Genomic DNA, 112,474 nt, shown 5'->3' with positions numbered 1-112,474 from the left:
TGGTCGGCAGCGGACGCCGCCGCGGCAAACTCCTCGTCCCCGGCAAGGCGTTCGCGGAACTCCCGGGCGCGGTGGTGCTGGAGGGCCTGGGCGTCGCTTGAACCCCTGGGATCTCACACCATGGCGTGGTGGTGGGCCAACTCCCCATGCGGGTCCGCCTCCCCGGGCACCGGCGCCGGATCCGCGTGCACCAGCGCCGCCGTGAGCCGCGGCACCGCGTGCAACAGAGCATGCTCCGCCGCTACGGCGACGCCGTGGGCCTCTCGCACCGTCGCCTCCCCGTCCACGACAACCGCCACCTCCGCGCGCAGCCGGTGTCCGATCCACCGCAGCCTCAACTCGCCCACCCCGCGCACCCCTTCGACCTCCCGTACGGCATGCTCGGCCCGGTCCACCAGTTCGGGATCGACGGCGTCCATCACCCGCCGGAACACCTCGCGCGCCGCGTCCCGCAGGACCAGGACGATCGCGGCCGTGATCGCCAACCCCACGATGGGATCGGCCAGTTGCCACCCCAGCGCCGAACCACCGGCCCCGATCAGCACGGCCAGTGAGGTGAACCCGTCGGTACGGGCGTGGAGTCCGTCGGCGACCAGCGCGGCCGAACCGATCTCCCGGCCGACCCGCATCCGGTACCGCGCCACCCACTCGTTGCCCACGAACCCGACGAGCGCCGCGACGGCGACCACCGGGACGTGTGACATGGGGCGCGGATCGAGCAGCCGGTCCACCGCAGCCCAGGCCGCGAACGCGGCGGACCCGGCGATCGTCAGCACGATCGCGATCCCGGCCAGGTCCTCGGCGCGCCCGTAGCCGTACGTGAAGCGGCGGTTGGCGGCCCGGCGGCCGAGGACGAACGCGATGCCGAGCGGCACGGCGGTCAGCGCGTCCGCCGCGTTGTGCACGGTGTCGCCGAGCAGCGCGACCGACCCGGACACGACCACGACGACGGCCTGCACCAGCGCGGTCACCCCGAGCACCGCGAGCGAGACCCAGAGCGCGCGCATCCCGCGCGCCGAGGACTCCAGGGCGGAGTCGAGCTTGTCGGCGGTCTCGTGGGAGTGCGGGGTGAGGAGGTGGCCGAGGCGGTGCCGGATGCCGGTGGGGGAGTGGTGGTGGGGATGCGGGTGGTCGTGGCCGTGGTCGTCGTGCGGGTGTGCGTGCTCGTGTTCGTGGTGATGCTGGTCGCTCACGTGGGGCCCCTTCCGGTGCGTGGGTGGACGTACGGCGCCCACGGAGCCATTATGTGCGTATGAGCGCACGCATGCACCTATCACCTGCGCACGATGCGCATCCGCGCACCCCGGGCGAGGAACAGTTCGCGCTGGCCGCCGAACTCCTGGCCCTCCTCGGCGACCGCACCCGCCTGACCCTCCTGCACGCGTTGACGGCGGGCGAGGCCGACGTCACCACCCTCACGGAGGCCTGCGACGCGGCCCGCCCGGCCGTCAGCCAGCACCTGGCACGGCTGCGCCTCGCGGGCCTGGTGACCACACGCAAGGAGGGCCGCCGGGTGATCTACGCGTTGAGTGACGGTCATCTACGACGGCTGGTCGACGAGGCGCTGAACGTGGCGGACCACCGCCTCACCGACCGCCCACCGCACGACTGATGGCCGTACAGATGTCAGCCGTACAACTGTCAGTCGTGGCTCAGGAGTTGGGGTCCTTGCCCAGGTAGCTCTCCGCGAACGCCAGGCCCGCGGCGGGGGATTCGAAGACGCGGCGGAGGCGGGCGAGGGTGGTGCCCGCGTGGTACGGGTCGCCGGACGAGGCACCGTGGTACACGTCGGAGAGCCACTGGGAGAACTCCTGGTAGTCCCACACACGGCCCAGGCATGCCTCCGAATAGCCGCCCAGGCCCGCCGAGTCGCCCTTCGTGAGGTACGCGACGAGCGCGTCGCCGAGCAGGAACGCGTCGTGCAGGGCGAGGTTCATGCCCTTCGCGGCGATGGGGGCGGTGAGGTGGGCCGCGTCGCCGGCGAGGTAGAGGCGGCCGAACACCATCGGTTCGACAACGTAGTTGTGCATGTCGAGCACGCGCTTCTCGATCAGCCGGCCCTCGGTCAGGGGAGGGGCGCCGGTCGCGGCGAGGCGGTGCTGGAGCTCGGCCCAGACGCGCTCGTGCGGCCAGTTGTCGGGGTCGTCGCCGGGCGGGCACTCCAGGTAGTAGCGGGTGACTTCGGGACTGCGTGCCATGTGCCCGGCGAAGCCGCGCGGATGGACGCCGAACAGCACACAGTCCGAGGACGGCGGCGCCTCCGCGAGCAGCGCGAGCCAGCCGATGCCGTAGTCGTGCCGTGCGATCCGGGCCCGCTCCGGCGGCAACGCGGCCCGGGTCACCCCGCGCGCACCGTCGCAGCCCGCCACGAAGTCGCCCTGCACGAGCTGCCGTTGACCGGTCTCCGGGTCGGTGTACGACACCGCCGGGCGGTCGGTGTCCAGGTCGTGCAGCTGGACGTCCTGGACGCCGAAACGGATCGCGCCGCCCCGCACGTCCGCGTACTCCCGCACCAGGTCCGTGACGAGCAGCGGCTGCGGATAGACAAAGTGGTGATGCCCCGTCAACTCCGTGTAGGCGAACCGGTGTCGCTGCCCACCGAACCGGAACTCGCACTCGGTGTGCAGCTGCGCCCGCTCCAACAGCCGCTCGGCGAGCCCGCGTTGCTGCAGGCCACGAACGGCCCACTCCTCGATGACGCCGGCCCGGGGCCGCTGTTCTATGAACTCCCGGGTCTCGGTCTCCAGCACCAGGCAGTCGATCCCGGCGGCGCGCAGGATGTTGCCGATGGTGAGCCCGGCGGGTCCGGCGCCCACGACGACGACCGGAAAGTGGTGTGCGGACGGGGAGTTGGGGTGGGGGGAGGTGAGGGTCACCCGGCCATTATGACGGTGTCCGGACAACCGAAAACCGGCCACCTGGAGGGCGGCCGGTTCGGATCGTGGGGGAGGAGAGGGAGGGGTCAGTGCGCGGGTGCGTCCGTGATGACGACCTCGTCAATGCTGCGCTCGATCTCCTCGGGCCGTGACGCGGTCGCCTTGGCCCAGTAGTAGATGCCGAGGGAGAAGACCGCGACGACCACGATGTCCCACCACAGTGCGATGTGACCCTGACCGCCGAAGCTGCCCTGCCACGAGATGACACCGAGGCCCAGTAGATAGACCGGCAGCCACTGCGCGGCCTTCCAGTCCAGCCGGGGCGCGTCGGGCCGCTCGCTGGCCGTGGCGTACCAGGCGTAGGTGCCGAGCAGCATGTAGCCAAGAACGATGGCGACGCCGAGCCGCCAGAGAGTGTCCCAGCCGGCCCAGTAGATGATGAGGTTGGCCACCACGAACGACAGCGGCGAGAGCACCTTGCCGAAGGGGAGCCGGTAGGGGCGCTCCAGCTGCGGCAGCCGGTCGGCGAACACTCCGTACGCCAGTGGGGCACCCGCATACATCAGGACGCTCGCCGAGGTGATGAACCCGACCAGTTCCTGCCAGCTCGGGAACGGCAGGAAGCAGACCACGCCGGTCACGAAGGAAATGATCAGGCCGAACCACGGCACGCCCCGCTTGTCGGTGTCGGCGAAGACCTTGGGCGCGTAGCCGTTCTTGGACAGGCCGTAGGAGACGCGAGAGGTGGCGGTGGTGTAGATCAGGCCGGTGCCACCGGGGGAGATGATGGCGTCGAGGTACAGCACGACGCTCAGCCAGCCGAGGCCCACCACGGTTGCGAGGCCCGCCCAGGGACCGCTGATGCCGGCGTACGCCAGGTGGGCCCAGCCGTGTGCGAAGGAGCTGCCCGGGAGCGCGCCGATGAACACGACCTGGAGAAGGACGTAGATGGTCGCGCCGATGGCCACGGAGCCGAGCGTCGCACGCGGCAGGTCCCGCTTGGGGTCGCGGCTCTCGCCGGCGAGCTGGATGGCCTGCTCGAAGCCCAGCAGGGCGAAGATGATGCCGCTGGAACTGATCGCGCTCAGCACACCCTTGGCACCGAACGGCGCGAAGCCGTGCGAGGTGAAGTTGCCCGGGTGGAAGTTGCCGACCGCGATGATGAATATCGTGGCGAGCGGCACAGCGATCTTCCACCAGGTCGCGGCGCTGTTGGTGTGCGCCAGGACCCGGACGCCCAGGAAGTTGACGACGACGAACACGGCCATGAGGAAGACCGCGACGAGGATGCCGCTGCCCGTCAGCGTCCCGTCGGTGTGCTGGAAGCCGGTCGCCCAGGACCAGTGACCGGCGTAACCGATCATCGCCTCGACCTCGACCGGCGCGACGGTCGCCGCTTGCAGCCAGGAGAACCAGCCGAAGGACATACCGGCCAGGCCGCCGAAGGCGTAGTGCGGGTAGCGTGCCGTACCGCCCGCGACCGGGAACATACCGCCGAGTTCCGCGTGCACCAGGGCCAGCAGCACGATCGCGACCGTGCCGATCAACCAGGAGATGATCGCCGCCGGACCGGCCACCACCACGGCCTTCTCGGCGCCGTACAACCACCCGGAGCCGATGATCGAGCCGACCGACGCCCACATCAGCCCGATCAGACCGACATCTCTCCGCAAGCCGCTCGGATCCCTGCTGGCCTCCGGCACGAGCTTGTCAACACTCACCATGTCAAGAGGCCTCTCGAAGTCAGCACGCATGCTTAACGGTCGGGAGGCCTCAGGCTAGGAATGAATGAATTTTTTCAGAAGTATGTTGCCTGAAATTTGACCCGGGCTGGAGAGCTTCTTTTACACAGTGTCCGCACAGGTCCTCGCAGGTCAGCCGAGTCGCGGGATCTCGATCGCCGGGCAGTGGTCCATGACCATGTCGAGACCGGCGGCGCGGGTGCGGTCGTACGCGCTCTCGTCGATCACCCCGAGCTGGAACCAGACCGCCTTCGCGCCGATGCCGACCGCCTCGTCGGCGACCGCGCCCGCGAGGTCGCTGTTCACGAACACGTCCACGACGTCCACCTCGAAGGGGATGTCGGCGAGGGAGGCGTACCCCTGCTCGCCGTGCACCGTCTCCGCCTTGGGATGGACGGGTACGACACGCTTGCCGAAGCGCTGCAGCACCTCGGCGACGCCGTAGGCCGCGCGGGACCGGTTCGAGGACAGGCCCACGACGGCCCAGGTGCCACCGGACTCGGTGAGGATCTTGCGGATCGTTGCTGAGTCGCCGTACATGCTCGGTCTCCTTGGAATCGTGCGCGCCCGCTGCTGCCTGCGACAACAGCGGGCGGCGCACCGGGATTCCTCAGTCCGAGACCACGGACGTGTTGAGGCCCTTGTCGTAGTGGTTGTGCGCGATCTTGATGCCCGTGCTGCCGTGGAAGACGAACAGCGGGGAGGTGTACGGCGGTTGGTCCGCTGCCGCCAGGCGGTGGACCGTGTTGCCGGTGAACGTGAAGCCGCCGACGCTCTTGGCGTTGACGACCGTCACATCGCTGATGTCGAAGGAGTTGTGCTCGACCTTGATGTTGTGGTGGACCGGGTGCGCCGGGTCGACGACCTGGTTGGTCGGCTCCACGAAGATCACCGGGCCGGTGGGGCGGGTGAAGGAGTTGTCGCGGATCGTGAGGTCGGCTACCGGGCCCGACTCGTACCACTGGTAGGCGTCGGCCGAGACGTAGATGCTGGCCATCGACATCGCGTCGAAGCGGTTGCCGGCGATCAGGACCGGCTTGCGGGTGGTGACCAGGATGCCGCGCGTCGGCACGTTGCGGAACGTGTTGCCGGTGATGACGACCGACGGGGTGGCCGTGATGTTCTCGACGACCGTGCCGCCGATCTCGACCCCGGCGGGGACCGGCCGGTCGAAGGTGACGGTCATGGTGGTCAGCGGCTTGTCGTGGTCCATTCCGCTCGGCCCGTCGACCGCCGTGACCTTCGCGTGCGCGGGCGTCAGCGGGACCATCGTGCGCTTGCTCGTGAACTCGACCTCGTCACCGGGCGCGAACTGCGGGAAGCCGGCTGTCTGCGGGTGCTCGTAGGCGAGGGTGAGCGTGTTCGGCCCGGGCTGTCCTACGACCTCCAGGTACGTGCCGTGGATGTTGATCGGGTCGTCGTGCGGGCCGTCGAAGAGGCTCCGGGTGATCGAGACCCTGCCCTTGACGCCGGACATCTGCACGAAGTCCGCGAACGACGCCGTCGACCGGCCGGACGTCGGATCGGGCGCGAAGTTCACCTTGTCGATGGAGATGTTCTCGCTGAACTGCCCCACCACACCGAAGGATTGGAGGTAGTACGCGTTCATCGACCGCATCGTGACGTTCTTGGACTGCCAGATGAACGCGCCCGGTTCCGTCCGCTCGATCAGCCGCATCTGGTAGACGAGCCCGGCGTCCGTCGGCCGCGTCGCGGTGCTGTAGTCGATGCGGATCCGGCGGTCGCCGAGGTCGGTGACCGAGGAGACGTCGTTGAAGAGCGGGTTGTCGCCGCGCCAGGTCCGCTGCGCCTTGGGGTCGTGGATCTGCGTGTACTGGAGCCCGTCCGTGCCCGACCAGTACGGCTGCCCGGTGGCCGGGCTCTTCTCGCCGAGCCAGGTGATGTGCGTGCCGTTCACCTCGTACGGGCTGCCGGCCGGGATCTTCAGGACGCGGTAGGCGTGCGCGTCGGCGCCGTCGGTGACACCGGCGGTGGCGACGGTCGCGTCGATGACCTCGGGCGCCGCGTAGTCGAAGGAGAAGTTCTGGAACGTCACATTGGTCGAGCGGATCGACGCGAACGCCGTCTGCAGACCGTGGTAGACGAGCTTCGCGCCACCGCCGTCGACGGTGACGTCGTGCATGTCCTCGATGAGCAGCCCGATCTTCTTGTCCCGGTAACGCTGGTCCGCGCCAACGGTGTTGGAGACATACAGCTCACGCGTCTCGGCCCGCTCGGGGTAGAGCTGATAGGTGCCCTTCGAGAACTCGATCCGCACCGCCCGCCCGTGATCGACGCTCTTGGCGTGCCGCAGCGCCGCGACGACGGCGGGCGTGGAGTCCGTCCGGCCGGTGGGGTCGGCCCCGAACGCGTCCACGTCGACCACCGCCACCGGCGTCGTTCTCTGCGCCGCGGCGACAGGACCGCCACCGCCCACGAGCAGCGCGAGCGCCACCCCGACAAACACGAACCGAGACCGAGACATAGCCCCTCCGGAGCATTCATGATGCACGGCCATGAGCCGCGAAACACCCGATGAATAGGCGGAGTTGAGGCCGATATCCCGGTCGGAACTCCGACTGGAGTGTCCTTAGATCCGACCTCTGGGTCAATGGTCTGGACGAGCGACCGGTCGAGTGACCGGTGAGCAACCAGTCGAGCAAGGGCACTCAGGTCTTCGGCGCCGCCGTGCTCGCGCGGATCACCAGCTCCGGGTCGAAGAGGAGCTCGCCGACGGGGACATCGCGGTTGCCGACCAGGGCGAGGACGCTGCGGCCCGCCTCCGAGGCCAGCCGGTCGGCCGGCTGGCGGACCGTGGTGAGCGGCGGGTCGACGAAGTCCATGATCATGGAGCCGTCGTAGCCGACCACCGACACATCGCCCGGCACGTCGTACCCCTGCCGGCGCGCACCGCGGATCGCGCCGAGCGCCATGTAGTCGCTGGCCGCGACGATCGCCGTGGCACCGCGCCCGAGCAGCGAGATCGCGGCGGACTGGCCGCCCTCGACGGTGTACGACTGCCGGACCACCCACTGCTCCGCGTCCTCGACGCCGCGCTTGGTGAGCGAGGCGACGAAGCCGCTGACGCGCCGGTCGGCCGGGCGGTTGCCGATCGGGCCCGACGCCATGCCGATACGGCGGTGACCGAGCCGGTGCAGGTGGTCGACGGCGAGTTCGGCGGCGAGCAGATCGTCCGTGGAGAACACCGGCGCCTCGCTCACGCCCTCGAACCGGCCGTTGATCCCGACGAACGGGATCCTGCGGGACCGCAGCAGTTCGTACGCCGAAGGGTCCGCGCCCTCAAGGGTGTTGCTGGCCGAGAGGAACACGACGGCCGCGACGCCCCGGTCGGCGAGCGAGGTCACGAAGTCCAACTCCTGTACCCCGCCCGGGAAACACGGGCACAGCACCGTCTTCAGACCGTGCGGGGCGAGCACGGACTCGATGCGCTCGGCGACATCGGCGAAGAACGGGTTGGAGACCAACTCGGTGACGATCGCGACGAGTTGGCCCCGGGTCTGCCGCTCGTACCCCAGGTCGGCCATCGCCTGCTCGACCGCCTCGCGGGTCTTGCGGGACACACCCTGACGGCGGTTGATGACCCGGCTGACCGTGGCCTCGCTCACCTCCGCGCGCTCCGCGACCTCGGTGATGCCGACCTTCATACGGTTCCCTCCACCCCGACTTGCAACAGTTGGATGAAAACTTTCAGTCCAACCCCCTACGCAACATAGCAGCGAGACTGCATGTCTTCCATGTTTCTTGCGCATGACCATTGAATCGCCACTTCGGCCCCTGCTAGCTTTCCGGCCACCACGCGGCCCCATCCCGCAGTGACCGAAGACCGGGAGATCCGATGAAGCCCTCAAGGCTCATGCTGCTCACCGCTGTTGCCCTGCTCGCCCCGATGGCTCCCGCCCTGTCGGCCACCGCGTCCGCCGCACCCCGCCCCCAACTCGCCATCCCCGACCCCGGGTTCGAGAACGGCGGCACGGGCTGGACCTTCACCTCGGGTGCCGGTGTCGGCACCGGCAACAAGCACGGCGGCGAACGCTTCCTCTACCTCGACGCCGGAGCCGGCAAGAGCGCCGAGGCGACCATCGTCGCGCCCAGGAACGGGAGTTACGACTTCTCCGCGTGGATCGGCAGCGCCGGCACCGGGGGCACGTACACGATCCGGCGCAACGGCGAGACCGTCCAGACGATCACGCTGCCGCAGCACCCCGGGTACGCCCGTTACACCATCAGCAATGTCGTGTTGAGGACCGGCGACCGGCTCCAGATCGAATTCGGCTCCGGCACCGCCTGGGTCAACGCCGACGACCTGATGATCTCGCCCGCCGCGCCCGCCGACCCGAAGGTCACCTCGTCCGACCCCGAGGTCGTCGCGATGTTCGACTGGGCGCAGAAGAAGGCCAACAGCTGGGTCCAACTCCCGGGCACAGTGGGCCCGATCAACGTCGACGAGTACCAGACCGGCGGCACCGGCACCGCGTCGTACGAGCCGACCTACTGGGCCGGATACGCCAACCGCAGCGCCTACTACTCCCGCGACATGACCCACCAGCTCGCCGGCGCCCACCTCATCGGCCTCGACGCCGAGAACGAGACGATGCTCCGCTCGTACGCGGCGTCGGCCACCGCCGAGCACAAGTACTTCCCGGTGTGGTCCCTCAACTTCGATGCCAAGACCTACCTGAGCATCGACTACAAGAGCCCGGACAATTTCGTCCGCGAGGTGCCGGCCACGTTCGAGCTCGTCGAGAAGGCGGCGCAGGCGTACCTGTGGACCGGTGACCGCAGATACGTCGACGACCCGGTGCTGTGGGACTTCTACCGGCACGCCACCGAGCAGTTCATCGACCTGCACAACTCGGCCAAGGACAACGGCAAGGTGAAGGTCGCCGAGGGCACGGGCCAGGGCATCTTCCAGGGCGCCGCCAGCTACAACGAACAGGACGGCGACGGTCTCGCCGAGGCCGGGGACGGCATCGCCTCCGAGTACCAGGCGTACCTGGCGATGGCCGTGCTCGCCCGCGGCAAGGGCGACACCGCGCTGGCCAGGACGTACGACAAGCGGGCCGCCGACCTGAAGACGTACTTCAACGACGACTGGAGCGGCACCGGCAGCGGGGCCGACATGGTCCGCGCGTACACCACCTCCGGCACCCCGGTCACCGGCTGGGGCAAGGAGAACAGCGTCTTCATGCCGATGAAGCAGATCATCGACCCCGGCCCACGCAACGACGCCTACCTCGACTACATCCAGGCGCAGGAACTGGGCCCGAACGGCTCGCCCAACATCGAGTCGACGACGTACCTGCCCGACATGTTCTTCAAGAACAACCGTCCAGACACCGCCTGGCAGTGGATGCGGAAGATCTACGGCGAGCGGGACACCCAGCACGTCAACTCCAGCCAGGGCCCGAACGGCGACTACCCCGAGGTGTCGTTCACCCTGGTCAGCCAGACCGTCCAGGGCCTGATGGGCATCACACCGGACGCGCCGAACCACAAGGTGACCACCCAGTCGCAGCTGCCGACCGGCATGAAGTGGCTCCAGGCGGCGGACGTCCCCATCGGCACGGGCACGGTGACCGTCCGCCACGACGGCGCGACGAAGACCACCCTGACGAACAACTCCCGCAAGGACTCCTACAGTTGGGAGGCCCGCTTCCCCGGCGTCCACAAGAGCATCAAGGTCAACGGCGTCCAGCAGCACGTCCGCACCAAGGTGGTCAACGGCGTGACCTACACGTACGCGACGCCGACAGTGCGGGCGGGGGCGACGGTGGCGGTGCAGGTGACCGGCTGACGCGTGGGCTCACCGAGGGAGTCGTAGCGCCGCCGCGAGGTCGTCGAGGTGGCGCGCGACCGGCCCCAGGGTGAGCAGCCCGCTGCCCGCCCCGGCCAACTCGGCTGCGGCGGGCGTCAGTTCGTCGAGAGCGCGCTCCATCGTCTCGCGGTCGTCCACGGCCAGTGCGGCGCGGGCGGCCAGGCACCACAGGGCCTCGAAGAGGAGGTCGCGGGGTGGGTCGGGGAGCGAGCGGAGTGCGCGCCGGGCGTCGGCGGGACGGCTCCGGGCCAGCAACACCAGCGGGCGGGCCCATGGCTCGTAGGGTCCCCATTCGACGTGCTCGTCGGTCTGGGCGGGCTGCCCGTTCCGCAGCCGCAGGCACAGCAGGGCCAGCGGCAGCAGTCCGTGCTCCAGCCCGGGCATGCCGGCTCCGTCCAGCCGAAGTGCCGCGTGCCGGTAGGCGGTTGCTGCCCGGGTCGGCTCCGGGCTGCCGGTCGCGGAGAGCCGTAGAACCCGGTACCACTCGGTGAACACGCCCACCAGCGGCAGTTCGTGACGCTCCGCCAGCCGGTCCGCCGCCACCGCGTGTTCGTCGGCTCCGGTGAAGTCGGCGAGGGCGCTGCGGGACTGGAGCCGGATGAGATGCCCGAGCACCTCGTACGTGACCAGGCCGTGGCGGGCCGACAGGGCGATCAACTCGGCGCCGACAGCGTCCCGTTGAGGAGCCAGGCCCGCGCGGTGGAAGGTCTGCATGAACGTCCCGTTGAGAGCGAAGGCCAGCAGCGCGGGGTCGTTCAACTGACGGGCGATGTCCTCGGCCTGGCGCGCGGCCTGAGGCCCGCGGGCGGAGCGGGTGCCGCGCGATTCCAAGGCGATCGTGGTCAACAGACGTGCCCGCGCGGCGAGATGGGCCCCCGGCGGGAGCGCCTCCAGGGTGCGCTCGGCCGCGGCCACCGTGTCCGCCGCCTGCCGTGGATCGTCGACGCGGGTCCAGATCGCGGGGACGTCGTAGGCACCGATCACGCGGGCGGTGAGTTCCGGGTCCCCCAGTTCCTGCGCGGCCGTGATCGCCGCGAGGCGGTGCTGCCGGGCGGCCTCCAGCCCACCGCCTCCGGTCACCGCGAGCGCACGCAGCAGACCCACCGTCGACTCCAGCCGGGCACGCGCACCGGACGCCACGGTCTGGTCGTAGGCGGCGGTTGCCTGCGCCCAGACGCGCTCGGCCGGGCTGTCGGGTTGGGGGGTGGGCGCGGTGGCGGCAGGCGGGCGTTGCTGCGCTGTCGGGTCACCGGATGCGGGGTTCGGCGTGGCGGGTGCCTGCGGCTGTACCTGCTCGGCTGGGCTACCGGGCTCGGGGTTCTGCGCGGCGCCTGCCTGCTGCCGTAGCCGCTCGGCCGGGTCGCCGGATCCGAGGTCTTGCGTGGCGGGAGCCTGTCTCCGTTCGCGTTCGGCTGGGCCATCGGACTGGGGGTCCTGCGAGAGAGCCGCCCGGGTCCACCCGCGTCCCGCAGGGCCAACGGGTCCGGGACTCTGCGCGACTGGCCCCTGTGTCCACGCGCGCTCCGCCGGGCCACGGCTCCCGGGGTCCGACGCGGCAACTGCCTCCGCCCACCCCGTCGGACCACCCCGCCCCGGGTCCAGATGCGCCGCATGGTCCAGGATGTCCGCCTCCAGGCGGCGCAAGGCTGGGCCCGGGTCTGTGCCGAGTTGTTCTGCGAGGAGGGTGCGGGCGCGGCGTAGTACCGCCAGGGCGTCGCCCTGGCGGCCGGTGGTGTAGAGGGCCAGGGTCAGTAGGCGCCAGGCGTCCTCGCGCCAGGGGTGGTCGGCCACGTGGGCGTCCAGGTCGGGGATCGCCAACGCGGCCTGGCCCAGGGCGAGTTGGGTCTCGGCGTGGCGTTCGACGGCGTGCAGGCGGAGTTCGGTGAGGCGGGCGCGTTCCGCGCAGGCCCAGGTCTCCGTGGCGAAGTCGGCGTAGGCCGGGCCCCGCCACCAACTCAGCGCCTCCTGGAGGTGGTTGAGCGCGTGCGGGGCCGGCAGGGTTGCGGCGGTGGTCACCGCGCGCTCGAAGCGCCAGGCGTCCACGGTCTCCGGCTCGGCGCGCAGTGCGTATCCCGGGCCCTCGGTGACCAGGAGTCGGGCCGGAGTTCGCGGTGCGCGTTCCGGTTCCAGGGCCCGGCGCAGCGCGGCCACGAAGGTGCGCAGCGCGCCCGTCGCGTCGGCGGGTGGGTCCGGCTGGTCCGCCCACAGGTCCTCGACCAGACGCGCGACCGGGACGACCCGGCGCCGGGCCACCAGCAGTCGGGCCAGCACCGCCCGGTGTCGCGGGCCCTTCAGCGCGATCGTGTCCCCGGTACCGTCCCAGGCCGCGACCGGCCCCAGCACCCCGAACGAGACCTCCATCGCCGACCACCCTTTCCGGGGCATCGCCCCAGGTCACGGTAGCGCGCTCACTCGTTGCTCATTCACGCCCGGCAGGCTCTACGGCATCGACCTCGACCTCGACCCCGATCCCGACCTCGACTTCGACTTCGCCACGAAAGCAGGGCGCCCCCATGTCACCAGTCATCCCCGGCTTCACCTACCACCGCGTCGCGGTCGCTGACGGCGTCTCCCTGAACGCCGCCGTGTCCGGTTCCGGCAGTCCGATCGTGCTGCTGCACGGTTTCCCGCAGACCCACCTCATGTGGCGCCATGTCGCCGCCGACCTCGCCGCCGACCACACCGTGATCTGCCCCGACCTGCGCGGCTACGGCGCGAGTGACAAGCCCGCCGAGACCGACGGTTCCGGTTACGCCAAGCGCGCGATGGCCGCGGACGTCGTCGCCCTCGCCCGCGCCCTGGGGCACGACCGGTTCGCGCTCGCCGGGCACGACCGCGGCGCCCTGGTCGCCTTCCGCGCCGGGCTCGACCACCCCGACGCGATCACGCACCTCGCCTGTCTCGACGTACTCCCCACGCTGGACATGTGGGACGTGATGCACGGCGTCACCGCAGCCGTCGGCTTCCACCTCTACCTGATGGCCCAACCCCCGGGCCTGCCCGAGGAGTTGATCGCCGCCGCGCCCGACGCGTTCTTCGGTCACTTCCTCGATCTCTGGACCAACGACCCGTCCGCGATCCCCGCCGACATCCGCACCGCCTACCTAGACGCCTGCCGCGCCGCGGTCCCCTCGATCGTGGCCGACTACCGCGCCTCCGCCGGCATCGACATCGCCCACGACCGGGCCGACCGCGACGCCGGCAACCGGCTGCGGATGCCGGTCGCCGTCCTCCAGCAGGACTGGGGCGCCGCCCTCGGCTTCGACGCGGCGGCCCTGTGGCGCGCCTGGGCACCGGATCTACGGCACGAGACCGTGACCTGCGGCCACTTCATGGCGGAGGAGGACCCGGCCGTCGTGGCGAAGACGCTGCGGGAGCTGGTCGCCGGCCGCTGAACCGGTGCGCGTCGGGTGGCCCTCGCGGTCACGGGCGAGGCGGTGTGGTCCGGTCGGCGTGCGCGATCACGGTGAAGTCGACGTCCTCGCCGACCGCCGAGACCCCGTTGAACGTGGCGCTCGCGTGGAGCCGGTTGGCGCCCTTCGGCAGTGGGGTGTTCGGGGTGCACGACCAGGTGCCGTCGAGGCGGGCGACACCCGCGCACACCTTGTGCTCGGCGGCGTCCAGGACGCTCACCCGCGCCCCCGGATACGAGGTCCCGGCGAGCCGCGCCGCGCCGGACACGAACGTGCCGCCCGCCGGTTCGCCCAGCGTCGGCCCAGGCATGCCGACGGTCACGGTGCAACCGCCGGACGCGCGCCGCCTGCCCCCGGCGTCGGTCAGCACGACCGTGCACCCGGGCAGTCGCGTCCCCGGCACCGCCCGCGCGTCCACGGCGAGCGCGAACGGATAGCCGCTGTCCCGCCACGAACCGAGCCCCGAGTCACGGACGTATGTATACGTGCCGCTCGCACCGTCGGCGGTCACCGAGCCCTGGAACCCCGCGGCGTCGGCGAGCGGCGTACCCGTGACCCGGGCCCCGGCGGGCGCCGTCAGCCGCAGCGAGGACCCGGCCGGCAGGGCGGCACCGGTGTACCCGCTGATCTCCACCAGCCCGGACCGCCCCGGCACGATCGTCGCCGTACCGCCCAGAACCCGTACGAACACCTCCCCGGAGTCGGTGCGGAAGGGCGCGGCGGTGGCGATGCCGGGCGGGAGGAGCGCCGTACCGGCGACGAGCGCGGCGGCCAGGAGGAGCGGGGGTCCGTAGCGGAACGTGCGGTCGGGCATCGGGAGTCTCCGGGATCGTCTCGGCAGGGGAGCTGGTCGGCTGCTCCCACCCCACACGCCCGACCGCCCTCGGGGAAAGGCGAGATGGGCGAACGGGTGAACGCGGGGAAGGGGACAGGGGTGCCCGGGGGATTCCCATCGGCACGAACCGTGCCCGGGACTCCGCGGACCCGGCCTGCGCGACGGTCTCCCCGTAAGCCCCGGTCGCGCATCCACGCGCCGGACAGACCGGGGTGAATCCCGCCACTCCGGCCGGACCAGAGCGAACATGCATGCGGATGGCCCGCCGCCCGCCTACGCTCAGGCCGTGCTGCGCATCACCGACGCCCGAACCGGCGAGCCCGTCGAAGCCGCCCCCGCCCGCCGTGGCCTGACCAGGGTCGAGGCGCACGCGTCGGGCCTGGACCCCACGGCACTACGCCTGCTCCTCGTCGCCGACCTCCTCGTACGCGCCCTCGAACTCGGCGGCACCCCCGTCTGGTCGCTGCTCACCGGCGAGCACGAGCAGCCCGAACTCCGCGCCGCCGCAAGGGCCTTGGGCATACGGCCCTTCGAGGACGGCGGAGACCTCGGCTCCGGACTCGGCGAGGCCCAGGTCCTCCACGTGGCGGCATCGCGACCGACGGAGGGCGGCGCCGAGACAACCGGGGGAGTCCTGGTGGCCGTAGCCCCCGTCGATTCCCCTACGACCGCCGCGCCCGACCTCTCCGACCCTGGCGCGCTCCGGCTCGCGCTGCTCTCGCACCCCCGGGATCTGCCGGTACGGCTCGACGCGGAGGCGCTGGAGGAGGCGCGGGGGACGCTGGCGCACTGGCGTGGTTCGGTCGCCGGATGGGCGCGGCAGCCCTCGCGGCCGGTGCCCGACGCGGTGCGGGCGGAGTTGCGGACCGCCTGGGAGGACGACCTGAACGTGCCCGAGGTGCTGCGGGTGTTGCGCCGGGTGGAGACCTGGCCCGACCTGCCGGACGGCGCCCGTTTCGAGACATACGCCTACGCCGACCGGCTCCTCGGGCTCGAACTCACCCGTGACATCGGGTCGTTGGGGTGAACGCGCGCGCCGGAGCCCGTCCGTTGCGCCGGCTGGTCGTGCTGCGGCATGCCAAGTCGGCCTGGCCCGTGGGTGTTCCCGACCACCGCCGTCCCCTCGCCCCGCGCGGGCTCCGGGACGCCCCGGCCGCCGGTATCGCCCTCGCCGAGACCGACTCCCTGCCGGACCTCGCCCTGTGCTCGACCGCCGTACGGGCGCGCCAGACCTGGGAGTTGGCGTCCGCCGAGTGGGGCACCCCGCCGCCGGTGCGGTACGAGCCGGGGCTGTACGGGGCCGACGTACCGGAACTTCTCGACGCGGTTCACCAAGTGCCGCCCGAGGTCGAGACGTTGCTCCTGATCGGGCACAACCCCGGGCTGGAGGAGCTCGTTCTCGAACTCGCCGGTGACAGTCTCGACGACGCGCTCGACGAGGTCCGGGTGAAGTTCCCGACCTCGGCGATCGCGGTCCTGGCCTGGCACGGCAGCACGTGGCGCGAACTCGCCCCGGGGACAGCGCTGTTGACGGGGCTTACCGTGCCGAGAGGCAGGAAGAAGTGAAGCAGGGCTGGGTTCAGGGGAGTTGGAGGAACTCCCGGGCTCCGCGCAGCTGCCCCTGTACGGCGGTACTGACCAGGCGGACGTCGAGCGCTCCGGGCGCAGGGGTGCCCGCTCGGCGTGCGGCGGGCAGCCGGGTCGCGTCGAGTCCGTCGCGGCGGGCGATGAGCACACCGAGTTCATGGCGACTGAGGGCGTCCGGTCCTGCGAGGTGGAACATCCCGGCCCGGTCGGACAGCGCGAGTTCCAGCAACGCGCCGGCCAAGTCCTCGACATGGACCGGGCAGCGGACGACGTCGGTGAACAGGACACCCTCGCGGGTACCGGCGACCAGCTCGTGCACCATGCGTTCGTGCGCCGAGCCGCCGTAGCCGATGATCAGTGAGGTGCGCGCGACCGCGGCGGACGGGGTCAGAAGGCGTACGGCGGTTTCGGCGGCGGCCTTCGCCGCGCCGTACGGGGTGACGGGGTCGGGCAGGCAGGACTCGTCGTAGGAGATCCGGGAACCGGAGAACACGGCGTCGCTGGAGACATGGACCAGGCGGCAGCCGTGGCGGGCCGCGGCCATCGCCACGCGGACCGAGCCGTCGGCGGTGACGGCCCAGTCGCTCTGTCCGCTGGTCGCGTTGACGACCGCGTCGGGCGCCACCTCGGTCAGCAGCTCGTCGATGCGGGCGGGGGAGCGCAGGTCGAGCCGGTGCCATGCGGTCCCGGGCGTGGTGCCGGGGCGGCCGGAGCAGTAGGTCGCCGCCGTCTCCCAGCCCGCTGCCGCCGCCCGGTGCACCAGTTCCCCGCCCAGGAAGCCGCTGCCGCCGACGACCAGGACCTTCACGGCACCCTCCGGATCAGCCGACGTGGATGCGGGGCCGCCGGTGCCGGTCCGGTTCCGCGCGGCGCAGTACCTCGCGGGTGACCGGCGCGACCTCGCCGTCGCCGAAGATCAGGAAGCGGATCAGGAGACTGACCGGATTGCCCTCGGTCCAGTCGAAGTAGGCGTGCGGGACCTGGCCGGTGCGGTCCCGCAGGGCCAGCAGGACCGCGGCGATCGCGTTGGGCACCGTGGGCCCCTCGATCCGCAGCCGTCGTACCCCGTGTTTCCGGTCGCCGTGCACGGTGATGTCCGCCGAGAAGTCGGAGGAGTCCCGGACCAGCACCTCCAGGAACAGCACGGGTCCGCCGTCCGGCATGTGGGTGTGCTCGCGCTGGCTGTACTCCTTGGCGCGGTACTCCCGTCTGCTGCGCTCCTGCGGCTCGTTGGCGATCAGCCGCAGCGGTCCGTGCTCCGCCGCCTCGTCGACGAAGCAGGCCGCGGTGTCGTCGAACGTGACCTCGGCGGCGCGGAGTTCGAAGGCACGGTGGACGCGCGAACCGAACGACGTCGCCAGGATCAGCACGATGAAAATGCCCGCGATCTTGATGCCGTCGGGCCGTTCGATGACGTTCGTGACCAGCGTGTAGGCGAACACGGCGGTGATCGCGCCGAAGCCGACCGTGGCCTTGCGGTGGCCGCGCTTGTGCACGGTGACCGTGGACGCGAAGGCCGCGGAGAGCATCAGCACCAGGACGCCCGTCGCGTACGCCCCGCTCTGCGCGTCGACGCTCGCGTGGAACCACAGCGTGATGAGCACGGCCGTCACCATGAACACGAGCACCAGCGGGCGTACCGCTCGCGTCCACTCCGGCGCCATGCCGTAGCGCGGGAGATAGCGCGGGACGAGGTTCAGCAGGCCGGCAAGTGCGGAGGCGCCGGCGAACCACAGGATCGCGATCGTCGAGACGTCGTAGACCGTGCCGAAGACCTGGCCCAGATGCTCGTGTGCGAGATAGGCGAGCGCGCGGCCGTTCGCCGGGCCGCCCGTCTTGAACGCGCTCTGCGGGATCAGGATCGTCGTCGCCAGGCTGGACAGCAGCAGGAAGCCGGACATGATCACGGCGGCCGTGGTGAGCAGCTTGCGGGTCTCGCGGATGCGGCCCGTCGGCTTCTCCCAGGTGTCCGTGTCATCGCCCTTGACCTGCGGCATCACCGCGACACCGGTCTCGAAGCCGGACATGCCGAGGGCGAGTTTCGGGAACACGAGCAGCGCCACGCCGACCATCGCGAGCGGCGAGGAGTGCGCGGCCGTCATCGCGTCCGTCCAGTCGCCGATCTTCACCGGATGGCTCAGCACCTCCCACGCGGACACCGCGAGGACCACCAGGTTGAGCGTGAGATACACGCCCACCAGGACCACGGCGATCCCGATGGCCTCCCGGAACCCCTTGAGGAAGACCGCGCCCAGCGCACCGACGAGCACCAGCGTGATCCACGTGTTGCCGCCGTGCATCCAGCCCGGCGCGAACGGGTTCTCCACGACGTGCGCCGCCGCGTCCGCCGCCGACAGGGTGACCGTGATCATGAAGTCCGTCGCCGCGAAGCCCAGCAGCACCAGGACGAAGATCTTCCCCGACCACCACGGCAGCAGCCGCTCCAGCATGGCGATCGACCCCTCGCCGTGCGGAGACTCGTGCGCCACCCGCCGGTACACCGGCAGCGCGCCCAGCAGCGTCAGCCCGATCAGGACGACCGTCGCCAGCGGCGAGAGCAGTCCGGCCGCGAGGGCGGCGATGCCCGGCTGGTAGCCGAGCGTGGAGAAGTAGTCGACGCCGGTCAGACACATGACACGCCACCAGCGGTGCCCTTCGTGCTCCGGGTTCGGTGTGGCGTGCGGGCCCGGATGCCGGGCGCTCTGCTCGCTCAGCCCGTCCAGGAGCCAGGCCCGGCAGCGCTCGGCGGCGGACTCGGGACCCCCGGACCCCGTGCTCTCCGTCGGGTCCACCTGCGCGCCGGTCATGCTGAGAACTCCCTGTGATCGAACGACCGTGCCCGGTGTCCGGGCGACGAGGAGCGAGTATCCACCACATCGTCACCCGCGCCCGGACCGGGGGCGACCCCTGACCCTGCGCATAGGCTGGGCGGATGCAGGACGAGTACCGCACAGTGGCCCGCCCGGGCGTGCACGAGACCGAGGTCAACCGCTCCCGCTTCCTGTGCGCCCTCGCCCCGGCGGCCACCGAACAGGAGGCCCAGGACTTCATCGCCCGCGTCCGCAAGGAACACACCGACGCCTCCCACAACTGCTTCGCCTACGTCATCGGCGCCGACGCCGCGATCCAGAAGGCGAGCGACGACGGCGAACCCGGCGGCACGGCGGGCGTCCCCATGCTCCAGATGCTGCTGCGCCGCGACATGCGGTACGTCGTCGCCGTCGTCACCCGCTACTACGGCGGCGTCAAGCTCGGCGCGGGCGGCCTCATCCGTGCCTACGGCGGCTCGGTCGGCGAGGCCCTCGACACCCTCGGCACGCTCACCCGCCGCCGCTTCCGCCTCGCCACACTGACCGTCGACCACCAGCGCGCCGGCAAGATCCAGAACGACCTGCACGCCACCGGCCGCGAGGTACGCGACGTCCGCTACGGCGAGGCGGTCACCATCGAGATCGGCCTGCCGGACGCCGAAGTGGACGCCTTCCGGGGCTGGTTGGCCGACGCGACGGCGGGGACGGCGGAGCTGGAACTGGGCGGCGAGGCGTACGGGGACGCGTGACCGCCCACTGCTTCTGATGCCCTGTCTGCTTCTGACGCTGCGTCTGCTTCTGACGTCACGTCAGGGAGCCCATTTCCAAACCTGGTTGGAGCTGCCCGCGCAGCCGAACGTCTGGACCGTCTGACCGTCCTGGCCCGACTCGGAGGCCTCCGCGTCCAGACAGAAACCGTCCGGGGCGCTGACCAGGATCCCGCCGCTGCCCAGCTGCCACCGTTGCGCGCTCAGCCCGTCGCAGCTCCTGGCCCGGATCTTCGAGAAGTTCTGGCCGACCGTACTGGCGTCGGCGTCCAGACAGGAGTGGCTGCCCTGATTGACCACCAGGTACTGGGAGTTGTGCCCGGGCACATGGAACAGCGCCCACTTCTGGGGCGCCGTGCCGTTGCACGCCCACACCTGTACGGCGCTGACATGGGCGTCGAGGCACCGGGCGACATTCACGGCGTGAACGCTCTCGGTGACGGTCACCGAACCGGCCCGGACCGGCCCGCGCGGCGTGCCGTACAGGAGCGTCGCGATCTGCGCGTCGACCGTGCCGCTGGCTGGGGTGCCTGCCTCGGTCTGGAACACCTTCAACGCGTCGACCGTGGCCGCCCCGAAGTCGCCGTCCACCGTGACGTGCAACCCGTAACCGGCGAGCAGGAGTTGGAGCGCCTTGACGCAGTCGCCGTGGGAGCCCGAGGTGAGTTCGTGGACGCAGGAGGCGACGCGGATGTCGAGGCCCGCGGGATCCAGCGTGGCCGGTGCGCCCGACGGACTCTGCGACGCCTTGTCCTTCGTCGCCGACGCGGAGGGGGACGTACTCGGTGAACTGTTCGACGCCGAGGGCGAGTTGTCCAGTGCGGCGGCCGTCGGGGGCGGCTCCGGCGGGGCACCGGCCGACGGCGCGGAGTTGTCGTGGTGCAGCAGCAGGGTCGCGGTGATGCTGCCGGCGAACAGGACGGCTGCGGCGGCGACGGCACCCGCGATCAACTTCCCGCGTTTTCCACGGGTGTTGCCGTGTTTCCGGGGGGCGGCGGGCGGACCGGACGGTGCCGCCGAAGGATGGGCCGCGGGCCGCTCGACGGGGGAGGGCCTGCGCTGGGAGGTGACACGGGGTGGCGGACCGCCGGCCGGCGCGGACAGCTGGTGCCCGATGGCCGTCCTGAACACGGCTTCGGGTAACGGCCGCAGCTCGGGGTCCTTGTCCAGGCAGGTGCGGATGAACGCGGCCAACTCCGCGTCGACGCCCGCGACTTTGTCGAGCACCTCCTCCCGGGGCGGGTCGAACGCCACCCGGTGCAGCACGTCGACCCCCGTGCCCTCGCCGAACGGCGCCTCCCCGGCGACGGCGTAGGTCAGCGTGGACGCCAACGAGAAGACGTCGGAGGCGGCGGTGACCTCCTGGCCGCGCACCTGCTCCGGGGACATGTAGGCGGGGGTGCCCACGTTCTGGCCCGTCGCGGTGATCGACGTACCGTCGCCGGCCTGGACGACGCCGAAGTCGATGACGCGGGCGCCGTCGGCCCCCAGGATGACGTTGGACGGCTTGAGGTCGCGGTGCACGATCCCCGCGCGCCAGATCGCCTCGATCGCGCGTCCCACGTCGGCCAGCAGGCGCCAGGCCGCCGCCGCGTCGACCGGTCCGCGCGCGTCGACCAGCTCGGCGAGCGTGGGCCCGGGTATGTACTCGGTGGCGACCCACACCAGGTCCTCGTCGCAGCCGCTGCCCAACAGCCGTACGATATGGGCCCCTTGGATCCGGTCCAGGGCGCCGACCTCGCGCTCGAAGCGCCTGCGGAAGAGCGGGTCCTCCGCGTACTCGGGGCGGATCACCTTCACGGCGGCCGGGCCCGTGGCGCCGGTGGCGTCGCGGCCGAGATAGACCCGGCCCATCCCGCCACTGCCGAGCACGGACAGCAGCCGGTACGGGCCCGCCTGCCGCGGGTCGCTCTTCCGCAGGGGGACCACGGGAGGCGGCTCCATTCCCGCCGCCGCATACGCCATCGTTTCGGACCGACCGCGGAACTCGACTGGCATGGGAACCCTGTGTCTCTCGCGTGGTGCGTGTGACGTGAGATTAGCGCAGCACATGTGTGCGACAAGGGAGTTGAGGTTTTCCCACAGGCTCCGGATGACCTTCGTCAGGAAGATCGACGCGCGGGAGGGACCGGGACCCGACCGTGCTATCGGCGGTCCATGGTGCCCAGGCTGTGCGAGATCGAACGGGCGCAGGTCCTGACCGCGGAGACCAGCGCGTCACGCACCCCGCCGTCCGCGTGGACCCGGTCGGCGGACCCCGTGACGCTCACCGCCGCGACGGCGGCCTCGTGCCGGTCGCGGATCGATACGGCGATCGACGCGGTGCCGTCCCGGGCGGCCCCGAGGACGCAGGCCCAGCCGCGCTCCCTGACGGCGTCCGGACCGTCACCGGGACTCCCCGAACCGCCGGACGGATCAAGGGTGTTGGCGTCCAGCACCGCACCCAGCGCCGTCGCCCCGAACGGCACGACTGTGCCGGTCTCCAGGACCTGCCGCGCGGTGTCGGGCCGTAGGACGTGATGGACGATCAGGACGCCGGACCGGTGCGGTACGCCGACGTGCACGGCCTCTCCGGTGTCCCGGGCCAGGTCGTCGGCCCACGCCAGGGCATGCGCCCGTACCTCGTGCGTCCGCAGGTAACTGCCGCCCAGCCGCGCCAACTCGGGGCCCAGGCCGTACTTTCCGGACGCCGGATCCTGCTCGACGAGCCCCTCTTGCCGGAGCGTGCGCAGGATGCCGTACACGGTGCCCTTCGGCAGTCCCAGCGAGGCGGCGGTCTCGGAGAGGCCGAACCGTCCGTCACCGGTGGCCAGCAGCCGTAACAGCGCGGCGCCTCGGGACAGGGACTGTATGGGACCTGACATGTGGTGAGTGTGCCATGCATCAATGCCGTAAGCGGTGGGGTAGTTGAGGGGCCGAAGGGATCGAGACACCGTGGGGGCCGGATGAACAAGGACGCGCTGAAACGCCGACCGAAAGAGCGGCAGAGGAAGGAGAACCGCTCCGAGCGGCAGGCGATTCTCGGGTTCAGCCTTCCGATGTCGGTCGCCAACTACGTTCAGCAGTCGTACCTGTTGGCCGACAGCATCATCGTGGGCCACTACGTCGGCATCGACGGCCTGGCCTCGGTCGGCGCCGCCCAGCCGATCTTCTACCTCGTCAACGCCGTCTTCCTCGGACTGGTCAGCGGCTTCGCCATCCGGTTCGCGAGGATGACCGGATCCGGCCGCGCCGAACGGCAGCAGGACGCCGTGATCGGCCTCGCGGTGTTCGCCGTGGTCTGGGCCGCGCTCTGCGTCGGCCTGGTCTTCGCCACCACCGGCTTCTTCCTCGGCGCCATGGGCATCCACGGCAGCGTGGCCGCCGGCAGCACGACGTATCTACGGACCCTGTCCCTCGGCTTCGTCGGCATGTTCGGCATCGGCGCCCTGGGCGGCTTCCTGCGGGGGCTCGGCGACTCGCGCACGGTCATGTACATCATGGTGTTCAGCAGCCTGCTCAACATCGCCCTCGCCTGGACCTTCGTGGCTGTACTGGGATGGGGCCTGCGCGGCGCGGCCCTCGGCACGGTGACCGCCGCCTCGCTCGCCTTCGTCGCCGGTCTCGTCCTGGTCGCCCGCCGGCACGGCATCCACCGCTACCGCAGCAACGTCCCCGAACTGGCCCGCCAGGCGAGCACCTCCCTGCGCCTCGGCTTCCCGGTCGGCATCCAGCACGTCCTGCTCTCGCTGGGCACCATGGTCCTGACCTCGCTGATCGCCCCCTTCGGCGCGGCCGCGATCGCGGCCTTCAGCATCGCCTCCCGGCTGGAGGCCCTGGCCGGGCGCTTCTACCTGGACCTGTCCGGCGCGGTCACCGTCTTCGTGGCCCAGCACACGGGGGCCGGCGACGCCGAGCGGGCCCGGCGGATGCTGCTGGAGGCGTTGCGGATCTGTCTGTGGGGGACGGTCGCGGAGTCCTTACTGGTGATCCTGTTACGGCACGACATCGCCGCCGCTTTCACCACCGACGCGTCGGTCCGGGCGATCGTCGGCTCCTTTATCCTCATGGCGTACCCGTTCTTCCTCTGGTACTCGGCGATGGCGGTCACACACGGTTTCCTGAACGGCATCGGCCGCACGGTCTTCCCCCTTGTGTGCACGATGCTGTCGTTCCTGGTGGTTCGGGTTCCCACGGCGTACCTCCTGAAGGGACCGCTGGGCCTGGACGGCATCATCTGGGCGGTGCCCATCGGCTGGTTCGTCGGCCTGGCCTACACCGCGTTCGCCGTACGCCGGTACATCAGGGACCCCCGGCGGTTCATACCCGTGCAGAAGCTGCCTGGTTGAGCGGAGAGTCCATATTGCTGCATTTACGGCCATATCATCGCCGATGCGTGGGAACCCCGAGGTCAATGGTGGTTCAGGGGCCGACAGGCGCTAGCGTGGTGGCCCGATGAGACTGCTGCACACTTCCGACTGGCACCTGGGCCGGGCGTTCCACCGAGTGAACATGCTCGGGGCCCAGGCCGACTTCGTGAGCCACCTCGTCGCCACCGTGCGCGAGCGTGATGTGGACGCGGTGGTCGTGTCGGGAGACGTGTACGACCGGGCGGTGCCGCCACTGGCGGCGGTCGAGTTGTTCGACGACACCCTGCACCGGCTCGCCGACCTGGGCGTGCCCACGGTGATGATCTCCGGGAACCACGACTCCGCCCGCCGCCTCGGCGTGGGCGCCGGTCTGATCGACCGCGCGGGTATCCACCTGCGCACCGCGCCGTCGGCCTGCGGGACGCCCGTGGTGATTCCGGACGCGTTCGGCGACGTGGCCTTCTACGGACTGCCCTATCTCGAACCCGCCCTGGTGAAGGCCGAGTTCGGGGTCGAGAAGGCCGGGCACGAGGCCGTTCTCGCCGCCGCCATGGAACGCGTCCGCGCCGACCTCGCCGGCCGCGCGCCCGGCACCCGTTCCGTGGTCCTCGCGCACGCCTTCGTCACCGGCGGCGAGGCCAGCGACAGCGAGCGGGACATCACCGTCGGCGGAGTCGCCGCCGTACCGGCCGGTGTCTTCGACGGCGTCGACTACGTGGCGCTCGGGCATCTGCACGGCTCCCAGACGATCACCGAGCGCGTCCGCTACTCGGGCTCACCGCTGCCGTACTCCTTCTCCGAGGCCGACCACCGCAAGAGCATGTGGCTGATCGACCTGGACGCGGACGGGACCGTCACGGCGGAGCGCCTCGACTGCCCGGTACCGCGTGAACTGGCCCGGATCCGGGGCACGTTGGAGGACCTGCTCTACGATCCCGAGCTCGCGCGGCACGAGGAGGCGTGGGTCGAGGCGACACTCACCGACCCGGTGCGCCCGGCCGACCCGATGGCCCGGCTCACCGAGCGCTTCCCGCACACGCTCAGCCTCGTCTTCGACCCCGAGCGGTCTCCCGACGACCCCGACGTGTCGTACGCCCGCCGCCTCGCGGGCCGCAACGACCGGGAGATCGCCGACGACTTCGTGGCCCATGTGCGTGGCGCCGGTCCCGACGAGGATGAACAGGCCGTACTCCAGGAGGCGTTCGACGCGGTGCGCGCGGACTCGGTCGTACGGGAGGTGACGCCGTGAACGTGCGCCACACGGGAACAGGGGGCGCCCGATGAGGCTGCATCGGCTCGACATCACCGCCTTCGGGCCCTTCGGCGGGTCCCAGAGCGTCGACTTCGACGAGCTGTCCTCCGCCGGGCTGTTCCTGCTCCACGGGCCGACCGGTGCCGGCAAGACCTCCGTCCTCGACGCCGTCTGCTACGCGCTCTACGGCTCGGTGCCCGGCGTCCGTCAGTCCGGTCAGGGGCTCACCCTGCGCAGCGACCACGCGGCGGCCGGTACGCGCACGGAGGTCAGGCTCGAACTGACCATCGCCGGGCGGCGGTTGGAGCTCACCCGGCAGCCGCCCATGGAACGCCCCAAGAAGCGCGGCACCGGCAGCACACTCGACAAGGCGCAGAGCTGGCTGCGCGAGTACGACACGGCGGCCGGTGCCTGGAAGGATCTCAGCCGCTCGCACCAGGAGATCGGCGAGGAGATCACCCAGCTGCTCGGCATGAGCCGGGAGCAGTTCTGTCAGGTCGTGCTGTTGCCCCAGGGGGAGTTCGCGCGTTTCCTGCGCTCCGACGCCGAGGCACGCGGCAAGCTGCTCGGGCGGCTCTTCGACACCCACCGCTTCGCCGAGGTCGAGAAGCGGCTCGCCGACCGGCGCCGGGCCACCGAGGCCCAAGTCCGCGAGGGCGACGCCCAGTTGCTCGCCGACGCGCACCGCATGCAGCAGGCCGCCGGTGACGCCATGGAGCTGCCGGACCTCGCCCCGGGTGAACCGGGCCTCACCGACGCGGTGTTGAGCGCGGCGGCCGTCGCCCGCAGCACCGCACGTGAGCAACTCGCCGTCGCGCGCAGCGGGTTGGCCGCCGCCGAGTCCGCCCAGGCCGCCGCCGACCGGACCCTGGCCGACGTACGCGAACTGGCACGTCTGCAACTGCGGTTCACGCAGGCGCGGGAGCGGGCCACGCTCATGGAGCAGCGCGTCGACGGCTATCGGCAGGCGCAGGCGCGGATGGAGCGGGCCCGGAAGGCGGAGGCGGTGGCCCCGGCGCTGGAGCTGCGGGAGGCCGCCGACACCGAACACAGGGAGGCCGCCCGGGCCGAGGCACGCGCACGTGACCTGTTGCCGGACACCTTCGCGGGCGCCGGAGCGGCCGGACTCGCCGCCGCCGCACGCCGGGCCGCCGAAGAACTGGGCGGCCTTGAGTCGGCCCGCCGCGCAGAGCAACGGCTCGCCGAACTCGGCTCGGAGCGCGCCGAGTTGGACCGCCAGGAGCGCGACGACGAGGACGTACGGCAGGAGGCCGAGGCCTGGCTCGCCGAGTGGGACAGCACCCGCGCGGGACTTCAGACGCGGATCGACTCGGCCCAGGAGGCCGCCACCCGGGCCGAGCAGTTGGCCGAGCGGCGCGAGCCGGCCGAGCGGCGGCTCAAGGCGGCCCGGCAGCGGGACCAGTTCGCCGGTGACACGGAGGACACCCAGCGGCAGGTGCTCGCCTCCGCCGAACGTGCCGTCGAGGCCCGAGCCCACTGGCTCGACCTCAAGGAACAGCGGCTGAACGGCATCGCCGCCGAACTCGCCGCCCACCTCACCGACGGCGCCCCCTGCGCCGTCTGCGGGGCCACCGAACACCCCGCCCCCGCCCGCAAATCCGCCGGACATGTCGACCGCGCGGCGGAGGAACAGGCCCTCACCGCCCACCAGCGCGCCGAGGAACAGCGCACCGAGGCCGAGCGCCGCCTGGGCGTCGTACGCGAAGCCCTCGCCGCCGCCACCGCCGAGGCGGGTGACACGCCGACCGAGCAACTCGCCGACGAGGTCGCGGAGTTGGAACGGCTCTACGAGCAGGCGCGCCGGGACGCCTCCTGGCTGCACCCCGCGACCGAGGAACTGCGCCGCGCAGAGCAGGAGCACGAGCGGCGGACCACGATCCAGCAGCAGGCCGCCCTCCGCGCCGCCTCCCGTACCACCCTGCGCGACACCCTGGACCGCGAACGGGCCTCCCTGGAAGGGGAGTTGGCGCAGTCGCGGGGTGCCGCCGACAGTGTGGCCGCCCGTGCCGCCCAACTGGAGCGGCAGGCCGCGCTGCTCACCGACGCGGCCGATGCCGTCCGTACCGCCGAGGACACCGCACAGCGCCTCAAGGACGCCGACGCCCGGCTCGCCGACGCGGCGTTCCGCGCCGGGTTCGAGACTCCGCAGGCGGCGGGGGACGCGCTCCTCGACGACACCGCGCACCGCGAGCTCCAACGGCGCCTGGACGCCTGGCAGTCGGAGGAGGCCGCCGTACGGGCCGTGCTCGCGGAGGCCGAGACGGCGGCGGCCGCGCAGCAGGCCCCGGCCGACCTGGACGCGGCGGAGCGTGCCGCGACGGCGGCCGTGCAGCGGACCCGGCAGGCGGCTTCCGCGCGGGACGCGGCGGCCCGGCGTTGCACCGAACTCGACCGGCTCTCCGCCCGATCGGCGGCCGGGGCACGCCAACTCGCCCCGCTGCGCGAGGAGTACGACCGGGTGGCCCGCCTCGCCGCCCTCACCGCCGGCACCTCGGCCGACAACGAACGCCGGATGCGCCTGGAGTCGTACGTCCTCGCCGCCCGCCTGGAACAGGTGGCCGCGGCGGCGACCGTACGGTTGCAGCGCATGTCGTCCGGCCGCTACACGCTTGTCCATTCCGACGACCGGGCCGGGCGCGGCCGTAGCGGACTCGGGTTGCATGTCGTCGACGCGTGGACCGGGCGGGAGCGGGACACGGCGACGCTGTCCGGCGGGGAGACGTTCTTCGCGTCGCTCGCCCTCGCGCTCGGGCTCGCGGACGTGGTCACCGACGAGGCCGGCGGGGTGCGGCTCGACACCCTCTTCATCGACGAGGGCTTCGGCAGCCTCGACGAGGAGACCCTCGACGAGGTCCTCGACGTCCTCGACTCCCTGCGCGAGCGGGACCGCAGCGTCGGCATCGTCAGCCATGTCGCCGATCTGCGGCGGCGGATCCATGCGCAGTTGGAGGTCGTGAAGGGGCGGGCGGGGTCGGCAGTACGGCAGCGGGCGCAGTGAGTGTGTGGGGTCTCTGAGGTCTGTGGGGTCTCTGGGGTCAGTGGCCCAGTGGGCGGCGGGGGAGCGGTGACGAGTAGACGACGCTCGTCGTGACCGATCCGAGGGCGCCGATCTTGCCGGACACCTCTTCCAGGTGGCGCATCGAACGGGCCGCGACCTTGATCATGAAGCAGTCGTCGCCCGTGATGTGATGCGCCTCCAGGATCTCCGGCGTCACCGCGACCAGGTCGTGGAAGGGCTTGTAGTTGCCGGTCGGGTAGCGCAGCCGGACGAACGCGAGGATGGGCAGGCCCAGTTGCTCCGGGTCCACGACCGCCGCGTATCCCTGGATCACCCCCGCCTCCTCCAGCCGCCGCACCCGCTCGGTCACCGCGCTCGCGGACATGGAGACGGCCCGGGCCAGCTCGGCGAAACTGGCCCGGCCCTCCCGCTGGAGGACATCGAGGATGCGCCAGTCGGTGGCGTCCGGGGAATACGCGGTCATGGCTGATGAATAGCAGGGGAATCCCCGGCCGATCAAGGGGTACGGCAGGGATCGTCCCTTCAGCGGGCCGGACGGCGGCCATAGATTTCTCGATGTAGAGACCTAGAGACCTAGAGACTTAGAGACGCAGCGACGTGGAGATGCAGAGCCGTAGCGGCTCCTCCGTGAAAGGCCGGATCATGAGCAGCAGCAGTACCGTCGTCAACCCTGTTCTGCGGGTCGCCCCCGCCGCACCGTCGGCAGCCGCCGCCCACTTCCGTGCGAGCCTCGCCTTTCACGCCGATGTGTCCGACGTGGCCACCGCGCTCGCGGCCGGTGGCGACCCCGGCTTCGTCGTCCTCGACTCACGGTCCACCGAGTCCTGGGACCAGGGGCACGTCCCCGGAGCGGTCCATCTCCCCACCGCGCTCATCCCGGTGCAGGCCGAGGCTCTGCTCGACAAGTCCGTCCCGGTCGTGACGTATTGCTGGGGTCCGGGCTGCAACGGCGGCACCCGGGCCGCCCTCGCGCTCGCCGAACTCGGGTACCAGGTCAAGGAGATGCTCGGCGGGTTCGAGTACTGGGTGCGTGAGGGCTTCGAGTTCGAGACGTGGGAAGGTCGTGAGAGGCGTGCGGCCGATGCGTTGACGGCACCGGTGGACGCGGGCGACTGCGGCTGCTGATGTGCCCGCTATGCCGTCAACTCGGCGCCCTGGAAGGCGAGTTCGAGGAGCGGCCGCCGACGCGCGAGTCTTCGAACCCCGAACATGTGGGCTCGCTGTGCGTGTAGGTTCTGCCCATGGCGCGATACGCGGAGCCGGGAACGGCGGTGCAGTGGGTGGAGTCGGGCGGCGGTCCGCTCATAGCGGTGCCGGAGACGGTGCTGCCGTTCTGGACGGGAGCCGACGGCGACGAACTCGCATCGGACTACGACCGGGCGTGCGAAGTCGGCGGCTACGCGGGGCTGTTGCCCGTGGGGGACAGCGCGGCGCTGGTCCTGGGGGACGATCCCGCGTCGACGGCCTTCCTGCCCGAACACGGCACGTTCGTACGGTGGCGTGCCGCGAACTCCGAGGACGAGGTGCTGGCCGGCCTGCCCGCCGCGCTCGCCGGTGCGCTCTGGGAGAACGAGGTGCAGTGGGACGTACCCGGACCCGTCGTCCTGTTCGACTCGGCGTGGCCCGGGCGGGATTCGGAGGGTACCGAGCATCTGAAGGTCGACCTGGAACCGGGGCGCTACGCGGTCCGCGCGGGGCAGGCGCAGCCGGGGCCGGAGACGTGGCTCGGGCTTGTCCAGCTACGGCGACTTCCGAACTGACCGTGTGGTGAGGGGAGGTGCGGGCGCCCGGCTCCGAACTGAGCACGCGGCGCGGAGAGTTGCCGACGGCCGGATCCCCAACTCCGGGACCCGGCCGCTGACACATCGCACCCCGGGTCAGAGTTGCGACAGCTCGTCCACCAGGTCGTCCAATCCCAGCGAGCCCTGGGACAGCGCGGCCATGTGCCAGGCCTTCAGGTCGAAGGTGTCGCCGTGCCGCTGCCGTGCGTTCTCGCGGCCCAACAGCCAGGCCCGCTGGCCGAGTTTGTAGCCGATGGCCTGGCCCGGGATCGAGAGATAGCGGGTCAGCTCGCTCTCCACGAAGTCCGCCGGACGGCTGATGTGCGCCCCGAAGAACTCCTGCGCCAGCTCGGGCGTCCACCGCTCACCGGGGTGGAACGGCGAGTCGGCAGGGATCTCCATCTCCAGGTGCATGCCGATGTCGATGATGATCCGGGTGGCCCGCATCATCTGCCCGTCGAGATAGCCGAGTCGCTCGTCCGCGTTCTCCAAGTAGCCCAGCTCGTCCATGAGTTGCTCCGCGTACAGCGCCCAGCCCTCGGCGTTGGCGCTGACCATGCCGACGGCGGCCTGGTAGCGGGACAGGTCGTCGGCGACGTGCGCCCACTGGGCGAGTTGGAGGTGATGGCCCGGGACGCCCTCGTGGTACCAGGTCGAGACGAGGTCGTAGACCGGGAAGCGGGTGCGCCCCATGGTCGGCAGCCAGGTGCGTCCGGGGCGCGAGAAGTCCTGGGACGGCGAGGTGTAGTACGGCGCCGCCGCGCTGCCCGCGGGCGCGATGTGCGACTCCACCCGCCTTACCCGCTCGGCGAGTTCGAAGTGTGTGCCGTCCAGATCATCGATCGCCTTGTCCATCACGCCCTGCAGCCAGACGCGGACCTCCTCGACGCCCTCGATGTGCCGGCCGTGCTCGTCGAGGTGCGCGAGCGCCACCCACGGCGTCTCCGCGCCGGGCAGGACCTTCTCGGCCTCCCGCTTCATCTCGGCGAGCAGCCGGTGGTACTCGGACCAGCCGTACGCGTACGCCTCGTCGAGATCCAGATCCGTACCGTTGAAGTACCGCGCCCAGCGCGCGTACCGCTCCCGGCCCACGGTGTTCGGCGCGCCCTCGACCTCGGGCGCGTACACGTCCCGCATCCAGTCGCGCAGTTCGACCAGCGCGGCGGTCGCCGCGGTCGCGGCCTCGTCCAGTTCGACGCGCAGGGAGTCGGGTCCCGCCGAGGCGAAGTCCTCGTACCAGCCGGTCCCCTGACCGTCGATGTCCGACCACTCGGTGAGCTGGCCGGTGAAGGTGGCGACCGCGCGCGGACCCGCGAACAGCTTGCGGTCCAGGCCGAGTTGGAGGGACTCGCGGTAGCCGGCCAGCGCGGCGGGCACCGCGCGCAGCCGCTCGGCGATCGCCGCCCAGTCCTCGTCGGTCTCGGCCGGCGTCAGTGTGAACACCTCGCGCACTGCGTGCGCGGGCGAGTGCAGGTTGCCGACCGCGCGGAGGCCCTCGTCGGCCTCGTGCACGGCGAGTTGGGCGGTGAGCCGTTCGCGCAGCAGGCGGGCACAGCGGCGCTCGATGTCAGCGTCCGCTCCGGGCCGGCGCTCGGCCTCGTCGAGCTTCGCGAGCGTGGCCCGCTGAAGCTCCGCGAGGGCTTCCTGACCCGCGGGCGAGAGGTCGGTCAGGCGGTTCGAACTCTCCTTCACACCGAGATACGTACCGGTGACCGGGTCGAGGGCGATGAGGTCGTCGACGTAGGCGTCGGCGACCTGCCGGGGCAGCGGAGTGTTGGTCTGCGACATGGGGACCATCCTCATACGCGGAACTTGTCCCCGTCACCCCGATGTCAGCCCGATTCAGCTACGGGCGTGGCAAGCGGAAGCAGGGGCCCGCAGTCCCACTGCTGGAAGATCAACCGGGTCTCCACACGCGCCACTTCGCGCTGTGACGTGAACTCGTCCAGGACCAGCCGCTGCAGATCCGCCATGTCCGCCACGGCCACATGCACGACATAGTCGTCGGGCCCGGTCAGATGGAACACGGTCCGCGACTCCGGCAACGCCCGGATCCGCTCCACGAACGGCCCCACCAGCTCCCGCCGGTGCGGCCGCACCTGCACCGACAGCAGTGCCTCCAGACCGCGCCCCAACTTGGCCGGATCGAGACGCAGTTGATGCCCGAGGATCACCCCGGCCCGGCGCAGCCGCGCCACCCGGTCCAGACACGTCGACGGCGCGACCCCGACCTGCGCCGCGAGCTCGCGATACGTGGCCCGGGCGTCGTTCTGCAGCAACCGCAGGAGGTGGAGATCCACCGGATCCAGTACGACAGATTCGGTCATGAACCGAACGTAACACGGTGCCCGCTCCATTTTGGCCGGTGGATGTTCACCCTTCCGTCCATGGACACAACGAACCGGCACCCCTCCCCGGCCCCCCGAGCCCTGGCCACCGAAGCCGTGCACGCGGGCCGCGACGACCTCGCCCGGCAGGGCCTGCACGCCGCGCCCATCGACCTGTCGACCACCTACCCGTCGTACGACAGCCGCGAGGAGGCCGCCCGCGTCGACGCCTTCGCCGCCACCGGCGCCGAACCGGACGGCCCGCCCGTCTACGGCCGTGTCGGCAACCCGACCGTCGCCCGTTTCGAGACCGCCCTCGCCCGCCTCGAAGGCACCGAGAGCGCGGTGGCGTTCGCCAGCGGCATGGCGGCCCTGACCGCCGTCCTCCTGGCGCGGGCCGCGACGGGGCTGCGCCATGTGGTGGCGGTACGCCCCCTCTACGGCAGCAGCGACCACCTGCTCACCGCAGGGCTGCTCGGCTCCGAGGTGACCTGGACCGACCCGGCCGGGATCGCCGACGCGCTGCGCCCGGACACCGGCCTGGTCATCGTCGAGTCCCCGGCCAACCCGACCCTGGCCGAACTCGACCTGCGCGCCATCGCCCACGCCTGCGGCTCGGTCCCGCTCCTCGCGGACAACACCTTCGCCACGCCCGTCCTGCAACGCCCCGCCGAACACGGCGCGCGCCTCGTCCTGCACAGCGCCACCAAGTACCTCGGCGGGCACGGCGATGTGATGGGAGGCGTGGTGGCCTGCGACGAGGAGTTCGCCGGGCAGCTCCGCCAGGTGCGGTTCGCGACGGGCGGCGTACTGCACCCACTGGCCGGCTATCTCCTGCTGCGCGGCCTCGCGACCCTCCCGGTCCGGGTCCAGGCCGCGTCCGCCACCGCCGCCGAACTCGCCCGCCGCCTCACCGCCGACCCACGCGTCACCCGCGTCCACTACCCGCGCATCGGCGGCGCGATGATCGCCTTCGAGCCCCACGGCGACCCCCACGAGGTCATCGCCGCGGTCCGCCTCATCACCCCCACGGTCAGCCTCGGCAGCGTCGACACGCTCATCCAGATCCCGGCCTCCATCAGCCACCGTGTGGTGGGAGAGGAGGACAGGAGGGGTTCGGGGGTGAGCGACAGTTTGCTGAGGCTGTCGGTAGGGCTGGAGGACGTAGAGGACCTCTGGACGGATTTGGATGGGGCGCTAGCGCCCCTCCAAAGGGGCGCGGGGAACTGCGCGACCAGCCACAACGCACCCGCGCCCGTCAACCGATCCGCAACCGCTACGGCGCTTCGGCCCTCCCGAACTCCGTAACCTCCGCAACTTCCACCGCCGCACTCAGCCGAGCCGTGACCACCAACGTCCCCTCCTCGATCTGATAGTCAAGCGGCAACCCAAGCCCCCGCATCGCCGCCACCATCCCCGTGTTGGACGCCTGCGTCACCGCATACACGCTCTCGCACCCCGCCTCGACAGCCATCCCCACCAGCCGCCCCAACAACTCACTCCCGATCCCCCGCCGCTGCCAGTCGTCCTCGACCAGCAGCGCAACCTCCGTCTCGTCCCCGTCCCACAACAGATGCCCGAGCCCGACAATCCGCCCCGACGCCGTCTGCACGGCCAGCGTCCGCCCGAATCGCGGGGAGAGCAGGTGGTTGAGATACCGGTCGGCGTCCCCGACCGGCCCGTGGTACCGCATACCGAGCGTCCGCGAAGAGCACCGCTCGTGCATCTCCCGCGCCGCGTCCAGATCGCCGGTGTCAGCACGCCGTACGGTGATCGCGTTGCCCTCGGGCAGCGTCAGTACGTCCTGGCAGCGCGGGATGCGCGGACCGAGCCGGGCGTCCAGCTCGACCAGGGCCCGCGCCCGCGCGAACTCGGTGGGCGTGAACGGCAGATATGCCCGCTCCACTGTGATCACTCCGCCTTCCGGCGCCCGCAGCCGCATGACCGTGTCCTCCAACGCACCCTCCACCGGAACCGACCCCGGCTCGCGCCCCTTGCCGGCGACAACGTTGGCGGGCAGCGAACGGATGGTGCACCGGCCCAGCAACTGCCGCAGCGCCAGGGGCAGTTCGGCCGCGTCCAGGGCCGTGCGCGTGGCCAGGCCCAGGACGCGGGTCGGCGCGTCCACCAGGTCGTGGGCGTCGGCCCGCTCGATCCAGGTGCCCGAACCGCCGGCCGACGCCACGGCCCGGGTGATCTCGGACGCCGCGACCTCGGCCGGAGCCCGCAGCAGGAACTCGTCCACCGTGCCCTCGGCCAGCGGATGCGTCTGCAGGCTCAGGATGTCGACGCGCTGGCCGGCCAGCGCCGTGCACAACACCGCCAGCGATCCCGGCGCGTCCCGCACCGTCGTCCGCATCCGCCACAGCGCGGCCGCCTCGGCGACGGGGTCGGCCGTCGCGGACGACTGCGCGGACTCGGACTCGGACGCGGAGGTGACCTCGGATGCGGATGCCGATGCGGACTTGGACTTCGGCTTCGACTCGGGTGATCCGGTCGGCCCGGTCTGCCGCAGGTCCGCGGCCGGCCGGGCACCGGTATCGCCCGTCGGCGGCGCATGACCGTGGCGGCGTGACCACCACGTGTGGAACCCCGCCGTCGCGATCAGGGCCAGCGCGGAGATCGCCAGCAGGCCCGGACCGTCGGGCCCGTGTCCCACCAGATCCGCGACGACGTCCGCCACCGCGACCGCCGTGAACAGCGCGGCCAGCTCCACCAGATCCCGCCGCCAGTGATGCACCGGACGCCCGTGCCTCGCGCGCGTCACATCAAACATGTCTCGACTCATGCACCCACTGTGAAGGAAGGGTGTTGCGTGATCACGAACGCTCTGTGACCTACCGGTAAAAGCGTGGTTCTGTACCTTTTGCCGTTCTTTTGGTGAGTAGGGAGCACTGGAGGTCAGCCCTGTCGCCCTACGTCATGCGGCCACCTCTTCCGCCAGCGCACTGCGCAGCCGACGTGCCTGCGCGACCAGCCGGGACGAGCCGCCCCGGGCCGCCGTCTGCGCCAGATGCGGCAGTTCACCCCGTGCCCCCGAGCGCTCCGCGCACTCCGCGGCCACGGCGAGGAGATCTCCGAGCGCCCGCGCGTGGGCGGGTTTGGCGTCGCCGTCCAGGTCGGCGAGCAACGCGGCCAGGGTGTGCCGGAGGATCCCCCAGATGGTCGCGTTCGCCCCGGTCGCCGCCCCCGTCCGCGCCGACTCGGCGAGCCGCGACGGCTTCACGGCCCCGCTCCGCACCAGCTCCCCGAGATCCGTACCGAGCCGGTCCCCGTCCAACTGCCCACGCGCCGCGAGCACCAGCAACGCGTCTACGGCGGCGAGCCGATCCTGGGGGTGCCGCGCGCCGAGACCGTACGCCAGACACAGGTGCGTGGCCTGCCCGGCGAGCCCCTCGGACTCGGCCAGCAGCGGGAGTACGGCGGCCGCACCCCGGGTGTCGTCCAGCGCGGCGGTGGACACGTCCCGCACCAGCCGCGCCGCCACCAGTTCGCGACGCTCGGGGAGTATCGCGAGCCAGTGCCGCTGCATCTCCTGGTTCCAGTGGTAGCAGTGCCAACGGTCGCCGTAGGCGGTCACCGGCTTGCCGAGCGCGCGGAACTCCGCGGGGAAGTCCTCCTGAAGATCGAGGAGTTCACCCAGCTCCACTACGACACGGGCCCCGGCTGTCCGCCGCCTGCTCAGGGGCAGGGTGGGGCTCTCGGACGTCAGCCAGTGCGCGAGCCGGGTGCCCTCCGCCGTGCCGAGCGACTCCGCCCGCTCGGCGGCAACGGCTGCCGCCGAGCGGTCCTCGCGGCGCACCCGCAGCAGGGCCTGCGCGAAGTCGGCCTCCGAGACCCGTGCGCCCAGGCGCCGGTATACGTCCAGCCGGTCCACCAACTCGTCCGGCTCCAGCAGCCCCGTGCTCCAACTCGGCGTCGACAGCAGGAACGGCAGCGGCTCCGCGCGGAGCCGGTACGCGATCTCCCATATCCGGGCGTCGAAGGCCCGGGTCAGTGCGCTGTGTCCGCACTCGCGTCCCTTGTCGCCGTGCCGCATCCCATCGTGGAGGGTGCCGGTGCGTACCTTGTCCAGAAGCGTGGCCAGCAGGAGGTCGAGCGCGTACGACCCGCTGCCGAAGCTGTGGTGCGACCTGCGGAAGTTGTTGTCCGGATGCTGGGCGTACCCGGGATCCGCGCTGCTCCACCACCGGCGCGCGACCACCGGACCCAACGCCTCCAGCAAGGCGTCCCGGTCGCCGTACGCATGACGGACCAGTCCGTCCAGCGCCCGCTCGAACGCCGCCACGTCACCCTCGGTCGCCAGCAACGCCCCCAGTTCCTCGGCTAGTTCGACCGCCGACTCGGGCGCCGGTGCGAGGCGCGCAGCCTCCGGTGCCGGCGGGAGCAACTCCTCGTACAACGACACCGCTGCCGTCACGGGCGCGGCACCCAGCGTCTCGACCGCGCGTGTGCGCAGAGCCGGGATCAACTGGTCGGCCGCTGCGGCGAGTTCGTCCCGTACCTCGGGGGAGTCGACCTTCTTGACGTGCCGTTCGACCAGCTTCAGCGCGCGTTCCTGCACCTCCGCGTCCTCGTGCGCGAAGGCCTGCGCGAGGGCGGGCAGTACCTCGGGGGCAACCGACGCGTCCCGCGCCAAGACCTTTCCCAGCAGCACGAGTTGAGCCCGGACGAGCTTCTTCTCGGGCCGGAACAGCACCGCGTCCGACATCTCCGCCAGCCGACGAGGCGTCAACTTCCCCTCCAGTGCGAGGGATCCGAGCACCGACTGCGCATGCGACGCCACCATCGACACCGCGTCCGAGGCCAGCGCGACCCAGTCGGCGATCCGCTCCCGCTCCTCCTCGCGGCTCAGGGCGAGGGCCTTCAGCACGCGCAGGAACACCCGGTTGTCGAGGGTCGTACCGCCGCGCAGCAGCCGGGCCACGCACGCGTCCACCGTCCGCCTCCGGTCCAGGACGCCTTCGGTGGTGAGCTGGGCGAGTGCGTCGACCCAACTGTTCGGCCCTTCGCCCGAGGTCCACTCCAGTGGGCTGCCGATGTCCTCCGTCTCGAAGACCGCGTCCACCAGCTCCGCGAGATGCGGATCCTTGCGCAGCCGGTCGAGCAGGGTGTTCCCGAGCTGCCGCAGGTTGCCGATGTGCTCCACCCAGCCCCGCACATAGGCGTCCGTCGTCGGCACCGGGCAGCCGGAGAGCCGTACCAGACCGGCCATCAGCTCGTACGGCACGCCGGAGGAGGCCGGGCGTCCGGCGAGGCGGTGCGTCACGTCGGCGAGCCAGGCGGTGTCACGGTCGCCCAGGATGTGGATCAGGAGCGCCGGGGACGACTGCGACCAGCGCATGTCGGTGGCGGCGATCCAGGTCGCCGCGGCCGCAGCGCCCGTCTCGCAGGCGGCTCCGGCCGCGTGCAGGGTGGGATAGGCGCGGCGGGACGGCTCTTCCCACGGTGCCTTGCGCAGCTCCTTGCGGAGTGCCTTCAACTCCGGCAGGAACGACCGCCGTTCGGTGTCCGTCAGCCCGTCGAGCAGGCCCACCGCCTCGGCCGTCCGGCCCGCCCGCACCGCTTCCATCAGCGAACTCATCGCACACCCCCGTCGACCCGCACCATGTTCTGATCCGCGCTCAGCTCCGTCGCGGCACCCCGTCGCACCATCCGTACCGCCAGGGCGTGCTTGCACGGCCCGCGCCCGCCCCGGTACTTCGCCCACCACACGCAGCTGCAACTCAGCACCCCCGCCTCGTCCCGCACCCGGTGCACATGACCGTCCTCGGCGGTCACGGTCCCGAGCGCGCCCTCCAGACGGACCGCCCCTGCCGCCACCAGTGCGCGGGCCGAGCGCAGCCGCGGATTGTGGCGCTCCACGCGCTGTGCGTCGTAGGGGAGTTCACGGTGGAAGTAGGACGCCTCCGCCGTGTCGTAACCGACGCGTCCCGAGGTGCCCAGCCGGGTCAGCGCGGCGCGGACCCGCTCCGGGGTGAGGCCGGAGGAGGCGGCCATGTCGGCGACGTCGATGCGAGGTTCCCAGGCCAGCAGTACGGAGATCAACTCCGCGTCCTCGCCTGCCTCGTCGGCCGTGAGCGCGTCCAGGACCCTGCCCTCGCCGGAGAATCCGCGCGACGCGTCCGGCGACAGTGTGAGGGTGAGCCGCATGCCCGGCAGGACGGCTTCCCACGCGCCGGCCGTGGCGTCGGCGCCGACGACGGAGGGGCCGTAGATCCGCAGGGCCGTGGCGTGGCGCAGGACGCGTTGGAGTGCGATCAGGCGCTCCGGGCCCGGGAGGCAGACCGCGCCCGGTACGGGGCGGGTGGTCGGGCGCAGGCCTCGGCCCGCCGGGACGACCCAGCGCGGGCCGCTCGTGGTGCCGCGTGCGCCGCTCTTCGGGAGCGAGCGCAGGAAGCGGACCGCCTCGGCCGCCGGGAGCTCGGCGCGCAGGTCGAAGCCGGCCGCTATGACCTGGGCCTCCGCGAAGCCGCGCAGCCACCGGTCGGGCAAGGGAACCTTCTTCTCCACGACCGGGCCGTCCAGCGTGGTGACGGCCAACTCCTCGGGGCCGACCCGGAGATGGAGCGGATCGTCCGTGCCGATCCGGGAGAGGGCCTCGCGCAGCGGGTTGTTGACGTCGACGTTCGTCGTGCCGTGTCCCACCTCGTCGCCGTCGAGTCCGGGGCCCAGGACGTCCAGTCGTGCGTACACCCCGCCGCAGCCGGAGAAGGACTCGAAGCGCAGCCGATCGCCGCCCGCCGTCACCACCGGGTCGAGGGAGGCGGCCAGTTGACGCTGGTAGTAGCGCGTGGCCGCCACGTCGGCCACCGCAAGCAGCGCCGCCGAGGCCACCTGAGGAGAGGTCAGGAAGCCCGCGAAGAAGCGCGGATGATCGGTGACACCCGAAGGAGTCGCACCTCGTGAGGTCTCCAGCCCGAGGCGCCGTCCGTCCGCCGACGACTCCAGCACGGAGGGTCGGGGATAGGTCACGGCCTGCAAAGATCGCGTCATGGGAAAAACCGTAGAGGCCACCACTGACAATCGGCCTGACCTGCGGAAACGTGTTCGGCGGCGGGGAGTTGGCACGCTTCGCCGCGCGCCGCGCACCGGGGGATGACGCCGGTGCGCGGCTCAGGTACGAGGGTAGTGGAGTTACTGGCCGGCCCGTCCCGGCTGCAGGGTCTTGGTGAACAGCACGGTGCCGTCCTGCTCGCGCAGACGGACCGTCAACTCCCCGCTGTGGCCGTCGATGTCGACCTCGCCGAAGAACTGGTAGCCCTCGGCCGGCGACACGTTCTGCGCGGTCGGCGCCTTCACGAACACCCGCTCCGGACCGAAGGTGTTGTCGAGGTCGCTGGCCGGGAAGGCGCCCGCGTTCAGCGGACCGGAGACGAACTCCCAGAACGGCTCGAAGTCGGTGAACGCGGCCCGAGAGGGCTGGTAGTGCTGGGCGGAGGTGTGGTGCACGTCGGCCGTCAGCCACACGGTGCCGGTGATCCGACGGTGCTTGATGTAGCGCAGCAGCTCGGCGATCTGCAGCTCACGCCCGAGCGGCGCGCCCGGGTCGCCCTGTGCGACGGCCTCGATGTTCGCCTTGCCCTCGGTGGCATCGGGCACGACCAGGCCGAGCGGCATGTCGGCGGCGATCACCTTCCACACCGCACGTGACCGGGACAACTCCCGCTTGAGCCACTCCAGTTGCTCCCGGCCGAGGATGCCCTGCGGGTCCACGGTCTGTTTGTCGGGCGAGTTGGCGTTGCGGTAGGTCCGCATGTCCAGGACGAACACGTCGAGCAGCGGACCGTGCCGCATCACCCGCTGGACGCGGCCCTCCTCGGCGCCCGGCCGCAGCGTCGAGATCGGGAAGTACTCGCTGAACGCACGCCGGGCGCGCACCGCCATGACGTCGACGTTCTTCTCGGTGTAGCGCGTGTCGGAGGCGGCGATCACCTCGCCCGGGTACCAGTTGTTGCGCACCTCGTGGTCGTCCCACTGGATGATCGACGGCACCTGGGCGTTGAACCGCTTCAGGTTCTCGTCGAGCAGGTTGTAGCGGAAGTTCCCGCGGAACTCGGCCAGGGTCTCGGCGACCTTGGACTTCTCCTCCGTGGTGACGTTCCTGTAGAGGCTGCCGTCGGGCAGCGCCTGGGTCGCCGTGATCGGACCGTCGGCGTAGATGTTGTCGCCGCTGCACACGAAGAAGTCCGGGTCCAGCTTGGCCATCGCGTCGTAGATCCGGTAGCCGCCGAGGTCGGGGTTGATGCCCCAGCCCTGCCCCGCCAGGTCACCGGACCACAGGAAACGCACGCCGCGCCGCCCGGTCGGCACCGTGCGGAACGTGCCGTCGACCGGCTCGCCCGTACGACGGGGGTCGTCGGGGTCGGCGAGCAGGACCCGGTAGTGGATCTGCTGCCCCGAGGGCAGCCCGCGCAGCCGGGTGGTGCCGGTGAAGTCGGTGTCCGAGCCGAGCAGCGGACCGTGCCACCGGTGCGGATTGCGGAACGACTCGGTGGCCGAGGTCTCCACGATCATCCGCGCGGGGCGGTCCGAACGCACCCACACGAGCCCGGAGTCGGAGGTTACGTCCCCCGCCTGCACGCCCCAGCCCGCCTTGGGACGCCCGGACAGGGCGAAGGCCGGGGCGGCGCCGAGAGCGGCGGGCACGGTCAGGGCCGCCGACGCGGCGAGGGAGCCGCGCAGGACGCTACGGCGGGCGGGGAACGGACGATGCGACATGGGGTTGCGCCTCCACGGACGGGCTGCGGTCAGGGTGCACTGCCACAACTACTGGTGCGCCACAGCGCACACGCAAACCAGGGGTGAACAACGGAACGCGGTGACATGGGGGACCGCGTGCGACGTCGGAGGCTCACTACGGGCGTACGGCGCCGGCCATCAGACGTATGCCTGCACGGATCCGTCCGGGGGACAGGTGCGCGTACCCCAGGACCAAGGGCCGGGCTCGTCCTCGACGGAACCGCCTGGCCGCGTTACCCCGAGGGGACAGAGGCCGCCGCGCTGTTGTGGCAGGCGGCGGTTGTCACGGTCGTCGGCAGCGCCTTTGTCGGCGCCGGAGTCGCCCTGGGATCGGGGGCGTTGGGGCCGGTGCCGCGTCGGTCAGCGGCTGCCGTCGAGGATGACGCGTGCGACCAGGGCCGGGTCGTCGTTCATCGGGCAGTGCCCGCAACCCGGCAGCCGAACGAGCCGGGACCGGGGGATCAACTGCTTGGCGCGGACGCCCTGGCGGCGCAGCAGCAGCCGGTCCTGCGTCCCCCAGGCCACGGTCACCGGGATGCCGGGGATGTCGTCGGTGAACCGGACGCTCGTACCCGCCCGGAGCGTGTCGTCGAACCCGGGGGCGTTGACCAGTGCGAGCGTCTCGGCGACCACGGCCTCGGGTGAACGGCGGCCGGGGCGGGCGTAGATGGTGCTGGTGAGGGCCGTGCGGCCGGCCGTCGTGCGGGCGAGTTTCTCGACCAGCGGGAGGGGCAGCCGGCGGGCGATCTGCCGCATGGTGAGCAGCACACCGAAGGCGTAGCGACGCTCGGCCTGGGACCAGAATCCGGCGGGGGAGAGGGCGGTGACGGACCGTACGACCTTCTCGCGGCCCAGTTCCAGGGCCATCAGGCCGCCGAGCGAGTTGCCCGCGACATGCGGACGTTCGAGCCCCAGCTCCTCGCAGAAGCCCCTGAACACGGCCGCCGTCGTGGTCAGGTCGTACGCCAGCCCCTCCGGGAGCGCGGGCGAGGCGCCGAACCCGGGCAGGTCCACGGCGATCACATCGCGCTCGGTCGCCAGGATGTCCACCACCGGGTCCCAGGCCTGCCGGTGGTGACCTATGCCGTGCAGCAGGAGGAGTGGTTCGCCGTGACCCACGCGCGCGTAGGACACGGTCACGGTCTTCGGGCCCTGCGGAGTGGGGACCGGGAAGGAGACGGTGGCGGACATGGGGATGCTCCTCGTCTGGGACACGCTGGCAGACGCCGTACAGGCTGTGTAGACAGCTTGTCAGTAACTGCTACTCACCGGTAGCCCCAGGCGTCGGGGACCTTGAGGCAGGCGGTTTTCTGCTGGACAGGGCAGCGCCCAGCGCATGGGATGAGGTGGTGACCACCGACACCCCGACCGATGTCTTCGAAGAGCACCGACCCGTCCTCATGGGAGTCGCCTACCGCATGCTCGGGCGGGTGGCCGACGCCGAGGACGTGGTCCAGGAGGCCTGGCTGCGCTGGTCCGCCGCCGACCGCGCCGGCGTCCGCGAACCGCGCGCCTACTTGGTGCGCGTCACGACCCGCCTCGCGATCGACCGACTCCGCCAGGTCAAGGCACGCGGCGAGACCTACGTGGGCCCGTGGCTGCCCGAGCCGTACGTCACCGACTTCGGGGACACCGTCCCCGACACCGCCGAGCGCGCCGTCCTCGCCGACTCCGTCTCCCTCGCCGTACTCGTCGTCCTGGAGTCGCTGTCGCCGCTGGAACGGGCCGTGTTCGTCCTCAGGGAGGCGTTCGGTTACCCGTACGCCGACATCGCGGCCATGTTGGACCGGGGTGAGCCGGCGGTGCGCCAACTCGCCGGACGGGCCCGCAAACACGTCGACGAGCGGCGCCCGCGCTACGAGGTCGACCCCGCCCAACGCCGCGATCTCACCGAGCGGTTCCTCGCCGCGGCGGGCGAGGGCGACCTGGCCGGCCTCATGGCCATGCTTGCCCCGGACGTCCGTCTGATCGGCGACAGCGGCGGCAAGTCCCAGGCGCCGCTGCGTGTCCTGGAGAGTGCCGACAATGTGGGCCGCTTCCTGGTCGCCGTGGCCGAGAAGGGCGTCCCGGAGATGTCGTTCCGCTTCCTCGAACTCAACGGCGGACCCGCGGTACTGATCCTTTCGGGTGACACGCCCGACAGCGTCCTCCAGGTGGACGTATCCGCCGGACGCATCCGCTCCGTCTACATCGTCCGCAACCCCGACAAGCTTCGATCACTGGCTTCCGCTTAGCCGCAGCCCGCGCGGGGCCCCCGTTTCGCGACGGGGGCTTTGCTGTTACGTCACGAAGAACACCCAGTACGAACGCCTTGTGAACGCTCTGCGGCAGACGCTCTGTGCATTGCATATGACATAGAGGATTGGTCTTGACCAAGGGTGGGGGCCGTCCTATGGTCGCAGATAAGTGAAACAACCTTTAATAAACAAGGGCGCTAAAACGCCGCCGGAACACGGCGATTGCGGAGGACAGGGTGGGGACCACGCAGTTGGAATCGGTGCCGGAGCCGAAGTACTGGCATCTCAAGACAGTGCTGAGTGAGGCACTGGACTCCGAGTTCTCCGTTGGCGAGATCCTGCCCAACGAGCGAGACCTGGCGGCCCGCTTCGGCGTCGCCCGGGCCACGCTCCGGCAGGCTCTGGAACAACTCGAACTGGAAGGCAGGCTGCAGCGCCGTCGTGGGGTCGGTACGACCGTCGCGCCGCCGCGCGTGGGTGTCGCCGTCGGCACCGAGCAGCACGCCTGGCCGGGCGCCGGGGAGGACGCCTGGCAGTCCGTCGACTGTGTGCTGGCGGCTCCGCCGGCGGCCGTCGCGGACGTCCTGGAGACCGGTTCCGAGGAACTGGTGCACACCGTGCGGCGCTCCCGGGTGAGCCACGGCCAGCCGGTCGCCGCCGAGCTGCTCTACATCCCGGAGTCGTCGGTACCCGACCTCTCCGCCATAGACACTCCCTCGGCGACGGCACGCGCGCGTGCCGTCCTGCGCGAGTTGCAGCGCCTCGAACTGGAGGGCCAGGACCGCGCCGTCGAACTCGGCTCGGCCCGCGCGGACGACGCCAAGGAACTGGACCGCCTCCCCGGAGCCCCGGTCCTCGTCGTCACCACCCGCTTCTTCGCCGAGGGCCGCACCGCCGCGGTCTCCGTCGCGACCTACCGCGCGGACACCTGCCGCCTGACCTTCGCCGACTCCGGAGGCGTAGAAATCCACCACGGCCCAGAACGCCAGGCCTCCTGACCAAGATCACTGCCGAACCGTCGCGCCCCGGAACCACTCCGGGGCGCGACGCGTTTTCCGTGACGGAAGTGTTTCTGTGCCGGGCGGGGCAGCACCCCAAAGAGGCGCGGGGCGGTATCGATGTGCGGCTCAGCCGCGCGGGCGCGCCCACCCACGACGCCGCAGCAGCCGCCCCTTGCGCCCGGAGCGCGACATGTTCCCTTCTCAGTTCCCTGCACGGCAGCACCCCAAAGGGGCGCGGGGCTGTGTCGATGTGTGGCTCAGCCGCGATGTCGCAGCAGCCGCCCCTTGCGCCCGGAGTTACGACGCGTTCCCTTCTCAGCGCCCTGCACGCCAACACCCCAAAGGGGCGCGGGGAACTGCGCGACCAGCCCCAACGGCGCCGCACTCGACACACGACCATCGCGCCCACCCACAACGGAGCCGCACCCGACAAACGACCACCGCGCCCAGCCCAACGGCGCCGCACCCAAAAAACAACCACCGAGGCCAGCCACAACGGACCGGCACCCAAAAAACAACCCCACCGCCAAGCTAGCGCCGCGTCACCGTGCCCTCGACCGCGAACAGTTGCTCCTCAACATGGTCAAGAGCCAACCGCAGCGCCCCAGTTGCCGCAGCGGCCTCCCCGAGCAGCGACAGGGCAACCTTCGGCGGCCGCAGGCAATACCGCGCCAACTCCCGCCGCAACGGCTCCAGTACACCGTCCAACCCGGCAGCCCACCCACCCACCACGACCAGCTCCGGATCAAGGGCGAGCACCAGCGCGGCGACATCGTGCACAAGGCGCTGGATGAACCGGTCGACAGCCGCCCGCGCCCGCTGGTCACCGTCACGGGCCAGCGCGAAGACCTTCGCGACCGCCTGCTCGTCCAAGGGATGCAGCGGCTCGTCCGTAGTGGAGAGCAACGTCTCCGGAGTCACGTCCCGCCCCAGCAGATGCAGCGCGCCGATCTCCCCGGCCGCCCCGCGATACCCCCGGTGCAACCGCCCCCCGATGAGCGAACCGGCACCCGGACTCAACCCGGCCAGCACCATCACCATGTCGTCGGACTCGGTCGCCGCACCCTTCCAGTGCTCGGCGACCGCCGCCGCGTTGGCGTCGTTCTCCACCAGCACAGGGCACTTGAAGGACCGGCTCAACCGCTCGCCCAGGTGCAGCCCCGTCCACTGGGGCAACGCGGTGCCCAGCCGTACGGTGCCGTCCGCCTCGACGATGCCCGGCGTGGCGACGCCCACCGCCCGCAGCGAGCCGCGCGCGACCCCGGCCCGGCGCAGCAGCTCGGCGACAGCGGTGCGCAGCCGCTCAAGGCGCTCGTCCGCCGAAGCCGTCTCGTCGACGTCCTTGGCGATCGCGCCGAGCACCCGGCCATCCAGGTCGGCGAGGAGCACCGCGACGCGATGTGCGCCGATCTCCAGGCCCAGCAGATGCCCGGCCTCAGCCCGGAACCTGAACCGTCGTGCGGGCCGCCCCTGCCGCCGTACAACGCTCTCGTCGGGCGCCTTCTCGACGACCAGTCCGGCCTCGATCAGTCCCTCGACGACGCCCTCGACGGTCGGCCGGGACAGACCGGTCACCCGGGTGATCTCCGTCAGCGTGGCGCAGTCCGTGGCACGCAACGCGTGCAACACCACCGCGGAGTTGATCCTCCGCAGCAGCGAGGGGTCCCCGCCGGTCAGCCCCGCCAAGGTCTGTCCTCCCAGCTCGTGCGCGTGTTGGGCGGATCGTACTCGGCGCGGCGGACCCCGGCGAGTGCCGGGCGCCCCCGACCCGTCCGGCCCACCACGTCACCCCGGCGCCACGAACCCCGACTCGTACGCCGCGATCACCGCCTGCGTCCGGTCCCGCGCCCCCAGCTTCGCCAGCACGGCGCTCACATGGGACTTCACCGTCTCGGTCCCGACGACCAGCCGGGCGGCGATCTCCGCGTTCGACAAACCGCGCGCCATCAGCCGCAGCACCTCGGCCTCACGCTCGGTCAGTTGGGCCCGCTCCATCACCGCGCGGGCCGCCCGGTTCCCGCCGCCGTCGCCGTACTCGGCGGCCAACTGCCGTACGGAGGCCGGGAACAGCAGCGACTCGCCCTCGGCCACCAGCCGCACCGCGTGCACGATCTCGGCCGGCCGCGCCCGCTTCAGCAGGAACCCGTCGGCGCCGGCCCGCAGTGCCTCGTAGACGTATTCGTCGTTCTCGAAGGTCGTGATGACCAGGATCTTCGGCGGATCGGCGACCGTCCGCAGCACCGCGCGCGTGGCCTCGATGCCGTCCAGGAGCGGCATCCGCACGTCCATGGCGACCACGTCCGGCCGCAGTTGCCGCACCAGCGGGATCACCGCGGCGCCGTCGGCGGCCTCCCCGACCACCTCGATGTCCGGCTGCGCCTCCAACACGGCCCGCAGACCCGCGCGTACGAGGGGTTCGTCGTCGACCAGGAGCACGGTGACCGGCATCCGGCCAGCCTAGATCAGCTCAGCGGCAGCTCCGCGTGCACCTGCCAGTCACCCTCGTCGGGCCCGGTGTACGCCCGCCCGCCGAGCAGTGCGGCCCGTTCGCGTATGCCCCGTAGACCACTGCCGCGTCCCGGCCCGGATATCGCCGCCGTCAGCGGATTGCGGACCTCCAGATCGAGGGTGCCGTCGGTGACGCCGATACGGACCCGTACGGGCACGGACCCCGCGTGCCGCAGCACATTGGTCAGCGCCTCCTGCAGAATCCGGTACCCCTCCCGGGAGACCGGCCCCGGCACCGTCTCCAACGGTCCGGTCACCTCGGCGTCGACTTTCGCCCCGGAGGCCCGCGCCGACTCCAGCAGCCGGTCGGCGTCCACGAGTGTCGGCCGACTGCTCACCGGCCGCTCCGCCTCCCGCAGTACGCCCAACACCCGCTCCAGATCCTCCAGCGCGGCCCGTCCGGTCTCCTCGATGGCACCCAACGCCCGCTCGGTGAACTCCGGGTCGCCCGCCGCGCGGGCAGCGCCCGCCTGCACCACCGCCACGGTGAGCGCGTGACCGATGGAGTCGTGCAACTCCCGTGCGATACGCGTGCGTTCCAGCAGCTGCTCGGTGCGCTCCTCCAGGGCGGCGAGCTGCTCCGCGCGCGAGGGGCCGAGCAACTTCCGGGCCAGGAACGTGGCCAACGCGCCGAGGCCGACCACGGCCGCGTACAGGGCGATCAGAGGAAGGGGTACCAGCAGGGCGTACCAGCCGTGTGGCGTCGCCTCCTTGAGAAGCCAGACGTCGTCGGGCACGCGCCCGCGTGCGACCTCGATGAACTGGAAAGCGATGATCGGCAGCCAGACGCAGGCGAACGCGGTCACCCAGCCCAGAACCATCCGGGCCTCCAGCCACAGCATGGTGCGGCCGCGGTCCCGCCACGTCACCGACGGCCCCACGGAGATGCTCGGGTCCTCCTGTCCCGGTGTCAGCAACAGCCGCGCCTGCACTCCCTCCCCGATCCGCACGGCCGGGATCAGGGCGACCGGGATCAGCGCGAGCGCGGGTGCGTACGGGGTCGCCGGACTGATCAAGATCCACACGGCGGTGATCAGCATCGGCACCCAGAGGTGCAGCAGACGCGTGTACGTCGTCCCCCGGAGCAGCGGGCGCAGGAAGCGGGCCATTCCGACATCGTGACAGCCGGCACCGACAATCGGCCTCCCCCGGGCGGGGGAGACGATCTCCACGGTCGGGGGAGGACCCAACCCCCTTGAACGGCAAGGCTGTTGGCCATGACCAGCATCGACGTACAAGACCTCACCAAGGAGTACGGCACCCGGCGGGCCGTGGACCACGTCACCTTCGACGTCCGCCCCGGCAAGGTCACCGGCTTCCTCGGCCCCAACGGCGCCGGAAAGTCCACCACCATGCGCCTCGTCCTCGCCCTCGACCGGCCCACCTCCGGAACCGCCACCATCGGAGGCCGCCCCTACGCCGCGCTTGCCGAGCCGCTGCGCCACGTGGGCGCCCTGCTCGACGCGCAGGCGGCGCACGGCTCCCGTACCGCCCGCGACCATCTGCACGCCCTGGCGGCGAGCAACCGCATCCCGGTCGCCCGGGTCGACGCGGTGCTGGAGGAGACGGGACTCGTGTCGGTCGCGCGGCGCCGGGTGAAGACGTACTCCCTGGGGATGCGCCAACGGCTGGGCATCGCCGGTGCCCTCCTGGGTGACCCCGAGGTGGTCCTGCTGGATGAGCCGTCGAACGGCCTGGATCCTGAAGGCATCGTCTGGATCCGGGAGTTGCTGCGCCGGCTGGCGGCGGAGGGCCGCACGGTCCTGGTCTCCAGCCACCTGATGAACGAGACCGCCACCTTCGCCGACCACCTCGTGGTCCTCGGGCGCGGCCGCGTCCTCGCCGACACCCCGATGCGGGACTTCATCGACGCGCGCGTGCAACCCCACGTACGCATCCGTACGACGGACGCCGGCGCCCTCAAGAGCGCGCTCGCCGGAGGTGGTCACGACGCCGTGGAGCACGAGGAAGGGCACTGGACCGTGGCGCACGCACGCGTGGACGAGATCGGCGCCCTGTTGTCCGTGGCCGGCGTACCGATCCTCGAACTGGCCGCCGCCGAGGGCACGTTGGAGCAGGCCTATCTCGACCTGACAGCCACCGAGACCGAGTTCACCGCACCGCACCAGGAGGCCTGACCATGGCATTCACGCCCGTGTTCCACTCCGAGTGGATCAAGATCCGCACCCTGCGCTCACAGATCGCGGCCCTTGCCATGATCCCCGCGATGACGGCACTGTTCTCGGCACTCGCCTCGTCCGACACCGGAGGCGACGACTTCGACCCGCTGTTCGCGGTCTTCTTCGGCGTGGCCTTCGGCCAGATCGCGGCCATCGCCTTCGGCACGACCGCCGTGTCCTCCGAGTTCCAGGGCGGAGCACTACGGCTGTCGCTGGCGGCGGTGCCCAACCGGGCGCGGTGGTTTGCGGCCAAGGCGGTGGCGATCGCGGTGCCGGTGTTCATCGTCGGCCTGGTCACCGGTGGGGTGACGCTGGCCGTCGGCAGGGCGGTGCTCGGTGCCGAGGCCGACGGGCTCGGCGGGGCCGAGCAGGTGCGCGGTGTGGTCGGCTGCGCCGTCTACCTCACGCTGATGGCACTGCTCGCGGCCGGTCTCACGGCGGTGCTGCGCAGTGGAGTGGCGACGCTGAGCATCGTCATCCCGTTCCTGCTCATCGTGTCCTTCGTGGTCGGCGACGCGTCGAGCGACATCGCGGACCTCCTTCCCGACCGGGCCGGCCAGGTGGCGCTCCACCAGACCTGGGACGGGGCGATGGGGCCGTGGGTCGGCCTCGGGGTGACGGCGCTGTGGGCCGCGGCGGCGTTGGCGGCGGGGGCGTGGAGCATACGGCGCCGGGACGCCTGACGGCGAAAGTGCCGGAACGTTTGGCCCCGTGCGGGCACTGACGCCCCGCCAAATGTCAGTGGCAACCGCTTTACTGGATCACATGGACATCGCGAAGGACCTCGCCACGATCTACCGGCTCTGCGCCCAGGAGTTCCCCGCAGGGCAGGGTTACTTCCTGGTGGAGTTAGAGACGGGCCCGGTGCCGCCTGACGGGTCGCGGGAGCGGACGGCGGACGATGTCCAGGCCTATCTGCAGGGGATCGCCCAGCGGCTGAACGACCGTTGGGCGGAGCAACTCCCGTGGGGCCAGCTCACGGTGAGAGAGCGCATAGGGCGGGGCGAGGAGATACCGGAGCCCTGGGCCACGCTGGCCCTCCGCACCGACGTACTGAACGTGTGGCAGGCGGAGGACACCGGCCGTTGGATAGCTCTCGGCGTCGCCGACCGGGACGACCAGGACGAGATCCAACTCCTGGCAGCGGTCACGGAGATGGACCCGCCGTGACGCGCTAGCCCTGTGCCGCCACCCGCAGCCGCCCGAACTCCTCGGCCATCGTCGCCGCAGTCCAATGCGCGTTCAATCCGCTCGGATTCGGCAGAACCCACACCCGCGTGTCCCCGAACACCCGCTCCTGCGGCCCCACTTGGGCCTTCTTGTCGTCGAACGCGGCCCGGTACGCGGTCACCCCGAGTACGGCCAGCCACCGCGGCTTCCACCCCGTGAGCTTCGACGCGAGGAGTTGCCCGCCCTCGCGGTACTCCTCCGCACTCAACTCGTCGGCACGGGCCGTCGCCCGCGCCACCACGTTCGTGATGCCGAGCCCGTACGACAGCAACTCCCCTTGTTCCTCCGGCTTCATGAGCCTCGGGGTGAAGGCGGAGAGATGCAGCACCGGCCAGAAGCGGTTGCCGGGGCGGGCGAAGTGGTGGCCCGTGGCCGCCGTCATCAGACCGGGGTTGATGCCGCAGAACAGCACGCCGAGGCCGTCCGCGACGACGTCCGGTACGAGACGGTCGCGGGCGGCCTCCAGCTCGGCCTGGGTGAAGCGGGTCAGAGGATCGCCCCCGGGGTGTAACCCGCGGCCTCCGGGTGCTGCTTCGCGAGTTCCTCGACGCGGGCGACGATGACGGCGACCTGGTCGGCGGCGGCGCCCGTGAAGGACAGTTTGTCGGCCATCAGGGCGTCCAACTGGGCGCGGTCGAGCGGGATGCGCTCGTCGGCTGCGAGCTTGTCCAGCAGCTCGTTGCGCTCGGCGCCCTGCTCGCGCATGGCCAGCGCGGAGGCGACGGCGTTCTCCTTGATGGCCTCGTGCGCGACCTCGCGGCCGACACCGGCGCGGACCGCGGCCATCAGCACCTTGGTCGTTGCGAGGAACGGCAGATAGCGGTCCAGCTCACGCGCGACGACGGCCGGGAACGCGCCGAACTCGTCGAGCACGGTCAGGAAGGTCTCCAGCAGCCCGTCGAGCGCGAAGAACGCGTCGGGGAGGGCCACCCGGCGCACCACCGAGCACGAGACATCGCCCTCGTTCCACTGGTCGCCCGCCAGCTCGCCGGTCATCGACGCGTAGCCGCGCAGGATGACCATCAGGCCGTTGACGCGCTCGCAGGAGCGGGTGTTCATCTTGTGCGGCATCGCGGAGGAACCGACCTGGCCCGGCTTGAAGCCCTCGGTGACCAGCTCGTGCCCGGCCATCAGCCGGATCGTCTTCGCGAGCGACGAGGGCGCCGCCGCGACCTGCACCAGCGCGGTCACGACCTCGTAGTCCAGCGAGCGTGGGTACACCTGGCCGACCGAGGTGAACGCCTGCGAGAAGCCCAGGTGGGAGGCGATCCGCTGCTCCAGCTCCGCGAGCTTCGCCGCGTCGCCGCCGAGCAGGTCGAGCATGTCCTGCGCCGTGCCCACCGGGCCCTTGATGCCACGCAGCGGGTAACGACCGAGCAGCTCTTCCACCCGCCCGTGGGCGACAAGCAGCTCGTCGGCGGCGGTCGCGAAACGCTTGCCGAGGGTGGTGGCCTGCGCGGCCACGTTGTGCGAGCGACCGGCCATGACCAGCTCGCCGTACTCACCGGCCAGCTTCCCGAGCCGCGCCAGAACGGCCACGGTACGGTCGCGCATCAGCTCCAGCGAGAGCCGGATCTGCAACTGCTCGACGTTCTCCGTCAGGTCCCGGGACGTCATGCCCTTGTGCACCTGCTCGTGCCCGGCGAGGTCGTTGAACTCCTCGATCCGCGCCTTCACATCGTGCCGCGTGACCTTCTCGCGCTCGGCGATCGAGGCCAGGTCGACCTGGTCGAGCACACGCTCGTAGTCCGTGATCGCAGCGTCCGGCACCTCGATGCCGAGGTCCTTCTGGGCCCGCAGCACGGCGAGCCAGAGCTGCCGTTCCAGCTTCACCTTCTGCTCGGGGGACCAGAGCGTGGCGAGCTCGGTGGAGGCGTAACGTCCGGCGAGGACGTTCGGGATGCGGGGCTTGGCGGGAGCGGAAGTCACGTGTACGGATTCTACTGGCGATTCGTGCAGGCCAGCGACACGGCCTCCTTCGTCGGAAGCTACGAGACGTCCGTCACTGTCCCGCGTCGGCGAGCTCCGCCAGCACCCCCGCATGACAATCCAGCGGCGCGCACCAACAAGCCAGCACCCGCCCCCGCAACTCCGGTACCAGCCCCAGCAGTTCAGGCCGCTCCAGCAGATACGCCCGGTACTTCGCCATCACCTCCGCGCGCGTGCCGTCCCGGCGGCGCGTGGGGGTGTCGTAGGCGAAGGGGTTGTAGAGCGGGTGGCGGGGGAGGTCCCAGCCGCCGAGGGTCCAGCGGCGGCCGACGTAGACGATGTCCTTCGGGGCGAGTTCGAGCCGGGGGCCGTACTCGTGGATACGGCCCCTGACGTTGATCACCCGCGTCGGCATGGGGAGTTACGCCGCAGGGCCCTCGTAGGGGAGCAGGTCCGGGCGCTTCGGGGAGAGGCCGTCTCCCGAGGAGCGGCCGGTCAGGCGGCGGCCGATCCAGGGGAGGAGGTACTGGCGGGTGAAGCGGGCGTCTTCGATGCGGCGGGCGGTCCAGTTCGGGGGCGGGGTCGGGGGCATCGGGGTGCGCCACTCCGGGTCCTGGGGTTCGTAGCCGAGGGTCTGCCAGACCGCCTCGGCGACGCGGCGGTGGCCCTCATCCGTGAGGTGGAGACGATCGACGTCCCACGCGCGCGGGTCGGCGAGTGAGGGGGCGCCGTAGAGGTCGACGACGAGGGCGCCGTGGCGGGCGGCCACGTCGTCCACGCAGGTGAAGAGTTCCTCCATGCGCGGGCGGAAGCGCTCCAGGACCGGGCCCTGGCGACCGGGGCTGCGCATCAGCACCAGGTGCTTGCAGGCGGGGGTGAGGCGTTCGACGGCCTCCTCCAGCAGCGCGCGGACGCGGCCCATGTCGCACTTGGGGCGCAGGGTGTCGTTCAGGCCGCCCACCAGCGTGATCACATCGGGCTGCATGGCGGCCGCCGGGCCGACCTGCTCCTCGACGATCTGCGCGATCAGCTTGCCGCGCACGGCGAGGTTGGCGTACCGGAAGCCGGGCGTCCGCGCGGCCATCCGGCCGGCGAGGAGGTCGGCCCAGCCCCGGTAGGTACCGTCCGGGAGCAGGTCCGACATGCCCTCGGTGAAGGAGTCGCCGATCGCGACCAGGCTGGTGTGCGTGGGATTCGTCTGCATGGCGACGAAGAGGATAACTCGCCTCCATACCCGCCGGTAGGTCGGCCTCCACGACGACCGGTCGGGCTGGCGCCGGGGGCCCGCCGGGGCCAGCCCCACTGTCGGACGCGGGCCCGCGAAGTCACTCGCCGAGCCCTAGGCCTGCCACCGGTCGGGAACGAGCCCGAGCCAGTGGCCGGGCTCCGAGGCGTCCCTCGCGGGGCTCGCGGGTTCACGAAGCCACTCGCCCAGCCCCTGGCCTCCCACCCGTCGAGAACGCCACCGGTCGGGAACCAGCCCGACTGACCAGCCAGGCTCCGGCGCGTCCCGCGCGGAGCTCATGGCATGCCGCCCACCCGTCGCGCATCGAGCTGCCGCCCGCCCCGGACCAGCCAGCCATAAGCCCGAGGCCGCCCCCGGATCGACGGCCCCCCTCACCTCTAACCCCTCACGCCCGCTGCCCGAACAGCTCCCGCAGTACGTCCTCCATGGTCACCAGGCCGGTCAGGCGGTCCTCCTCGTCGAGGACCGCTGCGAGATGGGTACGGCTGCTGCGCATCGCGGTGAGGACGTCGTCCAGCGGGGTGTCCTGCTTCACGTTCGCGATGGAGCGCATGTCCTCGACCTTGAACGGCTCGTTGCGCGGCGAGGCGTCCAGCGCGTCCTTGACGTGCAGGTAGCCGATGATCCGGCGCTCGCCGTCCACCACCGGGAAGCGGGAGAAGCCGGACTCGGCCGACAGCACCTCCAGCTCGGCCGGGGTGATGCCGGCGACTACGTAGTCGACGTGTTCCAAGGGGAGTACTACGTCCCGCACGGGCCGCCGACCCAGTTCCAGCGCGTCGTTCAGCCGCTCCAGGGCCCGTTCGTCGATGAGTCCCGCCTCGCCGGAGTCCCGTACGATCCGGGCGAGTTCGGCGTCCGAGAAGGACGCGGTGACCTCGTCCTTGACCTCGACGCGCAGGAGTTTGAGGAGTGTGTTGGCGAACGAGTTGATCGTGAAGATCACCGGGCGCAGCGCCCGGGACAGCGTCACCAGCGGCGGTCCCAGCAACAGCGCGCTGCGGACCGGTTCGGCCAGGGCGATGTTCTTCGGGACCATCTCGCCGAGCAGCATGTGCAGGTAGGTCGCCGCCGCCAGCGCGATCACGAAGGACACGGCGTGCCCTGCGCTCTCCGGGACACCGACCGCGTGGAACACCGGTTCCAGCAGATGCGCGATCGCCGGTTCCGCGACGATACCGAGCACCAACGTGCAGAGCGTGATGCCGAGTTGGGCCGCGGCCATCAGCGCGGACACGTGCTGCAGCCCCCACAGCACGCTCTTGGCCCGCCGGTCACCGTCCTCGGCGTACGGCTCGATCTGGCTGCGGCGCACCGAGATCAACGCGAACTCGGCAGCCACGAAGAAGGCGTTGACGACCAGCGTCGCCAACCCGATCAGCAGTTGTACGGCGGTCACAGCTCCCCCTTCGCGGAGTCGGAACCAGAGTCGGAACCGGTGCCGGGGTCGGAGTCGGGGTCGGAACCGGCCTCGTCCACCGGCGCGTGCAACAGCAGCCGCGCCGCCCTGCGCCCCGACGCGTCCACCACGTCGATCCGCCAACCGGCGACCTCGACGACGTCCCCGACCTCCGGAATCCGCCCCAGCTCATTGGCGACCAGACCGGCCAGCGTCTCGTACGGCCCCTCGGGCGCCCGCAGACCCACGCGCGCGAGCTGGTCCATCCGGGCGGCGCCGTCCGCCGAGTACAGCGTGCGGCCGTCGTCGTCCGCCCCGGCCGGGGCCAGGTCGGGCGTCTCGTGCGGGTCGTGCTCGTCCCGCACCTCGCCCACGACCTCCTCGACGATGTCCTCCAGGGTCGCGACCCCGGCCGTACCGCCGTACTCGTCGATGACGACCGCCATCGTGCGCTTGCCGGACAGCCGGTCCAGGAGACGGTCCACGGTCAGGGACTCCGGGACGAGGAGGGGTTCGCGCATCACCTCGGCGAGGGGGAAGCGGGCCCGTCGGTCGGCCGGCACCGCCAGGACGTCCTTGATGTGCACGGTGCCGACGACCTCGTCGAGGTTGCCCCGGAAGACCGGGAACCGGGACAGCCCGGTCGCCCGCGTCGCGTTCGCCACGTCCTCGCAGGTCGCCTGGGCGTCGAGGGCGACGACCTGGACGCGGGGCGTCATCACGTTCTCCGCGGTGAGGTCGGCGAGGTTGAGGGTCCGTACGAACAGTTCGGCCGTGTCCGGCTCCAGCGCGCCCGCCTTGGCGGAGTGCCGGGCCAGCGCGGCCAGCTCCTGCGGACCGCGCGCGGACGCCAGCTCCTCGGCTGGCTCCAGACCGAAGGCCCGCACCACATGGTTCGCCGTGTTGTTCAGATGGCTGATGAACGGGCGGAACGCGGCACTGAACCAGCGCTGCGCGTTCCCCACCCGTTTGGCCACGGCCAGCGGCGAGGAGATCGCCCAGTTCTTGGGCACCAGCTCGCCCACGACCATCAGGAACACCGTCGACAACGCCGTACCCAGCACCAGCGCGACGGACCGCGACGCGGAGTGCGAGATGCCCAGCGATTCGAGCGGGCCCGCGATCAGCGCGGCGATCGACGGCTCGGAGAGCATGCCGACGACCAGGTTGGTGACGGTGATGCCGAGCTGCGCCCCGGACAGCTGGAACGTCAGATTCCGTACGGCCTTCAGGGCACCCGAGGCGCCCCGCTCACCGCGCTCGACCGCGCGCTCCAGCTCGCCGCGCTCGACGGTGGTCAGCGAGAACTCGGCCGCGACGAAGGCACCACAGGCGAGCGACAGCAGGATCGCCACCAGCAGCAGAAGCACTTCGGTCATCGGGTCACCTCCGTCCCATGATCGGACAGGGCAGGGAGGTTCGCGCGATGTCGCGCGTCGGGACTGGGAGGCTCGCCCATGGGCGGACGCTCACACCTTTCGTGAAGATGAAGATGTCGAAGATCGTGGAGATGCCGACATTCGGAGTCGTCCGCCAATGGTAAAGGATGGGCAAAGCGATCAGGTGGTGAGGTGCTTCACCCACCGTCGCCACTGTTCCTCGGGTGCGTACCCCGCAGCGCGCCACGCATGCTGTCCGGTCTCGTTGCGCTCCAGCACCATCGCGTCCCCGCGCCGCCCGCCCAGCGCCACGAACCGCTCCTCGGCCGCCGTGAGCAGCGCCGAGCCGATGCCCTGGCGGCGCTGCTCCGGGTGCACGGCCAGCCGGTAGAGGTGGCAGCGCCAGCCGTCGAAGCCGGCGATCACGGACCCGACGAGCCGCCCGTCGCGTTCCGCGAGGATCAGCGCGTCCGGGTCCCTGGTGATGAGCCGGGCCACCCCGTCGCGGTCGTCGCTGATGCTGGTGCCCTCGGCGGCCTCGCCCCAGAACGCCAGCACGGCGTCGATGTCGGAGAGGGCGGCGCTACGAATATGAAGATCACTCATGGGGTGAGCCAAGCAGAGGACGGGCGTGCGGGGCGAGCGGGTTTCGGCGCAGTGCCGCCATGACCGGCGCGAACGCCTCCATGTACGGCTCCAGCACCGTGAGGTACGAGAACCCGTAGCGGTCGCGCAGCGCCAGCACCTTCGCGGTGATCTCGTCCAGGGTGCCGACCAGCATGACGGGGAGATCGAGGACCTGTTCCAGGGTCAGGTCCGGTCGGCGGTCCAGCAGCGGGCGTAGCGCGCTCGCGGGGTCGTCGGTCACCGCAACCAACTGGATCAGGAGGTTGAGTTCGGCGGGTTCCTCGCGGTCGGCCGCGAACTCCCGGTACCGGGCGGCCCGTTGACCGAACTCGGCGGCATCGACCGGTGCCAGCTTGCCTGTTGTGCTGCCCGGCTCCAGGCTCGCGCCCGCGAACGCCGCGATGTCCGCGTGCTCGGCGGTCAGGCGCAGCATGCGGTCGCCGTTGCCGCCGAGGAGGAGGGGAACCCGGGACTTCGCGGCTTCCAGCAGCCGTACCAACTCCTCGACCGTGCGACGGAGTTGGTCCACTCGTTCCCTCGGCGAACCGAACGGCAGCCCCGCCGTGTCGTGTTCCGCCTGTACGTAACCGGTGCCGAGCCCGAGTTCGAGGCGTCCGCCCGTCAGGTCGTGGGTCGTCGTCACCTCGCGGGCCAGCAAAGTGGGGTTCCAGAAGCCCGCGTTGAGCACGAACGTGCCCACTCGTGGCCGCTCGGTCGCCTCCGCCGCCGCGACCAGTGCCGGGAACGGCGCGACCATGCCCAGATGGTCGGGGACCAGGATCACGTCGTAGCCGAGTTCCTCGGCGCGTCGGCATCTCGCGCGCCACTCGTCGGCCGGTGAGGAGGTGAGCAGACTGGCTCCGAAGCGGAACGGGCGGGGCATGAACTCTCCTTCGCAGGTGGTTACTTGAGTGTCCGCCGTGAATCCGTGACGGCGGGCGACTCGACGCCAGCCGCGTTTTCCTCACTCGTGTGCGATCGCCGCCAGCACGTTCATGCGGGACGCGCGCAGCGCCGGCAGCAGGGCTGCCACGATGCCGACCACCGCCGAGCCGATCACCACCGCGACGATCGTGGTCCACGGCACCGCGAGCGCCTTCATGCCCTGGAGCGCCAGGACTTGCTGGGCGCAGACACCCCACACCAGGCCCAGGCCGAGGCCGAGTACCGCGCCGAACACCGCGATCACCACCGACTCCAGCCGGATCATTCGCCGCAGTTGGCGTCGGCCGAGCCCGATCGCGCGGAGCAGGCCGATCTCGCGGGTGCGCTCCACGACCGACAGGGCAAGGGTGTTGACCACCCCGAGCACCGCGATGACGATGGCCAGCCCCAGCAGCGCGTACACCAGGTACAGGAGCACAGCGATCTGGTCGTGGACCAGTTTCTTGTAGTCGGCCTGGTCGCGGACCTGGACCTGCGGATAGGGCTTCAGCGTCGTCTCAAGGGACTTGCGGAGCTGGTCGGCGCCGGTGCCGGACGCGGCGTTGACGTACAGCGAGGAGTCCTGGCCGTTCGGGACGTACTTCTCGACCGTCGCGATCCCGAAGAACAGCCCGCCCTGCGTCCCGAACCCGCCAGAGGAGCCCTGGTCGCTGAGGGCGCCCACCGTCAGCTTCGTTGTGCGGCCGCCCGGGAACTCGACGGGGAGCACGCTGCCGAGCCGTACGCCGTGCTTCTTCGCGAAGTCGGCCTCCATCGCGAGGTGTCCGGCGGCGAGCGCCGAACTCGTGTCGCCCTGCGCGTACTTGATGTGGGCGACGTCGTCGAGCGGGGTGTCGTAACCGGCCGCCGTCGTCTCCACCCGCTGGCCGTCCGGCAGTCGGACCGCGAGGGGCGCGAAGCGGGCCCGTACGACGAGACCGACGCCCTCGGTGGCGCGCACGTGGTTCGTGACCTCCTTGGAGAACGGCAGGAAGTTGCCGTTCTGGATCACGAAGTCGGCGCCGAGGGTCTTGTCGATCTGCTGGTCGAAGGACTTCGACATGGACGCGCTCGCCACCGACATCCCGCCGACGAGTGCGAGCCCCACCATCAGGGCCGCCGCGGTGGCGCCCGTACGGCGCGGATTGCGCAGGGCGTTGCGCTGGCTCATCCGGCCGACCGAACCGAACAGGGCAGGGAAGGCGCCGCCCAGCACCCGGATCATCGGGCGGACCAGCAGCGGGCCCGCGATCACGGTCGCGATGAGGGTGAGGACGATCCCGAGGCCCAGGAAGGAGGAGGCGGAGGCCGTCTTCGTCGCGCCGGCGCAACCCGCCAGCGCGGCCACACCGATCACCCCGACGATCGAACCCATCACGGCACGCACCCTCAACGGCCGCCCCACGCCCGCGACTTCGGCGTCCGCGAGGGCCGCCATCGGGGAAACGGTCGCCGCGCGCCTGGCCGGGAGATACGCGGCGACGAAGGTGACGCCGACACCAACGACGTACGCGGCCACGGGAGTTGGCCAACCGACCACCATCTCCGTGGTCTTGAGGTTCATGCCGAACGCGGTCATCAGCTTGATCAGCCCGGCCGCGAGCCCGATCCCGGCCGCCAGACCCAGAGTCGAGCCCACCAGCCCGAGCAGCAGCGCCTCGGTGAGCACCGACCGCCGCACCTGCTTGCGGTCGGCACCCAGGGCACGCAACAGGCCCAGTTCGCGGGTGCGTTGGGCGATCAGCATGGAGAACGTGTTGACGATCAGGAACACGCCGACCAGGACAGCGATGCCGGCGAATCCCAACATCACGTACTTGATCACGTCGAGGAAGCCGCCCAGATCGGCGGCCGCCGACTTCGCCTGTTCGCTCGCGGTCTTGATGTCGTACGCACCGGAGGAGTCGATCGCGGCGGTCACCCGCTGCTTCAGTACGGCGTCGTCGACCCCCTTCGCCGCGTCCACCGAGATGCTCGTCGCGCGGTCGGAGGCGCCCAGGAGTTGGGACTTCGCGGTGGCGGGGTCGAGGAAGACCAGCGCGGCACCGGGGTTGGTGGTGGTGAAGGTGGCGATGCCGACGATCTCGACCTTGAAGCTGCCGGGCTGCGCCTGCACGGTCAGCGTGTCACCGATCTTCACGTGCTTGTTGTCGGCGGTGTCCGCGTCGAGGAGGGCCTGGTCGGCGCCCTGTGGGGCGTGGCCCGAGGTCAGTTTCACCGGGCTGCGGTCGGTCAGATACCAGTCGGTGGCGATGGTCGGCGCGCCCGTGGTGGGGCCGACGGACTTGTTCTTGCTGTCGACGACCACGATGTTCTCGACGGACACGTCCGCGTGGGTCGAGGCGACCCCGGCCACCTTCGCGACCTGGGCGGCGAGTGAGGCGGGGACGGTCTCGGTCGCGCCGGTCGGTACCGAGGACTTGAGGTCCTGCTTCGGCTCGACGGTCACATTGGCGGCGGTGGACGCGAAGAGCCGGTCGAAGGTGCGCGTCACCGTGTCGGAGAAGATCAGACTGCCGGCCACGAACGCCACCGACAGCACGACGGCGAGCGCCGAGAGCAACAGCCGTCCCTTGTGCGCGAGGAAGCTCCGGAGGGTCGCCTTCAGCACGGGTTCAGTCCTTGTCGAGGGTTACGTCGGGTGCGCCGGTCGTGTTCTCGGCGGTACCGGTACCGGGGGCGTCGAACTGTCCCCTCGCCAAGTCGAACCGCTTCATCCGCTCCAGCACCCCTTCCGCCGTAGGCCGCTCCATCTCGTCCACGATCCGGCCGTCGCCGAGGAAGAGCACCAGGTCGGAGTGGGCGGCGGCGCCCGGGTCGTGGGTGACCATGACCACGGACTGGCCGAGATCGTCTACGGCGTCGCGCAGGAAGCCGAGGACTTCGAGCCCCGCTCGTGAGTCGAGGTTGCCGGTCGGCTCGTCGGCGAAGATCAGTTCGGGGCGGGAGGCGAGCGCCCGGGCGCAGGCCACGCGCTGCTGCTGGCCGCCGGACAGCTGGGACGGCCGGTGCTTGAGCCGGTCCCGCAGCCCGAGCGTGTCGATCACCTGGTCCAGCCACTTCTGGTCCGGCTTCTTGCCCGCGATGTCCATGGGCAGCGTGATGTTCTCGGCCGCGTTGAGGGTCGGGATGAGGTTGAACGACTGGAACATGAACCCGATCCGGTCCCGGCGCAGCCGCGTCAGCTCGCGGTCCTTCAGCCCCGTGATCTCGGTGTCGCCGAGCCACACCTGTCCGGCCGACACGGTGTCGAGCCCCGCCAGGCAGTGCATCAGCGTGGACTTCCCGGACCCCGACGGGCCCATCACCGCGGTGAAACGACCCCGCGCGATGTCCACGTCCACCGAGTCCAAAGCGAGCACGGCCGTCTCGCCCGAGCCGTACGCCTTGGTCAGACCGCGGGCGCGGGCCGCGATCGCGCCGGCCGGTGCCTGACCCGGGACGTGCTGCGCAGCAGATGTGGACAAGACGGCCCCCTGGGATTCCTTCACTCGTCGTCTTCGCTCGTCGGCTCGACTCGTTGTCTTCGCTCGCTGTCGTTCCGACGCCTTCGTCGCGGGCCGAGCCTAGTGTGACGCGCTGCACACCCGATATCCCCCGTGCGACCGAGGCGGTCTCCATCCCAGGTCGGGCCCCGGATACTGGTGTAAGGGGCACTCTCCACCCACCGCCTCCCACCCGGGTGAGCCCTTGCGGGTGCTAGCAATCCGGCGCTAGCGTCTGGGTATGGCGAAGACCCAGCTGAACGTACGCGTGGACGAGGGCACCGCCCGCGCGGCCCGTGAGCGTGCCCTGGCCCGTGGGATGAGCGTCAACCGGTACATAGAAGAGCTGGTCAGACAGGACACCGGGGAGGTCGGCCACACGTTCGTCGAGGCCGCGGCCGACTTCATGAAGCAGTACGAGTCCGTCTTCGCCGACGAGTTCGGCGCCGACGGGAAGAGCACCCGCGAAGGTCGCCGCTGATCCCTTGAACAACCTCAGGATCGACCTCGCCTGGCTGCTGATGCTCGCCGAACACAACACACCCGGGGATCCCCAGGTCACCGACTGGGGCGCGCTCGTCGCCGCCGTAGCACGCCATCAGGCCGACATATTCGACGTCCCGGTCTATGACAGCCCGCACGCACGCGCCGCCGCCTTACTCCAACTCCTCATCCACGTCCCCGCGTTGGAGCGCTCCAACGCCCTCTTCGCCTCGGCTGTCGCCTACGCCTACCTCGTCGCCAGCGGCCTGAAGGTCGTCACCTCGCCCGAACAGGTCCGCGATCTGGCCCAGTTGGTCAAGAGCGGCGAGGCATCGGTCGACGAGATCGCGCACGAACTGCGCCAGTGGAGCCTGTGATCAGCCGTCCGTGTCAGGGCGCCACGCGGTGCCCAGGACGCAGTACGAGCTGGGCAGCGTCGGACCCTTCTCCGGGATCAACACCCGCCGGTACGGACCGAGTTCGAACCCGGCGGCGCGCAGCGCGGCGACCGGGTCGCGGGCCAGATGGCAGCCGCCGTTCAGCGGCGGCCACAGTGTGCGGTCCAGGGCGCGCTGGGTGAACGCCATCGCCGGTCCGCCGCCCTTGCCGTGCTCGAAGAACCGCACGACTCCACCGGGCCGCAGCACCCGCCGTACCTCCGCGAGCGCCCGCGGTACGTCGCGCACGCTGCACAGCACCAGCGACAGTACGACCGCGTCGTAGGCCTCGCTCTTGACGGGCAGCTTCTCCGCGGCGCCCGGCACCACGTCGACGGGTACCTCGGAGCGGAGCGCGGATTCCACGGCGAGCTGTCGTAGCGTCCGCTCGGGCTCGATCGCGACGACCTCCGAGACGGCGCTCGGATAGTGCGCGAAGTTCAGGCCGTTCCCGGCCCCGATCTCGATCACCCGCCCGGAGAGCCCGGCGAGCAGCCGGTCCCGCATCCCGGCGAGGCCGAGCTTCGACTCGGCGGTCACACTGAAACGGGCGTAGTAACGGGCGAACAGCGGGTGGTGGACGGCGTCCCGCGGCACTGTGCCGGGGCCTGCGGACCGTAGCGGCATGGCGACCTCCCGGGCCGGACCGGAGCGAAACCGGTCCCTACCGGGATTGTCCCCCCTGCGGCCCGCGCCCACCCCCGCTGTCGCCCGGGGTGAGGCCGGGAGGTTCAGGAGATGAAGTCCCGCACCTGCTCGTAGACGCCGTAGTCGTTGTTCATGTCGGTGTGCGAGATGCACCCGACGTCGACATTGGTCGCGCCGCTCAGCTCGGCCGAGGTGTCCGGGTCGATCGCCGCGTCGCAGTCCGACCAGTAGGCTGCGTACGACACGCTGCCGGGCGTCTCGTCACCGGAGTTGAGCGCGGTGAGGAAGGAACTCCCCGTCTGCATCTCCTTGCAGGACGTGTACAGCCAGCCGCACAGCGAGGCGATGCTCGTCCCGTGGTTCACGCCGGCGACCGACACGAAGTCGTCGACGTACGAAGTCCCGCCCAGGTTCTTGAGGTAGTAGCGGCTGTTGAGCGCACCCATGGAGTGGACCACCAGGTCGACCTTCGAGGCGCCGGTCTTGGCGAGGACGGACTGGATGTAGGTGGACAGCGTCGAAGCGGTCGTGACGTTCGACTTCGTCCAGTCGTAGGAGATCGCGTACAGCTCGGAGGACGAGTAGCCGTCCGCCTCGAAGTCCGCGATCCAGTCGTCCCAGCTGGTGGAGTCGCTGCTCAGACCGTGCACGAACACGATCGGGTTGTGGCTCGCCGCGTGAGCGGGCGTCGAGGCCAGGGAGAGTGACAGAAGGAGCGAGGTGGTCACGGCCGACAGGGCCGCGGCGATGCGACGCTTGTGGCGCTGCATGATGCCTCCTGATACGGGTGGGGTTGTCAGGAGTGTCGGCGGGGGTCTACGCGCGCCGCATCGGCGAAATCGCCGGTCTTTACGGGTGAATTAACTCGCCAGTAACGTCAGTTGTGTGCTGACTCCGGTGAACCCCACTTCTCTAGACCGCACTTCGCCACCGTCGCGCACCGACACAGGGCGAACCCCCGACCCCGCGCTCCCCGCCGGGGTCCGCATCCGGGCACTGCGCTCGGTCTACGGCGATCCGCGCGCCGCCGCCGAACTCCTCTCGCGCCTGACCCCACGTCAGGCTGCGGGCCTCGACCCCCTCCCGACCGAACCGGCGTCCCTGGCGCCGGAGTTGCTCACCCGGTACCGCCGGGAGATCCGTGCCCTCCCCGACGACACACGCCTGCTGTTGCTGCTCGCGGCGGCGGACCAGTACCCGGTCGCCACCCATGCCTTCCTGCGTGCCGTCGCGGCGGGGCGGCTCGACACCCGGCCGCTCGACGCCGCCGAGACGGCCGGGGTCGCGCACGCGACGGCCGGCGGGGTCGTGTTCCGCGACGCGTGGACGAGGATCGCCGCGTATGAAACCGGGGACCCGGCGGACCGCCGGGACGTCCACCGGTTGCTGGCACGGGTGTTGGGCGCCGAGGGCGAGACACCACGACGTTCCTGGCACCGGGGCGCGGGCGCGCTCGGCCCCAGCGTGCGGCTCACCGCCGAACTCCGCACGGCCGCGCAACGGGCCCGCGACGCCGGCGAACACCCCCTCGCCTGCGCCCTCGTGGAACGCGCCGCCGCGCTCTCCAGCGACCCGCGCGAACAGTCCCGCCTCCTCAACCGGGCCGCCGGGGACGCCTGGCAGTCCGGGGAGGGGGACCGGGCGCGAAGACTCGCGGCCACGACGGACAGCGACGCGTTGAACGGGGTGTTCGCGTTGCGGGCGGGGAACGCGGCCGAGGCGTTCGACGCGCTGCTGACGGCGGTGGGGCGACGGGGGCCGGGAGAACCTGCGGCTTCGCTGAACGTGGCCCCGCCGAACGCGGTCTCCCCGAGCGCTGCCTCGCCGGACGCGACATCTCCGTCGGCTACGACATCGCTCACCATTGGGACGCCTCTCACGACCGGAACACCTCGCATCACCGCCGTACCCCGAACTCCCGCCCCCGACCACGCAGTTCACCTCCTCGCCCGCGCCACCGAGGCCGCCGTCTACACCGGGGACCTGAGACGGTGCCGGGAGGCGGCGGCCGTCGCCTCCCGGGTCGGGATCGTGCCGCACGGGACGCTCGGGGGACTGGCCGCCGCGTTCGAGGGGCGGTACGAGGACGCGCGGGATCTGCTCAAGGCCGCCGCCGGGCGGTGCGGACCCGGGGGTGACCCCACCCTCCTCATCCACGCCGGGATCGCCGCGTTGATGCTCGGCGACCACACCCGTGCCACCACCGCGACCGTGCGGGCGGCGGCCTCGGCGCGGGCGCGGGGTGCGATCGTGGTCGTGGCGCAGGCCATGGAGTTCCGGGCGTACGCCGAGTTCTGGACCGGGCATCCGCGGGCCGCCGAGACGGCGACGGCGGACGCCCTGTGGCAGGCCCACGCCACCGGGCAGGACAACGGCGCCTGCCATCTGCAGGCCGCGCTCGCCATGTTCGCCGCGCTCACCGGGGACGGCGATGTCTGCCGGGAACGTGCCGCCGCCGCTCGCTCGTACGCCCTCGGTCGTGGCTTGGGGCTGCCCGCCGCCCTCGCCCAGTGGGCGCTCGCCTATCTCGACCTGAGCAGTGGCCGGTTCGCCGCCGCCGCGGCCCGGCTGCGCGCGCTCGCCGGGTTCGGGCCGGGGCACGGGCACCGGGCGATCCGGCATCTGGCCACCCCGCACTACGTCGAGGCCGCCGCCCGCAGCGGGGACACCCGGATCGCCCGCGCGGCACACGCCGACTACGACCGCTGGGCCCGTGCCGTACGCAGCCCCGACGACCTTGCCCTGAGCGCCCGTTGCCGTGCCCTGCTGGCGCCCGGCGACGAAGCCGTCGAGCACTACCGCATCGCCCTCGACCTGCACGCACACGGCACCCGTGACTTCGAACGGGCCCGTACCGAGCTGCTGTTGGGCGGTGCGCTGCGCCGACTGCGCCGGCGTACCGAGGCCCGCGACCGGCTGCACACCTCGCTGGAGGCCTTCGAGTCCTTCGGCGCCCCGCACTGCGCCGCCCAGGCCCGCGCCGAACTCCGGGCCCTGGGTACACCGGTGGCCGCGACGGCCCTGCCCGCACCGGGTGAGCTCGCCCCGACCACCCGCCTGACCGCCCAGCAACTGATGGTCGCCCGCATGGCCGCCGACGGCGCCACCAACCGCGAGATCGCCGTCCGCCTCGCCCTCAGCCCCCGTACGATCGACCACCATCTACGCGGCGTCTTCAGCCGGTTGGGCATCCGGTCACGGATCGAACTGGTGCGGCTGCTGGCCGAGGGAGAGGCCTCCTAGACGGCGCCGGTCGAGCGGGAGTCCCAGGCCGCCGGAGCCTCCCGCTCCCCGAACCCCTCCGCGTCCCACGTCCCGTCGAGCCGGGGAACCAGCCAACTCGCGGCCGCAGCACGGAAGTCGGCGGGTTCCAAAGCGCCCGCCCCCTCCGGCAACGCCCCGAGCAACGGCGCCCCGGCCACCTCCGGCAGATCGGCGACATTGCAACGCGACGCCAGGTCAGGAGTGTTGGGCCAGCTGCCGATCACCACACCCAGCAACTCAAGCCCCTGTGAACGGATTTCACGGGCTGTCAGTTCGGTCGTGTTCAGGGTGCCCAGACCCGCCGACGCCACCACCAGGACCGGAGCGCCGAGCAACTTCGCCGCGTCCGCCAGCGTCCCGCCCGCCTCGTCGAACCGTACGAGCAGCCCGCCCGCGCCCTCGACCAGCACCAGGTCGTGCTCGGTGGCCAACTTCTGGGCGGCTTCGGCGATTTCGTGCGGGCGTACCGGCGCCATGCCGGCCCGGCGGGCAGCCGTGCCCGGTGCCAACGGCTCGGGATACCGGGCGAGTTCGGTCGCCGTGACCGCGCCCGCGAGCCGCGTGACCTCGTCGGCGTCCCCGCGTTCGTCCGGCCGTAGACCCGTCTGGGCGGCCTTCAGGACGGCCACTGTGCGGCCGGAGGCGAGCGCTGCGGCTGCTACCGCGGCTGTGGTGATCGTTTTGCCGACCTCCGTGCCCGTGCCCGTGATCACCAGTACCGGCATGTCATCCCTCCCGTGCCGCCGCGCAGACCGCGCGGGTGATCCGAGCCAGGTCGGTGTCGCCCGTGACGTACGGCGGCATCGTGTAGACGAGGTCGCGGAACGGCCGGAGCCACACGCCCTCGCGTACGGCCGCGTCCGTCGCGGCCTTCATGTCGACGTCGTGGTCGAGTTGGACCACGCCGATGGCGCCGAGGACGCGGACGTCCCGGACACCGGGGAGCTGTGCCGCCGGGGCCAGGCCCTCCCGTAGGCCCGTCTCGATGCGCTTCACCTCCGTCAACCAGTCCTGGTGCAGGAGGAGTTCGAGCGAGGCGCAGGCCACGGCGGCCGCCAGCGGGTTGCCCATGAAGGTCGGGCCGTGGGCCAGGACCGGTACCTCGCCCCGCGAGATGCCCTCGGCCACGCGTGACGTGCACAGCGTCGCGGCCATCGTCAGGTAGCCGCCGGTCAGCGCCTTGCCCACGCACATCACGTCCGGCGTCACCGCCGCGTGCTCCGCCGCGAACAGCGCGCCCGTGCGGCCGAAACCCGTCGCGATCTCGTCGAACACCAGCAGTACGTCGTGCGCGTCGCACGCCTCGCGCAGCACGCGCAGATACGCGGGGGAGTGGAACCGCATCCCGCCCGCACCCTGCACCACCGGCTCCACGATCACCGCGGCCAGTTCGTGCGCGTGCCGCTCGATCAACTCGCGCAGTTGGTCGGCGTACGACTCCTCGTACTCCGTCGGCGGCGCGTCCGCGAACACCTGGCGCGGGAGCACCCCGGACCACAGCTCGTGCATCCCGCCCTCGGGGTCGCACACCGACATCGGCTGCCAGGTGTCGCCGTGGTAGCCGCCGCGCCAGGTCAGCAGGCGCTGTTTCGCGGGGCGGCCGAGCGAGCGCCAGTACTGCAGGCACATCTTCACCGCGACCTCGACCGACACCGAGCCCGAGTCGGCCAGAAACACGTGCTCCAGGCCGTCCGGAGACATGTCGACAAGGAGCTTCGCGAGGCGCACGGCGGGCTCGTGGGTGAGCCCGCCGAACATCACGTGACTCATCCGGCCGAGCTGCTCCTGGGCGGCCTCGTTGAGCACGGGGTGGTTGTAGCCGTGGATCGCCGACCACCAGGACGACATCCCGTCGACCAACTCGCCCCCGCCGCCCGCCAGTCGGAGCCGCACCCCGCTCGCCGACTCCACGACGAGCGGGTCGACACGGCCGGGCATCGGACCGTACGGATGCCAGACGTGCCGTCGGTCCAGTTCCAGCAGCTCCGGGACGGGCAGGCGGTCGATCGGGTCAGGCATTGGGCGCGATGTCCGTTCCGGCACCTCGACGGCGTACGGAGACCAGGTCACGGCGCACCTCGTCGACGTGCGGCGCGGGGGCGGACGTAGAGGCGGCGGCGGGAGCGGAACCGCAGACTCCGGCGCCCTCGTGTCCACCGCAGCCCCCGCCGCATCCGGCGTCCTCGTGTGATCCGCAGCCGCCCGCCGTCGCCCGGTGCTGCGGCAGGGTCACCTCGCCCGCGCCCTCCACCTCGAAGCCCGCGTCCGCGATCATCTCCAGGTCGGCGTGGCCGGCCTGGCCCTCGCTGGTGAGGTAGTCGCCGAGGAAGATCGAGTTGGCGAGGTTCAGGGCGAGGGGCTGCATCGTGCGCAGGTGGACCTCGCGGCCGCCCGCGATACGGACCTCGACGTCCGGGCAGACGAAGCGGACCATCGCGAGGATGCGCAGACAGCGCTGCGGGGTGAGGTGCCACTCGGCGGCGAGCGGGGTGCCCTCCATCGGGATCAGGAAGTTCACCGGCACCGAGTCGGGGTCGAGATCGCGGAGGGAGAAGACGACGTCCACCAGGTCCTCGTCCGTCTCACCCATGCCGGCGATCAGGCCTGAGCAGGCGGACAGGCCGGCCGCGTGCGCCTTCTGCACGGTGTCGACGCGGTCGGCGTACGTGTGGGTGGTCGTGATGTCGCCGTACGTCGACTCGGACGTGTTGAGGTTGTGGTTGTAGGCGTCCGCGCCCGCCTCGCGCAGCCGGTCGGCCTGGCCGTCGGAGAGCAGGCCGAGGCAGGCGCACACCTCGACGCCCTCGTTCTGGTCCTTGATCGCCTTGATGGTGCCCGCGACCCGGTCCACGTCCCGGTCGGTCGGACCCCGGCCCGAGGCGACCAGGCAGACGCGCTTGGCGCCTCCCGCCACACCGGCCGCCGCGGCCTTCGAGGCAGCGTCGGGTTTCAGCCACGTGTACTTCAGGATCTCGGCCTTGGAGCCGAGCCGCTGCGAGCAGTACGAGCAGTCCTCGGGGCACAGGCCGGACTTCAGGTTGACGAGATAGTTGAGCTTCACCCGTCGGCCGAACCAGTGCCGGCGCACCTTTCCGGCCGCGGCCACGACATCCAGCAGGTCGTCGTCCGAGGTGGCGAGGACGGCGAGTGCTTCCGCGCGGGTCGGCAGCTCGCGCCGAAGCCCCTTGTCCACGAGCGTGTTCAGCAGGTCCATGAGATCCGATCCTGTCCTACGGGACCGCCCGCGGCCAAGGAGAGATTGAACAAGAGATGGGGCGGGCGGTGTGGGTATCACCACACCATGGGCGGCTGGTCGTCCGATTAGTGTCTGTGCACTGCCTACAAAAGCCCCGGAGGACCCATGGCGTTCGGCTGGATCGACGAACAGGCGGAGCAGCGCCGTCGCGCCGGGCTCGTGCGGACGCTGCGACCCCGTCCCGCCGACTCGCCGCTGCTGGATCTCGCGAGCAACGACTACCTGGGTCTGGCCCATCACCCCGAGGTCGTCGAGGGCGCTGCTGATGCCGCGCGGACCTGGGGCGGGGGGTCCACCGGGTCGCGGCTCGTCACCGGTACGACCGAGCTGCATGCCCAACTGGAGCGCGAACTGGCCGAGTTCTGCGGCTTCGAGGCGGCCCTCGTCTTCTCCTCCGGGTACGCGGCCAACCTCGCCGGTGTCACCACGCTCGCGCCGCACGGCTCGCTGATCGTCTCCGACGCGGGGAACCACGCCTCGCTCATCGACGGCTGCCGGCTGGCGCGGGGTGCGACCCAGGTCGTAGGACATGCCGATCCGGACGGGGTGCGCAAGGCGTTGCGGACGCATGACGGGCAGGCCGTGGTCGTGTCCGACTCGGTGTTCTCCGTGGACGGGGACGCGGCGCCGGTGGGGGCGCTCGCCGAGGCGTGCCGGGAGTTCGGGGCGGGGCTGCTGCTCGACGACGCGCACGGGCTCGGGGTGCTGGGCGAGGGCGGGCGCGGGGCGCCATACGCGGCGGGGCTCGCGGGGTGTGAGGACGTGGTCGTGACCGTGACCCTGTCCAAGTCGCTCGGCAGTCAGGGCGGTGCCGTGCTCGGGCCGGCCAGGGTGATCGACCATCTGGTCAACGCGGCGCGGACGTTCATCTTCGACACGGGGCTCGCGCCCGCTGCGGCCGGCGCGGCGCTGGCCGCGCTCACCCTGCTGCGGCGCGAGCCCGAGCGGGCTGCCCGGGCGCGCGCCGTGGCGGGCGACCTGCACGCACGGCTGACCGCCGCGGGTCTGGAAGCGGTACGTCCGGACGCCGCCGTGGTCTCGGTGCGTGCGCCGTCCCCGGAGGCGGCCGTGCAATGGGCGGCCGACTGCCGTACGGCAGGGCTGGCCGTGGGCTGCTTCCGTCCTCCTTCCGTGCCCGACGGCATCTCACGGCTCAGGCTGACCGCCCGAGCGGACCTCTCCGGGGCCGAGATCGAACGCGCTGTACGTGTGATCGGCGAGACGCGACCATGAGTCGGCGTGACACGGCCGTGCGTCGCCTGCGATCGGACAGATCAGTGGAACGTGGCGAGGAAGCCCGTCCAGCTCGCGGGGGAGAAGAGCAGGGCGGGTCCTTGCGGGTCCTTCGAGTCGCGTACGGCGAGCAGCCCCGCGCGGGGGCCTGAGCGCGGACGAGCCGCCTCGACGCAGTTGTTCGCTCCCGTGCTGTAGCTGCTGCGCAGCCACCGCACACCGGACAGTTCAGAGCTGTCAGAACTGGAAGGTACGTTCCGAGGCAGTGCAGACATGGTGCCTCCTTACGCGCCGTCACCTATCCCGGCGATGTAATCCGACGAATCCTCGGGCGAAAGGGCGTGGAACTGAAGGGTGTTGAAGGCCTCGGTGTAGGCCTCTAGGTCTTCTTTCCGTTCGAGGTAGAGGCTACTCGTCAAGTGGTCTAGAACAACCACGTCCAGATCAGAAGTGCTCGGAAAGGAGAAGATAACGAAAGGCCCGGTGATGCCGATGTGTGCTCCTGCGGCGAACGGCAGTACCTGAAGCCTCACTTGGGGCAGCTTGGCCGCCTCCACGAGCCGGTCCAGCTGACGTGCCATCACCCCCGGCCCGCCCACCTCGCGCCGGAGCACCGCCTCGTCGAGGACCACGCTCAGCTCCAGCGGCGGATCCGCGCGCAGCACGTCCTGCCTGGCCAACCGCACCTGCACCAGGGCGTCCAGCCGGTCGGGGCCGTCGTTGTCGAGGCCTCCCACGGCGGCCCGGGTCACCGCGCGGGCGTACTCCGGCGTCTGCAGCAGTCCGGGGACCACCGAGGTCTCCAGGGTGCGCAGCGTGCTGGCCTGTGACTCCAGGCTGATGAAGTCCCGGTAGGCGGGCGGCAGTACACCGCGATAGGCGTGCCACCAGTGGTGCCGGCCGCCGCCGTCCTCGGAGCCCGCCAACACGAGGAGCATGTCCCGAAGTTGTGGGTCGCCGACCTGGTAGGCGTCCAGGAGTAACCGGACGTCGGGCGGTTTCACGCCACTCGCGCCCGTCTCGATGCGGCTCACTTTCGACTGGTGCCAGCCGACCAGCCGGGCCGCCTCACCGCTGGTGAGCCCCGCCTCCGCACGCAACGCGCGGAGTTCGGCGCCCAGTTTCCGGCGGCGCACCGCGGGACCGTACTGCATGGGTTTCTCCTTACTCCTTCCGAGCCGCCCAAATACGGTCTGGGGTCGCAGAGTTCACCGCTTCGAGCGACAGATATATGCATATCTTGGTGGATCGCCACCGTTACCGACGCGGTAATGGCAGTCTGGCGAAGAAGCACCAGTCCGGGACCGTACTCGAACCATCCGCTCCGTGTCGGACACCGGTCCCGCGGGAAAGGGACGACCGCGCCATGGCAGACCATCTGGAAGCATCCGTCACTCTGCCGAGCGATCCCGCCTCGGTCTCCGCCGCCCGCACGTATGTGGTCGGGACCCTGGTGGATTGGGGACTTCCGGCGGACACGGAGGTCGCCGACACCATCCGCCTCATCGTCTCCGAACTCGCCACCAACGCCGTACAGCACACCTTCGGGCAGTCACCCACCTTCACGGTGGACATCGAGCTGGAGCGTGACGAACGGCTGCGCATCGGCGTCACCGACAGCCATCCCCGGTTCCCGAAACGCCTGCCGGCCGCCGTCCAGCAGGACAACGGCCGGGGCATGGTGATCATCCGCTGGCTGACCGCGGAGTGCGGCGGCAGGCTCAAGGTCCGGCCCACCCTGGAGGGCGGCAAGACGGTATCCATCGAGGTGCCCTGGACGGTACCGGCCCGCCCGGTGACCGCCGCGGGCCAGCAGGAGCCGTAGAACGGCGTGGTGAACGTCCCCGGACGCCCGAGGGGGTGGCGGTCCGTCAGGAGACCGCCACCCCCTCGGGAGTTTTCGGCGTGGGTCAGCTGACCCGGCCGTACCAGACGCTCTTGGTCCAGATCTTCTGCAGTCTCACCACGTCCCCGGTCTTCGGGGCGTGCCAGATCTTTCCCTTGCCGGCGTAGATGCCGACGTGGTAGACGCTGGAGCCCGAGTGGAAGAAGACGAGGTCCCCGGCCTTGCGGCTCTTGGCCGAGATGTGGTGGGTCTTGTTGTACTGCTGGGCCGCCGTACGGGGCAGTTTCTTGCCCGCCTTCTTGTACGAGTACAGCGTGAGCCCGGAGCAGTCGAAGCGGCCCGGTCCGGTGGCCCCGTACCTGTACGGGGCGCCCTTCTTGGACGCCGCGACCTGGAGTGCCTTCGTCGCGGGTGTCGCGGCCGCGGCGTCGGATGCGACGCCCGGTATCACGACGGAGCCGCCAACGGCGGCGATGGCGAAGGCCGAGGCCGTACCGGCCCTGACCATCAGCGACGGGACACGATTGAGCGCAGTCATGCGCAACCCTTCGTCAGCCGCCTGTGAAGGATGACCTGTCGGATTCGGGCTGGCGAAGTTGCCCGGCCGCTGACGCGGCTTCACCCCAAGGGCTGCTCGGCCCGGTCATGGCGTGACCGTCCCGGCGACCCGTCGTGCTTGGGTCCTCCACTCCTGCCGATGCAATCCTGTCGACCTGTCATCCGGGCGGCGGCAGGACTCGGCGTCCGCCCGGATCGCCCCGCCGCTGCGGCGGGGTCTTGTCGTCAGACAGGGATCTTCACCTATGAATGTCCGAAAAGCCCAACGGAACCGGGGATTTGTGGGGTTACTCACCACTCACCCGTTCGGCTGAACGCATCGGTGTTCGAGGGAGTGTCGAGGCGGGTGTGACGCCCGGACCAGCACCGGAACACTTCATCCGGCCCTCGGGCTACGCGTGTTGCGCAACCCGGACGGCCGTATGCGCGGAGGCGCGACTACGCCGATCGGGGGTACGTCGTTCGGCTCGTTTCGACGTCGTCCGGGACAGCTTCGCGTCCGTCAACTGTCGGAGGGCGAGGGCAGGGTGACGCGCGCCGTGCGGCGCTCCCCGTCCAGCACGCGCAGCGCCCGCGCGAGTGTGGGGGCGTGCAGCTCGGTCTCGCCCCGCTGGTGCATCAGCGCCAGCGCGTCCCGGAGCTCGGCGGCCTTGGCCACGAGCGCCTGAGCGGCCCGCAGACCACGGTACGTGTCACCGTTGTGCGCCGGGTTGATTCGGCCGAGGAGGTCGGCCACATCCAGGTAACGGTCGATCAACTCGCCCTCGGCGCGCGTGAGTGCGGGCAGCGGCGGCAGTTCCGGCGGCAGCATCGTCGGCTCACTCCCCGCCGTGCTCGATGAGCGAAGTCTTCCGCGTGGCCACGATCCGGTCCACCAGCCCGTATTCCAGGGCTTGTTGGGCATCCATGATCCGGTCCCGCTCGATGTCCTCGCTCACCTGCGCCACCGTCCGGCCCGTGTGCAGGGCCAGCAGTTCCTCCAGTTGGACCCGGGTGCGTGCCAACTCCTCTGCCTGGATGGCGAGATCACTCGCCTGACCCTGGATCGGCTCGGGGAGCGAGGGCTGGTGGAGCACCACCCGCGCACCCGGCAGCGCGGACCGCTTGCCCGGGGTGCCCGCCGCGAGCAGCAGCGCCGCGGAGGTGCCGGCCTGGCCCAGGCAGATCGTCTCCACGTCACACGTGACGAACCGCAACGTGTCGTAGATCGCCGACATCGCGGTGAACGAACCGCCGGGCGAGTTGATGTACAGCGAGATGTCCCGGTCCGGTGCCTGGTATTCGAGGTGCATGAACTGGGCCATCACGTCGTTCGCCGAGATGTCGTCGATCGGCGTCCCGAGAAAGACGATCCGCTCCTCCAGCAGCTTCGAGTACGGGTCGAGGGTCCGGTGCCCGGCGCTGGTGCGCTCGGTGAACTCGGGCAGGACATGGCGGGCGGACGGTCGGGTCATGGGTGCCCCTCCTTCGGCGTCTGTAAGAAATGTACAGGACGTACATGACGTTATGATGGGGGTATGGCCTACGAGATTCCGGTGACACAAGCCAGGGCTGAGCTCGCCGACCTGATCAACCGGGTGGTGTACGGCCGTGAGCGCGTCGTCGTGACACGGCACGGCAAGCCCCTTGTCGCGCTGGTCTCCGCCGCCGACCTGGAGCGACTGGACGAGCTCGACAAGCTGGACCGCCTCGACGAGGCGGCCGAGGAGCAGGTGATCAGCTCCGTCTCGCGTGTCCACGAGGTCGCGTCCGCTCCCCGCGAACGCCAGCGGTTCGGTATCGCGGCCGAGCATCGGGGGCCCAACCCCTCCTAGGCGAGTGGTCGAGGGGCGGCTCTACGGGCGTAGATGTGATTGCCCTGATCACAGCTCGGTTAACTTGCTTGAAACTCGGTCCAACTAGCCTGCCGATCCATGCCACCAGGGACGTTGACCGGGGGCTACGGCAGCCGGACCCCGCACGGTCCGGAGCGAGGACTGTGAGGTGGGAGCGTGCAACTGACCCCGCACGAGCAAGAGAGGCTGCTGATCCATGTGGCGGCCGACGTGGCCGAGAAGCGCCGGGCCCGTGGTCTGAAGCTGAACCACCCCGAGGCGGTCGCCCTCATCACGTCGCACATCCTCGAAGGCGCCCGTGACGGCCGGACCGTCGCCGAGTTGATGTCCTCCGGGCGCAAGCTGCTCACCAGGGACGACGTCATGGTGGGCATCCCCGAGATGATCCACGACGTACAGGTCGAGGCGACCTTCCCGGACGGCACCAAGCTCGTCACCGTCCACGATCCGATCGTGTAGGAGGCCTCGATGATTCCCGGCGAGATCCTGTTCGCGGACGACCCGATCGTCTACAACGCGGGCCGCGAGGTCACACGGATGACCGTCCTCAACGCCGCCGACCGGCCCGTCCAGGTCGGCTCCCACTACCACTTCGCCGAGGCCAACCCCGGGCTCGAATTCGACCGTGCGGCCGCGCGCGGCAAGCGACTCAACGTCGCCGCCGGTACGGCCGTGCGCTTCGAGCCGGGCATCCCCGTCGACGTCGAACTCGTCCCCCTCACCGGCGCTCGGATCGTGCCCGGACTGCGCGGGGAGACCGGAGGTGCCCTCGATGCCTGAGATCTCCCGTGCCGCGTACGCGGACCTGTTCGGGCCGACCACCGGTGACCGGATCCGGCTCGCCGACACCGACCTCCTGATCGAGATCGAGGAGGACCGCTCCGGCGGTCCCGGACTCGCCGGTGACGAGGCCGTGTTCGGTGGTGGCAAGGTCATCCGCGAGTCGATGGGCCAGGCGCGTGCGACGCGCGCAGAAGGCACCCCCGACACCGTCATCACCGGTGCCGTCATCATCGACCACTGGGGCATCGTCAAGGCGGACGTCGGCATCCGCGACGGCCGGATCACCGGCATCGGCAAGGCCGGCAACCCCGACACCATGGACGGCATCCACCCCGACCTGGTGATCGGCCCCGAGACCGAGGTCATCGCCGGCAACGGACGCATCCTCACGGCCGGCGCCGTCGACGCGCACGTCCACTTCATCTGCCCGCAGATCGCCGACGAGGCGCTCTCCGCCGGAGTCACCACCCTGGTCGGCGGCGGCACCGGACCGGCCGAGGGCTCCAAGGCGACCACGGTCACCCCCGGCCCCTGGCATCTGGCCCGGATGATGGCGGCGATGGAGCAGTACCCGCTCAACATCGGCTTCCTCGGCAAGGGCAACACCGTCTCGCACGACGCGATGATGTCCCAGATCCGCGGGGGAGCGCTGGGACTGAAGCTGCACGAGGACTGGGGCTCGACCCCGGCCGTCATCGACGCCTCGCTCACCGTCGCCGACCGTACGGGCGTCCAAGTCGCCATCCACACCGACACGTTGAACGAGGCCGGGTTCGTCGGCGACACCCTCGCCGCGATCGCCGGACGCGGTATCCACGCGTACCACACCGAGGGTGCGGGCGGCGGGCACGCGCCCGACATCATGACCGTGGTCTCCGAGCCGCACGTGCTGCCCAGCTCGACCAACCCGACGCGGCCCTACACCGTCAACACCGCCGAGGAACACCTCGACATGCTGATGGTCTGCCACCACCTCAACCCGGCGGTCCCCGAGGACCTGGCCTTCGCCGAGTCCCGCATCCGCCCGTCGACCATCGGCGCGGAGGACATCCTCCACGACCTCGGCGCCATCTCGATCATCTCCTCCGACGCGCAGGCGATGGGGCGGGTCGGCGAGGTCATCATGCGGACCTGGCAGACGGCGCATGTGATGAAGCGGCGGCGGGGGGCGCTGCCCGGGGACGGGCGTGCGGACAATCGTCGGGTGCGGCGTTACGTCGCCAAGTACACGATCAACCCCGCTCTCGCGCAGGGTCTCGCCCGTGAGGTCGGTTCCGTCGAGACCGGCAAGCTCGCCGACCTCGTGCTGTGGGAGCCGCCGTTCTTCGGGGTCAAGCCGCACCTCGTCATGAAGGGCGGGCAGATCGCGTACGCGCAGATGGGCGACGCCAACGCGTCCATCCCGACGCCCCAGCCCATCCTGCCGCGGCCGATGTTCGGGGCGATCGGGCGGGCACCGGCCGCCAACTCCTTCAACTTCGTCGCACAGTTGGCGATCGAGGACGGGCTGCCCGAGCGGCTCGATCTCGGGAAGAAGTTCGTCGCGATCGAGTCGACGCGTGGGGTCACGAAGGCCGACATGCGCGAGAACGACGCCCGGCCTCGTGTGCAGGTCGACCCCGACAGCTTCGCCGTGCACATCGACGGGGAGCTCGTCGAGGCGACTCCGGCGGCCGAACTGCCCATGGCTCAGCGGTACTTCCTCTTCTGAGGAGGGGTTCTGATGAGCCGGGTGAGGTGGGTTTCATGAGCAGGGCGGCGCTACTTGTTCTCGCCGACGGGCGGTTTCCCGCCGGGGGACATGCGCACTCCGGCGGGGCGGAAGCCGCCGTCAAGGCCGGGCGGGTTACTGGCGCGGCCAGTCTTGGGGAGTTCTGTCGGGGGCGGTTGCATACGGCGGGTCTTGTGTCCGCCGCGGTGGCCGCTGCGGCTGTATTGGGTGCCGATCCAGGGGAGTTGGACCTCGCTCTGGATGCGCGGACACCGTCGCCTGCCTTGCGGGTGGCCTCGCGGAAGCTGGGGCGGCAGTTGATGCGGGCCGCTCGGGCTACCTGGCCGTCCGGTGAACTCGACGCCCTGGCGCGGGAGTTCCCCAAGGGGGCGCATCAGCCTGTGGTGTTGGGGCTGGTCGCTCGGGCGGCTGGGCTGGGGGCGGAGGATGCGGCGTACTGCGCGGCCTACGAGAGCGTGAGTGGGCCTGCGTCCGCGACGGTGCGGTTGCTGAGCCTGGATCCCTTTGACGCTACGGCTGTACTGGCCCGGTTGGCGCCGGAGTTGGACCTTGTTGCCGATCGGGCGGTGGAGGCGGGGCGGCGGGTTCTTGCCGAGGGGGTTGATGAACTGCCTTGTGCGGCGGCGCCGTTGCTGGAGATCGGGGCGGAGGTGCATGCGGCTTGGGCTGTGCGGTTGTTCGCGTCCTAGGGGTTTTCATCGCCCCCGCCGCCCCTACCCGTCCCATCCTCCAGGGGCTCTGCCCCTTTGACCCCGCTCCCAGGGGGCTCCGCCCCCTGGACCCCCGTCGGCCCCGAAAGGGCCTCGTCCTCAAACGCCGGACGGGCTGAGTGGTGCCGGCCCCGGCTGACAAGGAGCCGGAATCGCACAACCCCGTAAGAAACCAGAAGGAGCCGCCCCATGCACCTCGACCACACCCACGACGGCCCCGCCGCCGTCAGTGCCGATGCTCACCGGCCCGACGGGACTCACCGTGCCCTGCGGATCGGGCTCGGTGGGCCCGTCGGGTCCGGGAAGACCGCTACCGTCGCCGCGCTCTGCCGGACCCTGCGTGACGAGTTCTCCCTCGCTGTCGTCACCAATGACATCTACACCCGTGAGGACGCCGAATTCCTGTTGCGGGAGGCCGTGTTGCCGCCCGAGCGGATCACCGCCGTGGAGACCGGGGCCTGTCCGCACACCGCTATCCGGGACGACATCTCCGCCAACCTCGAAGCCGTCGAGGATCTTGAGGACGAGGTCGGGCCCTTGGATCTCATCCTTGTCGAGTCGGGTGGGGACAATCTCACCGCCACCTTCTCCAAGGGGCTTGTCGACGCGCAGATCTTCGTCATCGACGTTGCCGGTGGGGATGACATTCCGCGCAAGGGCGGGCCGGGAGTGACCACGGCCGATCTGCTCGTCGTCAACAAGACCGACCTCGCGCCCTACGTCGGGTCCGATCTCGGGCGGATGGCCGCCGATGCCAAGGCTCAGCGGGCCGAACTGCCCGTGGTCTTCCAGTCGTTGAGGAGCGAGGCCGGGGTTGCCGACGTCGCCGGCTGGGTGCGGGAGCGGCTTGCCGCGTGGACGGTGTGATGGTGAGCGGGGTGCGGGCCACAGCGCGGATGGTGGCCCGGGAGGACGGGCGCGGCGGTACCGCGCTGCCCGTGCTGGAGGGGGACGGGCCGCTCGCGTTGCGGCGGACCCGGGGGAGTGGAGCCGAGGCTCAGGTCATGCTCGTGGGGGCCATGAGCGGGCCGCTGGGTGGGGATCGCTTCGCTGTTCAAGCGGATGTTGAGCGCGGGGCCCGGTTGCGGGTCGGGTCTGCCGCCGCCACCATCGCGCTGCCCGGGCAGGCCAAGGGGGAGTCTCGGTACGACGTGCGGATCGACGTTGCCGAGGGCGGTGAACTGCACTGGCTGCCCGAGCAGTTGATCTCCGTGCGCGGGAGCGATTTGTACGTCACCACACGCGTCGATCTTGCCGACTCCGCCCGGCTCGTGCTGCGTGAGGAGCAGGTGCTCGGGAGGGTGGGGGAGGAGCCCGGGCGGCTCACCAGCCGGCTCACGCTGAGGATCTCCGGACGGACCGTGCTCGATCAGGAGTTGGCCTGCGGACCCGGGGCGCCGGGCGGGTGGGACGGGCCCGCCGTGCTCGGGGGGCAGCGCGCCGTGGGGCAACTCGTCGTCGTACGGCCGGAGTTCGGGCAGGAGCCGGTTGGCGCGCGGATGCTGGGGGAGTGTGCGAGCCTCGTGCCGCTCGCCGGGCCCGCCGTGCTGGTGAGCGCGATCGCCTCCGACGCGCTGCGGTTGCGGCGGGTGCTGGACGAGGCTCTGGCGTCGCTGGGGTGAGTATCCGCTGAGCGGGACGCACGTTTCCGCTTATCGGATTGGTAAAGAAGGTCAACCGCCTCTGTTCTCAGGGTGCTCACAGCCGCGAGGATCCTCCGAGACCATTTCGCAACGATGTACGGGGAGGGGCCCACTTGAGGCACAACAGACCGAAGAGCCGCGTGATGGCGTTCGGTTCGGCCGGATTCGCTGCGGCGGCGCTGATAGCCGGCGCCGTGGTGGCACCCGCGGCCAACGCGCAGACCAGCCAGACCGCAGGGCACGGGCAGGACCGTGCGGCCGCCCAGGGCGCCGCGCTCGCCGCCGCCCGCGCCGCCAAGGCCGGGATCGACTGGCAGGACTGCCCCACCGACTGGGGATTCGCGAAGCCGGTCCAGTGCGGCTGGGTGACCGTACCGATCGACTACACCAAGCCGAACGGCAAGAAGATCAAGCTCGCCGTCGACCGTGCCGTCAGCACCGGCACCAAGGCGGAGCGCCAGGGCGCGCTCGTCTACAACCCCGGCGGTCCGGGCGGCTCGGGAATGCGCTTCCCGCTCCGGGTCACCACCAAGAACCCGCTGTGGGTCAACACGTCCAAGGCGTACGACTTCGTGGGCTTCGACCCGCGCGGTGTCGGCCACTCGGCGCCCATCTCCTGCATCGACCCGCAGGAGTTCGTGAAGGCGCCCAAGGCGGACCCGGTACCGGACAGCACGGCCGACAAGAACGCGCAGCGCAAGCTGGCCCGTGAGTACGCCGACGGCTGCGCCAAGCGCACCGGCCGCACCATGCTCGCGCAGATGACCACGCCGAACACCGCGCGCGACCTCGACGTCATCCGCGCCGCCCTCGGCGAGAAGAAGCTCAACTACCTGGGTGTCTCCTACGGCACCTACCTCGGCGCCGTCTACGGCACCCTGTTCCCGAGCCACGTGCGCCGCATGATCGTCGACAGCGTCGTCAACCCGGCGCAGGACAACATCTGGTACGAGGCCAACCTGGGCCAGGACGTCGCCTTCGAGGGCCGCTGGAAGGACTGGGAGGACTGGGTCGCGAAGAACGACGCGGCCTTCCACCTCGGCACCACCCGCGCCGCCGTCCAGGCCAAGTGGCTCGAACTGCGCGCCACCGCCAAGAAGAGCCCGCTCGGCGGGGTCGTCGGTCCGGCCGAGCTGCTCGGCTTCTTCCAGGGCGCCCCGTACTACGACTCCTCGTGGGTGCCGGTCGCCACCGCGTTCAGCAAGTACGTCGCCGGTGACCCCCAGCCGCTCATCGACGCGGCCTCGCCCGACATGTCGGACACCGCGGGCAACATCTCCTCGGAGAACGGCAACGCCGTCTACACGGCCGTCGAGTGCACCGACGCCAAGTGGCCCACCAGCTGGGCGAAGTGGGACAAGGACAACACGGCGCTCAACAAGCAGTATCCGTTCCTGACCTGGTCCAACGCCTGGATGAACCTGCCGTGCGCCACGTGGCCGGTCAAGCAGCAGTCCCCGGTCAAGGTCAAGACCGGCAAGGGTCTGCCGCCCGTCCTCATCGTGCAGTCCCAGCGCGACGCCGCCACGCCGTACGAGGGCGCGGTCGTCCTGCACAAGAGCTTCAAGGGCTCACGGCTCATCACCGAGAAGGACGCCGGTTCGCACGGCGTGACCGGTCTGGTCAACCCCTGCATCAACTCCCGTGTCGACAACTACCTGTTGACCGGCAAGCTCGACGCCGCCGACTTCACGTGCACCCCGCACGCGACGCCGGTGCCGTAAGCAGTAGTTGAACGTGACGAGGGGCGGCCGGTTCTGAACCGGCCGCCCCTTTGTCACTTCGCCGGCCAGGCGTCCTCGGCCGCGTAGTCGAAGAGGTCGCCGTACGCCTGGAACATCTTCGGGTACGCCTCGCGCCAGTCACGTCCGGCCAGTTGCCCCTCGATCCAGGTGACGGTCTCCGGCAGCGTCTCCGCGTACCGGGCGACCGGGCGGTAGCCCAACTCCCGTTCGGCGGCGGACATGTCGCACACCACCGGCACGGGCACCGACCACGGTGTGTCCCCCACGGTGGGCGCGGGAGGGGGCCCGTCGACCAGCACGCTCTCCGCCTCGATCCCCATCACCGCGTCGATGGCCGCGGCGATCTCCGCCACCGTCGGCGCGTCCGGATCGACGGCGTTGAGCACCCTTGAACCCGGCCGGGAGGCGGCCAGCCGGATCAACTCCGCGATGTTGTGGACGCCGGCCGGGTGGAAACGGCTCTGTCCGCCGAACGAGAGGACGCGCCGACGACGGCCGTCCAGGTTGCGCTTGACGAAGTAGAGCTCGCGCGGAGTCCGGCAGTACGGCCCGTGGATCGCGCCCGGCCGCAGCACGGTGACCGGCAACCGGCCCTCGGCGGCGAGGAGTTCGTGCTCCAGGGCGGCCTTGCGCGTGCTGTACGTGGACTCGCCCGGGCGCACGGTCGGCTGCTTCTCCGTGAGGGGTACCGGGTACTCGGGGAAGCCGTCCGGCTGGTCCTGCGTGTCGAAGCCGCGGCCCCGGTCGTCCTCGTAGACGGAGACACTGGAGACGACCACGGCCGAGCCGATGCGGTCGGCCAGGGCGGTCAACTGCCGTCCGTGGCGGGCCCCGTAGGCCACCAGGTCGACCAACACATCACAACCGTCGCCGACCAGCGCGGCGAGCGCGAGGTCGTCCTCGCGGTCGAGCCGTACCGTCCGTACGTCGTCCGGCCAGGCCGGGTCACGGGTGCCGCCGCGCGACGCGGCCGTCACCTCCCACCCGTCCCGCACGAGGGCGTGCACCGCGGGACGCCCGATCTGACCGCCCGCTCCGATCACCACAGCACGTTTCATGCGACGACCGTACGGTCGCCGATCGTGTCGTGGCCTGGAGATCTGCCCAGGGCAGAGCTCAACTCAGCGGCAGCCGGGGGAACTTGCGCTCCTTCGCCGCGGCCGCCTGCTCCGCCTTCGCGACGGCCGCGTACTGGTCGACGTACTCCTGCTCGGAGAGCTTGAGGATCGCGTACATGATCTCGTCGGTGATGGCGCGCAGGATCGCCTTCTCGTTCTCCATGCCGGCGTAGCGGGAGAAGTCGAGGGGCTTGCCGAAGCGGATCGTCACGGGGTGGATCTTGGGGATGACCTTGCCGGGCGGCTGGGCCTCGAAGGTGCCGATCATCGCGCACGGGATGACGGGGACCTGGGCCTTGAGGGCCATGACCGCCACGCCGACCTTGCCCTTGTAGAGGCGGCCGTCGTGGGAGCGCGTGCCCTCGGGGTAGATGCCGAGGAGTTCGTCCTTGCTCAGGACGCCGAGGCCCTCGCGGATCGCTGCCTGGCCCGCCTCCTTGCCGGAGCGGTCGACCGGGATCTGGCCCGCGCTGCGGAAGAAGGTCGCGGTGAGGCGGCCGCGTATGCCGGGGCCGGTGAAGTACTCGGCCTTGGCGAGGAAGGTGATGCGGCGCTTGAGGACCGCCGGCATCAGGAAGTGGTCGGCGAACGAGAGGTGGTTGCCGGCGATGATCGCCGGGCCCTCCTCCGGTATGTGGTCCAGGCCCTCGATCCGGGGGCGGAAGACCAGTCTGAGCAAAGGACCCAGAATGACGTATTTCAGGAGGTAGTAGAACAAGGGGGGGTCGCTCCTCACTCCGGCGGGTCGGCTCGACCGACCTGTTCTCGCAGGTCACCCGGTACCTCGTGAGCTGTCAGTGTAGGGGCAGGCGCCGTTCGGTGGAACCGGGGCGATCAGACCGCCGCGGACACGACCGAGGGCGGCGAGGAGATCGTCCTCGCCGCCCTCGGTAAAGGCCAACCGGCCCCGGTTCACGGTGACTTACAGGGCCGCGCTCCGCGTCCTGCGGCGGTACACGGCGAACGCCGTGGTCGCTCCGACCGCCGTGAGCAGACCGGCGCCGATCGCGACCGGCAGAGCCGTGGAGGAGTCGGTGCTGGCGGCGACGTTCTGCGCCTTCAGGTCCTGGACGTACGCCGGGTACGGGGCCTTAGTGGCCGTCGACGACGTCTGCGTGTAGTGCGGGATCCGCTTGACCGACTTCACCGAGCCGTTCGCGTTCAGCAGCACCTGCTTGTTGTTCGGGTGCCGGAAGTCGAACATGTTGGCCAGGCTGCCCGCCCGCTGGTCGAAGGACGCGTCACCGATCCGGCCGGTGTGCCAGTTGTCCTCGATGAACTGCGTGATCGACGCCTGCTCGGTGGCCGTGTGGTCGATCTTGTTGACCTTGCTGTACGGCGAGATGACCAGCAGCGGCTGCCGGGTGCCGGGACCGCAGCGGTCCGCGTAACCGCCCTTGGCGGCCGGACCCGCCTGGCAGGCCGGGCTGTCCGTGGCCTTGCCGTTGGAGCCGACTGTCGAGTCCTTCGAGCCGTTCAGGACCTTCGAGGAGACGTGGTCGTACCAGCCGTCGGAGTCGTCGTAGGCGAGCACGACCGCCGTCGACTTCCACTCCGGCGACTTCTGAAGAGCGTTGATCTCCTTGATCAGGAAGTTCTGCTCGTCGGTCGGGTCCGAGTAACCGGCGTGCCCGTCCTGGTACTCGGCCGCCTTCAGGAAGCTCACCGCGGGAAGGTTGTCGGCCTTCAGCGCGGCGTCGAAGTCGGTCAGGTCGTAGTTGTGGTTCGCGCGGCCGTTGTGGCCGATCTCGGCGACCGACTTCGGCGCCAAGTGGTGCGGGTTCGCGGTCGACTTGTAGTACTCGAACGGCTCGTGGTGCGCGCTGTAGTCCTCGGACGCGGCGCCGCCGACATTGGTGTGGGTGGTGCCGGCGCACTTGGCGTAGTCACCGCTCTTGCCGTCCCACGCGGTGCTGGGCCGGAAGCCGCCCTGGAACCAACCCCAGCTCACGTTCTTGGAGTTGAGCAGGTCGCCGATGTTCTTGCCCTGCATCTCCGCGAGCGCGCTGGTCGAGGTGTGGTCCTTGTCCGAGCAGTCGTCGAAGGCCGGGTCGGGGTCGTTGATGACCGTGCCGACACCCTTGGCGTTCGGGGAGACCACGGCGTACGAGTCCGGGGTCGTCGTCTGCTTCGGGTTCTCGGTGCCGGAGGCCGGGTCGGTGGAGATCACGCCGTGCGTCTGACCCGATATCAGGTTCAGGGCGCCGGGCGTCGAGGGGCCGAAGTTGGAGCTGAACGAGCGGTCGTTGAGGGCGTACTGCTGGGCGTAGTTCCACATGCCCGTGACGGTGTTGCCGTCGTAGTAGTCCATCACCAGACCGGGCTCACCGAAGAGGCCGGTGCACTTGTTGACCTCGGTGTTCTCGACGTACTTGTCGGCCTTGCCGCCGTCGGCCGCGTACTGCTCGGGGCCGTAGGAGTGGTTCTGGTCGCAGGTCATCGCCTGCGAACTGCTCAGCCGCGTGGGCGTGTAGAGGTTCGGGTTCTTCTTCAGCAGCCCGGCGTTGAGCAGGTTGTCGGCCTTCGGCGTGTGCGCCGCGGCCTTGAACTTGGTGCCGTCGGTGTTCGCGGCCTGGGGGTAGGTGGCGAAGTAGTGGTCGAACGAGATGTTCTCGTCGTAGATCACGACCACGTGCTTGATCGGCGTCGCCGTGTGGGTGCCGCCCGAGGGCTGGTGGCCGTTCGAGGCCGCCGACGCGGGGACCACCCCGCCCGCGGTGGCCAGGGCCGCTGCGCCGAGCAGGGCGCCCACCCGCGTCAACCGGCGCCGTGCACCGGGGTTACTTCCTTTGCCGATCATGCTGTCTCGCCTTCCGGGAGCAGTGGTTCTGCTGCCACACCGTCCATGGCCGTGGCACCTACCGCCGTAGCCTGGGCAATGGTGACGGCGGGGCGGGGGAGCGGCAATGACGCGGGAGCGAACGCCCGGTCAGGAATTTCTCATGGTCTGTTGGCCTGCTCTTGACCCTGCTCTCAGGCGGGCGGTATCTCAGGTCAGCAGGGAGCGGCCCAGCCAGTCGGAGGCGTCCCGCACGCCGGGCAGCGCGAAGAAGTACCCGCCGCCGTACGGCGAGATGTAGTCGACCAGCGGTTCACCGGCCAGCCGCTTCTGCACGTTCTCGAACTGCCGGGCCAGGTCCTGCTGGTAGCAGCAGAACAGCAGCCCCATGTCGAGGTTGCCGTTGCTGTCCATGCCCCGGTCGTAGTTGTAGCCCCGGCGCAGGATGCGCTGGTCGGCGCTCTGCGTGGAGCGCGGGTTGGCGAGCCGGATGTGGCTGTCGAGCGGGATCACATCGCCCTGCGGGTCCTGCGCGAAGTTGGGCGAGTCCTTCTCGTGGTGCCCGTCCAGCGGGGCGCCGGTGTCCCGGGCGCGGCCGAACATCCGCTCCTGCTCGGTGATGGAGACCCGGTCCCAGAACTCCACCAACATCCGTATCAGCCGTACGACTTGATAGCTGCCGCCGGTCGCCCAGTCGGGCTCGCCGCCGCTACTGCCCACCCACACAAGGTCGTTCATCGCGCGGGCGTCGGTCACCTCGGGGTTGGAGATGCCGTCCTTGAAGCCCATGTGGTTGCGCGGGGTGCCCGAGGGACGCGGCGGACTGATGAACCCGTCCGTCCGCCACCGCACTTGGAGCCCGCCGCGCGTGTGCCGGGTGACATCGCGCAGCGCGTGCAGCACGGTGTCCGAGCTGTCCGCGCAGAACTGCACGCTCACATCGCCGTGGCACCAGGCGGAGTTGAGATCGTCGTCGGGGAACGACGGCATCGCGGTCAGCCGGCGCGGCGTGAGCTTCGCGAGCCCGTAGCGGTCGTCGAAGAGCGAAGCGCCGACGCCGACGGTGACGCTCAGCCGGTCGGCGGGGAGGTCCGGGCCGAGGGTGCCGGAGTCGGAGGGCGGGGCGGTGATGCCGAGGTCCTCCGGGCTGCCGCCGGTGGTGAGGAAACGCGCGCGCTCGGTCAACGTCCGTAGGAGCTCGGTGAGTTCGGACCGGTCGGCGGCTGTCGTGTCGAAGGAGACGAACGCGGTGGCGCGCTGGGCGGGGGTGATGATCCCGGCCTGATGGAGGCCGTGGAAAGGCACGCTGGCGGCGGCCGGCTCCGTTGTCGCGGCTGCGGCGGCACCGCGATCGGCGGCCACAAGACCCGCACCGGCCACGGCTGCCGCACTCGCCAGGAATCCCCGGCGGCCCACCTCGTTCACGCGCTTCACGCGGTCCTCCGTACGTCCGTGAGGGCGGCCACGTCGGCCAGCCGCTCGACCAGTCCACCGAGGTCGGCGTTGACCTTCTCCCGCTGCGGACGGGTGAGTTGAGCCAAGGGCGTCCACTTCCCGGAGTGGTCGAGGCCGTCCAGGGTGTGCTGGGCGCGGTCCATCCAGGTGCCGAGTTCGGCGAAATCGGCGTCCCGGGTCTTCAACAGCGGCTGCAGATACCCGAGTAGTACGCGCGTGCCGTCGAGGTTGGCGCGGGCAGTGGCCAGATTTGTCCCGCTGCCGTAGTCGGTGCGCCCGGTCAGCTCGAACTGCACGGTGTTCTCCAGGATCTCGTGCGCCCGCAGCCCGGTGTCGGCCGGATCCATCCGCTGGGAGGGCCAGCTGCTCTCCAACGCGTGGACATCCTTGGCGAGTTGGTCGGCGGGACCGCGCAGCCCGCTCGCCGACTCGCCGTGCCAGAGCCCGTACTCGACCCGGTGGAACCCGGTGAACCCGGCGTCGTGCACTCCGCCCGCGAGCCCCGCTGTGGTGCCGTTGATCGCTCCGTCGGAGTCGCCGAAGGTGCCGTAGGCGGCGCCCATCCGCTCGTAGACGAGATGCGCGGGCAGCCAGGCCTTACGGGCGGCGGCGAGGTCACCCCGGTCGACGGCGGCACGCAACACAGCGGTCTTCTGGGCGAGTTCGACGGTCCGGCCCTGAATCCACTTCTGATAGGCGAGCGTCGGCGGGATGAGTTCCTGCTGCGTGATGGGTACGGCGGCGGGCCCGCTCTTCACCTTCGAGCCGGTGATGCGGACGGTGGGCCCGGTCACGGCGTCGGCGTCGTCGGGCAGACACTTGAAGGCGTACGACCCGTTCCCGAGGGTGACTCCGAGCGGCCGCACGGTCCCCGGCGCCAGTCCCTCGACCTCGCCGTAGACGGCACCGGTCTTCACGTCGGTGAGATAGACCTCGGCTGCGGTACTGGACGTGTTGTGCAGCTCGAAGACTTGATGCCCGGCCTGCGGATGCGTCCAGCCGCTCCCGCACCCGGCGGTCGCGACCTCGACGGTGGTGTGCGGGAGGCCGTCGGCAGCGGCGGCCGGCTGTGCGCTCGACCCCGACCCCCGGGCCGCCAGCACACCCGCCCCCACGGCCGCCACGGCGACCAGGGCACCGGCCGCGAGCAGCACGGTGCGGCGGCGGGCGGCAGGGTTCGGCGAGGGCGGTGCCGGATCCGGGGCGGCTGTCGGACCGGGTTCGGCGTCGGCTTCGGCGCCGCGCGCGATGTCGGGCACGCCGGGCCTCCAGGGAGTCGTACGAAAGGTGGCGGTGCCAGCGATCTTATGAGGGCGCTACGACCCCCACCGCGTTCCTTGACCCTGTTCTGACCGGAGGGCGGGCGAGAATTCGCCCGGGGTTCACCGGACGGTCCATGATCGCCACGGTGCGCTGCGCCGGCGTACACGGTGGGCTACGGCTGGGCTGGGGGCCCTGTGCGTTGGGTCGAGGCCGAAGACCAGTAGGTTCGCGTGGTCGAGGGCGGGACCGAGCCGGAGGGGTGCGGATGAAGGATGGCCAGGTCACGATCAGGCTCACGCGTGACGAGGCGCTGGTGCTGTCGCACTGGCTGGAGAGGCTTCAGATGACCGACCTCAGGCGCGTTGTCGACGATCCGGCGGTCTGGGCGCCGATCCATCGCATCGCCGGAACGCTCGACACGGCACTTCCTGAGCTCTTCGCCGCCGACTACGACCAGCGACTTGAGGCCGCTCGACAGCGACTTCGACCGGAGGACTGATGTCGAGCGTGGGTGGTGTCGGCCCGGGCGCGATAGTGGCCGGGGAGCATGAGACCGTCTGACGGTGTCGGAGATGACGAGTGGACTGGAGGCGGCCTTGGCCGGGGCCTCGTCCCCTTCGTGGTCGCGACGTGCGCGTGCCGGGTGTGACCTCGCCCGCTTCGCCGATGTTCCCGAGGCTGCGGACGCGTTGGTGAGGTTGCTGCTGGACGCCGAGGACTCGGCGGTGACCCGGCGCACGGCGGAGGCGCTGGCCCGGGTGGGGACGGTGGCTGCGGCACGACTCATCGCTCTGGCGGATGCCGAGGCCGACGACAGCCAGGCCGACTGGATACAGACCGGGGTGCGGGACGCGCTCGCGGCAATGGACGGTGGGCCGGAGGGCGCGGCGGACTGACACGACCCGGCAGCCGACCGGAGTCGATCAGGAACCGCCGTTCCCGTATCGGTCCGGACGGGTGGCGCCACCGCCGTCCGGGAACAACCCGGCCCCCTACGGCGCTGCTCCTGATACCTCGCCGGGTACTCAGGGAAGGGTCGTGGAGGAGATGAATCGGTCAGGGCAGGAGCCGCTCCCGCCGTCAGGTGAAGCACCGTTGGTGACCACCTGCGGCCGACAGGTCGCGGTAAAGCGACTGCTGTTGGCGATCCCGGAACGGCCGATCTCCCGGGTCACATTGGACGTAGGCCCCGTAGTACGCGGCGAACCCGGACTCTGGGCCTCCCTCACCGTCGCCGAGGCCCGCGACCTGGCCCGCCGCCTCCTCACCCAGGCGGCCCTAGCGGACACGGGCGCTGGCGCCGGTACCGGTACCGGTACTCCTGCGGAGCAGAGCGCGGCGGGCAAGTAGCCGTTGCCGACCGGGAGTTGCGGGCATCTGCTCCCGGCCGGGAGTTACACGGGTCTTCACGGGCCTGGCCGCACCGAACTCGGTGCTCCGGGCCAGTGCCGGCATTCCTGCGGAGCGGAGTACGGCGGGCGCAAGTAGCCGTTCTTGAACGGGAGTTGCGCGGATCTGCACGGCCCGGCTGGACCGGTCTCGGTGCGAAGCCGGTCCAGTACCCGCACTCCCGCGGAGCGAAGGGCAGCGTGGCAGCAAGCAAGTAGCCCCCGCCAAGCAGGAGTTACGCCCACCCCGCGAGTGTGGCTGGACCGACCCCACGCCCGATCCAGCCACGCCCCTCACCTCACGTCACCTCACACCTCACGCCCCTCGCGTCAGCACCTTCTCCAACGCACCGATTGCCGACCGGAGTTCATCCGCCGTAATCGTCAGCGGCGGCGCAAGCCGGATCGTCGAGCCGTGGGTGTCCTTGGCCAGCACGCCCTCGCGCATGAGGCGTTCGCTGATTTCGCGTCCCGTGCCGATCGCCGGGTCGACGTCGACGCCCGCCCACAGGCCCCGCGCGCGGAAACCGACGACACCCTTGCCGACCAGCTCGGTCAGGCCGTCCCGCAACACAACACCCAACTCCGTTGCCCTGCGCTGGAATTCACCGGTCTCCAGCAGCTCGACGACCGCCGTGCCGACCGCCGCGGCGAGTGGGTTGCCGCCGAACGTCGAGCCGTGCTCGCCCGGGTGCAGTACCCCGAGCACCTCTCGGCGTGCGACGACCGCGGACACCGGCACGATGCCGCCGCCCAGTGCCTTGCCGAGCAGCAACACGTCCGGGACGACACCCTCGTGGTCCACCGCCAGCGTGCGGCCCGTGCGGCCGAGGCCCGACTGGATCTCGTCCGCGATGAACAAGCAGCCCTTGCGGGTGGTGAGTTCACGCACACCGGCCAGATAGCCGGCGTCCGGGATGATGACTCCGGCCTCGCCCTGGATCGGTTCGATCAGGACCGCCGCCGTCGTCTCGTCGACCGCCGCCTCCAGCGCCGCGAGGTCGTTGTACGGCACGATCCGGAAGCCGGGAGTGAAGGGACCGAAGCCCGCCCGCGCCGTCTCGTCCGTGGAGAAGCTGACGATCGTCGTCGTACGGCCGTGGAAGTTCTCCGCCGCGACGACGATCGTAGCCCGGTCGGCCGGGACGCCCTTCACGTCGTAGGCCCATTTGCGGGCCACCTTGATGCCGCTCTCGACCGCCTCCGCGCCGGTGTTCATCGGCAGCACCATGTCGAGGCCGGTCAACTCCGCGAGCCGCTCGGCGAATTCGGCGAGCCGGTCGTTGTGGAAGGCGCGGGAGGTGAGCGTCAGTTGGTCGAGCTGGCGGTGGGCCGCCTCGATCAACGCGGGGTGGCGGTGACCGAAGTTGAGGGCCGAGTAGCCCGCGAGCATGTCGAGGTAGCGGCGGCCCTCGACGTCCTCCACCCAGGTGCCCTCCGCGCGGGCGACCACCACGGGCAGCGGGTGGTAGTTGTGCGCGAGGACCGGCTCCTCGGCGCTGATGAGGTCGGCGGACGTACGGGCACTGGCGGGAGCGGTCATGAGCGGATCTCCTGGGTGCAGCACTTGATGCCGCCGCCGGCCTTGTGGAACTCCGACAGGTCGACGGGGACGGGGAGGTAACCGTGGTCGGCGAGACGCGCGGCGAGCGCCTCGGACCGGGGGGAGATGAAGACATGACGGCCGTCGGACACTGAGTTGAGGCCGAACGTCATCGCGTCCTCCCGGGTCGCGAGCACCGCGTCCGGGTACAGCCGCGCGAGCACCTCGCGGCTGCCCGGCGAGAACGCCTCCGGGTAGTACGCGATGTTGTCGTCGTCGAGCACGAACAGCGCCGTGTCGAGGTGGTAGAAGTACGGGTCGATCAGCGTCAGGCTGATCACCGGCACGCCGAAGAACTCCTGCACCTCGCGATGGGCCTCGCGGGTCGTACGGAAACCGGTGCCGGCCAGGACGTAACGGCCGGTCGGGATCAGGTCGCCCTCGCCCTCGCTGACCGACTCGGGGCGGTAGACGTCGTAGCCCGCCGCCTTGAACCACGTGTCGTAGTGCACGGACTCGGGGCGCCGCTCGGGTGCGTGGAACAGGGAGCCGAAGACGCGGCCCTCGACCACGACCGCGGAGTTCGCGGCGAAGACCATGTCCGGGAGGCCGGGGACCGGGGGCACGGTGTCCACGGTGTGGCCGTGGGCACGGTAGGTGTCGATCAGCGTCGTCCACTGCTCATGGGCGAGATCGACGTCCACCTGGGCATCGGGATGCATCCAGGGGTTGATCGCGTACTGCACGGCGAAGTGTCTGGGTTCGCAGACGAGAAAGCGCCGCCGGCGCCGCACACGGGTGTCGGGCACAGAGGGGTCCCTCCGCTTCCTGTGATGACGACTGGGGTTGACACCACGGTAGAAAGAGACCAATACGCGCGACAAGCGATGAAGGCTGCGTGTCTGCGCAGGAATGCTGCGTCTTTGACGGGGTCAACGCACGTCTGATGCGCTCCCCGGCGCCGGATGGGTGGCGCCCGCCTCCGGGCTTTCCGGGAGGAGGTGGGACAGCACCATCACACTGATCGTCTTCCGGATGAACGGCTCCTGCCGGATGCGCTCCAGGACCTCCTCGAAGTGGTCCACATCCGTCGCCCGTACGTGCAGCAGCGCGTCCGCCCCGCCGGTCACCGTCATCGCCGCGGTGATCTCCGGATGGTTGCGCACCACCTCCGCGAGCCGCCTGGGGGGCGCGGCGCCCTCGCAGTACACCTCCACGTACGCCTCCGTGCGCCAGCCGAGCGCGGACGGCTGCACGGTCGCCGTGAACCCGGTGATCACACCCGTCTCCCGCAGCCGGTCCACGCGCCGCTTCACCGCCGTCGCGGACAGCCCGATCGCCGCGCCGATCTCGGCGAAGCTCGTCCTGGCGTTCGCCATCAACGCGGTGATGATCTTCCGGTCGAGATCGTCGAACGGAGTGGTCCTGCTGTTCATGTCGGCACTGTATCCAGCGCGAACGTCCACGCCCGGTACATGTCCAGCCGTACGAATTACTCCTACACTCCACCTTCATGCTGCGCGCCCTCGCCGTCGACGACGAACGCCCCTCACTGGAGGAGTTGCTGTACCTGCTCAACGCCGATCCACGCATCGGCAGCGCGGAGGGCGCGGGCGACGCGACCGAGGCGCTGCGCCGTATCAACAGGGCTCTGGAATCGGGCCCGGACGGTCCCGAGGCGATCGATGTCGTGTTCCTCGACATTCAGATGCCCGGGCTCGACGGGCTCGACATGGCACGGCTGTTGACGGGTTTCGCGAAGCCGCCGCTCGTCGTGTTCGTCACCGCGCACGAGGACTTCGCCGTACAGGCCTTTGATCTCAAGGCAGTTGACTACGTGCTGAAACCCGTCCGCAAGGAACGGCTCGCGGAGGCGGTGCGCCGGGCGGCCGAACTCGGCGCCGCCGCACCGCGGATACCCGTGCACGAACCCGACCCCGACCACATCGCCGTCGAACTCGGCGGTGTCACACGGTTCGTGGCCGTCGACGACATCACCCACGTCGAGGCACAGGGCGACTACGCCCGCCTGCACACCGACCGGGGCAGCCACCTCGTCCGCATCCCGGTGTCCACCCTGGAGGACCGCTGGCGCTCCCGCGGCTTCGTCCGCATCCACCGCCGTCACCTCGTCGCCCTGCGCCACATCGGCGAACTCCGCCTGGACGCGGGGACGGTGAGCGTTCTCGTGGGCGGCGAGGAACTCCAGGTCAGTCGCCGCCACACCCGCGAACTGCGCGACCTGCTGATGCGGAGGTCCTGACGATGCCTCAGGACCCCAGCGAACGCAGAGTAGTTGTCACCGGCCCACCCCGCCGCACCCGCCGCGCCTCCGGCTATTCCCGCCCCCGCACCGAGATCGACGAACAGACCACCCTCGGCCACACCTACGTCCGGTCCCTCATGCGCACCCAACTCCGCGCCGCCCTCACGGTGTTCGCGGTCCTCGTGCTCCTCGTCGGCCCCCTGCCCCTGGTCTTCGCGGCGACCCCGGACTCCCACCGCCTCGAATGGCTGATCCTCGGCTTCTGCCTCTACGCCCCGCTCGTCCTCCTCGCCCTCTGGTACGTGCGCCGCGCCGAACGCAACGAACGCGACTTCGTCCGCCTCGTCGAGGACCGCTGAGCCGGGTGAACTCCAGTTACGCGGTACCGGCGGTCGCCCTCGTCGTCGTGGCGACGGTCCTCGTCGGCGCCTTCGGCCTGCGCATTTCCCGCACGACCTCCGACTTCTACGTCGCCTCCCGCACCGTCGGCCCCCGTCTCAACGCGGCCGCCATCAGCGGCGAATACCTGTCCGCGGCCTCGTTCCTGGGCATCGCCGGACTGGTCCTCGTCCAGGGCCCCGACATGCTCTGGTACCCGGTCGGCTACACCGCCGGATACCTGGTCCTGCTGCTGTTCGTCGCCGCCCCACTGCGCCGCTCCGGCGCCTACACCCTCCCCGACTTCGCCGAGGCCCGCCTCGCCTCGCACGCCGTACGACGCCTGGCGGGAGCCTTCGTCGTCGGCGTCGGCTGGCTGTACCTGCTGCCACAACTCCAGGGCGCGGGACTCACGTTGACCGTCCTCACGGGTGCTCCGGATTCGCTGGGCGGCCTGATCGTCGCAGTCGTGGTCGTCGCCACCGTCGCGGCCGGCGGTATGCGCAGCATCACCTTCGTCCAGGCCTTCCAGTACTGGCTGAAGCTCACCGCGCTGCTCGTCCCCGCCCTCTTCCTGGTCCTCGCCTGGCAGAGCGACGGAGCACCCCGGCACGCCTTCGAGGAACCGGCAACATTCCGCGAACAACGGGCAGTTCGGGTCGACGAGACACTCGACCTCAGACTCGACCGCCCCCTCACGGTCACGGTGACCGGCAAGGTCGACGGCCACACACACGACGCCGCGAAGCTCCAACTCCCCACCGGCACCCACCACATCGAGCGCGGCACCCGCCTCACCTTCGCCAAGGGCGCCCCCGTCCCCGTAGCCGATCGAGGCACCAACGGCGGCATGTCCACCTCCCTCGCCGCCAGCCGCGAGGAACGCCCGTTGTACGCGACGTACGGCCTCATCCTCGCCACCTTCCTCGGCACCATGGGCCTACCGCACGTGGTCGTCCGCTTCTACACGAGCCCGCACGGCGTCGCCGCCCGCCGCACCACGGTCGCCGTCCTCGGCCTGATCGGCGCCTTCTACCTCCTCCCGCCCGTCTACGGCGCCCTCGGCCGCCTGTACACCCCCGAACTGACCATCACCGGCGACGCCGACGCGGCCGTCCTCCTGCTGCCCGACCGCATGATCGGCGGCGTCGGCGGCGATCTGCTCGGCGCGCTGGTGGCGGGCGGCGCCTTCGCCGCGTTCCTGTCCACCGCGTCGGGACTCACCATGGCGGTGGCCGGCGTCCTCACCCAGGACGTCCTCCCGTCGCGCGGGGTACGGCACTTCAGGCTCGGCACGGTCCTCGCCATGGCCGTACCGCTGGTCGCGAGCGTGGTCGTCGGCGGGCTGCCCGTGGCCGACGCCGTGGGGCTCGCGTTCGCCGTATCGGCGTCCTCCTTCTGCCCGTTGCTGGTCCTCGGCATCTGGTGGACGCGGCTCACCCCGCCCGGCGCGGCGGCCGGGATGCTGGTGGGCGGCGGGTCGGCGTTCGTCGCCGTCGCCGCGACGATGGCGGGTTTCCCCGGCACCGGCCCCCTGCATGCCCTGCTCGCCTGGCCCGCGCTCTGGTCGGTGCCGCTGGGGTTCCTCACCATGGTGCTGGTGTCCCTGGCCACGCCGGGCCGGGTGCCGACGGGAACGGCGGCGATCCTGGCGCGGTTCCATCTGCCGGAGGAGCTGCGGGCGGAGGTGAAGGCGTGAGGACACCCACGGGCGGTCCCTGCATCACCGCGAACGGCTCGCCCAACTCCCCGTCGCCCAACGTCCTACCGCCCAACTCCCTTACGGAGGTGGCCGCATGAGCGGATTCCTGGCCGGCCTCTGCGTCGCCGTACTCCCGCTGCTCGCCGCCGGTTTCTGGCTCGGCCGCCGCACCGCACGCCCCGAGAACCTCGGCGGACTCGGCACCCCCGTCGAGCACGCCACCTTCCAGACCCTGCACACCGCGTCCCTCGCCGCGCCCCCGCTCCGCGCCGGCCTCACCGAGGAGACGGCCCGCCGCTCGGCCCGCAGACTGCGCACACTGCTCGGCACCGATGCCCTGTGCCTGACCGACCAGAAGCAGGTCCTCGCCTGGGACGGCGTCGGCGACCATCACCGGGCCGAGATCATGGAACGGCTCGCGGGCCCGCTGGAGACCGGCCGCGGTGAGGCGTTCCGGCTCACCTGCGACGCCCCCGACTGCCCGTTGCGCTGGGCGGTGGTCGCCCCGCTCACCGTCGACGACCGGGTCCACGGAGCGCTGGTCGCCTGCGCACCGCGTGAGTCTGCCGTCCTTGTCCGAGCCGCCGGAGAGGTCGCGCGCTGGGTCTCCGTCCAGTTGGAGTTGGCAGACTTGGACCAGTCCCGCACCCGCCTGATCGAGGCCGAGATCAAGGCACTTCGGGCCCAGATCTCCCCGCACTTCATCTTCAACTCGCTCGCGGTGATCGCGTCCTTCGTCCGCACCGACCCCGAACGCGCCCGCGAACTGCTCCTGGAATTCGCCGACTTCACCCGCTACTCGTTCCGCAGGCACGGCGACTTCACCACCCTCGCCGACGAACTCCACGCCATCGACCACTACTTGGCGCTGGTCCGGGCCCGCTTCGGCGAGCGCCTCTCGGTCACCTTGCAGATCGCCCCCGAGGTACTCCCGGTAGCGCTCCCGTTCCTCTGCCTCCAGCCGCTCGTCGAGAACGCCGTGAAGCATGGCCTGGAGGGCAAGGCCGACAAGAGCCGCATCAGCATCACGGCGCAGGACGCGGGCGCCGAGGCACTCGTCGTCATCGAGGACGACGGCGCCGGCATGGACCCCGACCTGCTGCGCCGCATCCTCGCGGGCGAGGTCAGCCCCTCGGGCGGCATCGGCCTGTCCAACGTGGACGACCGGCTCCGCCAGGTCTACGGCGACGACTACGGCCTCGTCATCGAGACCGCCGTAGGAGCGGGCATGAAGATCACCGCCCGGCTGCCGAAGTACCAGCCGGGCGTGCACTCGGCGAGCCGGCGGAGTGAGCCGTAGCGGGCGTCAGGTGCTGCGCGTGGCCACCATCCCGAGGGTGATCAGCCCGAGCACGACCCAGCCGAACCACAGCCAGCCGTTACTCCCGAGCGCCACCGTGTAGGCCGTCACCACCACCAGACCGCCGACGGTGATCACCCCCATGGTCTTCGTGGAACCGGGCATCGCAACACCCTCCTCATGGTCCGTCCCCCTCCATGGTGCCCCCGTTCTGCCTCCGAACGGCGCACACGACGAAATGTGTGCCCGACTTCCACGGCCCCTGACTCGTCCAGGAGGCCGCCTCGTACACCGACGGATCGAAGCCGTAGTCGGCCGGCGGGACGTCCCGGGCACACGCCGCGTCCGACTCCGTACGCGCCTGGGCCAGCGTGACGCCCGCGCCCAACCGGGTGAACCCGATCACCACCTGGTCGTGCTTGCCGGTGCAGGAGACCAGGCTCGCGGCCCGGTCCGAGGGCACGTCCAGACAGTCCCGCTTCTGCATGGTCGACGTATCGGCGAACGCCGACCCGAGGGCGCGACGGTTGCCGAGCGGCCCGTAGACCGGCCCGTGCGCGCCCAGCACCAGACAGGCGGTGCGATGTCCGGCGGCCTCGAAACCATCGTCGGACGGTACGACCGCGAGCGCCCGCACGTCCGCGAGCTTCTCCCGCATCTCCTGCGTCCGCTGCGCACACCGGTCGGCCCCGACCTTGCGCGCCTCGCCCGCGGACGCGGTGGACACGAACGCCATCACCTGACCGTCGGGCACCGAGTTCCGGCAGGTGGCGTCGACCGCGAGCCGGGGCGTCCCATGGAAGAGCTTCCCGCCGGGCCAGTCGGCGGTGACGCAGTCGCCGTCCTTGAGCGGAGCGGCGAGCCCGACGGTACTGCCGTACGGCGGGCTGTCCTTGCTCGTGTCCGTGTGGTCGCCGGGCGGCTGATGGGCCACGGCGTACCAGACGCCGCCCAGGGCGAGGGCGAGCCCGAGCAGCCCCGCGAGGACGGCCTGGCGGAAACGGGGACGGGTGCGGCGGCGCCGACCGGTGGGGGAGGACGCGGGAGCAGGCGGCCCCGCCGCGACAGGCACCGCCTGCCCCTCCCAGGGTGACGGCGAGCCCAGGTCGGTCTGGGTCCGCGCGTACGCCTCCGCCTCCGTCTGCGGCGTCACGATCCGCGACAGCTCCGCCTCGGCCTCCGCCGCCGGAATCCGCCGTAGCGGATCCTTCTCCAGCATCGCGTGGAGCACCGGGGCCAGCGCGCCCGCGCGGACCGGGGGCAGCGGGTCCTCCATGACCACGGCGGTGATCTCCGCGAGCGGGGTCTCGCGCACGAACGGGCCGTGGCCCTCGACCGCGTGGTACAGCGTGCAGCCCAGCGAGAACAGGTCGGCCGCGGCCGTCGGCGGCCCGCCCGTGGCCCGCTCCGGCGCCAGATAACCCGCCGTACCGACGAGCACGGACGTCAGCGTGTACCGCGTCTCCCCGGCGTCCGGCTGCACCGAGATGCCGTAGTCGGTGAGCAGGACACGGGCATACGGCGAACCGGTGCGGTCCGGCGCGAGCAGGATGTTCGCCGGTTTCACGTCCCGGTGCATCACGCCCCGCTGGTGTCCTGCGGTCAGCGCGTCGAGTACGGCGAGCCCGATGCGGGCGCACTCCGCGGGGGCCAACGAGCCGTACCGGCCGACCAGTTCACGCAGATCGACGGCGTCCGCCACGTACTCCATGACGATCCACGGCAGCCCCTCGTGCTCCAGCACGTCGTGCACGGTCACCACATGCGGATGACCGCGCAGCCCCGCCGCGTTCCGCGCCTCGGCCCGGGCGCGCGCGACCCGGGCCTCCCGCTCGGCGTCGGCGGAGGCGGGGTTGCTGAACACGATCTCCTTGAGCGCGACTTCACAGGCCAGCCGCTGGTCGTGCGCGAGCCACACATGCCCCATCCCGCCACTGCCCAGCCGGTTCAGCAGCAGATAGCGGCCGGCGATGACCCGGCCCACTCCCGAGGTGGGCGATCCCTGTGGCATCCGGACTCCTCCTTCCGGGACCGCGTCACGTCTCGGTCGTGGTGGCGGTGACGGTGGCGGCGGTGGACGTGCCGGTCACCGGGCCACTGGTGACCGGGGCGCTGCTCGTGACGGAGGCACTGGCGGTCACGGGAGCACTCGTCACGGGTGCGCTGCTGGTGACCGGTGCGTGTGTCGAGGGCGGGTCGGTCACCAGCGAGGGCGAACGGGTCGTAGGCGAACTGCTCGACGGTGGTGGGTCGGACGGTGTGGATGACGGCGGCGACGATGACGGCGGCGGTGACGAGGACGTGGGCGGCGCCGGAGGGGACGTCGAGGGCGGTGCCGTGGACGTCGGCGGACGCAGGGTCGGCCCGGAGGACGTCGGACCCGGGGGAGTGGGCGTGGGAGTGGGCGTGGCGCCCCCGCTCGTCCCGTCGGCCACGCTCAGCATCACGTACTCCCCGAACCGCAGCTCGGTCCCGGCCGGTGGATCGCTCGCGGTGACCCGCGCGTCGTCGGCCGGCGACGCGCTCCCGCCGTACCCGACGGCCAGACCACTGCTCACCAGCAGCCGCCGCGCCTCCCCGAACGTCGTCCCCGCGAGGTCGGGCACGGCGTGCTGCTGCCGGGTGTCGAAGGTGGCGTCGTGCTTGCCCGTCGTACCGACCGGACGCGTGATCCCGCGGTCCGGATCGCCGACGTCGACGAGGACGAGCCGCTCCATGTCCCGGGGCGCCGGACGCACGGCCACGACCGAGGACGCGTCATATCCGTGCCACTTCTTGTTGCCGTCCCCGAACTTGACGGAAATCCGGCTCGCGTCGCCCTTGAAGGGGCGCAGTGGATTTCCGCACGAGCACTTCGCGGCGGGTTCTCCCTGCTCGTCGACGAGAATCGCGATTCCCGACTGGAGAAGGGAGTTGTAGGGCGTGGCCTTTCCCTTTTTGTAGTCGTGATTCTCTACGAGAGTGTCGTGACGCAGGAGTACGGGTGTGAGCCGGTCCAGATAGGCCGGTATCTGATCCGTGGTGATACCCAGCACGCCCGACCAGGCAACGGCCTTCTGATGATTCGCGGGATCGGTCAGGAACCTCTTGAGTTTCGCCACGTCACAGATGGTCGGCTTCTTGGTGCCCCCGTACAGCCCAGGAGTATCCCCCTGCTGCAAACTGCCCTGCACGGGCATCGAACGCACCTCGGCGTCGTGCCCCAGTCCCTGTTTCTCGTCGAAGAAAGGCGCGAGCGACGGAACTCCGGCGGCGACGGCCTTCACGGCGAACGTATGTGCGCCCCCGCTGCATCCGTTCAGTCCGCTCACGACCAGGACACCGACGAGCAGTACGGCGATCCTGCGGACGATCGAAATTCCGTTCCTTTGCACAACAGCGCGAAATGTCATTACCGCTCCCCCCGGTGGCGGTTCCCCCATCGCGCTTTATGCTACTGAACGAAATTCCCGTTCAGTTGCTGCATGTGTTCAATTGCTTCGTGTGTTCAATGAGGCCAAATAGGCGTTGTACGCCTCAAGTTCCTTGTCGCCGTCCCGGTCGGCGGCCCGGTCCTGCCGCTTGGCCTGCCGCTGCTCGGAGCTGTACCACTGGAACAGCAGGGCGATCAGCACCAGCACCGACGGGACCTCGCTGAACGCCCAGGCGATACCGCCGGCCGCGTTCTGATCGGACAGTGCGTCGATGCCGAGCGAGGCGGGCGGGTTCTTGAACGTCTCGACCATCGGTTCCGACGCCATCATCAACGCGATACCGAAGAACGCGTGGAACGGCATCCCCGCGAACAACTCCAGCATCCGCATCAGATAGCCGGGCCGGCTCGGCCCCGGGTCCACGCCCATGATCGGCCAGAAGAACACCACACCCACGGCGAGGAAGTGCACCATCATCGCGATGTGCCCGGTCTTCGACCCCATCAGGAAATCGAAGATCGGCGTGAAGTACAGCGCGTAAAGGCTCGCGATGAACAGCGGAATCGTGAACGCGGGATGCGTGATGACCTTCATGTACCGGCTGTGCAGAAACATCAACAGCAACTCACGGGGCCCCTTGCGCCCCCGAGCCGCCGGCGGCAACGCCCGCAACGCCAGAGTCACCGGAGCACCGAGCAACAACAGAATCGGCGACAACATGCTGATCACCATGTGCTGCACCATGTGCACGCTAAACATGACCATGCCGTAGTCGTTGAGCTTGGTGCACATCACCAACCCGACGGTCAGCACACCGATGACGTAGGAAATGGTCCGCCCCACAGGCCACGAGTCCCCCCGCCGCCGAAGCCGCACGACCCCCCACCCGTACAGCCCGATTCCGAGGAGGCAGGCGGTCAGGAAGAACGGGTCGGCCGACCACTCAAGCCCGCGCGCAAAGGTAAACGGCGGCAGATCCATGGTCATACCGTGCCCGCCGTGATCCATCGAACGGCTCCTGATTCGTGGGGGTTGTGCAAGTCTGTCCGCACCAGACTAGAACTGTCCCCACCCGAGCTTGTGACCGGGGCCAGCGCAACCCACCCAGGGGCGCGGGGCTGTGACATTTGCGGCTCCGCCGCGTGGGCGCGACCAGCCCCAACGCGCCCGCACCCAACGAATCACCTAGAAGACGCTCAGAGCACGCACTCAGCCTCTTCATACCGATCAGCAGGCACGGTCTTCAGCGTCTCCACCGCATTGGCCAACGACACCATCACAATGTCCGTCCCCTGAAGCGCGGTCATCTTCCCGAACTCCCCCCGATGCGCAGCCTCCACCGCATGCCACCCAAACCGAGTGGCCAGCACCCGGTCATACGCGGTAGGCGTACCCCCACGCTGCACATGCCCAAGAATCACCGGCCGCGCTTCCTTACCGAGCCGCTCCTCCAGCTCGATGGACAGCTGCCGAGCGATCCCCGCGAAGCGCTCGTGACCGTAGACATCCTTCTTGCCCTCGTCGAAGTCCATGGACCCGGCCCGCGGCTTGGCCCCCTCCGCGGCGACGACAATCGCGAACCGCTTACCCGCCTCGAAGCGTTCGCCGACGCGAGCCGCCAACTCCTCGATGTCGAAAGGCCGTTCAGGTACGACGATGGCGTGCGCACCGGCCGCCATGCCGGAGTGGAGCGCTATCCACCCGGTGTGCCGGCCCATGACCTCCACGACGAGCACGCGCTGGTGGGACTCGGCGGTCGTCTTGAGCCGGTCGAGCGCTTCGGTCGCGACACCGACCGCCGTGTCGAAGCCGAAGGTGACATCAGTGACGGCGATGTCGTTGTCGATGGTCTTGGGGACGCCGACGACCGGGAGCCCGGCGTCGTACATCAGCTTGGCCGCCTTGAGCGTGCCCTCGCCGCCGATCGGGATGATCGCGTCGAGGCCGAGCTCCTCGACATGGCCCTTGGCCCGCTCGACGCCGTCCCGGAGCTGGGAGGGCTGGACGCGGGAGGAGCCGAGAATGGTGCCGCCGCGAGCGAGGATGCCGCTCACCGCGTCGAGGTCGAGCTTGAGGTAGTCGCACTCCAGGAGGCCCTTCCAGCCGTCCCGGAAGCCGATGACCTCGTCGCCGTGGTCCACGACGGCGCGGTGCACGACGGACCGGATGACGGCGTTCAGGCCGGGGCAGTCGCCGCCGGACGTGAGGACACCAATGCGCATAGCCCGAGGAACCTTCTCAACGTGGGCCGAAACCGGACCACGTTGTCCGGTACGAACCCCGCCACCCTAACGGCAGGAGGGGGCGGGGTCGTAGCGTGCGTCCGCCTGCTGGACGACCCCGCTCACCTGCGCGGACGTACCGTCAGACGGGCTGGTTGCCGGTATCCGAAGAGGAGATGGACACCCGGTTCAGGCGGGCTGCTGAGCTGCGGCGATGCGCTCGTTGCGGAGCGCCTCGTACCAGCGGTCGTCGATCGGCGGCAGCGCGTTCACATCGAGGGCCAGCTTCAGCAGCAGGTCCGCGATCAGCGGGTTGCGGGCCAGCACGGGCCCGTGCATGTACGTACCGAACACCGTGTCGTTGTAAGCGCCCTCGGTGCCGTCGCCCGTGCCGTTGCCCTTGCCGAGCCGCACCTGGGCGAACGGGCGGGCGGTGGGGCCGAGATGGGTGATGCCCTGGTGGTTCTCGAAGCCGGTCAGCGGGGGCAGGCCCAGGCGCGCGTCGATGTCGCCGAGGACGTCACCGACGCACCGCTCGCCCTCGCCGCGCGTCGACACCACGTCGAGCAGGCCGAGGCCGGGCTCCCGCTGGCCGAGGTCGTTGATGAACTCGTGGCCGAGGATCTGGTAGCCCGCGCACACCGAGAAGACGATCGCGCCGTTGCCGACGGCCCGGTGCAGGCCGCCGTCGCGGCGCAGGCGCTCCGCCGCGAGGCGCTGCGGACGGTCCTCGCCACCACCGATCAGGTAGATGTCGCCCGAGGTCGGGATGGGCTGGTCGCTGCGCACGTCCAGCCGGGCCACGTCGAGGCCGCGCTGCCGCGCCCGGCGTTCCACGACAAGGGCGTTGCCCTGGTCGCCGTAGGTGCTCAGCAGGTCGGGGTAGATCCACACCAGACGGAGCTGGTTGTCGCTCATGGTCATTCGTCCTCTGGGGGTTCTGGGTCTCAGTTGCCGACGCGGCGGCGCAGGTCCTGGAACGCGGTGTAGTTCGCGATGACCTCGATGCGGCCGGGCGGGGCCATCTGCACGGCCTGGTCGAGGTTGTCGCAGACCTGGAAGTGCTGGCCCGCCACTTCCAGGCGGACCGCGAGGTCCAGCTTGCGGTCGCCCACGACGAAGATGGGGTGGCCGGTCAGCCGGGTGTAGTCGACGTCCCAGAGCCACGAGGTGTCGGTGCCGTCGGCGCCGCGTGCGTTCACCGAGAGGATCACCGGGGTCGGCGGCGGATCGATCAGGCTGAACGTTTCGAGCCAGCCCGCCGGGTTCTTCGCCAGCAGCAGACGCAGGTCGCGCTGCATGAACTGGACGACGTCATAGCGCCCGGCGACGGCCTGCACCCGGTACATGCGCTCCAGGGCGACCTGGGGCGGCACCCCGAACACGGCGGCGACGGCGGCGGAGGACGCGGCGTTGGCCTTGTTGGCGCGCCCGGGCAGTTGCAGGTGAATGGGCCAGGCGGAACCGTGCGGGTCGAGGACGTGATCCCCGGAGAGCGCCCAACTCGGCGTAGGCCGACGGAATCCGCACTCACCGCAGAACCAGTCGTCTCCCGGCCGCTGCATGACGCCACCGCACGAAGGACACGACCAGGCGTCGTCCTTCCACATCTGCCCGGCGGCGACCCAGATCACGTTGGGGGAGGAGGAGGCGGCCCACACGACCAACGGGTCGTCGGCATTGGCGACGACGACGGCCTTGGAACCCGACAGCCCCTCACGCCAGTTCTCCGCGAGCATGCGGGTCTCGGCCGCGCGGTCCAACTGGTCGCGGGAGAGGTTGAGCAGCGCGATGCACTTGGGGTCGGTGTCACGGGCGACGCCGGCGAGGTACTTCTCGTCGACCTCGATGACACCGAACTTCGCGTCCGAACCGCCGGCCAGCGCCGAGGTGATGCCGGCGGGCATGTTGGCGCCGAGCGCGTTCGAGACGACGGGCCCGGCGGCGCCGAGAGCTTCGGCGATGAGCCGCGTCGTGGTCGTCTTCCCGTTCGTCGCCGAGACGAGCGTCACGTCCAGGCTCTGCGCGAGCCGGGCGAGCAGGTCGGGGTCGAGTTTGAGTGCCACTCGGCCGCCGATCACCGATCCGCTGCCCCGCCCCGCGGCACGGGATGCCGCCGCGACCGCCTTGCCCGCCGTCACGGCCAGCTTGGCCCGCGGCGTGAGCGGGTCCGAGTTGCCTGCCATCAGTTCTCGATCCTCCTTGCGTACGCGCCGCGCCTCTGCCTCCGGCAACGTGGTGTGGACCTCAGCCTATCGAGATCCTTATCGGTGCCCGAACCGCGGCACCGCGAACCCCTCGCGGCGGGCGTGCGCCGTAGAGAACCGTACCCTTGCGCCCATGCGATACGGCTCCATCCCGGGCGCCCACGGGCGAGTCCGTCCCCTCACCCTGCTCGGCGACCCCCTGCTGCATGCCCCGTGCGAGGACGTCACGAACTTCGGCCCGGAACTCGCCCGCCTCGTAGAGGACTTGTTCGCGACGATGTACGCGGCCCAGGGCGTTGGCCTCGCCGCGAACCAAGTGGGCGAGCGTGTGCGGGTGTTCGTCTACGACTGCCCCGACGACGAGGACGTCCGCCACCTCGGCCACGTGGTCAACCCACGCCTGGTGGAAACGGACGGCGTGGTCCTGCGGGGCCCAGAGGGCTGCCTCTCCCTACCGGGCCTTGAGGCGGGGACGGAACGCTACGACCACGCGGTGATCGAGGGCTTCACGGCGACCGGCGAGCCCATCACCGTCCACGGCACGGGTTGGTTCGCACGATGCCTGCAGCACGAGTACGACCACGTGGAAGGCCAGGTCTACGCGGACCACTTGACGGGCTGGCGCCACAAACGCCTGATGAGACAGGTAAGCCGAGCGTCATGGCACCGGGGAGGCTGATGCCTTCAGGGGGCGCGACCACCTCTCAACACCGGTGGGCCAGGCCTTTTTTAGGGGCGCGCGGCTGTGTCGATTTGCGGCTCCGCCGCGAGGGCGCGACCACTCCTCAACACCGGCGAGCGAGGTCTTCGTAGGGGCGCGGGGAACTGCGCGACCAGCCCCCACGCACCCGCAGCCGAAATACGACCCTTAGAACCCCGGTCCACCCACCTTGTCCCCGGCGGCAGCCAACCGCCCCCACAACAGATCAGCCAAACTCCGCACCAACTCGGCCCGCGAACAAGGCCGTTCACCCAGCCACCAGTCACCCGCCGCGTGCATCATCCCGACAATCCCATGCCCCCACACCCGAGCCAGTTGCTGACTGTTCGGCCCGAGATCCACCCGCTCCTCGATGACCTGAGCCAACTCCTCGCCCATCCGCCGAAGCAGCGGAACCGAGTGATTCCCCGTGTCGAACCCCTGGTCAGCGGTCTGTCCACCCTCAACGGGATGCATCAGAAACCGGTACACCTGAGGAAGCGCCTCGATCGCGGCGAGGTACGTATCGAGCGTCGCCTCAACCCGCTCCCGACGCTCAGCCGGCGCATCCAACGCCGCCCGCAACGACGACAACAGGGCATCCGTATGCCGCTTGGCAAGGGCCGCGTACAGTCCACCCTTGTCCCCGAAGTGCCGATACAGAATCGGCTTCGTAATACCCGCTTCCGCGGCGATCGCGTTCATCGAGGCCTGCGGACCATCACGCAGCACCACTCTGTCCGCGGCCTCCAACAGCTCACGCCGTCGGCGGTCGGCGGACCGCTGCTGATCGGTCCGCTGCGTGGTGTCCATGATCTCTCCCCACCCGTGCTGAATCGGTGACGCCTGCGCAAAGTAACACTCAATGGCCCCAACACCTCGAACGGGCTGCCGAGTGGTCATCGGGAGTTGACTTTTCCTACCCGTCGGTAACAGACTCTGTCGTTACCGCAAGTAACATGCTAGTGCGCTGCTGGAGGAGTCATGGCCGAGTTCACCATGGAACTCAACGACGAACAGAAGGAGGTGCGGGACTGGCTGCACGGCTTCGCCGCCGACGTCATCCGCCCCGCCGCCGCCGAATGGGACGAGCGTGAGGAAACTCCCTGGCCGGTCATCCAGGAGGCCGCGAAGGTGGGCATCTACTCCCTGGACTTCTACGCCCAGCAGTACTTCGACCCCACCGGCCTCGGCATCCCGATGGCCATGGAGGAACTGTTCTGGGGCGACGCGGGCATAGCCCTCTCCATAGTCGGCACCGGTCTCGCCGCCGTCGGCGTCCTCGCCAACGGCACCGAGGAGCAGATCGGCACCTGGATCCCCCAGATGTACGGCGACGCCAACGACGTCAAGGTCGCCGCCTTCTGCTCCTCCGAGCCCGACGCCGGTTCCGACGTGGCCTCCATGCGCACGCGTGCCGTGTACGACGAGGCCAAGGACGAGTGGGTGCTCAACGGCACCAAGACCTGGGCGACCAACGGTGGTATCGCCAACGTCCACGTCGTCGTCGCGGTCGTCGACGCGGACCTCGGCTCCAAGGGCCACGCCTCCTTCATCGTCCCGTCGGGCACGCCGGGTCTGTCCCAGGGGCAGAAGTTCAAGAAGCACGGCATCCGCGCCTCGCACACTGCCGAGGTCGTCCTGGAGAACGTGCGCATCCCCGGTTCCTGCCTGCTCGGCGGCAAGGAGAAGCTGGACGAGCGCCTCGCCCGTGCCCGTGAGCGCGCGAAGGCCGGTGGCGGCGAGCGGGTGAAGAACGCGGCGATGGCCACGTTCGAGGCGTCTCGCCCCGCGGTCGGTGCGATGGCGGTGGGCACGGCCCGCGCCGCGTACGAGGTCGCCCTCGACTATGCGATGACCCGGGAGCAGTTCGGCCGGCCGATCATCGACAACCAGGGTGTTGCCTTCCAACTCGCCGACATGCGTACGTCCATCGATGCGGCGCGGCTGCTGGTGTGGCGGGCGTCCTGGATGGCGGTCAACGGGAAGCAGTTCACGGCGGCCGAGGGGTCGATGTCGAAGCTGTTCGCGAGCGAGACGGCGAAGAAGGTCACCGGGCAGGCGATTCAGATCCTCGGCGGGAATGGTTACACCCGTGAGTATCCGGTGGAGCGGATGCACCGAGACGCGGCGATCTACACGATCTTTGAGGGCACGAGTGAGATCCAGCGGCTGGTGATTGCGCGGACGTTGTCTGGGATGCCGATTCGTTGAGTTTCGGGTGCGGGGCGGTGGGGGCTGGTCGCGCAGTTCCCCGCGCCCCTAAAAAGCCTCGCTTGCCGGTGTTGAGAGGTGGTCGCGCCCACGCGGCGGAGCCGCATATCGACACAGCCCCGCGCCCCTTCAGGGGCGCTGGTGCGCACCGGAATTCCAGTCCTCGGCCAGCAACCCGAAGATCACCTCGTCGACGAACTCGCCATTGACCCACGCCGCGCGGCGAAGCGCCCCTTCCTGCACGAACCCGGCGCGGGAGGCGGCGCGGATCATCGCCGTGTTGTCGGCCAGGGTCTCCAACTGCAGTCGGTGCAGGCCGCGGACGGTGAAGCCGTAGGTGCACAGGACCTGGACGACGTCGACGGCGAGTCCGCGGCCGCGGAAGCCCGGCCGGAGTGACATGCCCAGGTGGGCGCTTCGGTTGTGGGTGTCGATGCCCCACAACCCCGCGGCCCCCGCCAACTCGTCGGTGTCGAGGGACACGACGGCGAAGGGGGCGGCATCGTCGTCAGGTTCGGTGACGGCGAAGGGCGAGGCCTCGGAGCCCGGTGAGACGGGGCGCCAGGGTCGTGAGTCGGCTCTCGATCTCGTTGTCACGTCGTCGTACAACTCGGCGTGCAGGACCGGGACATCCGACTCGTGCCGGGCCCGGAGCCCGATCCTGGTTCCTCGTAGCATGGCCTGTTCTTAGTCGACCCTCTCGGCGCCGATCAACTGGATTAGCGGCCGCTTCGCAGGGTCACCGGTGCTTGAGGGGCGTCAGCTGCTCGATGTCGTACCGACCCCGCAACTCCTCGATAGCCGCATGGTCCGGCGGCCCCCCACCTCCCAGGATCTCCAACAATTCCTCGAAATACCGCTCGTGATCCGGCGGCGGAGACGCCTGGAAGAACATCTTCGCCGCCGTCTCCGTCGGGTTCGAGAACGCGTGCGGACACCCTGGCGGTACGACGATCACCGTCCCCGGTGTCGCCCGTACCACCCGGGATCCCGAACTCGACTCCCAGCGCTGCCAGTTGTCGGGGGTCCGGATCAGCGGCTCGAAGGCGAGGACGTCCAGTTCGCCTTCGAGCACGTAGAACAACTCCTCGCTACGGGTGTGCACATGGGCCCCGACGTCGAACCCCGGCGGCACCAGCACCTCGAAGGTCGACGCGGTCCGCGAGTGCGAGCCGGTCACCTTGAACGTCACGTGCTGCGCGGGTGTCTGGACGACCCGGCCGTGACCGGGCGGCACCAACAGCCCCTCCGTCGCCGTCATTGGCGCCTCACCACGTTACGGGCAGTGCCTCGGGCCCGCGGATCAACGCGCCCTTCTTGAACGGGACTTGATCGGCCGGTACCGCGAGCCGCAGCCCCGGCATCCGGTCCAGCAGGGCGTCCACCAGCAACTCGGACTCCAGCCGCGCCAGCATGTTGCCGGGACAGAAGTGCGGGCCGAAACCGAAGGAGACGTGCGGGTTCGGGCTGCGCGTGAAGTCGATCTTCTCGGGGTCCGGGAACACGTCCGGGTCCCGGTTCGCGGCCAGGTACGACACGTACACGGGGTCGCCCGCCCGCATCCGTACGCCGCGGATCTCCACGTCCTCCATGGCGATCCGGGACAGCCCGACCGCGTTGCGGTGCGGGATGTAGCGCAGCAGCTCGTCGATGGCCTGGGGCCTCGACTCCGGTTCCGCGCGCAGCCGTTCGACGAGGTCCGGGCGGGTCAGCAGCAGGTAGAACATCTGCCCGCTGTTGTTGGTGACCGCCTCGCCGCCGATCTGGAGCAGCACCGCGAGGCCGACCGCCTCCTCCAGCGTGATCTCCTCCCGGCCCACGGCGGCACCGAGCAGCGAGGCGACGTCCTCGCCGTCGCTGCCCTCCCGCAGACCGATGAGATCGCCGAAGTAGGCGCCCATCTCGTCCTTCGCCTTCTCGCTGACCTTGGCGCCGTGCGAGGAGGACAGGATGAGCTGGGTCCAGGTGTGCATGCCGTGCCGGTCGGCGGCCGGGACGCCCATCAGCTCGCAGATCACCGCGATGGGGAAGGGGCTCAGCACGGTCTCGGTGAGATCGGCCGGCGGTCCGTGCTGGAGCAGCTCGTCGATCAACTCGTCGAGCAGCAACCGGGATTGCTCCCGCACCCGCTCCACCCCGCGCGTCGTGAACGCCGGGGCGACCGAGCGCCGTAGCCGCGTGTGGTCCGGCGGGTCGAGGAAGCCGACCGCGCTGCGGGCCGGGATGAAGTGCGGGGCGAGCCGGGTCACCGGCTGGTCCATCACCGCCTCGCGGCTGAACCGGGGATCGTTGGCGACCATCCGCACGTCGTCGTGCCGGGTGACCAGCCACGCCCAGCCCTCGCCGTTGGGCAGCTTGATCCGGTTGACCGGACCCTCCCGCATCAGCTTGGCGAGGACCGGGTCGAAGTCCACCCCGGTCAGATCGAGGGCCGGCCAGGGCCGGACCGGGGGCAGGGTCTCGGTGAGCGTCTCTTCAGTCATGCCGTACTCAAGCCGTCTCTCGGTCGTCGTTGTGCCAGCGGCCCAGGGCCATCTCGGCGGTGATGCCGGGGCCGAACCCGGCGAGCAGTCCGCGCGCCCGGTGTTCGGCGCCGCCCTCGTCGAAGAGCCGGCGCAGCGCGTCCAGTACGACGGCGCTGGCGATGTTGCCGTACTCGGTGAGGGTGGCCCGGCTGAACCGGAACGCGTGCGGGTCGACCTGGAGGAACTTGCTCAGGTCGTCGAGTATTCGGGGGCCGCCCGCGTGGACTATGTAGAAGTCCAGGTCGGCCGCGTCCCAGCCGTGCAGTCCCGCGAGGTCCTGGAGCGCCGGTGCGAGGGGCTCCATGGTGGCCGGCACCCGCTTGTCCAGCAGGAAGTGGAACCCGGTGGCCCGGACGTCGTACATGATCCACTCTTCGGTCTTCGGGATCAGGTACGACCCGTTGCGCTCCAGCTGGATGCCCGTGCCGCCCCGCCCGCGCACCACGGCCGCGGCGATGCCGTCGCCGAACAGCCCGTTGGAGAGCAGGGAGCCGATGCCGAGGTCGGTCGGCTGGTAGCACAGCGAGCAGAACTCGCAGGCCACGATGAGCGCGTTGGCGTCCGGGTACGCCGTGCAGAAGTCGTGCGCCCGGTTGATGGCCGCGCCGCCGGCCGCGCAGCCCAGCTGGGCTATCGGGATCTGGCGGGTGGTGGACTCGAAGGCCATCTCGTTGATCAGCCAGGCCGTGAGCGAGGGCATCATGAAGCCCGTGCACGAGACGTAGATGATCACGTCGATGTCGGTGGTGAGGAGCTCCGCCTCGTCGAGCGCGCGCTGTACGACCGCCGGGACCCGGGCCTTCGCCTCGGCCGTGTAGATCTTGTTGCGGTCCTCGAACCCCGGGTGCTTCAGGGTCTCCTCGATGGGCTGCACGATGTGCCGGGTCCGCACACCGGTGTTCTCGATCAGCCGGAGGGCCAGCGGCAGGTTGGGGTGGTCCGCGTGACGGGAGCGCGCCAGCTCCAGCGTCTCCTCCATCGTGATCACGTGCTCGGGAACCGACACCGAGGGCTTGCACAAAGTCGCCATGAACCGTCCCTGCTTTCGCCTTCCGGAAGGCCTTCGCCCGCCGGTCAGAAGGTGGTTCACCTCAGAGGGTGGTGCACCCACGATCACCCGGGAGGACGACGATCTCGCGGTGGACTACTCCAATTCAGGGACAAGCCAATAAAGACCGGATCAGTAAATCCTGTGAAAGTGCAGAGGGGGGCGACCTCTAGATCAAGGCTAGGCGCAACCCCCTAGGGGCGCGGGGCTGTATCGATTTGCGGCTCCGCCGCGTGGGCGCGACCAGCCCCCACCGGCCGGCCACTCAGCAAACTACGACCCGCCCCCACTGCTATGCGCAATGCACGCAACGTCAATCCGGTCAGCCAGCTTCGCCAACTCGATCGTCAGCGCGGCCACCGTGTCCTCGTCCAGCCCCGCATCCCCGGCCTCGACAAGATGCAGCCACCGCCCACCCACGGTACGCAAAAGCTTGCTCACATCGGCGGCAGCCACCTGCAAGGTCCCGCGGTCGTCGACGATCAGAGGCAGAGTCACTTCGCGGTTCACAGAGGGGATCGTAGCCGCGGAACGCTCACGCTCCGTGCCATACCGTGGTGATGTTGCAGAACTCGCGGATTCCGTGCCCCGACAGCTCCCGCCCGTACCCGGACCGCTTCACCCCGCCGAACGGGAACGCCGGATGCGACGCGGTCATCCCGTTGAAGAACACCCCGCCCGCCTCCAGGTCCCGTACGAACCGCTCGACCTGCGCCTCGTCCCGCGTCCACACGTTGGAACTCAGCCCGAACGGCGTGTCGTTGGCGAGGAGGACGGCCTCGTCGAGGTCGGCGACCCGGTACAGCGTGGCGACGGGCCCGAACGTCTCCTCGCGGTGGATGCGCATCTCGCGGGTGATGTCGGTGAGGACGGTCGGCGGATAGAACCAGCCGGCCCCGTCAGGCCGCTCACCGCCGCACAACACGGTCGCCCCGCTCTCCACCGCGTCGTCGACGAGCTCCTCCAGATCGCTGCGGCCCTGCTCGCTCGCGACCGGTCCGACCTCGGTCTTCTCCTCCAGCGGATCACCGACCGTGAGCGCCTTCATCCCGGCCACGAACCGCTCGGCGAACGCGTCGAAGACATCCGCGTGCACGATGAACCGCTTCGCGGCGATGCACGACTGCCCGTTGTTCTGCACACGTGCCGTCACCGCGATCGCCGCGGCCCGGTCGATGTCGGCGGACGGCATCACGACGTACGGGTCGCTGCCGCCCAGCTCCAGCACCGTCTTCTTGACCATGTCCCCGGCGACGGAGGCGACCGCGCGCCCTGCCG

Annotated in this window: 105 protein-coding genes and 1 riboswitch (2 of these 106 cut by a window edge); of the genes, 40 read left to right on the top strand and 65 right to left on the bottom strand. The window is 70.6% G+C overall.

Annotated features, from left to right (window positions below; all coding sequences use genetic code 11):
* Nucleotides 1-101: the 3' portion of a YbaK/EbsC family protein gene (locus ACIBK4_RS26065; RefSeq protein ID WP_398998026.1), read on the top strand. Its footprint begins 457 nt before the window's first position; 101 of the gene's 558 nt are visible here — the last part of the coding sequence; the start codon falls outside the window, past its left edge; it ends in the stop codon at nucleotides 99-101.
* A gap of 12 nt (nucleotides 102-113) precedes the next feature.
* Here ACIBK4_RS26065 and ACIBK4_RS26060 read toward each other — a convergent pair whose 3' ends face one another.
* Nucleotides 114-1,193, bottom strand: a complete 1,080-nt coding sequence (locus ACIBK4_RS26060; protein WP_398998024.1) for a cation diffusion facilitator family transporter — start codon at nucleotides 1,191-1,193, stop codon at nucleotides 114-116.
* A 59-nt stretch (nucleotides 1,194-1,252) separates the two neighbouring features.
* Between ACIBK4_RS26060 and ACIBK4_RS26055 the strand changes: the two genes are divergently transcribed.
* On the top strand, nucleotides 1,253-1,612 hold the full coding sequence (locus tag ACIBK4_RS26055) for a metalloregulator ArsR/SmtB family transcription factor (RefSeq protein WP_033283450.1): 360 nt from the start codon (nucleotides 1,253-1,255) through the stop codon (nucleotides 1,610-1,612).
* A gap of 40 nt (nucleotides 1,613-1,652) precedes the next feature.
* On the opposite strand, the gene ACIBK4_RS26050 is transcribed toward ACIBK4_RS26055, so the two are convergent.
* From ACIBK4_RS26050 to ACIBK4_RS26030, 5 genes are all read right to left on the bottom strand, one after another.
* Nucleotides 1,653-2,876: a 4-hydroxybenzoate 3-monooxygenase gene (locus ACIBK4_RS26050; RefSeq protein WP_398998021.1), complete on the bottom strand. Its 1,224-nt coding sequence runs from the start codon at nucleotides 2,874-2,876 to the stop codon at nucleotides 1,653-1,655.
* 86 nt (nucleotides 2,877-2,962) lie between these two features.
* Nucleotides 2,963-4,600 carry an APC family permease gene (locus ACIBK4_RS26045; protein ID WP_398998019.1) on the bottom strand — a complete coding sequence of 546 codons (1,638 nt, stop codon included), beginning with the start codon at nucleotides 4,598-4,600 and terminating at the stop codon, nucleotides 2,963-2,965.
* Nucleotides 4,601-4,750: 150 nt separating this feature from the next.
* Complete coding sequence (locus ACIBK4_RS26040) at nucleotides 4,751-5,158, bottom strand: CoA-binding protein (protein WP_398998016.1); 408 nt, start codon at nucleotides 5,156-5,158, stop codon at nucleotides 4,751-4,753.
* 70 nt (nucleotides 5,159-5,228) lie between these two features.
* Nucleotides 5,229-7,103: a right-handed parallel beta-helix repeat-containing protein gene (locus ACIBK4_RS26035; protein WP_398998014.1), complete on the bottom strand. Its 1,875-nt coding sequence runs from the start codon at nucleotides 7,101-7,103 to the stop codon at nucleotides 5,229-5,231.
* Nucleotides 7,104-7,287: 184 nt separating this feature from the next.
* Entirely contained in the window at nucleotides 7,288-8,283 is a 996-nt protein-coding gene (locus tag ACIBK4_RS26030) for a LacI family DNA-binding transcriptional regulator (protein WP_398998012.1), read from the bottom strand.
* A gap of 191 nt (nucleotides 8,284-8,474) precedes the next feature.
* Between ACIBK4_RS26030 and ACIBK4_RS26025 the strand changes: the two genes are divergently transcribed.
* Nucleotides 8,475-10,433, top strand: a complete 1,959-nt coding sequence (locus tag ACIBK4_RS26025) for a hypothetical protein (protein WP_398998010.1) — start codon at nucleotides 8,475-8,477, stop codon at nucleotides 10,431-10,433.
* Nucleotides 10,434-10,442: 9 nt separating this feature from the next.
* Here ACIBK4_RS26025 and ACIBK4_RS26020 read toward each other — a convergent pair whose 3' ends face one another.
* Nucleotides 10,443-12,815 carry a BTAD domain-containing putative transcriptional regulator gene (locus ACIBK4_RS26020; RefSeq protein ID WP_398998008.1) on the bottom strand — a complete coding sequence of 791 codons (2,373 nt, stop codon included), beginning with the start codon at nucleotides 12,813-12,815 and terminating at the stop codon, nucleotides 10,443-10,445.
* A 152-nt stretch (nucleotides 12,816-12,967) separates the two neighbouring features.
* On the opposite strand from ACIBK4_RS26020, the gene ACIBK4_RS26015 reads away from it, so the two are divergent.
* The gene (locus ACIBK4_RS26015) at nucleotides 12,968-13,849 is read left to right on the top strand and encodes an alpha/beta fold hydrolase (RefSeq protein ID WP_398998006.1); all 882 of its coding nucleotides are present in this window, start codon (nucleotides 12,968-12,970) and stop codon (nucleotides 13,847-13,849) included.
* Between the two features lie 28 nt (nucleotides 13,850-13,877).
* Here the strand turns inward: ACIBK4_RS26015 and ACIBK4_RS26010 are convergent, their stop codons facing one another.
* On the bottom strand, nucleotides 13,878-14,681 hold the full coding sequence (locus tag ACIBK4_RS26010; protein ID WP_398998004.1) for a carboxypeptidase regulatory-like domain-containing protein: 804 nt from the start codon (nucleotides 14,679-14,681) through the stop codon (nucleotides 13,878-13,880).
* A 268-nt stretch (nucleotides 14,682-14,949) separates the two neighbouring features.
* On the opposite strand from ACIBK4_RS26010, the gene ACIBK4_RS26005 reads away from it, so the two are divergent.
* Nucleotides 14,950-15,729, top strand: coding sequence for a hypothetical protein (locus tag ACIBK4_RS26005; protein WP_398998002.1), 780 nt, complete (start codon nucleotides 14,950-14,952; stop codon nucleotides 15,727-15,729).
* On the top strand, nucleotides 15,726-16,268 hold the full coding sequence (locus ACIBK4_RS26000) for a SixA phosphatase family protein (protein ID WP_398998000.1): 543 nt from the start codon (nucleotides 15,726-15,728) through the stop codon (nucleotides 16,266-16,268). Before ACIBK4_RS26005 ends, ACIBK4_RS26000 begins: the two co-directional genes overlap by 4 nt.
* A 13-nt stretch (nucleotides 16,269-16,281) precedes the next feature.
* Here ACIBK4_RS26000 and ACIBK4_RS25995 read toward each other — a convergent pair whose 3' ends face one another.
* Both ACIBK4_RS25995 and ACIBK4_RS25990 read right to left on the bottom strand, forming a co-directional pair.
* A complete protein-coding gene (locus ACIBK4_RS25995; RefSeq protein ID WP_398997998.1) occupies nucleotides 16,282-17,097 on the bottom strand; it encodes an SDR family oxidoreductase in 816 nt (271 codons plus the stop codon).
* Between the two features lie 13 nt (nucleotides 17,098-17,110).
* The gene (locus ACIBK4_RS25990; protein WP_398997996.1) at nucleotides 17,111-19,096 is read right to left on the bottom strand and encodes an amino acid transporter; all 1,986 of its coding nucleotides are present in this window, start codon (nucleotides 19,094-19,096) and stop codon (nucleotides 17,111-17,113) included.
* 125 nt (nucleotides 19,097-19,221) lie between these two features.
* On the opposite strand from ACIBK4_RS25990, the gene ACIBK4_RS25985 reads away from it, so the two are divergent.
* Nucleotides 19,222-19,848 (top strand): YigZ family protein, encoded by a 627-nt coding sequence (locus tag ACIBK4_RS25985; protein ID WP_398997994.1) that lies wholly within the window; start codon nucleotides 19,222-19,224, stop codon nucleotides 19,846-19,848.
* Nucleotides 19,849-19,908: 60 nt separating this feature from the next.
* Here ACIBK4_RS25985 and ACIBK4_RS25980 read toward each other — a convergent pair whose 3' ends face one another.
* Nucleotides 19,909-21,795, bottom strand: a complete 1,887-nt coding sequence (locus ACIBK4_RS25980) for a protein kinase (protein ID WP_398997993.1) — start codon at nucleotides 21,793-21,795, stop codon at nucleotides 19,909-19,911.
* Between the two features lie 215 nt (nucleotides 21,796-22,010).
* Complete coding sequence (locus tag ACIBK4_RS25975; RefSeq protein ID WP_398997991.1) at nucleotides 22,011-22,730, bottom strand: IclR family transcriptional regulator; 720 nt, start codon at nucleotides 22,728-22,730, stop codon at nucleotides 22,011-22,013.
* Between the two features lie 81 nt (nucleotides 22,731-22,811).
* On the opposite strand from ACIBK4_RS25975, the gene ACIBK4_RS25970 reads away from it, so the two are divergent.
* The 3 genes from ACIBK4_RS25970 to ACIBK4_RS25960 all read left to right on the top strand — a co-directional run bounded on the left by ACIBK4_RS25970 (nucleotide 22,812) and on the right by ACIBK4_RS25960 (nucleotide 28,486).
* Complete coding sequence (locus tag ACIBK4_RS25970) at nucleotides 22,812-24,194, top strand: MATE family efflux transporter (RefSeq protein WP_398997989.1); 1,383 nt, start codon at nucleotides 22,812-22,814, stop codon at nucleotides 24,192-24,194.
* Between the two features lie 106 nt (nucleotides 24,195-24,300).
* A complete protein-coding gene (locus ACIBK4_RS25965; RefSeq protein ID WP_398997987.1) occupies nucleotides 24,301-25,464 on the top strand; it encodes an exonuclease SbcCD subunit D in 1,164 nt (387 codons plus the stop codon).
* Between the two features lie 31 nt (nucleotides 25,465-25,495).
* Nucleotides 25,496-28,486, top strand: a complete 2,991-nt coding sequence (locus ACIBK4_RS25960) for an AAA family ATPase (protein ID WP_398997985.1) — start codon at nucleotides 25,496-25,498, stop codon at nucleotides 28,484-28,486.
* 37 nt (nucleotides 28,487-28,523) lie between these two features.
* Here ACIBK4_RS25960 and ACIBK4_RS25955 read toward each other — a convergent pair whose 3' ends face one another.
* A complete protein-coding gene (locus ACIBK4_RS25955; protein ID WP_366435519.1) occupies nucleotides 28,524-28,970 on the bottom strand; it encodes an Lrp/AsnC family transcriptional regulator in 447 nt (148 codons plus the stop codon).
* 179 nt (nucleotides 28,971-29,149) lie between these two features.
* On the opposite strand from ACIBK4_RS25955, the gene ACIBK4_RS25950 reads away from it, so the two are divergent.
* Nucleotides 29,150-29,632: a rhodanese-like domain-containing protein gene (locus ACIBK4_RS25950; RefSeq protein ID WP_398997982.1), complete on the top strand. Its 483-nt coding sequence runs from the start codon at nucleotides 29,150-29,152 to the stop codon at nucleotides 29,630-29,632.
* A 116-nt stretch (nucleotides 29,633-29,748) separates the two neighbouring features.
* Complete coding sequence (locus ACIBK4_RS25945) at nucleotides 29,749-30,267, top strand: immunity 21 family protein (RefSeq protein ID WP_398997980.1); 519 nt, start codon at nucleotides 29,749-29,751, stop codon at nucleotides 30,265-30,267.
* Between the two features lie 117 nt (nucleotides 30,268-30,384).
* On the opposite strand, the gene ACIBK4_RS25940 is transcribed toward ACIBK4_RS25945, so the two are convergent.
* Both ACIBK4_RS25940 and ACIBK4_RS25935 read right to left on the bottom strand, forming a co-directional pair.
* The gene (locus ACIBK4_RS25940; RefSeq protein ID WP_398997978.1) at nucleotides 30,385-32,076 is read right to left on the bottom strand and encodes a DUF885 domain-containing protein; all 1,692 of its coding nucleotides are present in this window, start codon (nucleotides 32,074-32,076) and stop codon (nucleotides 30,385-30,387) included.
* A 44-nt stretch (nucleotides 32,077-32,120) separates the two neighbouring features.
* Complete coding sequence (locus ACIBK4_RS25935; protein ID WP_398997977.1) at nucleotides 32,121-32,615, bottom strand: Lrp/AsnC family transcriptional regulator; 495 nt, start codon at nucleotides 32,613-32,615, stop codon at nucleotides 32,121-32,123.
* A gap of 60 nt (nucleotides 32,616-32,675) precedes the next feature.
* Here ACIBK4_RS25935 and ACIBK4_RS25930 point away from each other — a divergent pair, with 60 nt between their 5' ends.
* Complete coding sequence (locus ACIBK4_RS25930) at nucleotides 32,676-33,923, top strand: trans-sulfuration enzyme family protein (protein WP_398997975.1); 1,248 nt, start codon at nucleotides 32,676-32,678, stop codon at nucleotides 33,921-33,923.
* Here ACIBK4_RS25930 and ACIBK4_RS25925 read toward each other — a convergent pair.
* The 5 genes from ACIBK4_RS25925 to ACIBK4_RS25905 all read right to left on the bottom strand — a co-directional run bounded on the left by ACIBK4_RS25925 (nucleotide 33,892) and on the right by ACIBK4_RS25905 (nucleotide 42,548).
* Nucleotides 33,892-35,403: a GNAT family N-acetyltransferase gene (locus ACIBK4_RS25925; RefSeq protein ID WP_398997973.1), complete on the bottom strand. Its 1,512-nt coding sequence runs from the start codon at nucleotides 35,401-35,403 to the stop codon at nucleotides 33,892-33,894. The genes ACIBK4_RS25930 and ACIBK4_RS25925 overlap by 32 nt on opposite strands.
* Before the next feature lie 132 nt (nucleotides 35,404-35,535).
* Nucleotides 35,536-38,199: a DUF6493 family protein gene (locus ACIBK4_RS25920; protein ID WP_398997971.1), complete on the bottom strand. Its 2,664-nt coding sequence runs from the start codon at nucleotides 38,197-38,199 to the stop codon at nucleotides 35,536-35,538.
* Nucleotides 38,196-39,611 (bottom strand): SWIM zinc finger family protein, encoded by a 1,416-nt coding sequence (locus ACIBK4_RS25915; RefSeq protein ID WP_398997969.1) that lies wholly within the window; start codon nucleotides 39,609-39,611, stop codon nucleotides 38,196-38,198. The genes ACIBK4_RS25920 and ACIBK4_RS25915 overlap by 4 nt, the downstream gene beginning before the upstream one ends.
* Before the next feature lie 141 nt (nucleotides 39,612-39,752).
* On the bottom strand, nucleotides 39,753-41,336 hold the full coding sequence (locus tag ACIBK4_RS25910) for an alkaline phosphatase D family protein (RefSeq protein WP_398997967.1): 1,584 nt from the start codon (nucleotides 41,334-41,336) through the stop codon (nucleotides 39,753-39,755).
* A 381-nt stretch (nucleotides 41,337-41,717) separates the two neighbouring features.
* On the bottom strand, nucleotides 41,718-42,548 hold the full coding sequence (locus ACIBK4_RS25905) for an alpha/beta fold hydrolase (RefSeq protein WP_398997965.1): 831 nt from the start codon (nucleotides 42,546-42,548) through the stop codon (nucleotides 41,718-41,720).
* A gap of 158 nt (nucleotides 42,549-42,706) precedes the next feature.
* Between ACIBK4_RS25905 and ACIBK4_RS25900 the strand changes: the two genes are divergently transcribed.
* Both ACIBK4_RS25900 and ACIBK4_RS25895 read left to right on the top strand, forming a co-directional pair.
* Nucleotides 42,707-43,591, top strand: a complete 885-nt coding sequence (locus ACIBK4_RS25900; RefSeq protein ID WP_398997963.1) for an RNA polymerase sigma-70 factor — start codon at nucleotides 42,707-42,709, stop codon at nucleotides 43,589-43,591.
* A 239-nt stretch (nucleotides 43,592-43,830) separates the two neighbouring features.
* Entirely contained in the window at nucleotides 43,831-44,592 is a 762-nt protein-coding gene (locus ACIBK4_RS25895) for a GntR family transcriptional regulator (protein WP_033283475.1), read from the top strand.
* A 534-nt stretch (nucleotides 44,593-45,126) separates the two neighbouring features.
* On the opposite strand, the gene ACIBK4_RS25890 is transcribed toward ACIBK4_RS25895, so the two are convergent.
* The 3 genes from ACIBK4_RS25890 to ACIBK4_RS25880 form a co-directional block, all read right to left on the bottom strand.
* Nucleotides 45,127-46,281 carry an ROK family transcriptional regulator gene (locus ACIBK4_RS25890; protein ID WP_398997960.1) on the bottom strand — a complete coding sequence of 385 codons (1,155 nt, stop codon included), beginning with the start codon at nucleotides 46,279-46,281 and terminating at the stop codon, nucleotides 45,127-45,129.
* A 99-nt stretch (nucleotides 46,282-46,380) separates the two neighbouring features.
* A complete protein-coding gene (locus tag ACIBK4_RS25885) occupies nucleotides 46,381-47,043 on the bottom strand; it encodes a response regulator (protein WP_398997959.1) in 663 nt (220 codons plus the stop codon).
* Nucleotides 47,044-47,057: 14 nt separating this feature from the next.
* Nucleotides 47,058-48,212 (bottom strand): sensor histidine kinase, encoded by a 1,155-nt coding sequence (locus tag ACIBK4_RS25880; protein ID WP_398997957.1) that lies wholly within the window; start codon nucleotides 48,210-48,212, stop codon nucleotides 47,058-47,060.
* A gap of 108 nt (nucleotides 48,213-48,320) precedes the next feature.
* Between ACIBK4_RS25880 and ACIBK4_RS25875 the strand changes: the two genes are divergently transcribed.
* The 3 genes from ACIBK4_RS25875 (at nucleotide 48,321) to ACIBK4_RS25865 (ending at nucleotide 50,453) form a co-directional block, all read left to right on the top strand.
* The gene (locus ACIBK4_RS25875) at nucleotides 48,321-49,241 is read left to right on the top strand and encodes an ATP-binding cassette domain-containing protein (RefSeq protein ID WP_398997955.1); all 921 of its coding nucleotides are present in this window, start codon (nucleotides 48,321-48,323) and stop codon (nucleotides 49,239-49,241) included.
* Nucleotides 49,242-49,243: 2 nt separating this feature from the next.
* Nucleotides 49,244-49,966, top strand: coding sequence for an ABC transporter permease subunit (locus ACIBK4_RS25870; RefSeq protein WP_398997953.1), 723 nt, complete (start codon nucleotides 49,244-49,246; stop codon nucleotides 49,964-49,966).
* Between the two features lie 82 nt (nucleotides 49,967-50,048).
* Nucleotides 50,049-50,453 (top strand): hypothetical protein, encoded by a 405-nt coding sequence (locus ACIBK4_RS25865; RefSeq protein ID WP_398997951.1) that lies wholly within the window; start codon nucleotides 50,049-50,051, stop codon nucleotides 50,451-50,453.
* A 4-nt stretch (nucleotides 50,454-50,457) separates the two neighbouring features.
* Here the strand turns inward: ACIBK4_RS25865 and mug are convergent, their stop codons facing one another.
* From mug to ACIBK4_RS25815, 10 genes are all read right to left on the bottom strand, one after another.
* Nucleotides 50,458-51,003: a G/U mismatch-specific DNA glycosylase gene (mug, locus tag ACIBK4_RS25860; RefSeq protein ID WP_398998287.1), complete on the bottom strand. Its 546-nt coding sequence runs from the start codon at nucleotides 51,001-51,003 to the stop codon at nucleotides 50,458-50,460.
* Nucleotides 51,000-52,442: an adenylosuccinate lyase gene (purB, locus tag ACIBK4_RS25855; RefSeq protein ID WP_398997949.1), complete on the bottom strand. Its 1,443-nt coding sequence runs from the start codon at nucleotides 52,440-52,442 to the stop codon at nucleotides 51,000-51,002. The genes mug and purB overlap by 4 nt, the downstream gene beginning before the upstream one ends.
* A 73-nt stretch (nucleotides 52,443-52,515) precedes the next feature.
* Complete coding sequence (locus ACIBK4_RS25850; RefSeq protein WP_398997947.1) at nucleotides 52,516-52,857, bottom strand: DUF4326 domain-containing protein; 342 nt, start codon at nucleotides 52,855-52,857, stop codon at nucleotides 52,516-52,518.
* Nucleotides 52,858-52,863: 6 nt separating this feature from the next.
* Entirely contained in the window at nucleotides 52,864-53,646 is a 783-nt protein-coding gene (locus ACIBK4_RS25845; RefSeq protein WP_398997945.1) for an SGNH/GDSL hydrolase family protein, read from the bottom strand.
* Between the two features lie 427 nt (nucleotides 53,647-54,073).
* Nucleotides 54,074-55,087, bottom strand: coding sequence for a hemolysin family protein (locus ACIBK4_RS25840; RefSeq protein ID WP_398997943.1), 1,014 nt, complete (start codon nucleotides 55,085-55,087; stop codon nucleotides 54,074-54,076).
* A complete protein-coding gene (locus ACIBK4_RS25835; protein ID WP_398997941.1) occupies nucleotides 55,084-56,466 on the bottom strand; it encodes a hemolysin family protein in 1,383 nt (460 codons plus the stop codon). Before ACIBK4_RS25835 ends, ACIBK4_RS25840 begins: the two co-directional genes overlap by 4 nt.
* Nucleotides 56,467-56,646: 180 nt before the next feature.
* Nucleotides 56,647-57,072, bottom strand: coding sequence for a GNAT family N-acetyltransferase (locus ACIBK4_RS25830; RefSeq protein WP_366437295.1), 426 nt, complete (start codon nucleotides 57,070-57,072; stop codon nucleotides 56,647-56,649).
* On the bottom strand, nucleotides 57,065-57,976 hold the full coding sequence (locus ACIBK4_RS25825) for an LLM class F420-dependent oxidoreductase (RefSeq protein ID WP_398997938.1): 912 nt from the start codon (nucleotides 57,974-57,976) through the stop codon (nucleotides 57,065-57,067). Before ACIBK4_RS25825 ends, ACIBK4_RS25830 begins: the two co-directional genes overlap by 8 nt.
* Nucleotides 57,977-58,057: 81 nt before the next feature.
* Entirely contained in the window at nucleotides 58,058-60,628 is a 2,571-nt protein-coding gene (locus ACIBK4_RS25820; RefSeq protein WP_398997936.1) for an ABC transporter permease, read from the bottom strand.
* 4 nt (nucleotides 60,629-60,632) lie between these two features.
* Nucleotides 60,633-61,484, bottom strand: coding sequence for an ABC transporter ATP-binding protein (locus ACIBK4_RS25815; protein WP_398997934.1), 852 nt, complete (start codon nucleotides 61,482-61,484; stop codon nucleotides 60,633-60,635).
* Nucleotides 61,485-61,743: 259 nt separating this feature from the next.
* Here ACIBK4_RS25815 and ACIBK4_RS25810 point away from each other — a divergent pair, with 259 nt between their 5' ends.
* Complete coding sequence (locus ACIBK4_RS25810) at nucleotides 61,744-61,983, top strand: hypothetical protein (RefSeq protein WP_033278219.1); 240 nt, start codon at nucleotides 61,744-61,746, stop codon at nucleotides 61,981-61,983.
* Nucleotides 61,984-61,987: 4 nt separating this feature from the next.
* The gene (locus ACIBK4_RS25805; protein ID WP_033278220.1) at nucleotides 61,988-62,362 is read left to right on the top strand and encodes a hypothetical protein; all 375 of its coding nucleotides are present in this window, start codon (nucleotides 61,988-61,990) and stop codon (nucleotides 62,360-62,362) included.
* Here the strand turns inward: ACIBK4_RS25805 and ACIBK4_RS25800 are convergent, their stop codons facing one another.
* Both ACIBK4_RS25800 and ACIBK4_RS25795 read right to left on the bottom strand, forming a co-directional pair.
* A complete protein-coding gene (locus ACIBK4_RS25800) occupies nucleotides 62,363-63,049 on the bottom strand; it encodes a class I SAM-dependent methyltransferase (protein ID WP_398997931.1) in 687 nt (228 codons plus the stop codon). It abuts the gene before it with no gap.
* A gap of 104 nt (nucleotides 63,050-63,153) precedes the next feature.
* Nucleotides 63,154-63,840, bottom strand: a complete 687-nt coding sequence (locus ACIBK4_RS25795; protein ID WP_398997929.1) for an esterase/lipase family protein — start codon at nucleotides 63,838-63,840, stop codon at nucleotides 63,154-63,156.
* Between the two features lie 115 nt (nucleotides 63,841-63,955).
* Between ACIBK4_RS25795 and ACIBK4_RS25790 the strand changes: the two genes are divergently transcribed.
* The gene (locus tag ACIBK4_RS25790; protein ID WP_398997927.1) at nucleotides 63,956-66,313 is read left to right on the top strand and encodes a LuxR C-terminal-related transcriptional regulator; all 2,358 of its coding nucleotides are present in this window, start codon (nucleotides 63,956-63,958) and stop codon (nucleotides 66,311-66,313) included.
* Here the strand turns inward: ACIBK4_RS25790 and bioD are convergent.
* The 3 genes from bioD to bioB are packed head-to-tail and all read right to left on the bottom strand — an operon-like array spanning nucleotide 66,310 to nucleotide 69,548.
* Entirely contained in the window at nucleotides 66,310-67,059 is a 750-nt protein-coding gene (gene bioD, locus ACIBK4_RS25785; protein ID WP_398997924.1) for a dethiobiotin synthase, read from the bottom strand. The genes ACIBK4_RS25790 and bioD overlap by 4 nt on opposite strands.
* A gap of 1 nt (nucleotide 67,060) precedes the next feature.
* The gene (locus ACIBK4_RS25780) at nucleotides 67,061-68,353 is read right to left on the bottom strand and encodes an adenosylmethionine--8-amino-7-oxononanoate transaminase (RefSeq protein WP_398997922.1); all 1,293 of its coding nucleotides are present in this window, start codon (nucleotides 68,351-68,353) and stop codon (nucleotides 67,061-67,063) included.
* Nucleotides 68,346-69,548, bottom strand: a complete 1,203-nt coding sequence (gene bioB / locus ACIBK4_RS25775; RefSeq protein WP_398997919.1) for a biotin synthase BioB — start codon at nucleotides 69,546-69,548, stop codon at nucleotides 68,346-68,348. Before bioB ends, ACIBK4_RS25780 begins: the two co-directional genes overlap by 8 nt.
* Nucleotides 69,549-69,695: 147 nt before the next feature.
* Here bioB and ACIBK4_RS25770 point away from each other — a divergent pair, with 147 nt between their 5' ends.
* A complete protein-coding gene (locus ACIBK4_RS25770; RefSeq protein ID WP_398997917.1) occupies nucleotides 69,696-70,823 on the top strand; it encodes an 8-amino-7-oxononanoate synthase in 1,128 nt (375 codons plus the stop codon).
* A gap of 41 nt (nucleotides 70,824-70,864) precedes the next feature.
* On the opposite strand, the gene ACIBK4_RS25765 is transcribed toward ACIBK4_RS25770, so the two are convergent.
* Together ACIBK4_RS25765 and ACIBK4_RS25760 are read right to left on the bottom strand one after the other, a co-directional pair.
* Nucleotides 70,865-71,098 (bottom strand): DUF397 domain-containing protein, encoded by a 234-nt coding sequence (locus ACIBK4_RS25765; protein WP_366437284.1) that lies wholly within the window; start codon nucleotides 71,096-71,098, stop codon nucleotides 70,865-70,867.
* 9 nt (nucleotides 71,099-71,107) lie between these two features.
* Complete coding sequence (locus ACIBK4_RS25760; RefSeq protein ID WP_398997915.1) at nucleotides 71,108-71,977, bottom strand: helix-turn-helix domain-containing protein; 870 nt, start codon at nucleotides 71,975-71,977, stop codon at nucleotides 71,108-71,110.
* Between the two features lie 212 nt (nucleotides 71,978-72,189).
* Between ACIBK4_RS25760 and ACIBK4_RS25755 the strand changes: the two genes are divergently transcribed.
* Entirely contained in the window at nucleotides 72,190-72,648 is a 459-nt protein-coding gene (locus ACIBK4_RS25755; RefSeq protein WP_366437282.1) for an ATP-binding protein, read from the top strand.
* 85 nt (nucleotides 72,649-72,733) lie between these two features.
* Here the strand turns inward: ACIBK4_RS25755 and ACIBK4_RS25750 are convergent, their stop codons facing one another.
* The 3 genes from ACIBK4_RS25750 to ACIBK4_RS25740 all read right to left on the bottom strand — a co-directional run bounded on the left by ACIBK4_RS25750 (nucleotide 72,734) and on the right by ACIBK4_RS25740 (nucleotide 74,681).
* Nucleotides 72,734-73,207 carry a C40 family peptidase gene (locus tag ACIBK4_RS25750; protein WP_033278230.1) on the bottom strand — a complete coding sequence of 158 codons (474 nt, stop codon included), beginning with the start codon at nucleotides 73,205-73,207 and terminating at the stop codon, nucleotides 72,734-72,736.
* Nucleotides 73,208-73,210: 3 nt separating this feature from the next.
* Nucleotides 73,211-73,390, bottom strand: a riboswitch (cyclic di-AMP (ydaO/yuaA leader).
* Nucleotides 73,391-73,729: 339 nt separating this feature from the next.
* Nucleotides 73,730-74,038, bottom strand: coding sequence for a hypothetical protein (locus ACIBK4_RS25745; RefSeq protein ID WP_390168918.1), 309 nt, complete (start codon nucleotides 74,036-74,038; stop codon nucleotides 73,730-73,732).
* 7 nt (nucleotides 74,039-74,045) lie between these two features.
* A complete protein-coding gene (locus tag ACIBK4_RS25740) occupies nucleotides 74,046-74,681 on the bottom strand; it encodes an ATP-dependent Clp protease proteolytic subunit (RefSeq protein WP_398997912.1) in 636 nt (211 codons plus the stop codon).
* Between the two features lie 63 nt (nucleotides 74,682-74,744).
* Here ACIBK4_RS25740 and ACIBK4_RS25735 point away from each other — a divergent pair, with 63 nt between their 5' ends.
* From ACIBK4_RS25735 to ACIBK4_RS25700, 8 genes are all read left to right on the top strand, one after another.
* Complete coding sequence (locus ACIBK4_RS25735) at nucleotides 74,745-75,041, top strand: type II toxin-antitoxin system Phd/YefM family antitoxin (protein WP_398997909.1); 297 nt, start codon at nucleotides 74,745-74,747, stop codon at nucleotides 75,039-75,041.
* 177 nt (nucleotides 75,042-75,218) lie between these two features.
* Nucleotides 75,219-75,521 carry an urease subunit gamma gene (locus ACIBK4_RS25730; RefSeq protein WP_019059531.1) on the top strand — a complete coding sequence of 101 codons (303 nt, stop codon included), beginning with the start codon at nucleotides 75,219-75,221 and terminating at the stop codon, nucleotides 75,519-75,521.
* Between the two features lie 9 nt (nucleotides 75,522-75,530).
* Entirely contained in the window at nucleotides 75,531-75,842 is a 312-nt protein-coding gene (locus ACIBK4_RS25725; protein WP_318014917.1) for an urease subunit beta, read from the top strand.
* A complete protein-coding gene (locus tag ACIBK4_RS25720) occupies nucleotides 75,835-77,556 on the top strand; it encodes an urease subunit alpha (protein ID WP_398997906.1) in 1,722 nt (573 codons plus the stop codon). The genes ACIBK4_RS25725 and ACIBK4_RS25720 overlap by 8 nt, the downstream gene beginning before the upstream one ends.
* A 35-nt stretch (nucleotides 77,557-77,591) precedes the next feature.
* Nucleotides 77,592-78,266, top strand: coding sequence for an urease accessory protein UreF (locus ACIBK4_RS25715; protein WP_398997904.1), 675 nt, complete (start codon nucleotides 77,592-77,594; stop codon nucleotides 78,264-78,266).
* Between the two features lie 210 nt (nucleotides 78,267-78,476).
* Nucleotides 78,477-79,154, top strand: coding sequence for an urease accessory protein UreG (ureG, locus tag ACIBK4_RS25710; RefSeq protein ID WP_398997902.1), 678 nt, complete (start codon nucleotides 78,477-78,479; stop codon nucleotides 79,152-79,154).
* On the top strand, nucleotides 79,154-79,909 hold the full coding sequence (locus ACIBK4_RS25705) for an urease accessory protein UreD (protein WP_398998285.1): 756 nt from the start codon (nucleotides 79,154-79,156) through the stop codon (nucleotides 79,907-79,909). The genes ureG and ACIBK4_RS25705 overlap by 1 nt, the downstream gene beginning before the upstream one ends.
* A 164-nt stretch (nucleotides 79,910-80,073) precedes the next feature.
* Nucleotides 80,074-81,654, top strand: a complete 1,581-nt coding sequence (locus ACIBK4_RS25700; RefSeq protein WP_398998283.1) for an alpha/beta hydrolase — start codon at nucleotides 80,074-80,076, stop codon at nucleotides 81,652-81,654.
* A 53-nt stretch (nucleotides 81,655-81,707) separates the two neighbouring features.
* On the opposite strand, the gene ACIBK4_RS25695 is transcribed toward ACIBK4_RS25700, so the two are convergent.
* The 5 genes from ACIBK4_RS25695 to ACIBK4_RS25675 all read right to left on the bottom strand — a co-directional run bounded on the left by ACIBK4_RS25695 (nucleotide 81,708) and on the right by ACIBK4_RS25675 (nucleotide 88,286).
* Nucleotides 81,708-82,721: an NAD-dependent epimerase/dehydratase family protein gene (locus ACIBK4_RS25695; RefSeq protein WP_398998281.1), complete on the bottom strand. Its 1,014-nt coding sequence runs from the start codon at nucleotides 82,719-82,721 to the stop codon at nucleotides 81,708-81,710.
* A 70-nt stretch (nucleotides 82,722-82,791) separates the two neighbouring features.
* The gene (locus ACIBK4_RS25690; protein ID WP_398997900.1) at nucleotides 82,792-83,511 is read right to left on the bottom strand and encodes a lysophospholipid acyltransferase family protein; all 720 of its coding nucleotides are present in this window, start codon (nucleotides 83,509-83,511) and stop codon (nucleotides 82,792-82,794) included.
* 204 nt (nucleotides 83,512-83,715) lie between these two features.
* Nucleotides 83,716-85,593 carry a phospholipase C gene (locus ACIBK4_RS25685; protein WP_398997898.1) on the bottom strand — a complete coding sequence of 626 codons (1,878 nt, stop codon included), beginning with the start codon at nucleotides 85,591-85,593 and terminating at the stop codon, nucleotides 83,716-83,718.
* A 189-nt stretch (nucleotides 85,594-85,782) separates the two neighbouring features.
* Nucleotides 85,783-87,006 (bottom strand): iron uptake transporter deferrochelatase/peroxidase subunit, encoded by a 1,224-nt coding sequence (gene efeB / locus ACIBK4_RS25680; RefSeq protein WP_398997896.1) that lies wholly within the window; start codon nucleotides 87,004-87,006, stop codon nucleotides 85,783-85,785.
* A complete protein-coding gene (locus tag ACIBK4_RS25675; RefSeq protein ID WP_398997894.1) occupies nucleotides 87,003-88,286 on the bottom strand; it encodes an EfeM/EfeO family lipoprotein in 1,284 nt (427 codons plus the stop codon). Before ACIBK4_RS25675 ends, efeB begins: the two co-directional genes overlap by 4 nt.
* 269 nt (nucleotides 88,287-88,555) lie before the next feature.
* Between ACIBK4_RS25675 and ACIBK4_RS25670 the strand changes: the two genes are divergently transcribed.
* From ACIBK4_RS25670 to ACIBK4_RS25660, 3 genes are all read left to right on the top strand, one after another.
* Entirely contained in the window at nucleotides 88,556-88,789 is a 234-nt protein-coding gene (locus ACIBK4_RS25670; protein ID WP_398997892.1) for a hypothetical protein, read from the top strand.
* Between the two features lie 73 nt (nucleotides 88,790-88,862).
* Nucleotides 88,863-89,186, top strand: a complete 324-nt coding sequence (locus ACIBK4_RS25665) for a HEAT repeat domain-containing protein (protein WP_398997890.1) — start codon at nucleotides 88,863-88,865, stop codon at nucleotides 89,184-89,186.
* 202 nt (nucleotides 89,187-89,388) lie between these two features.
* The gene (locus tag ACIBK4_RS25660; protein ID WP_398997888.1) at nucleotides 89,389-89,640 is read left to right on the top strand and encodes a hypothetical protein; all 252 of its coding nucleotides are present in this window, start codon (nucleotides 89,389-89,391) and stop codon (nucleotides 89,638-89,640) included.
* A gap of 354 nt (nucleotides 89,641-89,994) precedes the next feature.
* Here the strand turns inward: ACIBK4_RS25660 and rocD are convergent, their stop codons facing one another.
* The 3 genes from rocD to ACIBK4_RS25645 form a co-directional block, all read right to left on the bottom strand.
* Nucleotides 89,995-91,221 carry an ornithine--oxo-acid transaminase gene (gene rocD, locus ACIBK4_RS25655; protein WP_398997886.1) on the bottom strand — a complete coding sequence of 409 codons (1,227 nt, stop codon included), beginning with the start codon at nucleotides 91,219-91,221 and terminating at the stop codon, nucleotides 89,995-89,997.
* Nucleotides 91,218-92,030, bottom strand: a complete 813-nt coding sequence (gene ddaH, locus ACIBK4_RS25650; protein ID WP_398997883.1) for a dimethylargininase — start codon at nucleotides 92,028-92,030, stop codon at nucleotides 91,218-91,220. The genes rocD and ddaH overlap by 4 nt, the downstream gene beginning before the upstream one ends.
* A 123-nt stretch (nucleotides 92,031-92,153) precedes the next feature.
* Complete coding sequence (locus tag ACIBK4_RS25645) at nucleotides 92,154-92,657, bottom strand: Lrp/AsnC family transcriptional regulator (protein ID WP_398997880.1); 504 nt, start codon at nucleotides 92,655-92,657, stop codon at nucleotides 92,154-92,156.
* Nucleotides 92,658-92,734: 77 nt separating this feature from the next.
* Between ACIBK4_RS25645 and ACIBK4_RS25640 the strand changes: the two genes are divergently transcribed.
* From ACIBK4_RS25640 to ACIBK4_RS25625, 4 genes are all read left to right on the top strand, one after another.
* Entirely contained in the window at nucleotides 92,735-93,484 is a 750-nt protein-coding gene (locus ACIBK4_RS25640) for a DNA-binding response regulator (protein WP_366428837.1), read from the top strand.
* Between the two features lie 2 nt (nucleotides 93,485-93,486).
* A complete protein-coding gene (locus ACIBK4_RS25635; protein ID WP_033278249.1) occupies nucleotides 93,487-93,846 on the top strand; it encodes a hypothetical protein in 360 nt (119 codons plus the stop codon).
* A gap of 5 nt (nucleotides 93,847-93,851) precedes the next feature.
* Nucleotides 93,852-95,564 carry a cation acetate symporter gene (locus ACIBK4_RS25630; RefSeq protein WP_398997878.1) on the top strand — a complete coding sequence of 571 codons (1,713 nt, stop codon included), beginning with the start codon at nucleotides 93,852-93,854 and terminating at the stop codon, nucleotides 95,562-95,564.
* 97 nt (nucleotides 95,565-95,661) lie between these two features.
* The gene (locus ACIBK4_RS25625; protein ID WP_366428839.1) at nucleotides 95,662-96,867 is read left to right on the top strand and encodes a histidine kinase; all 1,206 of its coding nucleotides are present in this window, start codon (nucleotides 95,662-95,664) and stop codon (nucleotides 96,865-96,867) included.
* Between the two features lie 6 nt (nucleotides 96,868-96,873).
* On the opposite strand, the gene ACIBK4_RS25620 is transcribed toward ACIBK4_RS25625, so the two are convergent.
* The 7 genes from ACIBK4_RS25620 to ACIBK4_RS25590 form a co-directional block, all read right to left on the bottom strand.
* Nucleotides 96,874-97,032: a hypothetical protein gene (locus ACIBK4_RS25620; protein WP_019070924.1), complete on the bottom strand. Its 159-nt coding sequence runs from the start codon at nucleotides 97,030-97,032 to the stop codon at nucleotides 96,874-96,876.
* Between the two features lie 13 nt (nucleotides 97,033-97,045).
* Nucleotides 97,046-98,878: a septum formation family protein gene (locus tag ACIBK4_RS25615; protein ID WP_398997875.1), complete on the bottom strand. Its 1,833-nt coding sequence runs from the start codon at nucleotides 98,876-98,878 to the stop codon at nucleotides 97,046-97,048.
* Nucleotides 98,879-98,903: 25 nt separating this feature from the next.
* The gene (locus ACIBK4_RS25610; RefSeq protein WP_398997873.1) at nucleotides 98,904-100,259 is read right to left on the bottom strand and encodes a DUF6777 domain-containing protein; all 1,356 of its coding nucleotides are present in this window, start codon (nucleotides 100,257-100,259) and stop codon (nucleotides 98,904-98,906) included.
* Nucleotides 100,260-100,337: 78 nt separating this feature from the next.
* Nucleotides 100,338-101,288 (bottom strand): cytochrome c oxidase assembly protein, encoded by a 951-nt coding sequence (locus ACIBK4_RS25605; protein ID WP_398997871.1) that lies wholly within the window; start codon nucleotides 101,286-101,288, stop codon nucleotides 100,338-100,340.
* Between the two features lie 188 nt (nucleotides 101,289-101,476).
* Nucleotides 101,477-102,502: a 6-phosphofructokinase gene (locus ACIBK4_RS25600; protein WP_398997869.1), complete on the bottom strand. Its 1,026-nt coding sequence runs from the start codon at nucleotides 102,500-102,502 to the stop codon at nucleotides 101,477-101,479.
* A gap of 189 nt (nucleotides 102,503-102,691) precedes the next feature.
* Nucleotides 102,692-103,420 (bottom strand): type 1 glutamine amidotransferase, encoded by a 729-nt coding sequence (locus tag ACIBK4_RS25595; RefSeq protein WP_366428844.1) that lies wholly within the window; start codon nucleotides 103,418-103,420, stop codon nucleotides 102,692-102,694.
* Nucleotides 103,421-103,449: 29 nt separating this feature from the next.
* Nucleotides 103,450-104,688 carry a MurT ligase domain-containing protein gene (locus ACIBK4_RS25590; protein ID WP_393049140.1) on the bottom strand — a complete coding sequence of 413 codons (1,239 nt, stop codon included), beginning with the start codon at nucleotides 104,686-104,688 and terminating at the stop codon, nucleotides 103,450-103,452.
* A 154-nt stretch (nucleotides 104,689-104,842) separates the two neighbouring features.
* Between ACIBK4_RS25590 and def the strand changes: the two genes are divergently transcribed.
* Entirely contained in the window at nucleotides 104,843-105,388 is a 546-nt protein-coding gene (def, locus tag ACIBK4_RS25585; protein WP_398997866.1) for a peptide deformylase, read from the top strand.
* Between the two features lie 189 nt (nucleotides 105,389-105,577).
* Here def and ACIBK4_RS25580 read toward each other — a convergent pair whose 3' ends face one another.
* Nucleotides 105,578-106,222, bottom strand: a complete 645-nt coding sequence (locus tag ACIBK4_RS25580; protein WP_019070916.1) for a TetR family transcriptional regulator — start codon at nucleotides 106,220-106,222, stop codon at nucleotides 105,578-105,580.
* Between the two features lie 171 nt (nucleotides 106,223-106,393).
* Here ACIBK4_RS25580 and ACIBK4_RS25575 point away from each other — a divergent pair, with 171 nt between their 5' ends.
* A complete protein-coding gene (locus tag ACIBK4_RS25575) occupies nucleotides 106,394-107,623 on the top strand; it encodes an acyl-CoA dehydrogenase family protein (RefSeq protein ID WP_266868649.1) in 1,230 nt (409 codons plus the stop codon).
* 129 nt (nucleotides 107,624-107,752) lie between these two features.
* Here ACIBK4_RS25575 and ACIBK4_RS25570 read toward each other — a convergent pair whose 3' ends face one another.
* From ACIBK4_RS25570 to ACIBK4_RS25545, 6 genes are all read right to left on the bottom strand, one after another.
* Nucleotides 107,753-108,301 (bottom strand): GNAT family N-acetyltransferase, encoded by a 549-nt coding sequence (locus ACIBK4_RS25570; protein ID WP_398997863.1) that lies wholly within the window; start codon nucleotides 108,299-108,301, stop codon nucleotides 107,753-107,755.
* Between the two features lie 61 nt (nucleotides 108,302-108,362).
* Nucleotides 108,363-108,884, bottom strand: coding sequence for a cupin domain-containing protein (locus ACIBK4_RS25565; RefSeq protein WP_398997861.1), 522 nt, complete (start codon nucleotides 108,882-108,884; stop codon nucleotides 108,363-108,365).
* Nucleotides 108,885-108,891: 7 nt separating this feature from the next.
* Nucleotides 108,892-110,106 (bottom strand): cytochrome P450, encoded by a 1,215-nt coding sequence (locus ACIBK4_RS25560; RefSeq protein WP_398997859.1) that lies wholly within the window; start codon nucleotides 110,104-110,106, stop codon nucleotides 108,892-108,894.
* Between the two features lie 7 nt (nucleotides 110,107-110,113).
* Nucleotides 110,114-111,178, bottom strand: coding sequence for a type III polyketide synthase (locus tag ACIBK4_RS25555; RefSeq protein ID WP_329245056.1), 1,065 nt, complete (start codon nucleotides 111,176-111,178; stop codon nucleotides 110,114-110,116).
* A 291-nt stretch (nucleotides 111,179-111,469) separates the two neighbouring features.
* Nucleotides 111,470-111,706 (bottom strand): DUF6213 family protein, encoded by a 237-nt coding sequence (locus ACIBK4_RS25550; protein ID WP_398997857.1) that lies wholly within the window; start codon nucleotides 111,704-111,706, stop codon nucleotides 111,470-111,472.
* 25 nt (nucleotides 111,707-111,731) lie between these two features.
* Nucleotides 111,732-112,474, bottom strand: partial view of an NADP-dependent succinic semialdehyde dehydrogenase gene (locus ACIBK4_RS25545; RefSeq protein ID WP_398997854.1) — the 3' portion only. 643 nt of this gene lie beyond the right edge of the window; only the last 743 of its 1,386 coding nucleotides appear in the window; the start codon falls outside the window, past its right edge — the gene reads right to left on this strand; the stop codon is at nucleotides 111,732-111,734.

Origin of the sequence: Streptomyces sp. NPDC050528, assembly GCF_044457795.1 — a bacterium.
Lineage (GTDB): Bacteria > Actinomycetota > Actinomycetes > Streptomycetales > Streptomycetaceae > Streptomyces.
Note: the sequence above shows the minus strand (reverse complement) of the source record. Positions and strands in the feature narration are given on the sequence as shown.

Coding starts and splice junctions, on each gene's coding strand:
- ACIBK4_RS26055 (WP_033283450.1), top strand. CDS start 1,253: ATGAGCGCACGCATGCACCTATCACCTGCGCACGATGCGCATCCGCGC.
- ACIBK4_RS26045 (WP_398998019.1), bottom strand. CDS start 4,600: ATGGTGAGTGTTGACAAGCTCGTGCCGGAGGCCAGCAGGGATCCGAGC.
- ACIBK4_RS26040 (WP_398998016.1), bottom strand. CDS start 5,158: ATGTACGGCGACTCAGCAACGATCCGCAAGATCCTCACCGAGTCCGGT.
- ACIBK4_RS26035 (WP_398998014.1), bottom strand. CDS start 7,103: ATGTCTCGGTCTCGGTTCGTGTTTGTCGGGGTGGCGCTCGCGCTGCTC.
- ACIBK4_RS26030 (WP_398998012.1), bottom strand. CDS start 8,283: ATGAAGGTCGGCATCACCGAGGTCGCGGAGCGCGCGGAGGTGAGCGAG.
- ACIBK4_RS26025 (WP_398998010.1), top strand. CDS start 8,475: ATGAAGCCCTCAAGGCTCATGCTGCTCACCGCTGTTGCCCTGCTCGCC.
- ACIBK4_RS26020 (WP_398998008.1), bottom strand. CDS start 12,815: ATGGAGGTCTCGTTCGGGGTGCTGGGGCCGGTCGCGGCCTGGGACGGT.
- ACIBK4_RS26015 (WP_398998006.1), top strand. CDS start 12,968: ATGTCACCAGTCATCCCCGGCTTCACCTACCACCGCGTCGCGGTCGCT.
- ACIBK4_RS26010 (WP_398998004.1), bottom strand. CDS start 14,681: ATGCCCGACCGCACGTTCCGCTACGGACCCCCGCTCCTCCTGGCCGCC.
- ACIBK4_RS26005 (WP_398998002.1), top strand. CDS start 14,950: ATGCATGCGGATGGCCCGCCGCCCGCCTACGCTCAGGCCGTGCTGCGC.
- ACIBK4_RS25990 (WP_398997996.1), bottom strand. CDS start 19,096: ATGACCGGCGCGCAGGTGGACCCGACGGAGAGCACGGGGTCCGGGGGT.
- ACIBK4_RS25985 (WP_398997994.1), top strand. CDS start 19,222: ATGCAGGACGAGTACCGCACAGTGGCCCGCCCGGGCGTGCACGAGACC.
- ACIBK4_RS25975 (WP_398997991.1), bottom strand. CDS start 22,730: ATGTCAGGTCCCATACAGTCCCTGTCCCGAGGCGCCGCGCTGTTACGG.
- ACIBK4_RS25970 (WP_398997989.1), top strand. CDS start 22,812: ATGAACAAGGACGCGCTGAAACGCCGACCGAAAGAGCGGCAGAGGAAG.
- ACIBK4_RS25965 (WP_398997987.1), top strand. CDS start 24,301: ATGAGACTGCTGCACACTTCCGACTGGCACCTGGGCCGGGCGTTCCAC.
- ACIBK4_RS25960 (WP_398997985.1), top strand. CDS start 25,496: ATGAGGCTGCATCGGCTCGACATCACCGCCTTCGGGCCCTTCGGCGGG.
- ACIBK4_RS25955 (WP_366435519.1), bottom strand. CDS start 28,970: ATGACCGCGTATTCCCCGGACGCCACCGACTGGCGCATCCTCGATGTC.
- ACIBK4_RS25950 (WP_398997982.1), top strand. CDS start 29,150: ATGAGCAGCAGCAGTACCGTCGTCAACCCTGTTCTGCGGGTCGCCCCC.
- ACIBK4_RS25945 (WP_398997980.1), top strand. CDS start 29,749: ATGGCGCGATACGCGGAGCCGGGAACGGCGGTGCAGTGGGTGGAGTCG.
- ACIBK4_RS25940 (WP_398997978.1), bottom strand. CDS start 32,076: ATGTCGCAGACCAACACTCCGCTGCCCCGGCAGGTCGCCGACGCCTAC.
- ACIBK4_RS25935 (WP_398997977.1), bottom strand. CDS start 32,615: ATGACCGAATCTGTCGTACTGGATCCGGTGGATCTCCACCTCCTGCGG.
- ACIBK4_RS25930 (WP_398997975.1), top strand. CDS start 32,676: ATGGACACAACGAACCGGCACCCCTCCCCGGCCCCCCGAGCCCTGGCC.
- ACIBK4_RS25925 (WP_398997973.1), bottom strand. CDS start 35,403: ATGAGTCGAGACATGTTTGATGTGACGCGCGCGAGGCACGGGCGTCCG.
- ACIBK4_RS25920 (WP_398997971.1), bottom strand. CDS start 38,199: ATGAGTTCGCTGATGGAAGCGGTGCGGGCGGGCCGGACGGCCGAGGCG.
- ACIBK4_RS25915 (WP_398997969.1), bottom strand. CDS start 39,611: ATGACGCGATCTTTGCAGGCCGTGACCTATCCCCGACCCTCCGTGCTG.
- ACIBK4_RS25910 (WP_398997967.1), bottom strand. CDS start 41,336: ATGTCGCATCGTCCGTTCCCCGCCCGCCGTAGCGTCCTGCGCGGCTCC.
- ACIBK4_RS25905 (WP_398997965.1), bottom strand. CDS start 42,548: ATGTCCGCCACCGTCTCCTTCCCGGTCCCCACTCCGCAGGGCCCGAAG.
- ACIBK4_RS25885 (WP_398997959.1), bottom strand. CDS start 47,043: ATGCCGGTCACCGTGCTCCTGGTCGACGACGAACCCCTCGTACGCGCG.
- ACIBK4_RS25880 (WP_398997957.1), bottom strand. CDS start 48,212: ATGGCCCGCTTCCTGCGCCCGCTGCTCCGGGGGACGACGTACACGCGT.
- ACIBK4_RS25875 (WP_398997955.1), top strand. CDS start 48,321: ATGACCAGCATCGACGTACAAGACCTCACCAAGGAGTACGGCACCCGG.
- ACIBK4_RS25870 (WP_398997953.1), top strand. CDS start 49,244: ATGGCATTCACGCCCGTGTTCCACTCCGAGTGGATCAAGATCCGCACC.
- ACIBK4_RS25865 (WP_398997951.1), top strand. CDS start 50,049: ATGGACATCGCGAAGGACCTCGCCACGATCTACCGGCTCTGCGCCCAG.
- ACIBK4_RS25850 (WP_398997947.1), bottom strand. CDS start 52,857: ATGCCGACGCGGGTGATCAACGTCAGGGGCCGTATCCACGAGTACGGC.
- ACIBK4_RS25845 (WP_398997945.1), bottom strand. CDS start 53,646: ATGCAGACGAATCCCACGCACACCAGCCTGGTCGCGATCGGCGACTCC.
- ACIBK4_RS25835 (WP_398997941.1), bottom strand. CDS start 56,466: ATGACCGAAGTGCTTCTGCTGCTGGTGGCGATCCTGCTGTCGCTCGCC.
- ACIBK4_RS25830 (WP_366437295.1), bottom strand. CDS start 57,072: ATGAGTGATCTTCATATTCGTAGCGCCGCCCTCTCCGACATCGACGCC.
- ACIBK4_RS25825 (WP_398997938.1), bottom strand. CDS start 57,976: ATGCCCCGCCCGTTCCGCTTCGGAGCCAGTCTGCTCACCTCCTCACCG.
- ACIBK4_RS25810 (WP_033278219.1), top strand. CDS start 61,744: ATGGCGAAGACCCAGCTGAACGTACGCGTGGACGAGGGCACCGCCCGC.
- ACIBK4_RS25800 (WP_398997931.1), bottom strand. CDS start 63,049: ATGCCGCTACGGTCCGCAGGCCCCGGCACAGTGCCGCGGGACGCCGTC.
- ACIBK4_RS25795 (WP_398997929.1), bottom strand. CDS start 63,840: ATGCAGCGCCACAAGCGTCGCATCGCCGCGGCCCTGTCGGCCGTGACC.
- bioD (WP_398997924.1), bottom strand. CDS start 67,059: ATGCCGGTACTGGTGATCACGGGCACGGGCACGGAGGTCGGCAAAACG.
- ACIBK4_RS25780 (WP_398997922.1), bottom strand. CDS start 68,353: ATGCCTGACCCGATCGACCGCCTGCCCGTCCCGGAGCTGCTGGAACTG.
- bioB (WP_398997919.1), bottom strand. CDS start 69,548: ATGGACCTGCTGAACACGCTCGTGGACAAGGGGCTTCGGCGCGAGCTG.
- ACIBK4_RS25770 (WP_398997917.1), top strand. CDS start 69,696: ATGGCGTTCGGCTGGATCGACGAACAGGCGGAGCAGCGCCGTCGCGCC.
- ACIBK4_RS25765 (WP_366437284.1), bottom strand. CDS start 71,098: ATGTCTGCACTGCCTCGGAACGTACCTTCCAGTTCTGACAGCTCTGAA.
- ACIBK4_RS25760 (WP_398997915.1), bottom strand. CDS start 71,977: ATGCAGTACGGTCCCGCGGTGCGCCGCCGGAAACTGGGCGCCGAACTC.
- ACIBK4_RS25755 (WP_366437282.1), top strand. CDS start 72,190: ATGGCAGACCATCTGGAAGCATCCGTCACTCTGCCGAGCGATCCCGCC.
- ACIBK4_RS25750 (WP_033278230.1), bottom strand. CDS start 73,207: ATGACTGCGCTCAATCGTGTCCCGTCGCTGATGGTCAGGGCCGGTACG.
- ACIBK4_RS25745 (WP_390168918.1), bottom strand. CDS start 74,038: ATGCTGCCGCCGGAACTGCCGCCGCTGCCCGCACTCACGCGCGCCGAG.
- ACIBK4_RS25740 (WP_398997912.1), bottom strand. CDS start 74,681: ATGACCCGACCGTCCGCCCGCCATGTCCTGCCCGAGTTCACCGAGCGC.
- ACIBK4_RS25735 (WP_398997909.1), top strand. CDS start 74,745: ATGGCCTACGAGATTCCGGTGACACAAGCCAGGGCTGAGCTCGCCGAC.
- ACIBK4_RS25725 (WP_318014917.1), top strand. CDS start 75,531: ATGATTCCCGGCGAGATCCTGTTCGCGGACGACCCGATCGTCTACAAC.
- ACIBK4_RS25720 (WP_398997906.1), top strand. CDS start 75,835: ATGCCTGAGATCTCCCGTGCCGCGTACGCGGACCTGTTCGGGCCGACC.
- ACIBK4_RS25715 (WP_398997904.1), top strand. CDS start 77,592: ATGAGCAGGGCGGCGCTACTTGTTCTCGCCGACGGGCGGTTTCCCGCC.
- ureG (WP_398997902.1), top strand. CDS start 78,477: ATGCACCTCGACCACACCCACGACGGCCCCGCCGCCGTCAGTGCCGAT.
- ACIBK4_RS25705 (WP_398998285.1), top strand. CDS start 79,154: ATGGTGAGCGGGGTGCGGGCCACAGCGCGGATGGTGGCCCGGGAGGAC.
- ACIBK4_RS25700 (WP_398998283.1), top strand. CDS start 80,074: ATGGCGTTCGGTTCGGCCGGATTCGCTGCGGCGGCGCTGATAGCCGGC.
- ACIBK4_RS25685 (WP_398997898.1), bottom strand. CDS start 85,593: ATGATCGGCAAAGGAAGTAACCCCGGTGCACGGCGCCGGTTGACGCGG.
- ACIBK4_RS25670 (WP_398997892.1), top strand. CDS start 88,556: ATGAAGGATGGCCAGGTCACGATCAGGCTCACGCGTGACGAGGCGCTG.
- ACIBK4_RS25665 (WP_398997890.1), top strand. CDS start 88,863: ATGACGAGTGGACTGGAGGCGGCCTTGGCCGGGGCCTCGTCCCCTTCG.
- rocD (WP_398997886.1), bottom strand. CDS start 91,221: ATGACCGCTCCCGCCAGTGCCCGTACGTCCGCCGACCTCATCAGCGCC.
- ACIBK4_RS25645 (WP_398997880.1), bottom strand. CDS start 92,657: ATGAACAGCAGGACCACTCCGTTCGACGATCTCGACCGGAAGATCATC.
- ACIBK4_RS25640 (WP_366428837.1), top strand. CDS start 92,735: ATGCTGCGCGCCCTCGCCGTCGACGACGAACGCCCCTCACTGGAGGAG.
- ACIBK4_RS25635 (WP_033278249.1), top strand. CDS start 93,487: ATGCCTCAGGACCCCAGCGAACGCAGAGTAGTTGTCACCGGCCCACCC.
- ACIBK4_RS25625 (WP_366428839.1), top strand. CDS start 95,662: ATGAGCGGATTCCTGGCCGGCCTCTGCGTCGCCGTACTCCCGCTGCTC.
- ACIBK4_RS25620 (WP_019070924.1), bottom strand. CDS start 97,032: ATGCCCGGTTCCACGAAGACCATGGGGGTGATCACCGTCGGCGGTCTG.
- ACIBK4_RS25615 (WP_398997875.1), bottom strand. CDS start 98,878: ATGCCACAGGGATCGCCCACCTCGGGAGTGGGCCGGGTCATCGCCGGC.
- ACIBK4_RS25610 (WP_398997873.1), bottom strand. CDS start 100,259: ATGACATTTCGCGCTGTTGTGCAAAGGAACGGAATTTCGATCGTCCGC.
- ACIBK4_RS25605 (WP_398997871.1), bottom strand. CDS start 101,288: ATGGATCACGGCGGGCACGGTATGACCATGGATCTGCCGCCGTTTACC.
- ACIBK4_RS25600 (WP_398997869.1), bottom strand. CDS start 102,502: ATGCGCATTGGTGTCCTCACGTCCGGCGGCGACTGCCCCGGCCTGAAC.
- ACIBK4_RS25595 (WP_366428844.1), bottom strand. CDS start 103,420: ATGAGCGACAACCAGCTCCGTCTGGTGTGGATCTACCCCGACCTGCTG.
- ACIBK4_RS25590 (WP_393049140.1), bottom strand. CDS start 104,688: ATGGCAGGCAACTCGGACCCGCTCACGCCGCGGGCCAAGCTGGCCGTG.
- def (WP_398997866.1), top strand. CDS start 104,843: ATGCGATACGGCTCCATCCCGGGCGCCCACGGGCGAGTCCGTCCCCTC.
- ACIBK4_RS25580 (WP_019070916.1), bottom strand. CDS start 106,222: ATGGACACCACGCAGCGGACCGATCAGCAGCGGTCCGCCGACCGCCGA.
- ACIBK4_RS25575 (WP_266868649.1), top strand. CDS start 106,394: ATGGCCGAGTTCACCATGGAACTCAACGACGAACAGAAGGAGGTGCGG.
- ACIBK4_RS25570 (WP_398997863.1), bottom strand. CDS start 108,301: ATGCTACGAGGAACCAGGATCGGGCTCCGGGCCCGGCACGAGTCGGAT.
- ACIBK4_RS25565 (WP_398997861.1), bottom strand. CDS start 108,884: ATGACGGCGACGGAGGGGCTGTTGGTGCCGCCCGGTCACGGCCGGGTC.
- ACIBK4_RS25560 (WP_398997859.1), bottom strand. CDS start 110,106: ATGACTGAAGAGACGCTCACCGAGACCCTGCCCCCGGTCCGGCCCTGG.
- ACIBK4_RS25555 (WP_329245056.1), bottom strand. CDS start 111,178: ATGGCGACTTTGTGCAAGCCCTCGGTGTCGGTTCCCGAGCACGTGATC.